This window comes from Herminiimonas sp., assembly GCF_030655415.1.
In genome coordinates, this window is the sequence record NZ_JAURVN010000009.1 from 1 (window position 1) to 115,343 (window position 115,343).

Below are 115,343 nucleotides of genomic sequence, written 5' to 3' on the forward strand. Positions count from 1 at the left end.
AATAACGCTCCCGATCTTCCTCGTATGGAGCGGCAGCGATTGCATGATGTGGTTGTTGAACATTTGCAAAACCTGATCATCGAAGGCGTGTTGGCTCCCGGCACCAAACTCAATGAGCGTGAAGTGTGCGAACGCTTGGGAATTTCTCGTACGCCTTTGCGCGAAGCAATGAAGGTTCTTGCATCTGAAGGCTTGATCGAAATCGCGCCGAACCGCGGTGCCTTCGTATCGAAGATGAGCGACACTGAAATATGGGAAGCATTTGAAGTCATGAGCGGCCTGGAAGCGCTGTCCGGCGAGCTCGCTGCTGAACGTATTTCTCCAGCAGAGATTGCTGAAATCAAAGTGCTGCATGACGCGATGATCGTATGCCGTTCGCAAAACGATTTGCCAGGCTACTACAGCCGCAATCAAACGATACATAACAAGATCAATGCGGCTGCGCGTAACACGATGCTGCGACAAATTTATCTTTCACTGAATCGTCGTTTGCTGGCTCTACGTTTCAAATCCAATTTCAAGGAAGAGAAATGGGATAGAGCGATTGGTGAGCACGACGAAATGATCAAGGCATTAGAAGCACGTGATGGCAAACGCCTGGCCGGCATACTCAGACAGCATTTGCTGGATAAACGTGATTCCGTCATGTCCGACTTGCGCGAGTCAGCTGCAGCAAGCGCCGCTACCGGCACTTCCACTTCTGCGAAATCAAAAGCGGCAATCGCTGCTATCAAATAAGCACGCGCAAGAAATCGAACAAGATGTAAAAAAGCCTGGAGCACGCTCCAGGCTTTTTCTTTTAAGCTTCTACTTAGCTTGTTGCATCGACAGCGCGTATCGGTTCGCTACGACGAAAGCGCGCGATGATACTGCTCACCAAAGGCCACAGCAAAGCGATCATTGCCAAGGTCATGATGGTGCCAACCAAGCCACCGCTCCAGAACACGCCTAGTGCACCTTTGGAGCCGACCATGGTTTGACGGAATGCATCTTCAGCTCTATCGCCCAACACCAATGCCAGTACTAAAGGCGCTAATGGGTAGCTGAGTTTTTTGAAGATGTAGCCGATCACGCCGAACACCACCATCTGCCAAATATCGAAGATCGCGTTATGCACAGTGAACGCGCCGATTGCACAGATCACCATGATCGATGGTGCAATGATCGAGAATGGAATCCGCAAAATCGCAGCAAACAACGGTACCGTAGACAGCACCACCAGCAAGCCGGCAATATTACCGAGGTACATGCTGGCGATCAGGCTCCAGACAAACTCCTTCTGTTCGACGAACAGCATCGGTCCTGGTTGCAAGCCCCAGATCATCAAGCCACCGAGCAAGACTGCTGCCGTTGCCGAACCTGGAATACCCAGTGCCAGCATAGGCAGCAATGCGCTGGTGCCTGCTGCATGCGCTGCGGTTTCTGGTGCGAGCACGCCTTCGATTGCGCCCTTGCCGAATTCATCTGGCGTGCGCGAAAACTTCTTCGCCATGCCATAACCCATGAATGACGCAGCGACTGCACCGCCTGGTGTAATACCGAGCCAGCAACCGATGATGGATGAACGTAACAATGTGAGCCAATACTTAGGCAGTGATGCCCAAGTTTTGAAAACGACTTTCAAATCGATCGCCGCTTTCTTGCCCTTGAATGCCAAACCTTCTTCCATCGTGAGCAGAATTTCGCTGACGCCGAACAAACCGATCACAGCAACCAGGAAGTCGAAGCCACGTAACAATTCCGGGAAATCGAACGTCATGCGCAACTGTCCCGAGATCGTATCCATGCCGACCGCCGCCAACAGGAAGCCGATACACATGGAGATGATGATCTTCGCTTTTGGCTCCTTGCCCATGCCAATGAAACTGCAAAAGGTCAGGAAGTAGACTGCGAAAAATTCCGGAGGCCCGAAGCGTAACGCAAACTTTGCGACTAATGGTGCGAGGAAGGTAATGATCACCACACCAAACAGCGCGCCTATGCACGAGCCGGTAAATGCGCTGGTGAGCGCTTGTCCCGCGCGCCCTTGTTGCGCCATTGGATAGCCATCGAAGGTTGTCGCAACCGACCATGCCTCACCAGGAATATTAAACAAAATGGAAGTGATCGCGCCGCCGAACAATGCGCCCCAATAAATACACGACAACAAAATAATTGCCGATGTCGGGTTCATTGAAAACGTCAACGGCAGCAGAATCGCAACGCCATTCGGGCCACCGAGACCAGGCAACACACCAACCACGATGCCGAGAAGAATCCCGAGCAACATCAGACCAGTATTTTGCCAACTGAGTACGTGGCCGAAGCCCTGCATGAGTGAATTAAGTTCGTCCATGATCGCCCTTAGTAGCCCAGCCAGTTTTCCAGTGGGCCTTTTGGCAAGGGCACCATGAACTGAATTTCAAAAATGAAGAAGAAAAATCCCATCAGGCAGATCGATACCAACGCAGCTTTCCATATCGGAAATTTGCCGAGGAAGATCATGAAGGCTGCGATGAACAATGTGGACGCAACGTAAATGCCGAGATAAGCAATCGTGAACACGAAGAACAACAGCGGCAGCAAAATGACGGCAACCAATTTGGCTTGTGCAACTTCGATGAACGGTGTTTGATCGTTATCGCGGATCGCATAAATGAATACGGCGATGCTGGCGATGAGGACAACCACCGCGAGACGAAGAGGGAAATAGCCTGCTTCTGGTCCGTATGGTCCCCAGCCCGCACCGAGTTTGTAGTTATCCCAGATAAGAATGGCTGATCCGATCGCGAGCGCCAGCGAAACAGCAATTTCCGCAGTGCGAATAGAAAAAACGGCGGGCGAAGGCTCGCGCACTTCATCAATAAGTGGTTCTGAATTATTCATTTTACTGACCCGTAAAGTGATGGTTGATGCGGTGAGCGCCGACCACTCATGCAAGCATCTGCACAAATGGTGGCGTCACTTTATCCGCGTGGGTATCAGAAGCTGGTGTCTGCTTATTTCGTCACGACGAAACCGGCAGCCTTCATGATTTCACGATGGGCTTGCTCATCTTTAGAGAGGAAAGCCTCGAGTGGCGCACCTGTCAAAAACTCAGGTTGCAATGCATTTTTCTCGAGATAGACTTTCCATTCCGGTGTTTCAACAACCTTCTTGAACAGGTCGACATAGAACTTTTGTTCATCCGGTTTAACGCCACCCGGCATCATGAAAATACGCAGCATCTGGTAGCTGACATTGAGGCCGCTTTCCTTGCAGGTCGGGATATCGGACCACGCCATCGTGTCCGTTACCTTGGCGGTATAAGTGATGCGTTTGTCCTGGAATACGCAGAGTGCCGTGTGCTGTCCAGCGCGCCATTGCGAGACTGATTCGGATGGATTGTTAGTATCGGAATCGATGTGCTTGCCAGACAATTGAGTCGCTGCTTCGCCGCCGCCTTTGTACGGGATGTAGAGGAACTTGGCGCCGGTTGCTTTCTCGATCATCGTGGTGATCATGTGATCTTCACGCTTGGAACTGGTACCGCCCATCTTGAAGGTTTCCGGCTTGGCTTTTGCCGCAGCGATGAAGTCCAGCGGTTTCTTGTAGCCGGCTTCTGTATTGGTCCACAGTACAAACGCATCTTGCGCAATCATTGCGATCGGCGTCAGATCACGCCAGTTAAACGGCAGACCGGTTGCCAAAGGCGTGGTGTAAATCGACGAGGAAGCAACAATGATTTTGTTTGGATTGCCCTGCGATGCCTTCATATCGAGCAAGCCTTCTGCGCCGCTGGCACCGGATTTATTGCTGACGATGAAGGGCTGCTTCATCAGATTGTGTTTGGTAATAATGCCCTGAATCGAACGCGCCATCTGGTCGGAGGCACCACCCGCACTGAACGGAACAACCATTTCAACCGGCTTGGTAGGCTCCCAGGCATGTGCACTCAAAGCGCTGCACAGGGTGGCAAGGACGAATCCGATCTTGATCGGTTGGACTATCAGTTTCTTTTGCATGACGTTGTCTCCGTTATGGTGGGCTGAACCCGTTTTAATCATTTGCTGCCTCGGTGGCCACTCTGTGGCGGCCTCCCGAACTGTTTTTTTCAAACACTTGCAGAGCATAAGTAGCGGAATATTCACTATTAAGCCCAGCGCAATCAAACCTCCTCAAGAGTGTTATACGCGTTCCAAATTATGCATTTAGAATATTGAATACAATATACATTTTAAAATAAATGTCAATTGTTGATCTTGATAACTATTTTTGAACTGCTCTTTTAATAAGGGAGAACTCGGTTTACCTGTGGTTATCGGGATTGGGCTGATTGTGGCGGGGTGGAAATAGCCATCTGATTAAAGGAAATCGCCGGAGAAGATCAATTGTCAGGCCAACATGCTGCGCATAAAACAAAAAAGCCACGCTCAATAGCGTGGCTTTTTTGTCCTACGGCGGAAAAGCTCAGCACCTTCTACCGTATATGTCTGGGACTGCTTATCTAATATGCCTAATGGCTGAAAGTAATGCGTTTCCACTCTACCCTGCTGCTAAACCATCGGGGCCGTCTGAATCAATTCTTGAGACCCTTAAGCAAAACCTCAGCAGTCACCTCATTGAGATCAACGCCGCGTTCTTTTGCCAGTGTCTGCAATTGCAATACCAGATCGCTATTCAATTTGACTGCAAACGGTATCAAACCCAGAGCTTGATCACGCTTGCGCTGTTCGCGACGGTCGACAACTACCGCGCTATCGCCACCGAAAGCTCCGACGCCAGGCGCTGCCATCTTGCCCATCAGCTTCTTGGCGTCGCTCTTTGCCATTCCTGTTTTTTTCATTTTGTATGGCCTCGTGATTTAAAGAGGCCATTGTACGCAGGGCGCGCAGGCGGATGGATACTTAAATTCGCCAAGTCGCACGCGCGGCTGCCCATCCGCGGGACTTGGCGACCTGACTAAGCAAAAATTTACTTGTCGTTTTCCAGACTTTCTCTGATGCGCCTTGAAAGCGTTTCCATCGTAAAAGGTTTGGTCAGCAACTGCATACCGGGTTCGAGCAAGCCATTTCCAAAGACAGCGTTCTCTGCATAGCCTGTGATGAACAAGACTTTTAAATCGGAGCGCACAACGCGGCCGGCATCGGCTACCTGGCGTCCATTCAAACCGCCTGGCAGACCGACGTCGGTGATCAGCAAATCTATTCTTGCGGTGGATTGCAGAACTTTGAGTGCATCTGCACCGTTATCCGCTTCGATGGTCGCGTAGCCGGCGTCATTCAATACTTCAACGATGACTTTGCGGATGGCGACCTCATCATCAACTACAAGCACGACTTCACCGGTGCCATTCGCGTGGATGATTTCCGGTGGAGTTTGTTCTTTGCGCTCGACACTGTCTGCATGAAAACGTGGCAGATAAACGCACATCGTGGTGCCGGCGCCAACTTCGGAATAAATGCGTATCTGTCCGCCGGATTGAAGTGCAAAACCATACACCATAGACAAGCCAAGACCGGTTCCTTCGCCTAGCGGTTTGGTGGTGAAAAACGGGTCGAACGCACGCGCAATGACTTCGGGCGTCATGCCGGTGCCGGTATCGCTGACGCAGAGTGAAACGTATTGGCCGGGCGGCAAATCGCGTTCGCCTGCCCATTGATCATCCAACCATTTGTTGGCGGTCTCTATCGTCAAGCGGCCACCATCCGGCATGGCGTCACGCGCATTAATGCACAAATTGAGAAGCGCGTTTTCCAGTTGAGGTGAATCAACCAGAATGGTCCACGCGCCCACTGCGCCGATCACCTCGAGTTCTATTGAGGGGCCTATGGTTCGACGTATGAGTTCTTCCATCCCGCTGACCAGACGGTTCACATCAGTCGCTTTGGGGTCCAGTGTCTGGCGTCTTGAGAAGGCCAGCAATCGATGCGTCAATGCAGCCGCGCGATTGACAGATGACAAGGCGACGTTGACATAGCGTTCCATGCCGTCCGTTCGGCCTTGCGCCATTTTGACGCGCATCAAATCAAGACTACCCATGATGCCGGCCAGCAGATTGTTGAAGTCGTGCGCGAGGCCGCCGGTCAATTGGCCGACCGCCTCCATCTTGTGCGAATGTCGCAATGCTTCTTCTGCCAGCATCAACTGACGGGTGCGCGCATTCACTTCGGTCTCAAGATTTTCGTTTATTTTGCGTAGTTGCAAATCACTTTCACGCAAAGCAATTTCGCTGCGCAGTCGACCACTTGCGGTCTTGATACGCTCAGAGAATTCCTTGATGAGTGCAATGTCATCTGGTGACCACGCGCGAATTTCTACGTCGTTGATATACAGCACGGCAATCAGCCGATCCTGTTCTATGACAGGTACATTCACAAACGACGCGGCGTACTTTTCCTTGAGGGCATCTGCCGCATTTTGTGTGCGTTCATCTTTTTGCACATCATCGATAACGACGAAATTTCCTTGTTTAAGATCGTCGATAAACGAACCGAAATCCCGCAAGTGAAGAGCGTTCGGCAAGCCGCTTACATTCGGCGCATTCCATTCTCTATCCACGTGCAACATGTCGGTTTCATCATCGATGACGCCGTATCCAACGCGACTGACACCCAACACTTCGCCAAGAATTTGCGTGGCGACAAAAGCAATTTGCGTAGGTTCTTCTACGTGGCGAATTGCATCGGTCAATTTGATCAGTGCATCGCGCCTTGCTTCCGCCTGCTTGCGCTCGGTGACGTCACGCGTAGTACCTGCTACTGCTTCAACCTCGCCATCCGGCCCCAGAATTGGCACCAGAATATAGTCGTACACGCGCGGACCAAACGCGCCGTTAAAAGGGACTTCGCCACGAACCGGTCGTTTGGTAGTACGGACTTGTTCTATTTCTCTGTCATGCATTTCGGCATGCCAGGGCTCATACCCAAGTTCCAGACAGTTTTTGCCGATTGCGCCTTCCCATGTCTGTCCCCACAGTTTAAGCAAGACCTCGTTCGCATAAATAAATCGATGATTGAGGTCCCAGACATAGGCAAGATCCGGTGTGTGTGACAGGAAGGTTTCGTATAGTCGACGACGCTGCTCCGATTCTGCAGTGATACGCGCTAGTTCATCTCTGATCAGTTTTTGATCGTGGATGTCGGTGGATGTACCGAACCATCGAATCACGGATTGGCTTGCAGTATCGCGATGCGGTTCTGCACGCGCCAGGAACCAGCGATACTCGCCCGACTTGGATCGTAGTCTGTGCTCGATCACAAAGGTATGACCACTCTGCGTTGCGCTAGCCCAGGCATCCATCGTGAGCTGCTGATCGTCCGGATGAATAAAATGATCCGAGATAAATTGGGCAGTCGCACCCTCCATCACGTCGCCGCTATAGGCATACCATTGCTGATTGAAAAATTCGACTTTGCCTTCAGCATCGGTGATCCATACGATCTGCGGAATGGCATTTGCCATCACGCGAAAACGCGTCTCGCTTTCTCTTAATTTTTCTTCTGCGCGAATACGGGTAGTGGCATTGCGAAAATAGACAGACATGCTGTCCGCAGAAGGATAGCAATGCACTTCATACCAACGATCGTGGGCGGGATAATAGGAAGTAAAAGATTCACTGACCAGATCACGTGCGACGCGTCGATAGACAGTTTCGAATTCGCTGCCAGCCAGGCCGGGATAAGCATCCCACAAAGATTGTCCTAGCAATTCGCCAGGCTTGCGGTCCAGCACAACGTTGGCTTGCTGATTGACGTAAGTAAAGCGCCAATCACGATCCATAGAAAAGAATGCATCGGTAATGCTCTCAAGGATGGCTTCAGCATCAGGATGCGTGATCTTTTTTTGCTGCATAGTCGACATGCCTTGGACCAATAAGGAATGTCAATTTTAAATCAAACCGAATCTCAAAATAAGTGCGCAAACCAATATAAAACCAACTTTTTCAAGGACACTAAATGTAAATTTTACAAATCATTATGCGACTTTGCAGCATCGTCTATCTGCGCATAAGGAATTGAAAAACACACCTGCATATGCGATTTAACATCGGGAGCTTTTAATCCCAATATTCATATACAAACGCACATGCAGGCCTTACGAAATATGAAAATGAATTAACCTTTTTTACCGCCAAATACCAGTAACAAACCACCAATCACAATCGCGCCAACGCCTGCCCAGACTGGTACATTCACAGTCTCTTTTTCTGCTACCGAAAGTTCTATCGGTCCAAGTTTGGCTTGATGCGTTTCCTTGGTGTAGCTAAAGCTGCCGTAGACCAGACCAAGTGTGCCTGCGACGATCAATACTATTCCTGCCAATTTTGCTGCGTTCATTTTTTCTCTCCCTGTGATTTAAATTACAGATACAGCGCCAGTCTATGCATTATTTGTTTCGAAGTTAATTTATTTATCTTGAATGATCAGCAAGCGGTAATCAAGCGATGCCATCACTACACCACAAACATTCAACTTTTAATCCTTCAACTTGTGATCTTCGCCTTTTGCTTCTTCCATCGCTTCCGGCTCGAGTTCTTCGGCCGAACGGTTCAGATGAACGAACAAACCCCAGGCTGCCAGCAATACAGCAGTCGCCATCAAAATACTGGCGGCATACGGCAATTGCGATGGATCTTCATGCAAGGCTTTGAAGGTCGCCACCAAACCTTCGATCGCCAACGCGACGATAACCACCACAAAGAAGCGCGATAGAAAGCGTCGCACTCGTGTTGGCGCGCTGATATCCGCGTCGCGTACTACTTCCTCTTCGGCGATGGTTTCTGCAATCTGCAGAGCCACCACGGCTGCAGCCAGCAGACCAACGGCCTCAATGATGGTCAGTGCGGCGGCGCCGTCCAAGCCACCGACAAAACCCAGCCAGCCCATCCTTACCGCGATCGCAATCAACATCAACGCGGCCAGCGCAAAGAAAACTGCCATCAGGCCATGAATAACGCGAAATACATTTGTGACTAGTTTCATTTTTATCTTTCAAACGTATTTCAATTGGAAAAATTATCGACCGCCCGTCACATCCAGCAAACTTCCGGTCGTATAAGACGCCTTGTCCGACAACAGCCATATGACTGCTTGCGCTACTTCGTCGGCTTCGCCGCCGCGTTGCATAGGTACATTGCTCTTGACCCTATCCACGCGTCCAGGTTCACCGCCGCTGGCATGTATTTCTGTATAAATTACGCCGGGCCGTACCGCATTGACGCGTATGCCCTCGGTGGCGACTTCTTTTGCCAGACCTATCGTCAGCGTATCAATCGCACCTTTGGATGCAGCGTAATCGACATATTCGCCCGGGCCGCCGGTTCTTGCAGCAACCGACGAGATATTGACGATGGCACCGCCGCTGCCACCATGTAAGGTCGACATGCGTTTGACGGCTTCTCGCGCGCAGAGAAAACTGCCGATGACATTTGTCGTAAAGATGCGCTGCATGCGGGCGGCGTCCATTTGATCGACACGCATTTGATGTTCCAGAATGCCGGCGTTGTTAACCAAGGCAGTCACAGGGCCGAGCTGTTGATCGACGGTGTTGAACAGGTTCAGAATGTCGGCTTCTATTGCCATGTCGGCGACGACGGCAATCGCCTCGCCGCCGGCTTGCGTGATGCCGTCGACGATGGCGTCTGCTGCCGCCTTGTTATGTAGATAGCTGATGCAGACCGCATACGCATCGAGCGCGCCCAGTTTGGCAATCTCTGCGCCTATCCCGCGGCTACCGCCGGTGACGATCATTACTTTTTTGCTCATGTGGTCTCACTCTCGTTCTTATATAGAATCGCCGAATTCACTGCCGACTGCGCGCTGCGTGTGCATTAAAATACCAGCATGTCCGCTTCCAGCCAACCATCCGACGATACTGCACTATTGAGCGGCTTCGCGCCTGTCATCGATAGCCGGACTGAAATCCTGATCCTCGGTAGTTTTCCCGGTGTGGCGTCGCTGCAAGCACAACAATATTACGCACACCCGCGCAATCAATTTTGGCGCTTGATTTCTGCCTTGATCGGCGAGGATCTAGTCGCCATACCCTACGCAAAGCGCTTGAAGAAATTGCTGGAACACCGCATCGGCGTATGGGATGTGATCGATGTCTGCGCACGCGAAGGCAGTCTGGACAGCGCGATCCGCGACGCGCAACACAATGACTTCCAAGTATTGAAAGAACAATGCCCGGCCTTGCGCCGCATAGGCTTTAACGGCAAGACATCCGGCAAGCAAGCGGCATTATTTGCTGATGCCGGTTTTGAAACCTTCATCCTGCCATCCTCGTCACCCGCTTACGCCGTCATGACATTTGAGCAGAAGCTGGCGGTCTGGCGCGGTATCATGCCAAGTTAATGTCATAGTTAAAAATCCTCCAAAAGAATTCATGCTGATCAAACGTAAATCCATAGAAGCCGATGCCAATCTGAAAAGCGGCCCGGGCAAGAAACCTTCCGCCGCTGAAAAATCGAAACCCGCAGCCAAGCCGCGCAAGGTCAAGTTCGCGCCGGTCACGCTGTCCGAACAGTTCGGCATCCGCTATCTGCACTTCGGTACCGAGTGGGTACAGGGCGCGATGCGCATCAGCAAACCCGACTGGATAGAACTGGAATACGCGCAGCAAATGATGGCGTGGATGCTGTTCAACGATAAACCGCAGCACATCGTGCAGTTGGGTCTCGGTACTGGCTCACTGACCAAATTCAGCTACAAATGGTTTCGTGAAGCACAAGTGACGGCAGTGGATTTGAATCCGTCCGTAATCACCATTTGTGAAACGATGTTCAAGCTACCCGCAAACGACGAGCGCCTCAGCGTCATCGAAATGGACGCACTGGAGTACGTCAACGATCCGGCCAACCTGGGTCGCATCGATGCCTTGCAAGTCGATGTGTATGACGCCACTGCGCGCGGCCCGGTATTGGATACGCCAGAGTTTTATCAATCGTGTGCGGCTTGTTTGACACCGGACGGCATCATGACTGTGAATCTGTTTGGCGATCATCCGAGTTATGCGAAGAACCTGAGCGCGATGCACTATGCATTCGATACCGTGATCTCTTTGCCGGAAGTTCATGACGGTAACGTGATCGCGATTGCCTTCAACTCAAGCCCGACGCTGGATATCGCCGCGCTGTATGAACGTGCCGCACAGATTACCGCGACCACCAAACTACCGGCAAAATCATGGGTAAATGGCATCAAGGCCTGGCAAGCGCAGCAATAAAGCAACAGCTTTGCCGGGCTCCTTACTCTAGAATCAGCCGTGTTAACATCGCTTCACTGTTCCATCTAATGGGTCATGGTCATGCCAACTGCCAGCGCTACACCGATAGTCACGAATAAAGCAGCACCCAAAAAACTGGATCTGCAGCAGATTTTTACCTGGTTGCTGGCAGATGGCGTTGTCGCCAAAGACGACGTCAAAATCTTCTATAACCAATCGCAGGCCATCTTTAAAAATGCATCGATCGCGATGCATCCATTAGTCGCGGTCGCGCAATGCAAATTGATTTCCGCCAACGCGCCCAATCGACCAGTGACATTAGACTGGCTGACTGAATGGCTGGCCGGCAAAGTCAAACTACCCTTCTATCGCATTGATCCTTTAAAGATCGACTTCACCCGCGTCGCCGATGTGATGTCGGCATCGTATGCAACGCGCTTCCACATTCTGCCGGTCGAAATGACGCCTAGCGAATTGGTAGTCGCGACATCCGAACCATTCGCCATCGAATGGGAAGTGGAGATCGCCAAGATCACGCGCCGCAACGTCAAGCTGGTGATCGCCAATCCGCTGGAAATCGGGCAATACACGACGCAGTTTTTTGCACTGGCAAAATCGATCAAGGGCGCGAAGAAACTCAACGGCCAGGACATTGCGCTACGCAATAACTTCGAGCAATTGGTCGAACTGGGCAACAGCAGCAAGCAAGTCGATGCCAACGATCAGCACATCATCAACATCGTCGACTGGTTGTGGCAATACGCGTTTGAACAACGTGCATCGGATATTCATCTGGAACCTAAACGCGACCTGTGTGCGATCCGCTTCCGCATCGATGGTGTGCTGCATCAGGTTTATCAAGTGCCGCCTATCGTCATGATCGCGATGACTGCGCGTATCAAATTGCTGGGCCGAATGGACGTGATTGAAAAGCGTCGTCCTCAAGATGGCCGCATCAAGACGCGTACCAACGATGGTCAAGAAATCGAATTACGTCTGTCGACGATGCCGACTGCCTTTGGCGAAAAATTGGTGATGCGGATTTTCGATCCGGATGTCGTCGTCAAATCGCTGCCTGAACTTGGCTTCCCACCTGACGACGCAGAACGTTGGGATAGTCTGACCCGACGTCCGCACGGGATTATTCTGGTAACAGGACCAACCGGCTCCGGCAAAACCACCACGCTGTACACCACACTCAAGGCGCTCGCGACCAGCGAAGTAAATGTCTGCACAGTGGAAGATCCGATAGAAATGGTGGAAGGATCGTTCAATCAAATGCAGGTACAGCACGGCATCGATTTGTCGTTTGCCGATGGCGTGCGTTCGTTGATGCGACAAGATCCAGACATCATCATGATCGGCGAGATTCGCGATCTGGAAACTGCAGAGATGGCGATCCAGGCGGCGTTGACGGGTCATTTGGTGTTATCCACTTTGCACACCAACGATGCACCATCGGCCGTGATGCGATTGCTGGAATTGGGTGTGCCGTATTACCTGCTCGAATCCACCTTGATCGGCATCATGGCGCAACGTTTGACGCGTACGCTGTGCACGCATTGCAAATCGCCAGATGGCGAAATGCTGGACGATGTCTGGCTCAGTCTGAGCGAAGGTTGGGATATTCCAAAACCAGCAGTCATCTATAGACCGGTCGGTTGTCCTGAATGTCGCCAGACTGGTTATCGCGGTCGTACCGGTTTGTATGAATTGCTGACGATCACACAAACCTTCTCAAAAATGATCAAGGCAGAAACCGATATTCATCAGTTAAAGCAGCAGAGTATTTCTGACGGCATGAAGCCTTTGCGTTTGGCTGGTGCCTTGAAGATTATCGAAGGTGTGACGACGGCGGAAGAAGTCTTGAAAGTCACTGCAGCATTGACGTAACAAGGCGCTAGATCAAACGCGAGCCGTTCATGCCATCATGAACGGCCATCTCGGAGAGCAGTGATGAAGGGCATGATGAAATCCATATCAGATTTGTGCCTGACGTTCTGTCTGAGTATCGCCTACGCTCAAACTCCAGAGAAAGTCGTCGATATTCCGACCAGGCCAAGTACAACACTACGCATGCTCGTGCTCACTCCACCTGCGCCTAAAGCAACCGTCATTTTGCTTGCAGGTGGCCATGGTGGATTGCAAATATCATCGGATGGAGCTATCCATTGGGGCAAAGATAATTTCCTGGTTCGCGCCAGACAGCTATTTGCCGATCAAGGTTTACTGGTTGTACTCGTCGATGCGCCATCGGACCGACTATCCCCTCCCTTCTTGCGGGGTTTCCGCCAAATACCCGAACACTTGGCCGACATCAAGGCTGTCATTGCTTGGGCACGCGAACAGACCAAGACGCCGATCTGGCTGGTCGGTACCAGCCGCGGTACACAATCAGCAGCCTTTGTCGCGACACAACTACAAGCGCCGGATGGACCGGATGGATTGGTGCTCAGCTCCAGCATTCTGGTTGATAGCGAAGGGCCGTCCCTACTCTCCATGCCTATGGACACGTTGCGGATTCCCGTACTTGTCGTTCATCATGAGCAAGATGGTTGCAGACTCTGCGCCTTCAGTCTTACTTCTAATCTCATGGATAAACTGCGCGACGCACCGAAGAAGCAGTTGATATCTTTTACCGGTGGCGAAGATGTAGGCGACGCCTGTAACGCGCGGGCGCATCACGGATTTAATGGTCTTGACAAGGATGTGGTCGGGAAGATGTCAAACTGGATGCTTGCTAACTGATATATATCGTTTAAAAACAGCAGGTATATGCAGCAAAGTCCCAATACATTGCTATAGTTAAACCCCGCATGCAGAACGCGACCGATCAACGCAAACCATTTTCACGGAGAACACCATGAGCAAAGCACAAGACAGTAAAAAAGCAGTGAAAAAAGAACCTTTGAAGAGCCCAAAGGAAAAGAAAGAAGCGAAGAAATTGAAGAAAGAAGAATCGAAACGTCAGTAATTCTTTCTATGCTTCTTTAAGAAAGTTCTTCTTCGGAAGGAACATCGTCAGCACGCTTATAGCGTGCTGATTTCATTTGTGACGCTGATTTTGAACGCATGCAAAGCGCAGATCAAGTTGAGAATAACTGCGCGTGACAACTAGCGCGCCATCTTCTGCAACAGCATCGCCTTCACTTGTGCCCATTCGGCATCAATGATGCTGAAGCGCACCGAGTTACGCTTGCGGCCATCCGGCATGATGCGTTCGTTTCTGATTATGCCTTCGTGCTTGGCACCTATACGTAAAATGGCAGCGCGTGATTTTTCATTCAACTCATCGGTCGTGAATTGCACGCGTATTGCATCCATCGCTTCAAACGCATGCGTCAACATCAGCAGTTTTGCTTCGGTATTGATGCCGGATCTCTGTACCGAACTACTCAACCAGGTATGGCCGATTTCCATCTTGCGGTTTGCAAGATCGATTTTCCAGAAACGCGTACTGCCAACGATTTGACCTGTATCACGCCTGACAATCACGAACGGCATTACGCTGCCAGACGCGCGACCTTCCAGCGCTGACGCAATGTATTGACCTATGGTTTCAGGACCAGGAATCACCGTGACCTTCATATTCCATAATTCACCATCTGCGGCGGCCGCCAACAATTCGGACGCATGCTCCGTTTGTAAGGGCCGAAGTTCGACCTCGCGACCGGTTAAAGTTGGTTGATTTTCTGGCAAAACGTAAGCGCTCATGATGGCTAGTTAACGTGGCAAGACTTTCATCATAAAACGGCCGCTGGAATTTTATCCAGAGTCACTTTAAAAAATCTCCAGCAAATTCACCGATACACTTTTTGTGTACCTGGAAATAAAAAGAACCCGAAGGTTCTTTTTATTTATCAGCTACTTAAGCAACGAGAGAATTTGGCTCAAACCCAAGCATCTTCATCAATTTTTCCCAATGCCTTGAAAGCCGGTTTGCAGAATAAATATCCCTGCATCAAATCGATACCGACTGACTTCAAAAAGTCACGCTCAGCCTTGTTCTCTATACCTTCTGCCAACACATCAATACCCAGTTTTTTACAGATCAGTACGATACCTTCGACGATTGCCTGTTTTGCCTTCAGTTGATCGATGTCGCGTACCAGATCCATGTCGATTTTAATAATATGTGGCTGATATTCCGCCAGCAAATTCAAACCGGCATAACCTGCGCCAAAATCGTCGATCGCAGTACGAAAACCCATACGACGATATTCACTGAAAATATTTACCAGGTGCGGCCGGTCCAGCACTCTTTCGCCTTCGGTCACTTCAAAAATAATATTCTCGGTGGGGAAATTGTATTTACGTGCAGCTTCAAGCGTGGTGCGGATACACGCCTCGGGCCGATACACTGCGTTAGGTAAAAAATTGATCGATAGCAGTTCCTGCATGCCCAGTTCGGCAGCAGTTTTTACCGCTTTGACGCGACAAGCCTGATCGAAGGCATAGCGGTTTTGATCATTGACCTTGGACAGAATGGAATAAGCAGATTCGCCATTTGGCCCTCGCACCAAGGCTTCGTGTGCGAACACCGTCTTGCTCGCCACATTCACTATCGGTTGGTAAGCAAATTCAAATTCAAAACCAAGCTCATCGGGATTTTTACATTGCTCACATGCTGGAGCACGCGTTTTCTTGTCTTCTGGCGTAGCGTCATTAATCGGAATCATATTGCCTCGTTTTCATATCTACTTATTGAATGGACATAAGGTCGCATCGTTTTAATCACAAGTATAGGCTACAACAAATAGACAAAAAAAAAGAACCCATTTGCATGAGTTCTTTTTATCTGTGACGAATATCTAACGCGCATTATTTACACGGTAAATGCATCGATGCGGCGCGCCGCATCGACCAGGCTATTACGCTGTTACGTTGTGCTGACCACCAACTTCAGGCAAATCGCACGCTGCCATGTGGTGGTTTTTACGCATACGGATGTTGAACAATTCAACGATCAGCGAGAATGCCATCGCACCGTAGATGTAGCCCTTAGGAATGTGGAATTCCACACTTTCGGCGATCAGTACCGCACCGACGATGACCAGGAAGCACAGCGCCAACATCTTGATGCTTGGGTATTCAGTCACAAAGTCACCAATAGCTTTCGCTGCGAACATCATCACGCCAACTGCAATAACGATAGCGACGATCATGATCTCAACTTCTTTGACCATACCGACTGCGGTGATGACCGAATCCAGCGAGAACACGATATCGATCACAGCAATTTGCGCCATGATCATGGCGAAGCTTGCTTTCTTGATCGGTGCATCTTCCTTTTCTTCATGCGATGTACCCATCAGTTCCTTGATTTCGGACGATGCCTTGTAAAGCAGGAACGCACCACCGAAGAACAGGATCAGATCGCGACCGGAGAAACCCATGCCGGCGATAGTGAAGATTGGTTCGACCAGGCCCATCATCCACGACAAGCTCAGCAGCAACAGGATGCGTGTACCCATCGCGAGGCCCAGACCGATCATGCGGCCCTTTTGACGTTGATGCGGTGGCAAACGATCTACCAGAACGGAGATGAAAATAATGTTATCTACGCCCAATACGATTTCCAGCATTGCCAGTGTTGCCAATGCTATCCATGCTTCAGGCGTTGCAAATACTTGTAGGAATTCCATGATGATCTCGAATAGTTGGTTAATGACCGGTGGAGCCCACCGCGCCAAATTGCATCAGATTTGATCGTCGTCTCATTTACGTTCAAATCAAATGCGCTGCTTATTTCTTGCTGACTCTTGCGGCTATTCCACCTTCAGGTTTGGAACACACCAGCAATCGCCGTCTGTTTAATTACTTAGAAACGATTTTTATATAAACAACAGCCCAACAGTCCTACATGTCAGTCCCCTTTAGATTCCGTAAAACAAGCATTTCTGCCACGGAGGGAACTTTAACGAAATTTTAACAGACTGAAAAATCGAATTAAGCGTTATTTATATAAGTAAAAACCGAACAATATTATTTTTATCTATGAAAAAACTGATGAAAAGAAGAATTGTCTAGATGAAATAGTCCTTGCTATACGTATGTATACGTAGAGATAAGGAGAATTATCGTGGGGAATGTGGCTGGATGGCAATGCGGAATGAAGGAAAAACCAGACTATCTACGATAAAGCCATGCGAGCGGCTTTATCGCAATATTAAAAGCATAAATGCTGAAATATTCTTAACGAATTCTTTATATTTGTTAGCGCAATGGCAATGCACGGATGGTCTGCAGGAAGTGGGCGACAGTCGGATGCTGCAAGCGAACGCCCAATTCAGCTTTGATTCTTTGATTATCCAGGCGACGCGACTCAGACATGAAGGACAACATCACCGGCGACACTTCATGCTGCAACTGCTCACGCGGTAGGCGTGGCGGGCGCGGCAAGGCGAAGGCATCCGCCACCGCATCAAAGTAAGCGCCCATCTTCATATCGGAATTATCGACCGCGTGATAAATACGGCCAGACTGCGCACGGAATAAGGCAGCCGCAATAATCCGTGCCAGATCGTCGGCGTGTATGTGATTTGTGTAGACATCTTCCTCTGCCGCCAAGGCAGGCAAACCCTTGTTCAAACGCTCAAGCGGCAAGCGATCATCGGCATAAATACCCGGCACGCGCAGTATGCTCAAGCGCGATTGCGAGCGCTTGGCCCACTTGCGCAAAACCTGCTCGGCATCGACGCGCCGCGTCGCACGCGGATTGTGCGGACGCACGGTGCGCGTCTCATTGATCAGCTCGCCACCGCAATCGCCATACACACCAGAGGTGCTGACATAAACCAGCGTCGCGTGGTCGGGTAAAATGGCGGTCAGATTGCGGGTGCGTTTATCGATGCTGCCGTTTGCTGGCGGCGGCGCAAGGTGAATGATGTTAGTTGTCAGGCGAGCCAGACGCGCGAGCGTGGCAGGTTCATCCAGATTGGCAATGATGGGAATCGCGCCAGCAGCACGCAAGGCATCTTGTTTGCCGGCTTGCGTTGTCACAGCAAAAACGCGAAAGCGTTCACGCAAAAGTGGCAACAAGCGCATGCCGACATCTCCACATCCCAAAATCAGCACACGCGGGCGACCAAGGCGCGATCTGCCAAATTTTTCGGAGAAGTTTTTGTTTTCAGTTTTAATTTCCATTATCAGGATTGTATGACGTTCCAAGTAACTGTTCAGCCGAGTGGTCGGCAATTTAGCTGCGCTGCGGATGAAACGATTTTAAATGCGGCGATACGCGCCGGTGTCGGCCTACCGTATGGCTGCAAAAATGGCGCCTGCAGTAGTTGCAAAGGCATGGTCTTATCCGGTGAAGTCACGCATGGCCCGCATCAAGAGCGTGCACTCACCGCGGCTGACGAAGCCAAAGGTTTTTCCTTATTCTGCTGCGCAAAACCGCATAGCGATGTGGTCATAGAAGCGCGCGAAGTTCTCGGCGTCGGTGAATTTCCGATCAAGAAATTACCATCACGCGTCGCCAAGCTGGAAAAAGTTGCGCACGACGTCATGACCATCACCCTGCAATTGCCAGCCAGCGAAAAGCTGCAATACCGCGCTGGCCAATATATCGAATTCATTTTGAAAGACGGCAAGCGCCGCAGCTACAGCCTGGCCAACGCGCCACATCTGAGCGAGCAAGTCACCTTGCATGTGCGCCACATGCCGGGCGGCGTGTTTACCGATCAGGTCTTCAACACGATGAAGGAAAAAGACATCCTGCGTTTCGAAGGACCGCAGGGAACCTTCTTCCTGCGTGAAGACTCGGACAAGCCTATGGTGTTGCTGGCCTCCGGCACCGGCTTCGCGCCGATCAAGGCGATCGTCGAACAAGCAGTGCATATCAAGAGCAAGCGCCCTATCGTTTTGTATTGGGGCGGGCGCCGTCCCCGCGATTTGTATATGCATGCACTTTGCGAAGAATGGGCGCGCACGATTCCACACTTCAAATATGTGCCGGTCGTGTCGGACCCGACATCGGAAGACAATTGGGAAGGCCGCGTCGGCTTTGTTCATCATGCGGTCATGCAAGACCTGCAAGATCTATCGAATTATCAGGTGTATGCCTGCGGCGCGCCGGCCATGGTGGAAGCAGCGAAGACAGATTTCAGCGCAGTGTGCGGTCTGCCTACCGATGAGTTTTATGCCGATGCATTTACATCGGAGCTGGATCTCACTGCAGCAAAGCTCGCATAAGATTCAGTAAATTTTTATCGCAAGCAGTGTGGCGAAAAACGTTTTGACGCACTGCGCAAAACGTCTTAATATTCTTCACATGAAGATGACCGCCACACTCTTGCGACGCCGTAGCCCGCTGCCCCAACAGGGATTGCCGTGCGTGTAAGCGCGTAGTTTGTTAGCGCTCAACTAGCCACAGGCAAATCCTGTGGCTTTTTTTTTAGTATTTTTGCACCAGACATTTTTTCAATAATTTGTATTCAGGAGTAGCCGAAATGGAATTCAGCCAGTACCCAGTCAACGCACTGCTCTATATCACCAACCGTCCGGAACTGGTTTTCACCGAAGGCGACGGCATGTGGCTGACCGACCATAACGGCAAACGCTATCTCGACTATCTGCAAGGCTGGGCGGTCAACTGCCTCGGCCATTCGCCGCAATGCATACAAGATGCGTTGGTGGCGCAATCGAAAAAGCTAATCAATCCATCGCCAGCGTTTTACAACGAACCGGCTATCGCATTGGCTGCGGCGTTGACCGAGAACTCCTGCTTCGATCGCGTCTTCTTCGCCAACAGCGGCGCAGAAGCAAATGAAAGTGCATTCAAGCTCGCGCGCAAATGGGGCCGCCTCAACAAGAACGCCGCTGGTGAAAATCGCTACGAAATCATCACCTTCGATCACAGCTTCCACGGCCGCACCATCGCTGCGATGTCAGCCAGCGGCAAAGCCGGCTGGGACACGATTTATGCACCGCAAGTATCGGGCTTCTTCAAAGCCGATTTGAATGATCTCGATAGCGTCAAAAAACTGATCACAGACAAAACCGTCGCTGTCATGCTCGAGCCAGTACAAGGCGAAGGCGGCGTGATCCCGGCCTCACGCGAATTCATGCAAGGCTTGCGCGCGCTGACCAAAGAACACGGCATCTTGCTGATCGTCGACGAAGTACAAACCGGTATGGGTCGCACTGGCGAATTATTCGCCTACCAATTGTCGGGCATCACACCAGACATCATGACGCTAGGCAAAGGCATAGGCGGCGGCGTGCCGCTGGCAGCGATGTTGTGTACCGAAGAAGTTGCCTGCTTTGAACCCGGCGATCAAGGCGGCACCTACAACGGCAATCCATTGATGACAGCTGTCGGACTCGCGGTCGCAAATGCATTGCTCGCTCCAGGCTTTTTACAATCGGTAAAAGACAAAGGTGAATATCTGAGCAAAGCCTTGTTGAAACTCACAGAACAATTTGGTCTCGCCGGCGAGCGTGGCGATGGCTTGCTGCGCGCCTTGAAACTAGGCTCAGAAATCGGCCCACAAATCGTCGAGAAAGCACGCGACATGGGCCCGGTTGGTTTGCTGCTGAATTCACCACGCCCTGACTTGCTGCGCTTTATGCCTGCACTGAATGTGACGATAGAAGAGATCGATCAAATGATCGCGATGTTGTCCGATGTGCTCACTCAGGTGAAAAAGTAATTTGAAGCGCCGACTGAAAGAATTGCGCAACTTGATGCCGACGCGAATGCAATCCATGGCAAGCAGCATGCGAGGAATTTTTCTCGCGCTGCTTGCTGCATCGGTACTCGCCGCCTGCGGTACCTCCACACCCGTCAAGCGTCCAAGTGCTGCAAAGCCAATTCTGTATGAACCGCAACCTGTCAGTGAAAAAGGCAATGAAGTAGCGCTCTATGCGATGGGCATGATCGATACCGGCTATCAATTCGGCGGCAAGAATCCTGAAGCCGGTCTCGATTGCAGCGGCATGGTGTCGTACATCTATCGCAAGGCAGTCGACATCAAAGTCACCGGCAGCGCCGCTGACATCGCACGTCGAGGGAAGGAAATCGATCCACGTACCTTGCGTCCCGGTGATCTGGTTTTCTTCAATACACTAAACCGGCCGTTCTCGCATGTCGGTGTTTATATCGGTGATGGCCGCTTTATTCACGCGCCGTCGAGCAAAGGCAAAGTACGTATCGAACGTATGGATAATTTGTACTTCGCGCCGAGATTTGAAATGGCACGAACCTACTTCGACTGATTTTTAATTAGTCGTAGGACAGAAAGTGTAGCGCTTTTCGCTGAGCGTTTTCGCTGAATATTAACGAGCGATTTTGCGTTCTATGTCCACTACTACCCCTGCCTTCAGCGTCAAGATCGTCAGCGTCTGAGGATCTTGCGTGTGCGGAAAATAAGTCCACGACTTCTCTTCCGGTTGACCTCTGATGCTCTTGATGAGCGCTTCATGGTCGGGCTTGCCGATTCGGTACAGCACTTCACCTTCTGGCATTCCCTTGCTAATGAAGCCTCGCTCTCTGGCATCAGCAGCCATTGCTGAAACACAGGCGAAGGCGAGCACATTAATAACGATGACATTACGAAGTTTCATAAACCGCATCCTTTCCTTCTTGCCATTCAATCGGACTAATCAAGCGCGGTAGGTCGGGCTAGCGATTTATTTACCCAACATAAACATACAAAGATAGATTCATCTTAAATCACAATCGGCAAAATTAAAGAAAAACTCTAATGGTGCATGTTATGGATAATTTATACTTGTCATCTCGGTTTGAGATAAGCAGAACCTACTTTGACTGACCTTTCCTCAAGCACACGTATGAGTACTAGCCAATCTAAAATCGACTATCGTATTTGCTTCGTCGGCGATTCATTCGTACAAGGCACCGGCGATCCGCTGTGTTTAGGCTGGGTCGGTCGCGTCGCACAAGATGCCGTAGTACGCGGTATCAATCTCACCCACTACAACCTCGGCATCCGTCGCGACACCAGCCGCGATATCGCAGCGCGTTGGGAGCAGGAATGCGCGGCAAGACTGCCGGCCGATTGCGAAGCACTCGTCTTGTTCTCGTTCGGCGTCAATGACACATTGATTTTTGAAGGTGTACAACGCGTATCGGAAGAAGAAAGCCTCGCCAACTTCCAGAACATCTTGCGCACCTCTTCATCAAACTACAAAGTCTTGATGATAGGTCCGCCGCCTATGCCGGACAGTACACACAATCGCCGCGTTGAACGGTTGGATAAACAGTTTTCCGAACTGGCAGCAACGTTGAATGTTCCGTACTTGTCTGTGTTTGAAGTTTTGCGCAAAGACGAACATTGGTTGAAGGAAGCAATTGCGAATGATTTTGCGCATCCGGGTCAACGTGGATATGAGCGTTTGGCTGGATTGGTACAAGAATGGCCTGACTGGTGGTTTAGATAGCAATTATTAAATCGAATTTACCCCCTTTTACTAACGATTTTAAGTGCGTAATAGAACGTACAGATAATTTGTACTTCGCGCCGAGATTTGAAATGGCAAGTACATACTGCGATTGATCTATTAGAAATTTTAGGCGAGCGCAGGCCTTGACTGGAAAAAGCAGTTTTGCACTGCCTACCCCAGCCGCTAGCGAACTAACGAATGTGGTGGACTAGGCAACTACTTCGGGGGGCGAGGTTTCTTCAAGAGTTTCACGAAGGCCAACACAGCTTTGGCGAAGTTCACCAAGGCTGTGAGGACTTCGAGGACAGAAACGATCTCGTCCATCTGAACTCCAGGCTGAAGGGATTTTAAAAGACGCATTAGTGAGTACGCACCTCCAAATAAAAAAAGCCCGCACGGAGGCGGGCAACAAAAAAGCCGCTCGAAGCGGCTTTGTGATTTTTGTGGGCACAACTTGCCCCACACATTGGATTCTAACAGGCTCTACGTCGGCGTCAATACCTCGGCGCGGTAAGTAGTAATTGAAGGTAGAGAAATAAAAAAGCGAGGCAACGCCTCGCTTTTTTGAGTCCGATGAAAAATTACTTCTTCTTCATCGGTGGCAAATCAGTACAAACACCTTTGTACACTTCCGCCGCCATACCTATCGATTCACCCAAGGTTGGATGCGGATGAATAGTCTTGCCGATATCCACTGCATCTGCACCCATCTCAATCGCCAACGCGATTTCACCGATCATGTCGCCGGCGTGTGTGCCGACGATACCGCCGCCAACGATGCGTTTGGTTTCTGCATCGAACAGCAATTTGGTGAAGCCTTCATCGCGACCGTTGGCTACTGCGCGGCCTGATGCTGCCCATGGGAAGTGACCCTTTTCGAGCTTGATGCCTTTGGCTTTGGCTTCATCTTCGGTGATGCCGACCCATGCGACTTCAGGATCGGTGTAGGCGACGGATGGAATTACGCGTGCGTCGAAGTAGGACTTCTCGCCGGCTGCGGCTTCTGCTGCGACATGTGCTTCATGCACGGCTTTGTGCGCGAGCATTGGTTGGCCGACCAGATCGCCGATGGCGAAGATGTGGTGCACGTTGGTGCGCATTTGCGCATCGACTTCGATGAAGCCGCGATCAGTGACTGCAACGCCAGCCTTGTCGGCAGCAATTTTTTTGCCGTTCGGGCTGCGTCCGACTGCGACCAATACCAGGTCGTAGACTTGTGGTTCCGGCGCAGTACCACCCGCTTCTGCAGCTTCGAAAGAAACCTTGATGCCTTCTTTCAATGCTTCGACTGCTACGGTTTTTGTCTTCAACATGATTTTGTCGAAGCGCTTCTCGTTGAATTTTTGCCAGACCTTGACCATGTCGCGATCTGCGCCTTGCATCAAGCCATCCAGCATTTCCACCACGTCGATGCGCGCACCGAGCGTTGAATAGACGGTTGCCATTTCCAGGCCGATGATGCCACCGCCAATGACCAGCATGCGTTTAGATACGCTGCGCAATTCGAGCGCGCCGGTCGAGTCGACGATGCGTGGATCTTCAGGAACGAAGGGCAAGTTCACAACCGATGAACCAGCTGCAATGATGGCTTGTTTGAACTGAATAGTTTTTTTGCTGCCGTCTGCTGCAGTGACTTCAATGTGATTGGTACCGACGAACTGACCGACGCCCTGCACTACGTTGACTTTGCGAGCCTTGGCCATGCCGGACAAACCGGTAGTCATCTTGCCGATGACTTTTTCCTTGTAACCGCGCAGCGCATCAATATCGATTTGCGGTTTGCCGAAGGTGACGCCGTGTGCTGTCATGGCTGCTGCTTCATCGATCACTGCTGCAACGTGCAGCAGTGCTTTGGATGGAATGCAGCCAACGTTCAAACAGACGCCACCGAGTGTTGAGTAGCGCTCGATCAAAACAGTATTCATGCCGAGATCGGCGGAGCGGAACGCAGCGGAGTAACCGCCAGGGCCTGCGCCGAGAACCATCATGTCGCATTCGATATCGACTTTGCCGGAGAAGCTGGCAGCGGCTGGTGCAGGTGTATTAACTGCTGGCGCTGAAACAGGCGCAGCAGCTTTTGCAGGAGTTGGCGCTGCGGTAGGTGCCGGAGTTGGCGCAACTGCTGCAGGCGCTGGTGCAGCCGGTGCAGCTGCAGGAGTTGGCGCTGATACTGCTGAACTTTCCGATGCTTCCAAAATTAACAGCAGCGAACCTTCTGCGACTTTGTCACCGAGTTTGACTTTCAACTCTTTGATGACGCCTGCGTGGCTGGCTGGAATTTCCATACTGGCTTTGTCGGACTCGACCGTGATCAGCGATTGATCGACCTTGATCGTATCGCCCACATTGACCAGCAGTTCGATGATTTCCACTTCCTTGAAATCGCCGATATCGGGGACTTTGACTTCTATCGTGCTCATCGCTTTAGCTCCGTATTTTTCATCTCGTTCTGCCTGCAGCTTTCACACTTTGCAGCAGGCAGAAACATGGACTGACGTTTTACTGATGACGCGTTTGCTGATTACAGCAGCGACTTGCGCAAGTCAGCCAGCATCTCGCTCAGGTAGGTCACGAAACGTGCACCTTGCGCGCCATCGATCACGCGATGATCGTAGGACAGCGACAAAGGCATGATCAGGCGTGGCACGAATTGCTTGCCGTCCCAGACTGGTTTCATCGATGTTTTCGACAAGCCGATGATCGCGACTTCAGGTGCATTGATCAGTGGCGTGAAATACGTTCCGCCGATGCCGCCCAACGAAGAAATCGTGAAGGTCGCGCCTTGCATGTCGGCCGGTTTCAACTTGCCGTCGCGTGCTTGTGCGGACAACTCGCCCATCTCTTGTGCGATTTGCGTAACGGTTTTTTGATCGACGCCTTTGACGACAGGGACGACCAAACCTTGCGGCGTATCCGCAGCAAAACCGATGTTGTAATACTCTTTGAGGATCAGGTTTTCGCCAGTGGCATCGAGCGAGGAATTGAACGCTGGATATTTTTTCAGCGCTGCAACGCATGCTTTGATAACAAACGCGAGCATCGTCAACTTGACGCCGGATTTTGCCAGCGCGATGTTGCTCGATTTACGCAGTTCTTCCAGCTCGGTCACATCGGCTTCGTCGTATTGCGTGACGTGCGGGATCATGACCCAGTTGCGATGCAAGTTCGGACCGCTGATTTTTTTGATACGTGACAAAGGCAACAAGCTGGTTGTACCGAACTTGCTGAAATCCAGCGATGGCCATGGCAACAGATCCAGACCTGCACCGCCGCGCGATGAAGTTGGCGCTGCAGCGACCGGAGCGGACACAGGACCGGCAGCAATGATGCCCTTCACATAGTTTTGTACGTCTTCTTGCGTAATGCGACCTTTAGGGCCGGAGCCGGCGACGATGCCGAGGTCAACACCGAGTTCGCGTGCGAACTTGCGTATCGATGGCGACGCGTGGGCTTTTGCATTTGATGCTGTGGCTGGTACTGAAGCCGCTGCAGCGACCGGTGCAGCAGGCGCTGCTACTGGAGCAGGTGCAGGTGCTGCTTCTTGTGCAACTGGCGCAGGCTCTGCAGCTTTCACTGGTTCTGCCTTAGGTGCTTCTTTAGGTGCTTCTACCGGAGCTGGCGCTGCGGCAGGAGTCGAAGCAGCTTCAGCAGCAGGCGCAGGTGCGGCATCAGCAGCAGCCGCTGCTTCTACCGTCAACAACAAGGAGCCTTCGGCAACCTTGTCGCCAAGTTTGACTTTGATTTCTTTCACGACACCGGCGTGGCTGGATGGAATTTCCATACTTGCCTTGTCGGATTCAACCGTGATCAGCGATTGATCAACTTTGATCGTATCGCCTACCTTGACTAACAATTCAATGATTTCAACTTCCTTGAAATCACCGATATCCGGGACTTTGACTTCAATCGTGCTCATCGTTCACTCTCCGCTTGTTTGCGTGTCCACCATCATGACTGCGGGGAAGCAAGTGGTTGGCAGGTTTTTCTGCGCACCATTTGCATCCCCGTCACCTCATTGATGAGGAAGGATTTTTGTATGTGGATTACAGCGTTACCGGATTGACTTTTTCTGGATTGATACCGTATTTCGCAATTGCTTCAGCAACTACGGAAGTGGCAATCGCACCTTCATCAGCCAATGCCTTGAGTGCTGCAATCGTCACGAAGTAACGATTGACCTCAAAGAATTCGCGCAGTTTTGCACGGCTGTCCGAACGGCCAAAACCGTCTGTGCCCAACACTTTGTATGTACGTTCTTTCGGAATGAAAGCACGTACTTGTTCAGCGAAGGTACGCATGTAATCGGTAGCGACAACGATAGGACCAGTTGTACCTTGCAGCGATTTCGTAACGTGAGCAACGCGCGGTGCATCGGCTGGGTGCAACATGTTCCAGCGTTCTACATCTTGACCATCGCGTGCCAACAACGTGAACGATGGTGCGGACCAGATGTCGGCCACGATGCCCCAATCTTCTTTCAGCAGATCGGCAGCGGCGATCACTTCGCGCAGGATGGTGCCGGAGCCCATCAGTTGCACGCGGTTTTTCGATTTCTTCGCGCCTTCTTGCAGCAGGTACAAACCTTTGATGATGTCTGCTTCGGTGCCAGCTTTCAAACCAGGTTGTGCGTAGTTCTCGTTCATCAGGGTGATGTAATAGAACACGTCTTCCTGATTTTCGATCATGCGCTTCAAGCCATCTTGCATGATGACTGCGACTTCATGTGCGAAGGTCGGATCGTAAGGTACGCAGTTCGGGATCGTCGATGCCAGGATATGGCTGTGACCATCTTCATGCTGCAAACCCTCGCCGTTCAATGTGGTACGACCTGCAGTGCCACCGAGCAGGAAGCCACGTGCGCGCATGTCGCCCGCTGCCCACGCCAGATCACCGATGCGTTGCAGGCCGAACATCGAGTAGAACGTGTAGAACGGCACCATGATGCGGTTGTTGGTCGAGTACGAAGTAGCGGCTGCGATCCACGATGCCATCGCGCCCGCTTCGTTAATACCTTCTTGCAAAATCTGACCGGCTTTGTCTTCGCGGTAGTAGCTGACCTGATCTTTATCGACCGGCTCGTACAACTGACCTTCGCGGTTGTAAATACCGATTTGACGGAACAAGCCTTCCATACCAAAGGTACGGGATTCATCCACCAGAATTGGTACCAGACGTTGGCCCAGATTTGCATCGCGCAACAAGATCGAGATCATGCGCACATACGCTTGCGTGGTCGAGATTTCACGACCTTCTGCGGTTGGATCCAGGACGGCTTTAAACGCCGCGAGTTCAGGCACCGGCAATTTCTCATCCGCTTGCATACGACGTTGCGGCAGATAGCCACCAAGCGCCGCACGACGTTCGTGCAGATACTTCATCTCTGGCGCATCGTCGGCCGGTTTGAAGAATGGAATGTCGGCCAGATGTTCGTCAGCGATAGGCAAGTTGAAACGATCACGCATTTCGCGGACTGCTTCGTCGTCGAGTTTTTTGGTTTGATGCGCAGTGTTACGCGCTTCACCCGATTTGCCCATGCCATAACCTTTGACGGTTTTGACCAGCAGCACAGTAGGCTGACCTTTGTGTTCTTGCGCTTGCTTGAAACCAGCGTAAACCTTGTGTGGATCGTGACCGCCGCGCAGCAGATGCCAGATGTCGTCGTCCGACATGCGCGAAACCATTTCCAGCAATTTTGGATGCTTGCCGAAGAAATGTTTGCGCACGTAAGCGCCATCCTTGGCTTTGAAATTCTGGTATTCGCCGTCCAGCGTTTCCATCATGACGCGCTGCAAGATGCCTTCTTTGTCTTTGGCCAGCAGAGGGTCCCAATTGGAGCCCCAGATGATTTTGATGACGTTCCAGCCAGCACCGCGGAATTCGCCTTCGAGTTCCTGAATGATCTTGCCGTTGCCGCGCACCGGGCCGTCCAGACGTTGCAAGTTACAGTTGACGACCATGACCAGGTTGTCGAGTTGTTCGCGACCTGCGACGCCGATTGCGCCCATCGACTCGACTTCATCCATCTCGCCATCGCCGCAGAATACCCAGACCTTGCGGTTGTCGGTTTTCGCGATATCGCGTGCGTGCAAGTATTTAAGGAAGCGTGCCTGATAGATCGCCATCAATGGACCGAGGCCCATCGATACAGTCGGGAACTGCCAGAAATCCGGCATCAATTTTGGATGCGGATATGAGGACAAACCGTTGCCATCAACTTCGCGACGGAAGTTGATCAATTGTTCTTCGCTCAAGCGGCCTTCGAGGAAAGCGCGAGCATAGACGCCAGGCGATGAATGACCCTGGATATACAAAAGGTCGCCACCGTGATCTTCGGTAGGCGCATGCCAGAAGTGATTGAAGCCGGTGCCCAGCATGTTGGCGAGCGACGCAAAGCTGGAAATATGACCACCCAGATCGCCATCAACGCGGTTGGCTTTGACGACCATCGCCATCGCGTTCCAACGCATCCATGAACGCAGGCGTTCTTCGTATTCGAGATTGCCGGGCGAGTTTTCGCCCATGTCAGCCGGAATGGTATTAACGTAAGCAGTGGTGCTGGAAAACGGAACTTGCGCGCCGCGACGACGTGCCAGATCAATCAGTCGCTCCATCAGATAATGAGCGCGGTCAGGGCCCTCGTTTTCGATCACTGCTTCGAGTGCATCCAGCCACTCTTGCGTTTCCATTACATCTGGGTCGTTGGCGGCTTGCGCCAATACCTGGTCGATTTGGGCTGACATCGTTTGTCTCCTGATTTATCTTTAATGCCGTTTTTTGTAAAAACGGGCGTCATTTTTGAAACTGATAACACATATAGTCCTGCAGATTCCGGCGAGTTTAACAGCAGTTTTTGTTATTTTCAAATGGCGATATCATTTCCCATAATGCGAAATTATGTCGCAAAGCAGCATTTTTAAAGGCTTTTAGCTCATTTTGAATAATCGGTGCGGCGGCAAAAACGGTATGACTGTACAAGTACCTTACGAATTCCTTACGCGCTAATCTATCCGCAATTAGATTCCCTCTTTTACGTCGCCGCATTTTCGTCCCTTATAATCAGTCTTTCTCTTCTACTCACACTATCAATTCATGAGCGCACAAATCATTGACGGCAATCTGCTTTCCCAACAACTTCGCCAGGACGTAGCAGCCCGTGCTGCCGCGCTAACGGCTAAAGGTAATCAACCCGGCCTCGCCGTGATTTTGGTTGGCGCCGATCCGGCTTCGCAGGTTTATGTGCGCAACAAGGTCAAGGCATGTGAAGACAACGGCGTGTTCTCGCTGCTGGAAAAATACGAAGCGGATATGACAGAAGCCGCCTTGCTGGCGCGCATTGCTGCACTGAACAATGATCCAAAAATTCACGGCATTCTGGTCCAGATGCCGCTGCCAAAACATATCGATCCGACAAAAGTGATAGAAGCGATCTCGCCGCGCAAGGACGTGGACGGCTACTCAGTATTGAGCGCGGGCGAACTGCTGACCGGCCTGCCGGGCTTCCGCCCGTGTACGCCGTACGGCTGCATGAAACTAATTGAAAGCACTGGTGCCAAAATAGCCGGCAAGCATGCGGTCGTCATCGGCCGCAGTAATACAGTCGGCAAACCGATGGCATTATTGCTCTTGCAAGCCAACGCCACCGTCACCATCTGTCATAGTGGAACGACGGATCTCGGCTATCACACACGTCAAGCCGACATCGTCGTGGCTGCCACCGGACGCCGCAACACGCTGACCGCCGATATGATCAAACCCGGCGCCATCGTGATCGACGTCGGTATCAATCGCGATGACAACGGCAAACTGTGTGGCGATGTCGATTTCGCTGCAGCCAAAGAAGTCGCCGGCCACATCTCGCCAGTTCCGGGCGGTGTCGGTCCCATGACCATTACCATGCTTCTGGTGAACACCATTGAAGCAGCAGAGAGAGAAACCAACTGATGAATATTGCCCTGAACCCGCTGCTGGATTTTTCCGACCTTGCACAATTCGAAGCTATCAAACCTGATCATATTGGTTCGGCCATCGACAGCCTGCTGGATCAAGCGCGCACCGTCGTCAAAGAACTTGAAGAACCGATTGCGCAAGTGACATGGGAAAACTTTGTCGAACCTTTGGAAAACGTCACCGAAAAATTGGGCCGGGCGTGGGGCATTGTCAGTCACCTGAATTCAGTAGTCGATACACCGGAACTGCGCGCGGTCTATAACGAGACCCAACCGAAGATCACCGAGTTCTGGACTGAGCTGGCGCAAAACCTGACGCTGTTCACCAATTACAAAGCGCTGCAGCTGGGCCCGGATTACTCTGGCTATTCCGTTGCACGTAAAAAGATCATTGAAAACGCCGTGCGTGACTTCCGCTTGGGTGGTGCTGAATTGTCGGAAGAAGATAAACCACGCTTCGCCGAGATCCAGGAAAAGCATGCTGCGCTGACCACCAAGTTTTCTGAAAACATCCTTGATGCGACCAACGATTACGCTTTGTTCATAGAAGACGAAGCTGAACTCGCAGGCTTGCCTGACGATGCCAAGCAAGCTGCACGCGCTGCGGCAGAAAAAGATAGCAAGACGGGCTATAAATTCACACTGCACTTCCCTTCGTATTTCCCTATTCTGCAATACGCCGACAAACGCAGCTTGCGCGAAACGATTTATCGCGCCAATGCGACCAAGGCATCCGAGTTGGCGAATAAACCGGCCTGGGACAATACGCAAAACATCGTCGACATCCTGCAACTACGTAATGAAGAAGCCGCCTTGCTGGGTTATAAAAATTACGCCGAAGTGTCACTCGTCGCCAAGATGGCAAAGACACCAGACGAAGTGATCGCCTTCCTGCATGACCTCGCTAAACGCGCACGTCCGTTTGCTGAAAAGGATTTGGCAGAACTGCGCAGTTTTGCGCAAAAAGAACTGGGCATCGAAAAACTGGAAGCATGGGACGTAACCTATGCATCGGAAAAACTGCGCGAACAACGCTATGCGTTTTCCGAACAGGAAGTGAAGCAATATTTCCCTGAACCGAAAGTTATCGCCGGTTTGTTCCGCACGATTGAAACACTGTTCTCCGTCTCTATCAAACCCGATACAGCTCCGGTCTGGCATCCAGATGTGAAGTTCTTCCGTATCGAAAAAGATGGCGCACTGATCGGCCAGTTCTATATTGATTTGTATGCACGCCAGGGCAAACGTGGCGGCGCATGGATGGACGATGCACGCGGTCGTCGCCGCCTCGAAGGTAGCAAGGACAACGGCGGCATCCAAACCCCGATCGCTTACCTGACCTGCAACTTCACCGAACCAGCTGTCGTCAATGGCAAAACCAAACCAGCGCTGTTCACGCATGATGAAGTGATCACGCTATTCCATGAGTTCGGCCACGGCTTGCATCACATGCTGACGCGCGTTGAAGAGCTGGGCGTGTCCGGTATCTCCGGCGTCGAATGGGATGCGGTTGAATTGCCATCGCAATTCATGGAAAACTTTTGCTGGGAATGGGATGTCTTGCAACACATGACGGCGCATGCCGATACCGGTGCAGCATTGCCGCGCGCACTATTCGACAAGATGATCGCTGCGAAAAACTTCCAGTCGGGTCTGCAAACTTTGCGCCAGGTTGAATTCTCGCTGCTCGACATGCACCTGCATTACGATTACCAGCCAGCAGGCAAGCAAAGCGTGCAAGAGGTCGTCAACGCAGTGCGCGCGCAAGTCTCGGTCATGACACCGCCGGAATTCAACCGATTCCAACACTCGTTCGCGCATATCTTTGCTGGCGGCTATGCAGCCGGTTACTATAGCTACAAGTGGGCGGAAGTCTTGTCCGCTGATGCTTACGGCGCGTTTGAAGAAGCCGGCAAAGCCAGCGGCAATGTTTTGTCGGGCGATACCGGTGATCGCTTCTTGCGCGAGATTCTGGCGATGGGCGGTTCCCGGCCAGCGATCGATTCGTTCAAAGCCTTCCGCGGACGCGAACCAACGATCGATGCCTTGCTGCGACACAGCGGCATGGCAGCTTGAAGTAAGTAGAAAAACAATCGGCTCATTGAATCAATGAGCCGATTCTGCAATAAGCTTTACAAAAAAAGTGATAGTTCGAAAGCTGTAGATTTGAAGTTGTAATGCAGAGTTCTGATGCAATGAGTTTCCATAAAACGATACACGGGACAAGAAGATGAAAAAAGGTTTGCTGCCGCTCTCGCTACTGATCACATTGCTGCTTTCGGCAAATGCACATGCTCAGTTATATAAATGGGTCGCGCCTGACGGCAAGATTACTTATAGCGACACGCCACCGCCATCGTCTGTAAAAAAAGTTGAAGAGAAGGCTGTCGCTAGCGGCCCTTCTACTGCCGGCTTGCCATATGAACTGGCGCAAGCCGTCAAAGGCAGCCCAGTCACCCTCTATACAACAGACAAATGCGATGCATGTACCGACGCGCGCAACTTGCTGACGACACGCGGTGTTCCATACACTGAAAAAACCGTCAATACCAATGAAGAAATCGCACGACTGAAACAAGTTGGTGGTGATAAAAAATTACCCTTCGTGACCATCGGTTCGCAAAAGCAATCCGGCTTCAATTCCGAGTTGTGGGATACGGCATTGACCAGCGCCGGTTATCCGGTCAGCAGCCAGTTGCCTAAAACCTATCGCAATCCAGCACCAGAATCTGCCGCACCAAAACCAAAAGCGGCAGAAGCCAAGGCCGCGAATAATGTACCGCCTCCGCCACCTACAGATACTCTGCCCGCGGCTGGCAATGCGCCGCCGGGCTTCCGTTTCTAATAGAAACGTTTCGATTAAAAATTAGCTTATGACGCGTATCGACTTTCACAGCAATGTTCCCGACAAAATCTTGTACGCATGCCGACTTGCGCGCAAGGCACGTAAGGCCAATTTTCAGTTGGTGATACTTGCCAAAGATGACGCGCAACTCGCCAAGCTGGATGAGGCGTTGTGGACGTTTTCTGAACAAGACTTTTTGCCGCATGTGATGATCGACGATGCGCTTGCTGCGCAAACACCGATTCTGCTGACGACTGAACAAGCGATGGAATCGCCGCATCATCAAATCCTGATCAATCTATCGGATACGCCGCCTGAACACTTCGCGCGTTTTGAACGGATGTTTGAAGTCGTCGCTGCCGATGATGGCGATAAGGCATCCGGACGCGAGCGCTATAGTTATTACAAACAGCGCGGCTATCCACTGACTCACTTTGTGGCTGAGAACGCATGAGCAATACTCCACAAGATTCTGGCATCCCGGTTCTCACCGAAGTCATCGTGACGCCACCACGCGTTGCCTCGACACCTGCATCGCCAGTTGAAGCACCGGCTGCATGGCAAGCTGTTCCACCTCCGGCTCCTGCTCATACCCCAACACCGCAATATAACTTTTCGCCGAATCAGTCTTTCGCGCCCATTCCGCCCTTCTTCACTGCGCCTGCAGCACCGAATGCACCCGCGGAATATCTGGCAGACATCCCTGTGCTGCAAGTCGAAATAGAAGCGCCACCTGCACCGGTAGAACATGCGCCTATTAGTGGCTGGCTGGATGAAGAGTGGACGCGGATGGAGCAAAAGATAAGTGAGCGCGTGCTGTCGCAATTAATGTCACGCATAAATACGGTGCTGGAAGAGCGCATGCAAGAAGTACTTTCCACCAGTCTGCAGCGCGCGGTAGAAGAGATAAAACAAGGCTTGCATCAGACGCTAGGTGAAGTGGTCAGCGATGCTGTGGCGCAAGAAATAAATAATTTACATTTTTCAAAAAAATAAAAAATTCTCCAATTTCTTTGTTTTTAAAACACAAATTCAATTTTTATAGTTTTAAATAGAAATTTTTACGATTTTATTGAACACATAAAAAACCACTATTTTTCTACAATAGAGTCATCGCTCAACACGAAGGCTGGAGATTGTAATGAAAGTAATTGTTTTAGGTTCAGGCATCATTGGTACGGCTTCCGCCTGGTTTTTGCACAAGGCGGGACACGACGTCACTGTCATCGATCGCCAACCCGGCGCCGCACAAGAAACCAGTTTTGCCAATGGCTGCCAGATCTCTGTCTCACACGCTGAACCCTGGGCTAATCCTGCAGCCCCGATGAAAGTATTGAAATGGCTGGGCAAGGAAGACGCGCCTTTGCTGTATCGCTTCCGTCCGGAATGGCTGCAATGGAAATGGGCGCTCAGCTTCCTGCGTGAATGCACGCCTGCCCGCACTGCTGACAACATCCGCCAGATTGTCGCCATCTCGGAGTACAGCCGTCAAACCTTGCAATCGGTACGCGCCGAAACCGGCATCGGTTACGACCATCTGACACGCGGCATTCTGCACTTCTATACCGAACAAAAAGAATTCGACGAATCATTGGCCGCAGCAAAGCTGATGTGCGAACTCGGTTGCCAGCGCAATTCGATCAGCGCGGATGAAGTGGTACGTATCGAGCCGGCACTGGCCAGCATTCGCGACAAAATCGTCGGTGGCGACTTTACCGAAAGTGATGAGTCTGGTGACGTCTATAAATTCACTAGCGGTCTGGCAGCGAAAGCAGCCGAAGTCGGTGTGCAATTCCAGTTCAACACGACCGTCACTCGCCTGATTACAGAAGGCTCGGGCGCACATGCAAAAATCAGCGGCGTTGAAGTCATCACGCCAGATGGCCGTCATCAAGTCTTGCATGCCGATGCGTTCGTGCTGGCGATGGGCAGCTTCTCGACCCAGTTGGCCAAACCGCTAGGCATCGACCTGATGATTTATCCGGGCAAAGGTTATTCAGCGACTTATGCGATCACCAACCCGGACGCCGCACCGTCCGTGTCCTTGACGGATGATGGTTACAAGCTGGTCGTCTCACGCCTGGGTGACCGTTTGCGCGTGGCAGGCACCTGCGAATTGAATGGCTATACACGCGAGCTCAACACCACGCGCTGCGAAGCGATCACCCGCCGTACACAGGAATTATTCCCGGGTGCCTGCGATTATGAAAATCCGGTTTACTGGACTGGTCTGCGTCCAATGACGCCATCCAATGTGCCTTATATAGGCAAGACCAAATTCAGCAATCTATTCCTCAATACCGGCCACGGTACGTTGGGATGGACCATGGGCTGCGGCTCGGGACGTGCAGTTGCAGAAATTATTTCCGGCCACAAACCGGAAGTAGATTTCAAATTCACCGGCATGGAATACAAACCATCCGGTCGCATTTTGACGCCGCAATCAGTCCCTGCCTGAAACGCGTTCGTGCAATAAAAAAGCTGCGTGTATTTGCACGCAGCTTTTTTTTGTCTGAAACAAACGTGTTTTTATTTCCCAATACGTACCTGCACCGCCGCAGCTTTTTCATCAAAGGCAATCCGCGTATCGAACTTCGCGCGTTTCATCGGGAAGCGCGATTGAAAATGCCGGACATTGCCCGAGCCGGAAATCGCGCGGCGTACGAATTGATAATAGGCGTCCATATCCACCACATGCACCACCAGGAAATAATCGTAGTCGCCGGATACGAAGTAACACTGCATCACTTCTGATTCCTTGTTCATGCGCTTTTCGAATTCCTGCATGCGCTCGTCCGCCTGATTTTCCAGCGACACTTCCAGAAACGCCAGCATGCCGTAGCCGAGTGCAAACGGATCGATCATCGCAACGTCTGCACCAATAATGCCCGCCTCGCGCATATCGCGTATGCGGCGCAGGCAAGTCGGCTGCGAAATATGCACCGCGTCGGCCAGTGTGCGCGTCGGCGTTTGATTGTCTTTCTGCAGCATGTTCAACAGCTTGCGATCGACTTTATCCAGGGTATGAAGTTTGGGCATAAGAATATGTAAATCAAAGAAAAAACGCTTTACGTCGCATTTTCTTCTGTTGTAAGGTCGTTGTCTTGAGAGGCATGCATGACCAGTGTTGCAGCTACTCTGTATTTTTACAATCCTCAGGAGAAAATATATGCAGTTAAAGACCAGAATGATCCCGTTGGCCGGCCTGATTGCGTTTGCTCTCGCAGGAACTGCCTGGGCTCAAGAACAGATAGTCAAGATCGGTAGCGTCGCGCCTATCACCGGCACCGATGCGCACATGGGCAAGGATAACGAAAACGGCGCCCGTATGGCGGTCGAAGACTTGAACGCCAAAGGCACCACCATCGCCGGCAAAAAAGTGAAGTTCCAGTTGCTGGCAGAAGACGATGCCGCTGATCCTAAACAGGCAACCGCAGCCGCACAAAAACTGGTCGATGCCAAAGTCTCGGTCGTGATCGGCCATCTGAATTCAGGCACCACCATTCCAGCATCACGGATTTATTCGAACGCAGGCATTCCACAAATCTCGCCATCTGCGACTAATCCAAAGTACACGCAACAAGGATTCAAAACTGCATTCCGCGTAGTCGCCAATGATGCGCAACTCGGTCAAGTGCTCGGCCAATACGCCGTCAAAACACTGGGCGGAAAAAGTATCGCCGTCATCGATGACCGTACCGCTTACGGCCAGGGCGTCGCCGATGAATTCGCCAAAGGCGTCAAAGGCGCAGGCGGGGCCATCGTTGCGAGCCAGTACACGAATAACAAGGCAACCGACTTCAATGCGATCCTGACTTCGATCAAATCCAAAAAACCGGACATCATTTTCTTCGGCGGCATGGATGCAGTGGGCGGTCCGATGATGCGTCAGATGAAGCAACTGGGCATTAATGCCAAGTTCATGGGCGGCGATGGCATCTGTACCGGCTCATTACCAGGTTTGGCAGGCGATGCGCTGGGTGACAATCAAGTTATCTGTGCTGAAGCTGGTGGCGTGCCTGAAGCACGCAGAAAAGGCGTGGAAGACTTCCGCGCTGCATACAAAAAACGCTTCGGTGTTGACGTGGTCTATACCGCTGCTTACGCCTACGATGCAACCTTCGCCGCAGTTGAAGCAATGAAAAAAGCCGGTTCGACCGAACCTGCAAAATTCCTGCCGGAATTGAGCAAGATTAATTATCCAGGCATCACCGGCGCGATTGCTTTCGATACCAAAGGTGATATCAAGGACGGCACCTTGACGCTCTACACCTTCAAAGGTGGCAAGCGCGAACTCGTAGCTGTCACCAAATAAATTGGTACACGTTTCATGCAAGCCTCGCGCTAAAACCGCGAGGCTTTTTTATTCCTGCAGCAAATCAAATAATTTGCAGATGAAGTAATTTGAACAGACAAACATAAAGCGCTACTAAGAGCGCTTTATTTTTAGAGAATGCTGCTGCGGATGCAGTGGCAGATTTCGATGTGATTAGAACGTCGCCGGAGAATTAACCCACATGACTTTGGCAACCACATCGCCAACATTGCTATAACCATGCGGCACATTACTGGCAAACGTAAACACGTCACCCGGACCGATGATATAGCTGTCATCGCCCAAACGCAGTTCCAGCGTACCTTCCAGCACATAACCTACCTCTTCACCGACATGCTCGATCTGGCCATCACTGGCTGCGCCCGGTTCCACGATATGTATATTCGCCTGCAACAAACCGCCACGAGTCGGTAGTACCAAACGCTCCATCGAGATGCCACCGGTCTTGATGACAGGTCGCTCGCCCACGCGCAACACTGGACCAACTGCCGGCATTTCTTCCGACATCAGCGTTGAGATATTGGTATCCAGTGCCATCGCCAGTCGATGCAACATTGCCAGTGATGGCGTCGCTGTACCGCGTTCGATCTTGGATACCAGGCTTTCTGAACATGCGGCTTTTTGCGACAACTGCATCAAGGTCATGCCTGCCACCAAACGGGTATGACGAAGCCGTACACCCAGTCCGGAGACGGATGGTTTTTTCTCGACAACTTCGGTGCTTGAGACAGGATCGCGTTTCATCTGCAATTTCTCTATTCGTTAAAAAACAGGTTCGAACTTTCAGCGCTGCTATTGATTCGCCAGCTCGACCACTGTGTATGCAAGGGCTTGCACGCCCAGATATAAATCTTCAGGCGCGGTTTCCTCGGCGGCATTGTGACTGATTCCGCCCTTACTTGGCACAAAAATCATCGCGGTAGGGCAATGCTCGGCCAGATACATGGCATCGTGAAAAGCACCTGAAGTCAGTCTTTGCGGCTCGCCACGCTTGGCCAAATGACCGGCACGCACACAAGCGCGCTCGATCAAATTCAACATATCAGCAGGGAAATGGGTAGGCGGACGCGAGAAAAAACATTCGAAGGAAATACTGCCGCGCCATTGATAGCCGCTCGTAATCTTCGTCAAAAACTGTTCAAAGCGTTCGATCACTTCAGCATCAACACAGCGCACATCAATCGTGAATTCGACTTTACCCGGAATAGTATTCACCGAATTCGGACCCACTTGCCAACGTCCCAGCGTCAATCGTAAATTGCTGGCGGCCTCTTTTGCAACATACACATACAACTGCTGCGCGATGGCAACAGCTGCCATCATCGCATCGCTACGCTCATCCATAGGCGTGGTCCCCGCATGCGCCGCCATGCCCGTGCAATCGACCTTGTACCAACGCACGCTCTGAATCCCGGCCACAACACCGAGTGCGGCATGCGCACGTTCCAGCACCGGCCCTTGTTCAATGTGCAGCTCAACACACGATGCGATCGGTAAGGCTAACGGTCTGCGTGTGACGTCAGCAGATGCCAGCAAGGCCGCATCGACGGCATCGCCAAATGTGATGTTGTCGCCATCGCGTACTTCACGATACGCCGGCAAGCGCGACGGATCGACAAAGGCGCTAGAGCCCATCGCGCCGGGGCCGAAACGACTGCCTTCTTCATTGGTCCATGCCACCACCTCAATCGCACGACGGGTACTAATACCCGCATCGTTCAAGGCGGCAATCACTTCCAGTCCGGCCAGCACGCCATACGCGCCATCCAGTTTGCCACCGACCGGTTGCGTATCGGCGTGACTACCTGTCAGCACTGGCGGCAAGTCAGTCGTACCTGGGCGACGGAAAAATAAATTCGCACAATCGTCGGTCGCTACTTCACAACCTAAAGCGCGCGCGGTATCGATCAGATGACGACGCGCATCCAGATCGATTTGCGTTAAGGTCTCGCGCGCTACGCCGCCATCGTCGCGACCACCAAATGCTGCCAGTGCCGCGATCGCATTTTGCAAGCGCTCGTTATTGATACTGTCTTGCGCTTTCTCGGCTTGAGAAGTGGATGCATCTTGTATTGCTTGAGTCATCGTGATGTCCTGTTCAGTTGGTCGAAGCGAAAACGCGTTCGAGTAAATTTGCGGCCGACAGTGTACGAGCATCGCCCCAACGTGGGCCGGTCAAGGTCACACCCAGCGGCATGCCGCCTGGACCATTTCCCAATGGAACGTGCACGCAAGGATTGCCGAGTAGCGACCACATGCGATTGAAAATTGGATCACCGGTAGCAGCAAGCCCAGCTGGCGCTTCGCCTTCGGTACTTGGAGAAAGCAGAATGTCTACCTTGTCGAATACACCGGCCACCATCTGGCGCGATGCAGCCGCCAAAGCCTGCGCCGCAACATACTCGGTGCCATCGATGGCTCTACCCGCTTGCAGCAACGCAGCGAACGCATCGCTAAATCCTTCAGGATGCGTGCGTGCTTCTGGTGCGAATGCGGCAGCCGCTTCATAACCCATGATGCGAATTTGCGCATCGGTCAGGCCACCGCAAGGTGCTGGTAAATCAACGTCGCTGATCACAGCGCCCGCGCCTTCCAGCAAACGCGCCGCAAGTTCCAACACTGCGCGCGTACCAGCACCAGCACGATCCCAATGCGGGGTACGACAAATACCTATACGTAATTTTGATGGCGCGGCGTTTGAATTCAAACCGTCAGACAAAGGCAGGCGCGATAACGCACCGATGAAAAAAGCGGCGTCGCCAACTGTGCGCGTCAACACGCCCACAGTATCCAGGCTAGGCGACAGCGATTTGATGCCGGCCAAAGACAAGGTGCCGTAAGTAGGTTTGTAGCCCACTACACCGCAATACGCAGCAGGTCGAACGATCGATCCCGCAGTTTGCGTAGCGAATGCCGCTGGCACCATACCGCTAGCAACTGCAGCAGCGGAGCCACTCGATGAACCACCCGGCGTATGGTCGACAGCACCATGCGGATTACGCGTAGGACCTGGGCGAAACGTGGCGAACTCAGTCGTCACGGTTTTACCCATGATCACCGCACCCGCAGTGCGCGTAGCGGCAACACAGGCCGCATCGACCAACGGCCGATGATTCTCATAAATCGGTGAACCGTAGGTGGTCGGCATATCTGCCGTATCCATCAAATCCTTGACGCCTATCGGCAAGCCGTACAACAAACCGGAATGCGATTGCGCGTCAAGCTTGCGTGCCTGTTCAATGACGGCCGCAGCATCAAAATGCTGCCATGCATGCACCGCCGATTCATATTCTTCAATGTGTGCAATACCGGAGCGTGCCACGGTTTCAACGGAAACTTCGCGACGTGCGATACATGCTGCGAGTTCTTTCAGGGATGAGCTAGCGTAATGTTTCAATATGCGCCCCGATCAACCGAAGTAAGCGGAGCGTACATCGTCATTGCTGGACAAGGCTTCCGCTGTGCCTTCTGCAACTACGCGTCCTTGCGACAACACATAACCGTAATGCGAGATTGCCAAAGTCTGGCGCGCATTCTGCTCGACCAGCAAAACCGTGATGCCGAGCGCATTGATGTTGCGGATGACGTTAAAGTTTTCTTTAACGTACAACGGTGACAAACCCAGCGATGGTTCATCGATCACCAGTAACTTTGGCTCAGCCATCAAGCCACGTCCTATCGATACCATCGCCTGCTCACCGCCAGACATGGTGCCGGCCAATTGCGCCGCACGTTCTTTCAGTCGTGGAAAAATTTCATACACGCGCGCCAAACGATCGCGCACGACGGAGCCATCTTTGACGAGGAAGGCACCAAGCGCCAGATTTTCTGCCACGCTCATGCGCGGAAAAACCTTGCGGCCTTCCGGAATGCAAGAAATGCCGCTGGCGATAATCGCATGCGTTTTTTCACCAGCGAGATTACGTCCGCCCCACAGAATTTCGCCCTGACGTGGTGGCGTCAAGCCGAGTATCGAACGAATCAAAGTGCTTTTTCCAGCGCCGTTGGCACCGAGTATGCAAGTGATCTTGCCGGGTACGACTTCGATAGAAACGTCGTGTAATACATTCACCTTGTCGTAGCCGGTGGTGAGTCCCTTGACGGTCAGGTTGCTCATTCAGCTTCTCCCAGATAGGCGGTTTGCACGTTTGGATCGGCAGTAATTTCGGCGTAGGTTCCTTCGGAAATTTTCTTGCCGTAATTGAACACGATGCAACGATCGGTAATGCGCTCGATCACATTCATTTCATGTTCGATCAATACGATGGAAAGATTTTCCAGCTTCCCGCGTACTTGCAAAATGTCATCCATCAGTGCTTCGGTTTCATCATGCGTCATGCCGGCCGAAGGTTCATCCAGCAACAGCAAACGCGGACGACTCAACAAGGCGCGACATACTTCAATCCGACGTCTATCGATCATCGTAAAGGTATCGACCGGCTCGAACATGCGCGCCACCAATGGTGGGCTGAAGATGTTCAACAGCGCTTCAACCTTGGCGACATAGCTGTCGTACTGCGCGCGGAAGGCTTTGCGTTGAAACAGGTTGAAGAACAAACCATGATTCATGTGCTGGTAATCGCCGATGACAATATTGTCGAATACCGTTAGCGGCAAAGACAAACGCGAACGCTGAAAAGTACGTGCGACACCGCTGCGATAAATGTCCTGAGGCGTCTGGCCAATTACTTCCGTATTGTTGTAAATGATGGAACCGCTGCTGGCTTTATACAAACCCGTCAGCACGTTGAAGAAGGTGGTCTTGCCGGAACCGTTAGGTCCAAGCAGGCCAAGAACTTCACCATCGCCAATGTGCATATTGAGTTGATCCAGCGCGGTCAAACCGCCGAAGCGCATCGTCAGGTCGGTGACTTGAACCAAGGCTGGCGGTGTAGCCAACACACTAGATGTTGCAGAGATAGGTAAGGCGCTCATAGCACATCCTTTCTGCCAAAGAACAGGCGCGTTTTGCGCGGCAATAAACCATCAGGACGGAACAACAGAATCGCGATTACCAATGCTGCGTACAGCAGCACGCGGTATTCCTGAATGAACTGTAATTTTTCCGGCAGCATCAAGACGATGATTGCGGCGGGAATCAAGCCAATCGGATTACCCAGCCCACCGAGAATCACGATCGATACCAGCAACAGCGAATCGGAAAAACTGAAGTTATTCGGCGCGACAAAACCAATCATCATGCCGTACACACTCCCGGCAATCCCTGCGAACAAATTACCCAGCGTGAAAGCGATCACCTTCCAGCGTGCGATATGCAAACCGAAGGTTGCAGCAGCTGTTTCATCGGTACGCACCACGTCCATACTCAAACCTATCCACGACCGTTCCAAAGCTTTGACCAGTACAAACGCACCGGCGCAAATAATCAGACTCAGAATGAAGTAAGAGATGTAGAACGAAAACTCGATACCGAACAGCGTGAAGCCATCGTTGAAGGCATAACCGAACAGTTTCATGCCCGGCACTTGCAAACCTTGCGGTCCGCCCAGCACGTCATTCACTTCGATAAAGGTCTTGAACAAGATACCGAACGCAATCGTCACCAACGCAGCATAGTGACCACGCGTACGTAGTACCGGCCAAATCAGCACTGAACCGATGATCGCCGCGACCACACCCGAGATCGCAATATTTGCCAGTTGTGGCAAACCAGTGTGCGTCGCCAATACGGCCGTGGTGTAACTGCCGATACCGAAGAAAGCAGCACCGGCAAAGTTCGCCACACCAGCAAAACCGAATTGCATCGTCAAGCCCATGCAGGCAGTCGAATACAACAACACGGCGCAGATCATCATCAACACAAAGTGCGAATCATAAAATGCAGCTGCCAGTATCAACAGACCGATCACTGTCCATAAACGTGCGAGGCCAGGTCTATCTGCCGCTGCCAGTTCTATGCGTTGCGTGGTACCGAATTTTTTGCCGGCCATGACCAAGGCCAGCGCAAATACAATCAATACGCCGATGGCAAGTTGCGACTCTGCATGCAGGAACAGCCACATGTAAAACGTCACGCCCAATGCTGCGAGCGCCAGTACCAGCTTCGCAGAATGACTCTTTAATTTATGTGCGTTCATATCAGACCCGTTCGCTTGATTTTTCGGCAATCAAGCCGGTTGGTTTCCACGCCATCAAGATAATGACAACGGCAAATGCAAAGACGTCTTTGTAAGCACTAGGAATATTCGGTATCAAGGCTGGCAACATCGCGCTGCCAAACACCTGCAAGCCTGCAAACAAGAAGCCACCAAGAATCGCGCCGTAGATATTGCCGAGTCCGCCGAGAATCGCTGCCGAGAAACCAATCACGCCCAGCAACAAGCCGACGTTGAAATTGATTTCGTTGTAGTACAAGCCATTCATCACACCCGCCAGCGCCGCCATGCCTGAACCAAGTGCAAAGGTCAGCAACACGACTGCTTCGAAGTTGATGCCCATCAGCCTTGCGGTTTCGCCATCCTGCGCTACTGCGCGTATCGCCATACCGAGTCGGGTCCGCGTAATCAGAAAGTGCACGCCGGCGATAATCGCCAGACCGCTGACTAAAAGAATTACGTTATCCGCACGCAAGGCGAAGGCGCCAAAATTGATCGCATCAGTAGGCAGTAAAGATGGGAACGGTTTGGAATTTGAACCATCTGGATAAAACAGACGCACTGATTCGCGCATCACGGTGCCGAGCATCAGCGTTGCCAGCAAGGTGTTCAGCGGCGGTGCTTTATGCAAAGGCAAAATCAAAAATTTGGCGATCGCTGCACCGAGCAATCCCGTCACGCACACTGCGCTCAAGACTACTGCCAGCAAACGTATCCACGGTGAACCTATATCCAGCATCAAGACGCCGGTAGAAGCGGTAAGACCGGCAAAGGCACCGACCATCAAGGTATCGCCGTGCGAAAACTTGATGACGTCGAGCACGCCGAAAAACAAGGTAAAACCAACGGCGACCATGGCGTAAATCATGCCGAGCATCAGTCCGTTGAAAATATATTGGCTGATCACACTCATCGTTATTCCTCTGTTGCTGTCTGAATGCAGGCCGGCACTGGGCCGGACCTGCGACTCATGTTTTGCTTAACGACTGGTTTATTGACCGCTCAGCTTGCGCTTGCCGCTGGCGTACAGGCTGTCTTCCCAGATCACCCATTTACCATCCTGGACCACGTACTTGGTGACCAGTGGCACGATGTTTTGGCGATGATCATCGAAAGTTACTTTGCCGATCAGCGTGTCTACATCTTTGGTTTTGTTCAAGACGTCACGAACCTTCTTGCGATCCGGGCCGACTTTTTCTACAGCGTCCATGATCAGGTTTGCAGCAGCATAGGAGAACGGACCGTAGGCTTCTGGCGGTTCGCTATATTTTTGCAATTGATATTTGGCTGTGAAGTACAAACCGCCTGGGATTTTTTCCCAAGGTGCACCTTCGATGAAGGACAAGGAACCTTCAGCCAGTTTCTCGCCTACGCCCTGGATGTAAGCATCGGACTTGATGCCTGAAGTACCTTCAAACTGTGCCTTGATGCCCAGTTTTTCCATCTGTGTACGGATGCGCACACCAAGTGGTGTGAGGCCACCGAAATAGACAACGTCCGGTTTCAATTCGCGAATCTTGGTCAGCTCGGTAGAGAAATCCTGCTGATCGGCAGTGACACCAAAAGTAGCTACTACTGTGCCGCCGTCTTTTTTCACAAATTCTGAAAAGTACTTGTTGTGGCCTTTGCCATAGTCGGTCGTGTCATGAATGATGGCCCACTTCTTGAAGCCCTGATCTTTCATGAATTTGGCAGCAACTTCACTTTGGTTGATCATCGTGCCGTTGACGCGATGTACTTCCTTGTAGTCATTACCGTAGGTGATTTCCGGCAGTACTGCGCCCCAGACCACGACTGGCAAACCGAAGCGGTTATAAACACCAACTGTACCCATCGCAACCGCGGAACAGAAATGCGTCACACCAGCGATGATGTTTTTATCGGCTGCGATTTTGGTCGCGACTTGCACACCGACGTTCGGACGACATTCATCATCCTGCACTACCAATTCATAGGTGTACTTGGCTTTTGGATCTGCATTACGCAAACGCACAGCCAGGTCCGCTGAATTGCGCCCACCCAAACCAATCGAGGAAACGCCGCCAGTCAGCGGGCCTACGAACGCGATCTTTACAACATCTTTGGCAGAAGCCGGCGTGCCAAACAAGCTCATGCCCATGGCGGCGCACAGTGCAGCTGTCTTTAATACTGTCTTGGTATTAACCACATTTATCCCCTTTAGAATGGATGGACGGTAACGTTTTCAAGTTACTTGAATATTAATATATGAAAATTCCGCATAATTCAAGTAGCTGGAATAATGTGCAGCAAAAGCCGTGCCAATCGGAATTGGTGCTTTTTTCCTGAAACGAGTTATCTGCTGGTGCAATAAGTTGCCACTCCTCAAACGAAGGCAGAATCTGCACCCAAGATGGCGCCGAATTAGCGCGGGCGCGCACTAATTCGGGATTTTGAAAAGACTGGGGCAATTGAAAAGGACGTAGTAAAAGGACTGTTTTCAAATCCGGTTCAGGCAGCACCATGATTGTTCAAGTGACATGTATAGACGAAAAAAAAGCGCTCCGAAGAGCGCATTTTTATTTCACATCCATGACGAGAGTGTTGTTTATTTCAACGTCAATATCCATTTAACCAGGGTGCGCGCTTCCGCTTCGCTGACCTGACCATTGGCCGGCATAGGTACCGTGCCCCACACGCCACTGCCGCCCTTCATTACTTTCTGCACCAGCTTGTCTTCCGCGCCTTTTTGGCCGGCATATTTAGCGCCTATATCTTTGAAAGCCGGGCCCAGTACTTTGTTGTTTACTGAATGGCAAGCCATGCAATTTTTTGCCTTTGCCAGATCGGCATTTGCCAGCGCCATATTTGACACGCCAGCAGCCAGAAACAAACCTAATAACAAAGTACGCTTCATGCTTTTCTCCACAAGATTGATCGCACTATTCTAACGTGTTTAAGTTGCGCGATAGATGACACTGCATAGATACAACGCGACGCTAACATTCAAGTTGACGACAGTAATTGACCGTTACACTTAATCACAATATGCTGCAGCGAACTAGGAGAAGCCATGCCCCTCATCATCATCATCGTCTTGCTGTCAGCATTAAAGTACTTTGAGTTCGGCCCGCTGGAAAACCTGTCCTGGTGGTGGATAGTCGGCCTGTTTGCTGTGGCCTTCCTCTGGTTCGAATTTTTCGAACGCATGCTGGGTCGCGATAAACGCAAGGCACATGAACAACTGGAAAAAGCACGCAAGGAACGTATCAAAAAAACATTCAAGTAAGGCAGCGGTTTTTTCTTGAATGTAAAATCCTTACTTGGATTTTTCAGCCAGACAATTTGTACGCACTTGATTGCCAAATTCTGTTCCTCTTGAATTGGCAAAGGCCTTGTCAAAATAAACCTTGGCGATGGCATCCTTTTTATCCTGCAAGGAAATTCCTTTTACCCCGCGCATCAAGTCCAGCGTTTTTTCAGGCGCCATACCTTGATCGCGCCATGCAGCAATTGATTTGAGCATGGACGCATAATTGGAGCAATACGATAGTCTGTCCATTTCTGGAGTGGCATGCGCCGCCGCAGAGGCAAGTAAGAACACTAATGAGGCGATGATTGTTTTCATGGATTCCTTGATTCGGTCTGCCACTATACAGACATCATCAACCCAAACACCAACTTGATTAAATCGCTATGAAATTATCAGCCGCCATCCCCATCATTCGTATTTTTTCTGAAGAAAAAGCCAAAGAGTTCTATGTCGATTTTCTAGGCTTCAACATCGACTGGGAACATCGCTTCGAAGCAAATTTCCCTTTGTATGCGCAAGTGACACGTTCAGGTATGACGCTGCATTTGAGTGAGCATCATGGCGATGCGACTCCGGGTTCCGCAGTCTTTATTCCCGTAGAAGATATCGATGCGCTACATCAAGAACTGCAAGCGAAAAAATACAAGTACGCGAAGCCGGAAATAGAAACCGTAGGCTGGGGCCGCTTGTTGCAAGTGATGGACCCGTTTGGCAATCGTCTGCGCTTTTGTGAGCTTTCCGAAGATTGATAGTTAATTGCGCAAAGACTGCGTACTACCTTTCAGCGCTAGCAGACGACATAAAGAAAGTCATGGATACAAACAAGTTTTCAAACGAAGAGATTGCTGCGGTTTATAAGGCAATCCAGGAACGTCGCGACATGCGTCATTTTCTTGCTACGCCGTTGGAAGAAGGTCAATTGGAGCGTCTTGTAAAAGCAGCGCACATGGCTCCTAGCGTTGGCTTGATGCAACCGTGGCGATTCATACGCATCACGGATTTTCAATTGCGTACCGCTATTCAAAAACATGTGGAAGAAGAACGCATCGCCACCGCGGACGCACTCGATGAACGTTCCAGTGAATTCATGCGGCTGAAAGTAGAAGGCATACTTTCCTGCGCCGAAGTATTGGTAGTCGGCTTAATGGATCAAAGAGAAAAGTATATTTTCGGCCGCCGCACTATGCCGGAGATGGATTTGGCGTCGGCGAGCTGCGCGATACAGAATATGTGGCTGGCAGCGAGAGCAGAAGGCATCGGTCTGGGATGGGTGTCTTTATTCGATCCGGAAAAACTGCGCGAGCTATGTCAAATGCCTGAAGGAAGTCAGCCTATCGCCATCTTGTGTTTGGGCCATGTCAAAGATTTTTATCCTGCACCCATGCTGGAAATCGAAGAGTGGGATAAGCGAAAAGCAGTCAGTGAAATTTTTTATGAAAACTCATGGGATGCAAGCAAGTCCTGAAGTAAAAAAATTCTCACGCAAGAAAATTTCTTCATCAAAACGAGATGTAGACCTAGCCTAACTCTCCGCCGAATTCAAATACTGAATAACGTAATCAAGTCAACTTTCAAGATTCTCTGTTCAGCAAATCAAATCCATTTATGCTAAAACTAAGGTGTAGCGTTCACATTTATTTTAGCGCTGCATTACATAATTAGATTAGATTTTAAAAACCAACTGAGTGAGACAAACAATGAGAACATTGAAAAAAGCAGTATTCAGCCTCTTGATATTAGCCGCGGTTCCCGCCTTCTCTCAAAGCAAACCCGTCGTGCAATTCATTGCAACCGGCGGCACGATTGCGATGAAGATAGATCCTGTGAAGAATGCACCGGTTCCGGCGATCTCTGGTGACGACTTGCTGGCCACCGTTCCCGATGTAGCGAAGTACGCTTCCATCGAGGTGAACAATCTTTCCAATGTTCCATCGGATTACATGGACCCAGCGCGCTGGGTAACCTTGACTAAAGCTGTGCAGACCGCACTGGATCGCAAAGAAGTGGCTGGCGTCATCGTCTCTCACGGCACAGATACTTTAGAAGAAACTGCCTACTGGCTGGACCTCACAGTTCAATCGAGCAAACCGATTGTCTTGATCGGTGCGCAACGTAATGCATCAGTGTCGGATTTTGACGGTCCGCGCAATTTGTTGAATGCAGTACGCATTGCAGTCGATCCACAAGCCAAAGACAAAGGCGCAATGCTGGCGATGAATAACCAAATCAATGCAGCACGTTACGTCACCAAAACGCACACAGCCAATGTCGAAACATTCAAGTCGGGTGACTATGGCTTTCTGGGTGAAGTGTATCCAGACCGCGTGACCTTCTCGTACACGCAATTGCGTCGCCAGTTCATTCCTATCCGTACAGAGAAAATGCCTGAGGTAGAAATCATTGCGATGTACGGCGGTGCAGATGGCGCAGCATTGCGCAATGCAGTCGACCGCGGCGTCAAAGGCGTCGTCGTACAAGCACTTGGCATGGGTAATATGAACGTGGCGATGTTGAATGCAGTTAAATATGCGATCTCGAAAAACGTCGCAGTCGTTGTATCGACCCGCGTGCACAATGGTCGCGTTTTGCCTAGCTATGGTTTTGAAGGCGGCGGCAAAACTTCATTCGAAGCGGGCGCAGTGATGGCCGACGATTTGAAACCGGCAAAGGCGCGCATCTTGTTGATGCTGTCCTTGCAAAACGGAGTAACCAGCCAAAACGATCTGCAGGCAGCGTTCAATAAATAAACTATTGCTAGCAGCTTGATAAGCAAATTTAGAAATAAAAAAGCCGGATAAAAATCCGGCTTTTTTACATTCAGCAAAACATCATCAGCCAGTCACTGCGCCTTTGCTTGCACTGGATGCCAGTGCAGCATATTTCGCCAACACGCCACGTGTGTAACGAGGTGCTGGTTGTTTCCAGTTAGCGCGTCTACGGGCGATTTCTTCTTCGGATACGTTCAATTGAATCAGCAATTGACGTGAATCGATGGTGACGGAGTCGCCCTCTTCCACCAGGCCGATCAAACCGCCGACGAACGCTTCTGGTGAAATATGGCCGACCACCATGCCCCAGGTACCGCCGGAGAAACGACCGTCGGTAATCAAGCCAACTGACTCGCCTAAACCTTGGCCGACCAATGCAGATGTCGGCGCCAACATTTCCGGCATGCCTGGACCACCTTTTGGCCCGAGATAGCGCATGACGAGAACGTCGCCAGCGACAATCTTGTTCGCCATGATGGCGTCCATTGCCGAGTATTCATCATCGAATACGCGAGCAGGTCCGGTGATGACTGGATTTTTCAAACCAGTGATCTTTGCTACGCAACCTTCAGGCGACAGATTGCCTTTCAAGATCGCCAAGTGACCTTGTGCGTACAAAGCCTTCTCGATGGTGTGGATCACATCTTGATCAGCGCGCGGCACTGATGGAATGTCTGCCAATGCTTCTGCAACGGTTTGACCGGTGATAGTCATGCAATCGCCGTGCAACAAGCCTGCGTCCAACAATACTTTCATCACTTGCGGAATGCCGCCTGCTTTATGCAGATCGGTCGCAACGTATTTGCCGGATGGCTTTAGATCACAAATGACCGGGACTTTTTTACGCATGCGTTCAAAGTCGTCGATGGTCCAATCGATTTCTGCTGCGTGGGCAATCGCCAGGAAGTGCAAGACCGCATTAGTCGAGCCGCCGGTTGCCATGATGACGGCAACTGCATTTTCGATTGCTTTGCGTGTGACGATGTCACGTGGCTTCAAATCTTTTTTGATCGCTTCGATCAGTACGCGTGCTGACTCAGCAGCGGAGCCGACTTTTTCATCATCAGGATTGGCCATCGTCGATGAGTATGGCAAGGCCAGACCCAACGCTTCGAACGAAGATGACATTGTGTTCGCTGTGTACATGCCGCCGCATGAACCGGCTGAAGGACAGGCATTGCGTTCGATGCCGTCGAAATCTTCTTGCGACATGCGACCGGCTGTGAATTCACCCACTGCTTCAAATGCGGAAACGATGGTCAGGTCTTTACCCTTCCAGTTACCCGGTTTGATGGTGCCGCCGTAGACATAAATACTTGGCACGTTAGTGCGCAACATCGCGATCATGCCGCCTGGCATATTCTTGTCGCAGCCGCCGATGACGAGCACGCCGTCCATCCATTGGCCGTTGACTGCGGTTTCAATACAGTCGGCAATCACTTCGCGCGAAATCAGCGAATACTTCATGCCTTCGGTACCCATGGACATACCGTCGGAAATGGTTGGCGTACCGAACACTTGCGGATTACCGCCAGAATCCTTGATCGTCTTGATGGCGATATCGGCCAATTTTTGCAAACCTGAATTACAAGGTGTGATCGTCGAGTGACCATTGGCGATACCGACCATAGGCTTGTCAAAATCGGCTTTTTCGTAACCCATCGCGTAATACATGGAACGGTTAGGACTGCGGGACACGCCTTGCGTGATGTTTTTCGAGCGGCGATTGAATGCCATGATGACTCCAGAAAGAATGCAAATCGGTAGTACGCCACAATTTCAAAACGAAGGGCCTGTGGCGATTGCCTGCCCGGTAACAGGGCAATCCTTGAAAAGAGCGCCTAGATTGCCTTGCGTTAGGCTATGTGTCAAATATATGATTCCATCACGATCAATATTTATAAGATATTGATTGATGGTAAATTTATGGCTTGCTCATAGCGATCTATTTATCAGGATCGACGATTACCCTGAATGATTATTTAAGTTAATGCTTTAGCCCATGTAAGCCATGAATATAGAACTCCGACAGTTGCGCTACTTTGTCACCGTCGCCGAAGAAATGCATTTCGGCCGCGCGGCAATTCGGCTGCACATGACGCAACCACCGCTGTCGCAGACGATCCAATCGTTGGAGTCTATGCTGGGCGTGCAACTTTTCCGCCGCACCAGCCGCAGCGTCGCACTCACACCAGCCGGCATCGCGCTGTTGCCGGAAGCGCAACGTATTCTGCAACAGACGGCTGCGTTGCCTGACCTAATGCGCCGCGCGACCTCGGGCGCGTCCGGTCGTTTATCGCTTGCATTTGTGTCCACTGCGGACTACAGCGTGCTGCCGCCTTTCCTGCGCGAATTCCGCGAATCCTATCCAGGCGTCGAGATCGATTTGCGTGAAGCGACGACAGACGTGCAGCTGGATGACTTGATGCAAGGTCGTATCGACGTCGGCCTTTTGATCCCGCCCATCCCGGATAAGGCAAAATTGCAACTGGATTATTTACCGGTCTTGTCGGAACCTTTGATACTCGCTGCACCTAAGGGACTGAAGGCGCTGCGTGGCAAGCAGAGCGTGGCCCTTCAGGCACTGGCCGATTTACCGCTGATTATTTTCCCGCGACGTATTGCTCCCGCCTTCCACGATGCGATTCTGGCTTGCTACCGCGATGCCGGCTTGACGCCGCATATCGGGCAGGAGGCAATTCAGATGCAAACCATCATAGGCTTGGTCTCGGCCGGCATGGGTATCGCGCTTGTGCCACAATCCGTATCAAATTTAAAACGGCCTGGCGTCGACTACAAACCGCTGGCAAATAAAACGCCGCTAGTCGAAACCGGCCTCGCATGGCGACGTGATAATGCGTCACCCGTGCTGAATGCTTTTCTAGAATTGTTGCGAAAGAAATAAATTATGTGGATACATCCTATGCCCGATCCGATTGCACTCTCAATCGGTCCACTCGCAATACGCTGGTACGGTTTGATGTACCTCGCCGCATTCGCGCAATTCATCTGGCTGGCGCGCATACGTATCAAGCAACCGCACATTGCCAGCGCCGGTTGGAAGAAGGAGGACATCGATGACATGCTGTTCTATGGTGTGCTCGGCGTCATCATCGGCGGTCGTTTAGGCGAAGTAATTTTCTACGATCCGGCTTATTACTTTTCGCATCCGCTGGAAATCTTCAAGGTATGGAAAGGCGGCATGTCCTTCCACGGCGGCTTCCTCGGCGTGCTGTTTGCGATGAGCATCTGGGCACGCAAGCAAGGCCGCAATGTGCTGGACGTTTGGGACTTCATCGCGCCCATGGTGCCTCTCGGTTATGCCTTCGGTCGCCTCGGCAATTTCATCAATGCCGAATTGCCAGGCCGCGTTGCCGATGCGTCACTGCCGTGGGCGATGATCTGGCCGAATGTTGATAATCTGCCGCGTCATCCTTCACCCTTGTATCAAGCGCTGGTCGACGGCTTGCTGATGTTTATCCTGCTGTGGATCTTCTCGCGCAAACCACGTCCACGCATGGCAGTCGGCGGCATGTTCGCGCTGCTGTATGGTTCGGCACGATTCTTCACTGAATATTTCCGCACACCGGATTACGAAGTGCATTTTGCCGGCATCACGATTTCTGCCGGACAGATGTTGTCGGTGCCACTCATCATCCTCGGTATCGTTATGCTGATACTCGCGTACCGTAAGAAGGCCGCATGAGGATGCGGATAGTCCAGCGCATACAAAACTCAAACTTGATATTCCGTGATGGGCAGCCACAATGATTTTTTGGGCTGCCTTCACCAAACTTGCGGATAGTAATTTCACGATGCCACTGGCTGCCTTGTTGGCGGTTTGGCTGGCTAGTGCCCGCGCGTGGAAACCATTTTTTCAGTGGTCTTTTTTATTCGGCGTTGGGATCGTGCTGGTCGTTGCGACCAAGATTGCCTATATCGGCTGGGGCGCAGGCATAGAAGCAATTGATTTCACCGGCATCAGTGGTCATGCGATGCGCGCCACTGCAATTGCACCTGTGCTGATATTGCTTCTGCTGCAAAACCAAACGCGCAAGGCACAACAAATCGGTGTGCTGCTGGGACTAGGATTCGGTATTGCGATCGGCATTTCTCGCCTGGCGATTCATGTGCATTCAGTATCTGAAGTAGTCAGCGGCTGTCTATTAGGCGCTGCGGTCAGTCTGAGTTTTGCATGGCTGATACGTGACCGAGTGATCACGTTTGATCGCAAATTATTAGTAATTGGTGTGGTCGCCTTATTACCGATTCTCAGTTTGAAACCGGCGCCGACAGAATCCTGGATGGAGAGCATTGCCTATTATTTATCCGGCAAAGAGCGACCAGCAAAAACAACTAGTCTTGAATCAGTCACAACTGAATATCATTAAATGAAAAGTCGCTAAGCTGAAAGTATCCAGCCTAGCGACTCTTCCATTTTCACTTCACTGCGCTTTTTAGTCCTGCGCCACGCCAGTTCGCCAACATATCCGGCAAGGTCTTGCGATACACCAGCAAGACAACTGCCGCATAACTGGCAGCACCCACAAACATGGACAGCAACAGGAGTGGCAACTTCGACCATCCTGCATGCGCAATACCCATCTGTGCCGCCAGGACGCATACCGCCATCACCGCTGCGCAAAAGAAAGGCATGGCCAAAGGTCCTAGCTGCTGGGTGTAGGAAATTCCAGCGTATTTACGCAACAGATAAAGTCCTAGTGGATACGTCACCGCTACACGGCAGGACCACGCGAGAATGATGTAGATGGGCGCGTGATTTGCGGTCAGAAAAACTACGGCGATCGTACACACGCTGGCGCAAAGCCCTGGCAATAATAAAGCACGCGGATGACCGAGCGCGCGCAAGTAAGGGCTGACAAAAACGCGCGTAAAGCTGGTGACCCACACCAAACACAAAACGACAATCATCGGAATCGCTTCCGGCCATTTATCGCCGAGCAAGAGCGGCACCCACATCTGCGCGGTCAAGGCGAGTCCGACAAAAATCGGCGTCGAGACAAAAGCCATCACCTGCGTCACCTGCATGAAAGAACGCTGCAAACGTTCTTTATCTTGCTGCATCGATGAGAACAGCGGCAGCCCGATTCGGCCAGCTACGCTGCCGACAATATTCGACAAGGCATCCGTTGCCTTGAACGCGACACTCACCAGACCCAGCACATTCAAACCGTGGATTGCGCCTATCAGCAGATTGAAGCCGCGCGTCAGGAAAGCCCATAAAGCGCCTTCCAGCATCACAGGGAAACCGAATGCGACCAGTTGCCGCGCATGCGGCATGGAGAAGCGCCGTTGCGGCCAACGCAGTTGGCCACGCCAAAAGATGATGGTCAGAATAATGTTTTGCACCACACCGGCGATGACGATGCTCCACACGCCAAAATGCGCTGCCGCCAGTGCAATCGCAACCAGGCAATAACTCAAGCGGCCAGCCACCGTGCGTCTGGCAATTGCCTTGGTACGTAGCTTGCGGTCCAGCATCGCCGACGGCAGCAGGTTTAATCCGGTGAACAAACATGCAGTGCCTTCGACGATCAGAATTGTTCCGACCAGCGTCTGCTGCATGAAATAGATGAAGTACAGGCCGATGCCGACGCAGAAAATAAAACCGACAATCCCGAGACACACAGAGCCCCAGAATGCGCTGTCAATATGCAGCATGTTGATAGGCCGTCGTTGTATCAATGCTTCATTGATACCGAGAGAAATCACCAACTGCGTCATCAACACGATCGCTTGCGCAAACGCAACGCTACCGAAATCAGTCGGCGTCAGCACACGCGTCATGATGGCCAGCGTCAGAAAACCTAACAGGCCAACACCGAGACTATCGACGATGGCCCACGGCACAACACGCCGCATATTTTTCATCGTGACACCAGTTTGCGTTTTATTTTTCCCAGCACTGCTCTGGTTTTGCCGATGATGGAGAACTTATTCAAGAAGCGATTCTTGCGTATCGTCAGCTTCAATGCTTTGAGCCATGGATCACTGATTTTGCGTTTCTCTGCGATTTGCACGATCTCTTCCAGCAACAAAAGTTGTGCGTGATTAGCGGCGCGCAACGCGCGTATCTGTGCGTCACTGGGTCGACCAGCAAGTGACTCTGGCAACTGGGCACCGACTGCCATGAAGTTGAGTTTGGTACGCAAACATTTTTCGCAACGACCGCAGTTATGACCAGTTAACGGGCCTTCCCAACAGACGCGCAGATTGCGCAAGCCGATTTCCCAATCGAGGATGCGCTCGGCTTTTTCAGTACGGGCAAATTCGCCGCCGTCATACACAATCTGAAAATCGCGACTCGATAACATCGCATACGTGATCGGATTGCCGCCCCACGGCAACACCAATCGTGTGTAATCTTCATCGGAACCGACCAGTCCCGCGTGCGCACTGCCCTGCCAATTGCGCAAGCAGGTGGCGACGCCATTGCCGAATTCCATTTCCCAATTGACGCATGCGACCTCGCGCCAGTTGGTCTTCAAGGTCACCATCGGCACATTGATCGATTGCAGTGAATCCGCGGCAGAAGCCGTCGATATCGCAAACGCCGCATCGGCATTCAACGCAATGTCGAAACCCTGTATCAATACGCCGGCCAGCAAATGATAGCTGCGTCTTCCGGCGCGACCGGTCACGTGCCGCCATGCAGTAAACGACGCGTCCAAACCACCGGAAAAAGCAGCTACCGCTTGCGGATTTCTTGGCAAACGAATTGCATCATCGGGTAGTTCACGCGCCGCGCTGACAGTAATATGAAGATACAAGTCCGGCCGCCATGCGACCCAACATGCAATCAGGTCTTCCATATTTTTCAATAAGGAAAAAGTCACAGGACCATCGATGTGCATGTCCTGCCCGCGGTGCATCGCGACGAAGACCAATGCAGTTGCTGCCAGATCGTGTGCGAGCAAAGGCTGAGGCAGACTTTCATTCGGTCCGGCCAGTTCCCACCAAACCTGCTGATCGCCAAATGTGGCAAAGCGTGTGACGCGACCATCGATACGTTCTTCGCGTAACTGAACGATCAATTTATCTTCTACAGAATTTCTGTCATACGTAACAAAGGGGCTGTCTCTTAAATCCATTACAAGTCCCTCATGCGCGTTGATACACATCGTCGAACCGCACGATGTCATCTTCGCCCAAATAAGCACCCGATTGCACCTCGATCAGATGCAGCGGCATCTTGCCGGGATTCTCCAATCTGTGTGTCATGCCTATCGGGATATAAATCGATTCGTTTTCAGTCAGCAGCTTGACGGTCTCGCCGCAAGTGATGCGCGCGGTACCGGTGACGACGACCCAATGTTCAGCGCGGTGATGATGCATTTGCAGTGACAGCTTTTCGCCGGGATCGACGGTGATGCGTTTGACTTGAAAGCGATCGCCGGCATCGATAGGTTCATACGAACCCCACGGTCGATACACGCGTGTATGATTCAGATGCTCAGAGCGTTTTTTCTGTTTCAGGAAATCGACAACATTCTTGACGCGCTGTACCTGATCTTTATTGACGATCAGCACTGCATCCTTGGTTTCGACCACGACCACGTTATCCAAACCTATCACCGCTACAAAACGACTCTCAGCGCGGATTAAAGAATTCTGCACATTGTCGGTATAGACGTCGCCTTGCAATACATTTTCTTCTGCATTGCCATCCTGCATATCGGACAAGGCCGACCAAGAGCCGACATCGCTCCAGCCTATATCCACCGGAATCACAATCGCCTGCTGCGTATGTTCCATCACGGCGAAATCTATCGATTTCGCTGGACATGCTGCATACGCTGCCTCGTTCAAACGGCAGAAAGACAAATCGCCGTAGGCTTCATTCACTGCGGCCTTGCTGCACGCTGCCATCTCGGGTTGCAAACGTTCAAGCTCTGCCAGATAGGTATCCGCGCGGAACAGAAACATGCCGCTATTCCATGAGTAACGTTCATCTGCAATAAAACCTTCCGCAGTTGCAAGGTCAGGTTTTTCGACAAATTTCTCGACCTTGAAAACACGGCCGGATGCATCTATCCCCTCACCGCGTCGTATATAGCCGTAACCTGTTTCTGCACTGGAAGGCACAATACCGAACGTAGCCAACGCATTGGTACCGAGCGCGTTAGCAGCGCGTAGTACGGCCGTATGAAATGCATCTGGATCAAGAATCAAATGATCGGCTGGCAATACCAGCATCAAGGCATCTGGGTCGCGCGCCAGCAAATAATTCGCAGCTGCCGCAACGGCGGGTGCAGTGTTACGACCTTCTGCTTCCAGCAAGATCGCAGTCGGCGTAATGTCGATTTGACGTAATTGTTCAGCGACTAAAAATCGATGATCGTTACCGCAAACAATCAGCGGCGCGGCCGCCTCGTCCCAATCAGCGACACGCAACACGGTTTCCTGCAACATCGTATGTTCTGAAATCAGCGGCAGTAATTGCTTGGGTAGCGCAGCACGCGATAGCGGCCACAAGCGGCTACCTGAACCGCCAGACAAAATAACCGGATAAATCTTCACGCAGCATCCTCTAGCTTGCGCACCGGCAGATCGGATACCGCCAAGTCGACTGTCGGCCGTGTTTTGCCGCGTCTATCGCGCGCATCGCGCCAGTAATCTTCCACGCATTCGGATACGTGACGCATCTCGCCTTCACGACTGACGCAATAATCAGTACATACCACCAACTCCGACATGCTGGAATGAGGCGACACGCGTGTGTATTCAAACAAAACGCTGCGTTCAACTTTGGAGCCGCTGCAAATCTGACTACCGTGACCTATCCAAGTCGGTCCTATGATGGTGCTGCCTGCTTCTATCGTGCTGCCCGAGCCGAGATAAACCGGACCTTGTATGGTCGTGCCTTCCCAGTCGATGCTGGTATTCAGCCCTACCCACAAGCCTTCTTTAATTTGCTTGCCTGGCATCGTCATGTGCGCCATCTCGCCCAACATCACGCTCTGTGACACAGACCAATAATCTCTGACATTACCGATATCTATCCAGTTGAAGAAACGTTTTTGCGCAAAGAAAGGCACGCCTTTCTCTACCAACAATGGAAACAGCTGCGAGCCAATGTCGAATACTTCACCGGATGGAATCAAGTCAAACACTTCAGGCTCGAAAATATAGATGCCGGTGCTGGCCAGATTGGACAAGGCATCTTCAGGATTCGGTTTTTCCTGGAAGGACAGCACACGGCCCTCTTCATCGGTTACCACCATGCCGTAATCAATGGTTTTTTCGCGCGGCACTTCCTTGGTAATGATGCTGACCATCGCGCCTTTTTTCCTGTGCTCGAACAAGGCCGATTTGATATCCAGATCTATCAATGCGTCACCGCAAATGACCAGCGTGGTTTCATCGAAGAAGCCACCAAATTCCTGAATCTTTTTCAAGCCGCCAGCGGAGCCGATAGGCTTGGGCATCACTTCGCCATCGTCGCCCATATACCCTTCAAACGAATAACCGATCTGTGCACCGAAGCGCTGGCCTTCGCCAAAATAGTCTTCTATCTTTTGATGCAGATAGCTGACGTTCACCATGATTTCTGTGATGCCGTATTTGACCAGATGCTCGACCAGATATTCCATCACTGGTTTGCCGAGTATTGGAATCATCGGTTTAGGCAATTCATAAGTGAGTGGCTGGACGCGGGTTCCTTTGCCTGCTGCAAGTATCATTGCTTTCATATTTTTCCCCTGAATTATTTAGTTGACGTTGCTTGAGTTGAATTTGATTTAAAAACCGTATGACTTAAAACAAGATGCGATTTGCATCAGGCATAGGCAAACTTCTCTTCCGACATGCTTTGCCAACGCCAGGTATCGATGCACATTTGTTCGATACTGCGCTGCGCCGACCAGCCCAGTTCTCGTCTGGCCAACGATGCATCTGCATAACAAATTGCGATATCACCCGGACGGCGCGCGACGATGCGATACGGCACTGCACGACCACTTGCGCGCTCGAAAGCCTTGATCATTTGCAGTACACTGCTGCCGCAACCTGTGCCGAGGTTATACGTTTGCACACCGGCTGCGCTGCCAAATAATTTAGCCAAGGTTTTGACGTGGCCTATCGCCAGATCGACGACATGGATGTAATCGCGCACGCCGGTACCATCATTGGTTGCGTAATCGTCGCCATACACAGACAGCAACTCGCGTCTGCCGGATGCGACTTGCGCAACATAAGGGAAAAGATTATTTGGAATATCGTTAGGGTCTTCGCCGATCAAGCCGCTCTCATGTGCGCCGGCTGGATTGAAGTAACGTAGCAAGGCGACACGCCAGCTTGAATCAGAGACAGCTACATCACGCAGCATGTCTTCGACCATCAATTTGCTGCGACCATAAGGGTTGGTTGCAGCTAGTGGAAAATCTTCCAGTATCGGTACTGTGGCCGGATCGCCATACACAGTGGCGGATGAACTAAAGACCAGATTTTTTACGCCGTGCTGCGCCATCACCTGCAGCAGCACCAGACTGCCTTCTACATTGTTATCGTAGTAGCGCAAAGGTTCAGCGACTGATTCGCCGACCGCTTTCAGTCCTGCAAAATGCATCACCGCATCGAAGCGATGTTGCGCAAATACTTTTTCGATTTGCAGACGATCACGCAGATCAGCTTGTATGAAAGTTACAGGGGTACCAGTTATTGTCCCGACACGTTCCAGTACTGACTCTTTGCTGTTGCAAAGATTGTCGACCACCACGACTTGATAGCCGACCTTGATCAATTCCACGCACGTATGAGAACCGATGTAGCCAGCTCCGCCTGTTACCAGTATTTTCATGATTTCATTTACCTAGAAAGCCGCATATAAGTGCACCTTATAAAGATGTATGAATGACCACAAAGTTCACTTTTTCATAGAGAAGATTAGTAACAAGAGCGTTTTTAGAAAATGTAATTTCTACAGAAGCAGAAAGTATTTTCTTGTGGCAATTTTTGCCCCACATTCGCATCAAATATTCGTAAAAATATTTTTCTTTAGAAATTTTTCATCAAATTTAAAACCACATCAGCGCGTTGCCATCTGCATTGCTTGCTGATGTTTTTCGCTTGCTTGTTCCAGCAAATAGTCGGCACAAAACAATTTCAACAAGCGTTTGATCTGAGGACTGGTGTTGCTCAATGAAAATCCATGCTTGATTTTTGATTGATGTCCATACAGCAGCATCAACAGCGCAATGCATGCGCTATCGATATGCGTGACATCGGAAAAATCGAGTTGAATATGGAATGGGGTTGCCGTCGCACTGGTGAACACTTCACGCAAGGGCTGCAGATTGCCGTCTTCCCAAGCACCACTTGCGGTGATGCTGCAGTTGCTTCCCTGCACTGTCAGCGCAACGCGCGCATTGGCGACTGCATTATTGTCACGTTTGTGCGAGCGCACAGCCAATGCACACGGGATCACTTGTAGCGCCATCAACTTGAGCAGCGTCAAACCGTCATTGAAATAGCGCTTCCACAAAGTTGGCTCTTCCTTGATGCGCCATAACCATTCGCCACCGAGTTGACCCACCCAGGCAGGTGCACGCTTGACAGTGCCAGCGACAAAATTCACAACCGCACCCAGATGGCTGACGACCGGCACTTGCAGACGCGACAGATTATGTTCTATCCATGCCTGACCTTTTTTCGCACCTAAGGCGACCACTAAAAAATCTGCTTTGCTGTCATTGATATCTTTAATGACAGCATCGCTGCTCATCTCTTCTATGCTGGCAAAACCCGGCGAGTTGTAGCCGACGCAAACCAAACCCGATGCTGTTACATTCAGTTTTTCCGCTGCGATTTCGGCGACGCCATCTGGACCGCCAAAGAAATACACCAGCAATACTTTACCTGGTCGATTGCGCAAGGCTTCGAACAGGCCAGATCCTGCAACGCGCTCTGTAATTGGTAAACCCAATAATTTGGCGATCCAAACCAAGGGCATGCCATCGGCTACTGACAGATCACTGCGTATGACGGAATCACGAAACTCGCCGCCATTCAAACTCGCAACGGCAAAGTTCAAATTTGGGGTGGAGAAAAAGCAGCGTTGCTTGCTGCGTGCGGCATCGATAATTTTTGCGCTAGCCTGCTCCATCGTGATGGCATCGAAGGGCAGACCGAGCACGCAATAAACCGGGCGTTGGAAATCGGTGCGGATCACATTGCTGGATACGTTATCGATATCTGAATCGACATCCGCTTCAGGTTCGCGCAATAGATAATTAGTCTGCATCGCGTTTTGCCCTCACCCATTCGACCTGGCGGCTAACAAAAAACTTCAGATACAGAGGTAGCTTCCAAAAGACATACGTCACAGTGGAAAACAGATCGTTCAGACTGACTACATGTTTAGCAAAACGCTGCCATGCGAGTAACACTGCCAAGCTCAATCCCAGCAAACTAAAAGCAGCCAGCAACAGCGGCGCCGTCCACTCAAAAATAAAGTAGGTAACCACAGCCACCATGAAAAGCGCGAAGGTGACCAAGGTCAGCAAGGCCACCGGCGGCACACATATATCGAGAGCCATCGCGATCAACATTCGATCGCCGCGCCGCAGGCCTTGAATCAACAAAGGCAATCCTTGATGCAGGATCATGCTGATGTGACCATGTTCCCAACGCGTTCTTTGCGCACGCGCTGCTTCTTCGCCGACCGGGAAATAACTGATCACGCAAGCATCGGGACAGAAAATCGGCGCCGCATTCTTGCGCGCCATCTCTATCCCCAGTTGCATATCTTCCGCCAGATTGCCATTCGCCAAGCCAGCGTTTTCTATCAATTTCCACGGAAAGGCCATGCCGGTGCCCATGAGCTGACACGGCAAACCAAGCCTGAGAAACCCCAGGGGACGCACATGATTTTTGACTATCCATGCAAACTCGGCGATCCGCATCTTCAGCCCGGCATTATTTGGCGCGCGCATCAAATCCAATGCTTGCACTGGCCTTTGTGTAGTCATCGCCAAGCATGCAAGTCTGTCTATCGAGCCTGGAAGCAGACGGCAATCGGCATCGACCATCAGCACGACTTCAGGTGGGCTGTGTGCGAGATGCTGCACCCCGTAATCCAATGCATACCCTTTGCCACGCTGCTCCAGATTGCTGCGTTCAAGTACAGGTGCACCGGCCGCAAGTGCCACCGCAGCCGTATCATCGGTGCAGTTATCAGCCACCACAAAGATGCGATCACCATCGCGTAATTGCTCACGTATGGACGCAATCGTGGCCGCGATACCTTGCGCTTCATTGTGTGCCGGTACGATCACGGCAACGCTGGGCCGCCATTCCGTCGGCAAGGACGTCAAGCGCGTTTGCTTCAATGCCGCTAACGCCTGCACCAATAAAACCACAACTGGAATTGCAGCCAATGCCAGCACGATGATCAACGCGATATGCAGCAAACTCACCATTGCGCATCTCCCGCTAACCGACGCTGTGACGTCTGCTGAAATAGAGAATGCAATTTCCCCGCTTCATGATCGATATCGTGACGCTCGAGTACACGCTCGCGTGCCAGTCGTCCCATACGCGATAACTCTTCGTGCGAGGTACTCAGGCACTGCTCCATCGCCAACGCCAATTCTTCAACCGAACCTGGTGGATATAGCCAACCGTTTTCACCGGCTATTACCAACTCAGGCACACCAGCTATCCATGTACTCAGTATCGGCCGTTGCAAAGACATCGCCTCCATCAGCACGACCGGCAAGCCTTCAGCAAAACTCGCCATCACCATTGCGCGTGAATCTAGGATTTCCTGCTTGACTTGATCGCTGCTGATCCAGCCGGTGATGCGCACGCGCGATTGCAGATTGCATTTGGCAATCAGCGCTTCGACTTCCTTGCGCATTTCACCGTCACCGGCCAGCACCAGTTCAAAATCGATGCCTTTGTTCGCAAGGATGGACGCCGCTTCAATCAAAATCTGCTGACCTTTTTGTTCGCACAAGCGACCCACGCAAATGAAGCGTGGACGATCTGGCAAAGTCATGTCGACGTTTTCATAAAACGCCGGCTCCAGTCCGCAATGCACGATGTGGACTTTTTTCCATTGCGCGTAGGGCAAACTGCGATACAACTGACTGCGACAGAAAGACGTGATGGCCGCGACAAACGTGGCGCGCCGCAATTTTTCAGGCAAGCCGATGAACTCAGGCTTGTCGAATTCTTCCGAGCCATGAATCATCAAGCTGTAAGGTACGCCGCTCAACACACTCGCCAGCATCGCAACCTCAGCCGAATTAGTCCCGAAATGCGCGTGCAAATGCGTAGCGCCATCGCGCTTCAACCACAAAGCCAAACGGCAAGCTTCCGCTAGATAAATCAAGTGATACGGCAATGGTCTGTCGGCGCGTTTACTCATGCGGAAGGCCAAAGCCAAAGCCTTGATATACCGAATGGGCGAAGTCAGTTTGAGCTCCAGCACGGAACGCAGCAGTCCGAATACACCGCGCTGCAAGATATAGCGAGTGCGTTCACGCTCGACAAAATCTTCGGCGTCCACCAGATCGCCTTCCCAACCGCGCAAGGCGAATCTTTGTATCGCAAGCCCTTGTCGTTCCAGCGCAAGAATCTCTCTGCGTATGAAACTATGACTGACCTTGGGATACTGATTGATCAGATAAGCTATACGTAATTCGCTCAAACCAGTTCCTTTTCTTTTTGTAATTTTTCTAGCGCTGAAGCCGCTTGCTCGGGCACGGACGATTTCAGAATTATTCTGGCTGGCACGCCGACTGCGGTAGCACCATCCGGCACATCGCACAAAACCACCGACATCGCACCGATGTGGCAACCGTGTCCTATGCGCACACCACCGAGCACTTGCGCGTATGCACCAAACTCAACGTCGTCGCCGATCACCGGCACAGCACCATCGGCGACGCGATTACCGATAGTCACGCCTTGGCGCAAAGTGCAGTTCGCACCTATGCGTACTTCTGGATGTAAAAAAATCCCGCCGAAATGCCATATCCGCAAACCGGGTCCAATTACTGCCGATTTCGGTAAACTGATGCCGACTGCAGTTTCCACCCGGCGAAACCATAACCAGTAAAAAGAAGTCAGCAGTTTTTTTGCAAAGCCGGTCGGCATCCGATCAACGCGACGCCCGAAGCGATAAGTCCACACCGCCCAGATAGACTGTTCTTTCAGAAAAGGACGACGCAAGGCGTAACGCTGCAAGTCGGCATCCCAATCGCTATCGTGTGAAAGGAGGCTCATGTCTCAGCTCAATCCTGTAGCAGCAACTCGCCGCGTACTGTGGATGGACCGCTAGTTCCGCTAATCGCATGCACGGTAATCAGTGCAGTTTTCGACGGCCATTTAAAGGTTTTGCTTTCGCCATTCGATAGTTCAGCACTGTCGAAATACACAGGCGTGCCGGATGGTTCGCGTACTTGCAAACGCAGCTTTGCTTCGCCAGTGGCGTGTGCTGTTAGGCGATATGTCTTGCCAACTTCCGGCGCCATCCATGCCAATGGATGCAAGCCGCGCGATGAATAATTGATTTGTGTGATGCGGGTAGTCGTCGCTGGGAAAACCACCGCCTGCTGCCATGTATCAAAAGTGCCGGTTACAGTACCGCCCTGCAATTCCCACGGGCCGCGCATGGACAGCAGATTCATTTTCTTCTGCGGTACCACAGGCTTTTCATTGCCATCTACCCACGACTGCACAGACACCACCTGACGCAAGGCAACGCGCATGCGCTCCAGATCGTCAGCCACTATCTTGTTCCAGCCGCCCTTGTGCAAATCAAAACCGGCACCGTTTTCTGCATAGATAAAAAACGGCGTGCCGAAGTTACGATCGACTACATATGCACCATAAGTTTTCAAGGTCTCTGCGACCTTGCGCAAATCCGGATTGGCAATCTTTGTCGTGTCATACGACGCCGGCAGCATCATCAATGCACCTTCAGGAATTTTCCCGGTGTTAGTGGTTGCCGCATTGTTATCAGCTGAGGTCGCAGGAAATATATAGGTGGGGTTCGGCGATAGCGCATTGAAGGTCAGCGACATCGCCAAAGCATGGCGATACATCGTGTCGCCGTCATTCACCTCATGCTTGCGTATCAAGCCGGCTGCGGTTGGCACGCCAGCCGCGCGCGAACCTTGGAAGTAATGCGCAGGATCGCCCCAACCGCGACCATCTATGCGCGTCCACGCATATTGCGCAGCCACCCATTTGCCATCGACTTTTTTCAACTGCCAGAATGAATGCACGATACCGGTCACAGGATCAACGATGTCGGCGTGGCCATCGCTGGCACTTGCTGCGACGACATTCACCGGCCAGCGCGGCACGGTCACATCATGAAAAGCTTCTGCATCGGGATCCCATAAACCTTTGGTCTTGGGTAAACCGGTCACCTTCATGGGCGCATCACCAGCATCCGCAAGGAACACACCGGTAGACCATTCGCCGCCTGCGACTCCCGGCGAGTATGTCGATTTTGGAATCACGAAGTCGCCGAAGGTAGGCGTGACAGGCCGGCTATTCCACGGCGAGGTAGCGGCAAATGGTTTTTGATAGGTGCCCCAGGCGGCCTGATTTTTTACTGAACTCGCGGACGCTGGGTCAGGCAATTTATTTGCAGATGGCTGGTCGGCTGCCACAGATGGAAACGCAATCGCAGCGGCCGTTACAACTCCGGCTACCAGTACCAATGACGATGAATAAATATTCCGGTGATTCAATTTAATACGCATTACGAATATCCTTTTTCTTTAGCCTGACAAAAACTTCAGGCTGCCTTCAACTTCAATTTCTTGATCAGACTCTTGCCGTTCGCCATCCACCAATGCTCATAGTAAAAAGTCGAGAGGTGCGCGAGCGCAAACAGGATCACGAACAGCAGAGGACGCTTCAGGTATTTAACGATCACATCGCCACTGCCCAACCAGGTTCCGGCCAGCAGCGGGTGGATCACATACAGCGCGTACGAAGTGGCGGCCAGATAAACCAGCACGCGGTTATTCAATAGCGGCGCGAGCGCACGCGTTGGATGAAGGACGGTGCTGCCTATCAGCAAGGCAGCGAGGTAAGGACGCAGATAATTCATGAAGCCGCCCTGTTCATGGCAGGAAATCAGCAGCAATATCACCAGCAGTGCTTGTGGAATTTTTCGCATCCATTCCAGCAAACGTGGATCCAGACGCTGGTGATAAATCAGTGCGAGTATGCAACCGGCCAGAATTTCATCGATGCGGTAGTAACTGATGCTGGATGCATACACGCCATCGCTCACACGCAACAGCGTGAACAACAAGGCGATCACAGGAATCGCCAACAAACTGCGCACGCCGAATACCGCATACATCAATGCAATGCCGACGTAGAACTGCATCTCAAGACACAGGCTCCAGATATGCTCGGTCAATTTGACCAGATGCACAGGTGGAAGATTTGCATAGAAAAAGTAATGCGAGAACCACGTATCCGAGGACACGCCAGCGATCGTCAATGCGATCAATAGATACAGCCACGCCAAGGGAATGATGCGGAAGAAGCGGCGTACCAAAAAATCCAGCGTGGTCGGATTTTTCAGCAAGAATGATGTGATCAAAAATCCAGACAGCGTAAAAAACAGCGCCATCCCCAGCAGACCGAACATCGCGTTCAGCTGTAAAACTTTGGGTCCCATAGGCAGCAAGTGGGCTGCCAATACACACAAAATGCTGATGCCACGCCATCCATCCAGCACTTCCAGTCTAGGGATGGAAGTGCTCATGACTGCCTCGGCATAGGGGTGGAACGCAGATAAGGTTCAGCGGCAGTGTCTGGCACATCACGCGCTCTGCCACGCGATTTTTTTACCTGCGGTATTGCGCTGGCTGCCAATGCACAACCGATACCCACGGTGAACCAGAAGTACCAGTTGAACACCAGATAGCCAAAAATATTATCCGACGAGGACACGACCAAATAAATGAAGACCAGACTCAAGGTAACAAAGGCTGCCAGCTTGTCTATCTTCACCAGCGACTTCAACATCATGGCGACGCGCGCATACAAGAACAGGTACGCACACAGACCCAGCAGGCCGACGTCAAAGAACCATTGCACATACACATTGTGCGCGCCCCAGTTCATGTGATTTGCAGCAGGGAAAAATGTTTGCGAATAATGGCGGAAGGCTTCCAGTCCGTAACCGAAGACGTAATGGCTAGGTCGCATCCACTGCAAGCCGCTTTCCCAAATTGACAAGCGCCATGCAAACGAATTCAACTTCGCATAACCGACTGCTGCAGTACCGCTACCAAGATCCATCAAGCGATCTCGTATTTCTGGAATCATCAAGGCCGCGACAGGCAACAGCATCAAGTACAACAAATAGCGACGCTCAAACAGCAAAGCGTAAGCAACGAACACGATCATCAAGGCCAGCCACGCACTTCTGGTTTGCGTCAATACCAGCAAGGCCAGCAGATAAACCATGTACAGCGTCAAAACTATGCGGCTACCGCTCTTCAACGGTGCGACCTTGTCCTTGAGTACATACAAAATCAACGGAATCATCAGCGTCAGGTAAAACGCAAAAATGTTTGGATGCGTAAATGTCGATTGCAGGCGGAATCCTTCTGCGCCGCCCGCCGCACCATTCATCGCGACATCCACCAACGCATATAGCGCAGGGATGACAGACGACCATAAAACCAGTTTGACGCTATGACGGAAATCCTTGCCTGAATGGACAAAGTAAAACGCGATCACGAACATCGCGAAGTACGACAGCAAGGTCAGATAGGTGCGGATCGCATCGCCTTTTTCCGGCGAGATCACGACACCGAATAAGGCCACCAACATGAAAGGAACCCACGACAAGGTCATCTTCTTCGGCAAACGCGCCGGCTTTTCAAATACCAGCATGCAGGCCAGCATGATCACGCACAGATTGATCAAACCACCGACACCGGTTTCATATCCACCCAGGGAAAAGCGGGTTGACTCAAGAATCACATCGCCGGTAGAGCGGAACAATATGATCAGCGTCAGCAACAACAGGCGATTGAATATCAACAGAAAACCAAACACCAGGATCGCCGGCAAGGCCAGCAAGCGCGCCAGTTTGTAATCCATCACATCAGTGTAAAAAGGCACGACGATGCCCATCACCAAAGCCAGCACGACCACCGTCAACACTGCATAAGCGTCAGACGCAGCCGGTACCCAGCGCGTATGCACTTTTTGTTCACCCATGTTGATGGTCGATTCGGCTTGCATGTTTTTAGCTAGCCAATCCAGCGACAGCTTCTTTGCTGACACTCATCTGTGGCTTGCCAGGGAAATGGCGTATTACCCACGAGCGAATTGCATTCCACTCACCAGTTTCCGGCGCATTGCGCGATTGAAAACGGAAGTAGCGCCACAGCAAGCGCGCATCCTGGCGCGTGCTGGCCATTTTGCGGAAGGCCAATTCGCGTTCCAGTTCTTCCGATGCGCCCAAGCCGCGGCGCAAGGTGTACGCCATTTGCTCGAAGGCATCCGAGAAATCAGTTTGACCCGCCACATCAAAAAGGATGCCGCCGTGATTGCAGAATGGCGCCGGATCGAAATAAGGCAAGCCATGCATGGTGCTGAAAGAGCGCGCCAGATAACGCGAGATCGCCAGCGATACTTCTACCTGTTCGCGAAAACGCGTGGCGCTGACGTTGCTACCGTGCCAGCGATATTGAATCAGCTCGGAAGGTACATTCGTGCATTTGCCGAGTATCGCCAACTGTCCGAACATGAAGTAATCCTCAGCCAGCGCATTCACTTCTATGCGCTTGTCGGCCGGCAGAACATTCAGGAAATCGACGCCGTAACGCACGCCCAGTTTCTTCACCGCGGTGAAATCCATCATCGCGGCAGGATGCGTAATCGGATTACGGAAGAAGCTGGCTGCCGCCACGCGATTGCGACCGATAGGCATCTTGATGTTGCCGGTGATATCGCCTGCGCCATTGATCACTTCTGATTGCCCGCTGATGGCGATGCAATCTGGCTGGCGTTTGAAAGCTGCCAACACGATCTCCATCCGATCAACAAAACACACATCGTCGGCGTCATGCCGCATCACATATTTGCAATCGCTGATATCCAGACCGCGATTCAACAAGCCAGCCAAGCCTTCCGCTTCGGGAAAGCTGTACACCTGTATGCGTGGATCTCGCTTGTGATAATCCTCAGCCATTTCCAGACTGCCGTCGGTAGAGCCGTGGTCAAGCACCAGCAAGCGCCAGTCCTTGAAGGTCTGCGCGCAAATACTGTCCAGAGAAGCTGCCAGAAAATCGATGCCGTTTTTGACCGGCAGTAATACATCAATAGTTGCCAAGAGTAGCTCCCCTTATATGGTCGCGGCGCTGAGGCCGAATCGTTGGTACGGTGCCACTTCATTTGATTTTTGCAACATGACCAATTCGCTGTCGAGCGTCCACGCTTCGACGTAACGTGAATTTTTCCCGTAGCTGTTATCGAGCACGATGTTTTGCTTGCGCAGCAGGCAAGCCAGAATGTGACCGTGCAATCGATCGGTGACGATCAGCTCATGACGCGCGAAAAGTTGTGCAGCGTCGGCGATTAGACGGCCGGAATACGCTATCCACAAACGCATCAAAATACTGTTGGCCGACCATCCCAAGCCGCGACGGAAAAACCCACCAATCGCGCGACGGAATAGATTGATGCGCACTTCGCGCTCGCCGACAAATTCAGGCCAGTCAGTGACGGTGGTCGAAACCATATTGCGCAAGCCGGATTGCTGCGTACTTTCATCATCAACACGACTGATGCGCAAACTGCCTGCCGACGGTTCTGCATTCGCGGCATGCATCGGATAAAGCTGATGCGCCATATCAGGCAAAAGATAAACGTTATCCGTGAATTTTTGCGCCATCTCATACGAGACTTGATCACGTACGCAAATGTGTACGTCGGCATGCATGCGGAATATCTGCGCCGACTCTTGCATCTTTTCTGGTGAAGAAAAATGCAGCGATTGCGGCAAAACGATGATTCTGTTTTCCCTGTGGTTCTGCACGATGTGTTCGCGCAGTTCCTGAAAATACGGGTACAGGTCACCAAAATTACCACCACCGTGGAACACGATTACATCTTCCGGTGCGATCCAGCGCGGGTCGTAGGCAAAGTAAGGCGCAATCAATTTCGGCACTAAACCATGCTTACGGAAGAAAGCCAAAGTGCCGTGCATGATCAACAGATCTCCGACATTGCCATGCGTAGGAATATCAACGTAATGAAAAGGTGCGCAGCCAATCAGGTCCAGCAAAACATCGTGTCGCGCCATCAATTCGGCACTCAACGCTTCATGGTTGCGTTCGCTCTGCATCTCGGCCGTGATTTCTGAGTTTAGATTTAGCATGCTGTATTCCGCGTTTGAATATTCTGCATTCAGTACTCCGCATTTAATACTCATTAAGCACTGCGCCCACCACCATCACGCCGGCATGCTTCATCGAATCAACCAGATTGCCGATCGCGCCGGCATGACTGATGTCCTTGCGCGCAACCACCAAAGCGGAACCGGCGCGTGACGCTGCAGTTTGACTATCTGCATAGTCGTAGTCGGGCGGCGTATCGATCAGGATCACATCGAACTCATCCCTGAATTCGCGCAGCATGTTGGGAAATGCATTACGTCCCAACAGCTCTTGCGGATTCGGTGGCGTCGCGCCACTAGGCAAGATCGACAAATCGACCAACGATGGGATGCGATGAATATCAGCCACACCGCTGCGACCGGAAAGAATTGAAGACAGACCGCTGCGGTTTTCAATTCCGAATAAGCGGTGCTGGCTCGGATTGCGCATATCGGCATCGATCAACAAAGTACGTTGGCCCAATTGCGAAAACAGCACCGCGAGATTGGCAGCGATAAAGCTGCGACCATCACCGCGCTCGGCACTGGTAATCGCCATCGCCGAACGCTGTTCGCTGGAACCAAACCAGCGCATCACCAGTTGGCTGCGCAAGGCGCGCAAGGCTTCGACTTGTTTGCTGAAGGGATCATAGGCAGCGATGACTTCTTCGCTGACATTGCTTTGACCGCGTATCAGGTAGGGATAGGAAAATTGATTCGACAGCGCGAAGTCGATATCGGCCGCTGTCAGCAAGCCGAGTGCAATGCCAGCGTCGCCGAAGCGTTGGCGACCGACATGCTGCTCCAGCAAAATTCTCTGCGCTTCGTCGGCTGTCAGGCGACCGCTCTCGATCAGAATGTTGCCGATCTGATTGCCGGTCAGACGTGGTGCCTGCTGCGACTGCAATCTTGCAGCATCCTGCAATTGATGAGATGACTTGATCATGATATTTCCAATTCGCTTTTTTTAGATCTAATGAATCGAACTTAGTGAATAAACCCTTGAATCACATTTAAGGTCTACTTCAAACACCAGCGTCAGGCTGGTGCCGGCCCGCCCAGGCGACGCTGCGGCCTATGTCGTACCGCCCTCGTTTTCTCAATCACTCCCAATAGCGGCAAGCCAAACAACTGCGACAGATCTTCAGCTGAACGGACACGTTGATCCAGCAATTCCATAGCGATCGCCGCAGCAACGCCGAGGATGCTGCCCACCACCAAAGCAACCAGCAGGTTCAACAACATGCGTGGTCCAGCTGGCGCGCGCGGCACCGAAGCAGCGGTCAGCACCGAGATATCTGATTGGGTCGATTGACCTTCCAGATTGGTTTGCGTCAGACGTTGCGATGCGGTTTCATACGCGCGCTTGGCGTTTTCCATCTCGTTCGACAACACACTCAACTCATCGCGCGCGCTGTTGAGACCCAGGACTTTTTCCTTCTGCGCATTCAATGCAGCGCGTACTTCCGCTTCGCGTTGTTGCTGGATGCGTGCATTGCTGGCGACGCCGGTCGAAGCCAAACCGATTTGCTGATTCAGATTGGCGCGCAGGTTATCTACTTCGGATTTCGCAGCAATGTATTGCGGATGATTGACATTGAGTTTTGCCGAGGTATCTGCAAACTTGGCTTCGGCTTCCGATAATCTTGATTTGAGCGACTGGATCAAAGGGTTAGCCAACACGTCTGGTGAACCGCCAGCGTTGCTTTTCACCTGGCGCTGGCGCGAATTTGCTTCCATCGCCAAACCTTGCGCTACCACCAGTTGGCTGGACAATTCGTTCAGACGCGCGGTTTCCACATCGAGCTTGTTATCGCTGCTGAAGATATTGTTTTCTTTTTGGTAGGCCGACATCTTGTTTTGCGCGGCTTCAAATTTTTCGCGCAATAACTTGATCTGATCGTTGATGTAGCCGCTGGCTTTTTGCGCAGGCGCGACTTTCAAATCGACGCTGACTTGTTGGTAGGCCGCGGCGAAAGCATTCGCGACTTTGGCGACATATTCCGCGTCATCACCTTTGAAGCTGATATTCAGTACGCTACTGTCACGTGCCGGCTCAACGGTTAGATTGGCGCGCAAGCCATCAGATAACCAGTCTTGGATGGTGGTTTCGCTAGGATCCATTTTTGCGAAGCGCTCCTTGACTGCCGGAACTTCCGCCAGCTTCAGGTCATCAATGACTTTCAGCGCGACGACTTTGCTTTTGACGATATCGACTTGCGTAGGCAGATAACCCGGCGTCAATTGCACCGGAACATTCAGACCGGTGACAGGATCGATACCCTTGTTATTCAAGACCAGCGAAGTCGTCGCCTTGTAGGTCTTGGGCATCAACAAGCTGACTGCGAAGGCAGCTACCACCGTGACGATAAGCAAGAGCAGAACGATCTTGTAACGTGCGCGCAAGGTGCGCAGAATTTGTGCAAGCGTCATATCAACTCCCGTTTCAGAACAGACTTTCTTTTACATAGACGATGTCGTCAGGCTTCAACAGGTCGTCATGCTTGACGCTGATGATTTGCAGTACACCATTTGCGTCACGGCGTTTGATACGCACGCCACGTTCGGTTCCGCGCGGGCTCAAGCCGCCACCGGTCGACAAAGCCTGCAAGACCAGCATGTCGCGTTCGAGTTTGTATGAACCAGGTTTGGTGACTTCGCCATAAATGTAGAAGCGCGGTGCACGTTCGACAAATACGGAATCCCCTGCTGTCAGTTGACGATTTTTTGATGGGTCGCCGGAACGCACCAGCTCCAGCAAGTCGATGGTTTCTTTAGTGGTTTTGCCACCTTCGGTATGGGTAAGGATCACGGTATCGGCCGCATCTGGATTGGCACCACCGGCCATCGCCAGAATGTCGGTCAGGCTGCGCTTGCCATCCACCGGATAGCGCCCAGGCTTGTTGACCTGGCCTAATACAGAGACTTGTTGGCTCTGCATTTCAGTGACCATCAAATTGACTTGCGGCTTGCGCACGAAGCCGCCTTTATCCAGCAACTCGGCAATTTTTTGTTCTGCTTGATTGGAGGACAAACCACCGACTTTGACTTCGCCTACCAAGGGATAGGAAATGCTGCCGGCTTCGCTGACGCGGGTTTCGAGCGTCAGGTCAGGTTGGCCAAAGACGGTAATTTTCAGCACGTCGCCAGGTCCCAGCGGCACATCGGCTGCGGTCGCCCAACTACCGATGGTCACCATCAGTATCATCAGCATTGCGTGTTTGATTTTTTTCATTGTTCTCTCCATTACTTGAATGTCTGTATTGCCAGTCTTGTGATCGACCAGTCTTGAATCTAAATTTTAGTAAGCGTTGTCGCGTTTGAGGACCACGCCCACGGTGCGCGCGATGATCCATAGATCGAGTGCCAATGACCAACGCCGCAAGTAGTCAAGGTCATAGGCAATCCGCGCTTCCATCTTGTCCAGCGTGTCGGTCTCGCCGCGGAAGCCGTTCACTTGCGCCCAGCCGGTGATGCCAGGGCGAACCTTGTGGCGCAGCATGTAACCCTTGATTTGTTTTCGATACAGTTCGTTATGCGCAATCGCGTGTGGACGTGGACCGACGATGCTCATGCGGCCTTGCAGCACATTGAAAAATTGCGGCAATTCATCCAGAGAAGTGCGACGCAAGAATGCGCCTATCCGTGTCACGCGCTGATCGTTTTTGGTTGCTTGCACTACGCTGGCGCCGTCTTCACATACGGTCATGGAGCGGAATTTGTAGACGATGATTTCTTCACCATCGAGGCCATAACGACGCTGGCGGAATATCACCGGCCCCGGTGAGTTGGCCTTGATCGCAATGGCGATGCCCAGCATCACAGGCAACAACATGATTTGTATCATCAGCGCCAATACAAAATCACTGCCACGTTTGACCATGCTGTTGATACCGGTAAACGGTGATTCGCAGATCGCCACCACTGGCAAGCCAGCGACACTATCGAAACGCGCCTGAATCAAATCGAAGACATAGATATCCGGCAGAAAATAAATGGATGCCGTGGTGTCCTGCAATTCATTCAGCAATTTACGTATGCGCGGTTGCGCAGAAATCGGCTGACTGATGAAGATCGTATTGACGTTGTGCTCGCGCACGTAGGCAGGAATGTCAGACATGCTGCCCAGCAAAGCCACTTTCTGATCGGAGGGTTGACGCGAGGTATCTCTGTCGTCAAAGAAGCCGCTGATCTCCATACGCAGATCAGGATTTTCATCGACGCGCTCTGCCAGCTTTACGCTCAACTCATTCACGCCTACCAACACGACAGAACGCACATTGGTGCCGTTCAAACCCATGCCTACTTTTTGCATAACGATCTGCGCTGCCAGCAATATCGGTGGCGTAATCGCCAGCCAGATCAGGGTCTCACGCTGCTGAAACAAGCTGGCCAGGCCTGCTACATACGCAAAAAACAATAACAACACGATCGTCGCCAACCATGCCACCACTATCGATTTAGTCAAGGTGAGGAAGTTGCTCGACGAAGCATCACGCCACGGATCGGTCCAGCCGAACACTGTCGAACTGATAAAGAATGTCAGGATCGCCAGCACCACATGATTGGCGCTAAACGGATGACTCGACGCCACCGTCAGCAGATACAGCAAGCCGATGGCGATCAGTGGATCAAGCAAACGTCGATAAAACTTGCGAGCCGGAATATCCGCCGGATATTTGATTTGGCTGATGTCAGAATTCATAGCGAGTCGTGACCAATGCGCCGTTAGTCTTGTACGTGGCTGAGGCAACGTTGGAATCCAGCGTGGTGCGGTAGACAGATGCACGGACGCGCCAATGCAGGGTCGGCTTGTAGGTCACGCCCAGCACTGCGTTGTTATAGCGATCGTCACGATCCGAAGGTGCGATGCCGTCGATCACGGCGACACCGTTGTAGTCGCGCTTCTCAGTCAAGATCAAACCGTCGACGCTGATCTTGCTGGTGGCGTCCCAGGTTGAGCCGACGCTGACACCTTGATTACGTGCATAATTGGCGGCCAGGTCATCGGTTGCGCCGAGTTCACGCCACAAGCCGAGAGAGAATGCTGTCTTGCCAGTCGCCTTCCAGTACGCAGTCAGACGAGCGCTAGGCACACTGGAATCACGTTGCGGATTGGATGCGTATTCGCGTTTGGCCCAACCACCGAGAAACTGCAAATAAGTCTTGCCTGTGAGTTGCCAATCGACCTTGGCCTTCAATTCATTTTGTTCGTAGGAATTAATATCCGCATAGGGATAATCACCTTCGATATGACGTGCAACCAAACCTATCTTGTTGCCGCTTTTCGCCAGATAATCGATCCCGATATCGGTCATATCAAGATTACGTTCTGATGGGTTTTGCGCTTGCGTGTCGTAGCGCAGATCAAAGCGATTGTAAGCAGCGTTCACTTGCCAACTTGGATGGAAGCGCCACGTGCCATCAACATAATTCTTTTGCTGGGTCCTGAGGCTTCGCTCGAGACCCTTGTAATCATCAAATGGCGTCAAGCCTTCGGAATAACTGGTGCCAACATTGCCGGAAAACTGATTGCCCAAGGCCCACTTCCAGTTCGCCAGTAAATCCTTGCCGTCGTTATCGTATTGATCGAAGTTATCGTAACTGGATTGATTGGCAGAAAGATCCGCGGTGAGTTTCTGTCGACCAATCTCTTTGTCCATGCGTATGCCAACCGATGCACGCGTCCAACGATCGCTTTGCGCTGCAGGCTCGGGGAGTCGCAACAAATTTGCGTCGTAATAAACGCCATAGGTGGCATACGGAGTGAAAGTGTCGCCCTCAAGCGCGCTAGCAGGTACGCACGTTAGTGCGCCAGCAAACATCACGAAAGCATAGTGAGCATAAGGGCCGGAGCCAGGGTTCTTGCGTCGTTGAGTCATGATGAACACTCACAGGCTATCGGTGAAATGGAGCTGGTTTTCTCTGATATTGCATTCAGCGAGCCCAACAGTATTTCGTGTGCAGATAGTGCATAAATTGATAGCCATCATTTTTCCCATTCCCCATTGCTATTGCGACCGCTGCAAAAATTCGCACTTGCTCTTGTGAAGCGATCTACGAAATTCGCGCATCTATTTCTTGCAAGGCAAGATCGACAAACCGATCTCGCAAATTTTTATTGTTGACTTATTGATATGAAGTGGCGGTATGAGAAGCAGCCAAGTGAATTAGTTCCATGACAAAAAAATTACAAAAATAGAAGGAAAATAAAACTATTTCTATTCAGAATTTATCTGCGAGATGAGAAGAAATTAATTGGCGACGAGAATAAAAACAGCAGCAAATAATTTTGTAGGAAAGCAGGAAGGACTCACGCAGCCGTATGCCGGTATCTCGTTGAAGCAAAAGGGGATTTGAAAAAAGCGTGATCTGACGTTAACGACTCACTGCTTAAATTTTAAGCAGAGTGTTATTCGCATTTTAAATATCAAGATATAGATATTCGCGCGCGTATTCCTACGTGCACCGTTACACACGCTTACAAATGAATATCAAGTTTTTATGAGTGCCAACTGATATCGGATCGATACATCGCAGTTAGTCAGATGAAATACTGAGATGGGAATACAGACGAAACAAAAGTGAATGATGCTGTGAAGAACTAGCTGATGTAGAAGAATACGTAATAGTGCGTAGTCTGTCTGCCTATATTTTAAGCAGCTTCTTGCATATGAATTTCCACTGATCCGTCGTAACCGGCGTGATCGATAGACGACTACCTTTTTGCAGCACGACCATCTCGGCAAGTTCCGGCGTTTGACGTAATTCTGAAAGCGGTATCAGACGAGTCTTGTCGCGAATACGCACATCGACCAGCATCCAGCGCGGCGTTTCGCGCGTGGCTTTCGGATCGTAATAATGGCTGGACGGATCAAATTGTGTTTCATCCGGATATGCTGTGCTCGCCACTTCTGCCAGGCCGACGATGCCAGGTTCAGCGCAACTGGAATGATAGAAGAACACACCATCGCCCTCAGACATCGCATCGCGCATGAAATTACGCGCCTGATAATTGCGCACACCTGTCCACGCCACCGTGTGATTCGGCGCGGCCAGTGCATCATCGATGCTGACTTCGCCGGGTTCGGACTTCATGAGCCAGTAGCGCATAGGTTTTGTCGGAAAAAGGGGATGAAGCAGAGCGCTAATTATTACAGAAAAAACTGAAAGTAATCTTGCGAGTGCTGCGCTATAAGGAAATTACAAATGCGCCGGACATAAAAAAACGGCTGCATTTTCATGCAACCGTTTATACATCTAGTCCCGCCAGTGCCGCTTTGCCGGCATCCTGAACCAAGAGGTTCAAGTTGGCCACAGTTAGTTCAACTTCGGGTTCATCGAGCTAGCGACGCGCACTCCCATCGAACAAAATTCCGCAGCCGCTGCGCATAAATGGTTCAAGGAATTATGGCAATGGCGAACACGGCAGGAGCACTTAGTTTACTCCAAACTTGCAGCGAGTAGAAGATTTACTGAAGATTTAAAACAGTTTTTCTTGTGGAGCGAGAGCGCTGTCTAGTGTCTCGTGCATCGCAGCGATGGATTGCTTGACCTCAGACATGGACATATCCGACAAAGGGCCTTCCGGTGACTTGGTTGCGAGCAACTCAGCAGTCACCCCTAGCGCCGCCATTACAGCGATCCTGTCGTTGCCCTTCAACTTGCCAGCGTCGCGAATCGCGCACATTTTGTTATCGAGGTAAGTGACCGCTTCTTGCAAAGCGCCCTCTTCGCCTTCTTTGCACGCCAATTTATAAGACTGCCCCATGATCGATACGTCGAGCTGGATCATGCTGCTTCCTCATCTTGTACTGGGGTTGGAATACTTTCGAGCAAGGCCGCAACACGTTCGTGCGCTTCTTGCATGCGACGTGCCAAATCAGCGTTCTCGGCAGCGAGCGCCACCGATTTGAGGCGCAAATCTGCATTTTCGCTGCGCAAGGCTTGCGTCAACTCAGCCAGTTGGCTGATTTTTTCGGAAAGTTTATTGAAGTCGGAAATCATCCCGCCACTATAGAGGCGCATGTTAATGGCAGTCAATAGATAGCGTGGATAGAGCGGGCGTTTTTCGCAATAGCCTGTAAATTTAGCGCGTCGGGTGCGGCAATAAGGCCACGACAGTCCGCTTCCTTGCCAAAATTACACGCGAATTCCATTCTGAAGAATCGCGTTTGTAGTCATCACATTTCCGTCAGGTGGCCATCGACGGTAATCAGGCCGCTGCGAATACGCACGTCCGGGAAAACCTGTTGCGCCGCAGCCCGGTAGCGCGCCAGTTGCTCGGCATAGTCCGCACGTTCGCTATCAAACAAATTGCGTTTGTAATCCAGTATCCACAACTCGTCATCAAACATCACGACGCGATCGAAGCGAGCGACGCCAGCACTGGTTTGTACTTCCATCTCGTTACGTGCGAATCGATGCAGTGCAGGATCGAAGAAATGCGCCAGCTCAGCTTGCGCCAGAATAGTCGCCGCCTGCGCACTGACGGCGATCGCAATCTCGTGCGAACACGGCAACCATCTGGCGATCTGTTCAGGCGCATGCATGTTGATAGGCCATGCGTTCGCCGGCGTCAGTCGCTCCATCAATGCGTGCAGCGCGATGCCTTCTTCGATTTCAGCATTAGAAAACGTTTCTGGCAATTCCACTTGCGGCGCTGGCAAAGCTGGTGGATTAAATATAGCCAGCGAAAAATCAGCTTCTTGCGTCGCGGTGAAGGTCGGCAACGAGGTATGCAGTTCTATCTGTTGCGCGCCGTGGAAACGCGAATACCAGCGCCCTTCTGCTACGCCATTCGCTGTCGAACTACGTGGATCAGCGACACCGCTGATGATCAACAACTTCTCCGCGCGCGTGGCGGCGACGTAGAGCAAATTCCAGTCTTCCTGCACCTTGAGTTTTTCTTCTTCGGCGAACAACGCATCACGTGCCGCACCACGTTCGGACTGACGGCCAAACACAGAAAAATGGATGGGCGCATCTTGATCTTGCGGCCATTCGCACAGCACGCCGAAATCATCGCGCGCACCGTCGCTGTGATTCGCGTCCAGCAACACCACGATGGGCGCTTCCAGACCTTTCGCGCCGTGAATCGTCAGGATGCGTACTGCATCCAGCGCCGCGTCGATATCAGCTTCATCCGGCGCATCGCTTTCGGCGGATTTTTGCAAGCGACGTAAAGCGTCTATGAATTTTGGCAAACTCGGATAACGTCCCGCATCCAGATTCAAAGCCAATTCAGTGAAGGCTTCTATATTGCCCAAGACCTGCCCGCGTACCAGCGGCGATGCAGTTTGCGCATAACGTGCGATCACATCGCCGTCATGCAAAATGCGATCGAGCAAATCGTGCACCGGCAAACTTGGCGCGAGTTGTAACCATTTATCCAGCAAGCGCACAGCGCGCTGCAATGCAGGTGAAAGTTCAGAGGCTGCATCTTCTTGTGAAGTCTGATGCAGGCGCGACCACCACGTTCTTTCAGCCCGCAACGCCAACGCAATCAAGTCCTCGTCACTTGCACCCATGATCGATGATTTGAGTACATGCGCCAGCGCCAGATTGTCATGTGGCGTGATGAGGAAAGTCAGCAAAGCAATCAAGTCGGCGACTTCCAGCGACTCCAGCAAACCGCCACGCTTGTCTGATGCAAATGGAATACCGGCTTCGCGCAATGCGGATTCATAAGCGCGTAAATGCGTACGCTTCTTGACCAGCAACATGACGTCAGACCAGCGCTCGCTTTTCAATTCTGTACGAGCTTGCAGAATCGCTTGCGCGACGGCGCGGCCTTCTTCTAGTCTACGTGCGTCTTCTTCTTCCTCGCGTGGTGTGGTCAATGGGTCGCGTAATTGCGCAGGCGACCACACAACTTTTTCAGCTTTCTCTTGCCGCAACAAGGGCAATTGCCACACTGCGCCGCGCTCGTTTTCCAGCGTGGTTTGCGCTTGATAAATCGGGTTCGCAACAAAGCTGGCATTCATGACTTCCACGATCGCCAGCGCATTACGACGTGTCTGATTGGTACGCAGGAAGTCAGCGCCTTGCGCCATCAAGGTTTCTTTTGCGGCAGAAAACACGCGCGGTTCGGCGCGACGGAAACGATAGATCGATTGCTTGGGATCGCCAACCACAAACATACTCGGCTTGTCGGCATCATCGCCATACGCGCTCAGCCAGGCTTGCACGATGCTCCATTGCAGCGGATTAGTATCCTGGAATTCATCCAGCAATACATGCCGGTAACGCGCATCGAGACGGCTTTGTAAATATGCCGCATGTTCTTCATTCGTCAGCAAGCGATACGCCTGCCATTCGAGATCGGAAAAATCAAATACGCGCTGCTCGGCTTTCACGCCTTGATAGGTTTCCAGGTAAGCCGCACCGACTGTAAACAAGGCGCGATTCAGCGCGATAACTTGCGGCTCCATGCTGCGTCGCAAAACAGTTTTCAGTACGTCGCCTACGCTTTCAAACTCGACTTCGAATGCGTATACGCCATCCTCGCCGAGATTTTCCAGCAAGGCTTTGGTCAAATCCTTGGTTGCACGATTCTTGCGGAACTTGCCGCTGCCATCGAAGAATTCATGCGTCAGTGCCGCGAAATTTTCCTGCGATGCGCCTTCGGTCAGGGCTTTCTCGATTGCGCTTGCGCGCTCCTGATTAACCGCGGTTCCTTTGCCTAACAGCCAGGCAATTTGTCCTATACGCGCGACAGTTTTCTTATCACCCCACAAGGACAAACGCGCATCGAATTCGCCGTCTGTACCGCATAATTCTGTCAGCCAATCTATAGGTTCACCACTTTGCGCCGACGCCCACCATTCGGCACGCTTCGCGATGAAGGCATTCAACAGATTGCGCGTGTTCCAGTCGCCGACTTGCGCATACAAGGCAATCAGCGCTTCTTTGACTTCGTGATTGTCGGCCTCATTCACAGCCTGCATGAAGCGGCTGTACGCATCCGACAGCAATTCGCCGGTCGCCTCAGTCAATGCATAACCGTGCGGCACGCCGGAAGCGAGTGGCGCGATCTGAATCAGGCGCGCAAACCAGCTGTGAAAAGTATCGATCGATAGCGATTGTGGACTGCGCAACACGCGCTCATACAAGGCACGTGCGATCGGTAACATCGCTGCTAACTCGTGTTCTGCCACTCCGCGTTCGCGCAGTAACTGCAGCACTTCATCATCCGGCTTCAAGCTCAACTCATGCAGCAATTGCATCAGGCGCTCGCGCATTTCCTGCGCGGCCTTACGGGTAAACGTAATCGCCAGAATTGCGGCGGGTTCGGTACCGGACAATAGCAAGCGCAATACGCGCGCTACCAGCAACCAGGTCTTGCCGCTGCCGGCGCAAGCTTCGACAACGACCGAGCGCGATGGATCGCAAGCGATGGCGACGAAGCGTGCAGCATCGGCATGTGCGCCATTAATTTCATAGGCGCGCGGCGTCATTGCCGGATTGATTTCTTCACTATCCATACGCGGTGCCACGTCATCCATACTCATCACCACGCTCCCTTGCGACACAAGCCACGTACATCGCAATATTGGCAAACCGGTTCCGGCCCGGTTGCTGGCAAAGGCGCGCCATGTGCGATCGCCTGCATGTTATGAATAATTTGCTCGGCCAAAGTCTGCTGCCATGTTTCAAATTGCGGCGCTTCGACTTCCTTGATCTTGTCCTTGGTCGCTTCCAGCGGAATATATAAAGCAGCGCTCAGCGGTGTGTCAGATAACAAACCATAAAACGGCAATTGATGATCTTCGCCGTGTTTGAGTTTGTCGCGCAATGCAAGTTGATTGGTGCTTTTGTAATCGAGCACGACGCGTTCGCCGTTTGTATTTTCATCCATGCGATCGACGCGACCATGCAAAATAATTTCGCCATCAGCCCAGCGCAAAACTTTCTCGAATTTTTCTTCGCTCAATACAAAATGCCAGCCTTGGCTTTCACGTTCAGCTATCCAATCCAGATAAGCGGGCATGGCTTTTTGCCAGCGCGCGTAATAGCCCAGTGCTGCTGCACTTTTATCGAGTTCATTCGCAAAGACTTGATCCGAAATCTGCTGCAACAATATGGCTTGCTCCCCCGACGAAACTGAACGTTCATGCAAACCTTGATGGAACTGCGCGAGAATTTGATGCAACCAATCGCCGTAATCGCGCTTCTCCGGCATATCCGATAATTCATCGATGCCGGATAACCCCAGCATGCGGGTTGCAAAAAATTGATAAGGGCAAGCGACCAGGCTGTTGTAACCACTAGCCGATAATTTTTTCGGCACGAGCTGTGCTGCGCTCGGTGCTGGCATGAATGCCGGCACAGGTTGCAAAGTGCGTGGCGCAATCTGTACGTCATGCGTGGCGATGGGCGCAACACCGGCGCGCGCCAGACATAATTCCAAACGTTCTATCCACGGGCTAACCGGATTCGGCTCGCCGTTTTTATGCGCCTGCCAAGACATCACCACGCAATCGTTAGCCGATAATAATTCGGTGACATCACGCAATTGCTGACGTTGTCGGCTTTCACGCGTAGCCAGGCCAAGTTCGCGGCGCACGACGTTGGCGAAGAACAGGGTTTCCGTTGGTTGCGATGGTAAATGCTCAGCATCCGCACCAACCATCAACACTGCATCAAAGGCGCGCAAACGTGCGCCGTTCAACGGCAACATGACGACGCGTTTATCGAGATTGAGTTGGACGAAAGCTTTCGCTTCCAGTTGTAGATTCAAGAAGGCGCGCCATTCCGAAAATGAAAACGTGTGACCGACTTGTAAGCAATCCTGCGAAATATCCTGCAGTAACTGAATCAATTGAGAGCCAGCGGCATCAGCCTGCAAAGCGGCACGCATGCCGATTGCATCCAGCGTTTGATTAGTCGCAGTGATCCAGTCGCATAAAGTTTTGCGACCGGCAAAACCACTGGCCTGCTGCGCCAGCAACTTGATCATTCTTTGCGCTTGTGGAATCGCGGTCAATGCATTGGCTGCCGCGTCCCATCCGCTCAGTACATTGGCGCGGCGCAAAGCTATTTCACTTTGCATAACCAGATCGGCTTTGTCTTCCATTGCGGCGAAGACAAATGGCGATTTCAGAAAATCCAGCAGACCAACAGTTTCGGCACGCGCGGCAACCAGCTCCAGCCAGGCTGCGATTGCGGAAGCGGCGCGCGTGGTGGATAACTTCCAACCGGTTTCATCGGCGACAACTATTTGCGCTCGCTCCAGCAATGCGCGTATGCGACGTGCGACGACGCGATCTTGCGCGACGATGGCGAGATTGGTTTTACCTTGTTGCAGCCAATCGATAATGGTTTGCGCACCGGCCTTGGCCTCGGCTTCCAGATTTTGCGCTGAATATAATCTCAACGCGGTTGGTGTCGCCACGTTCAAGCGATCTAGCAAGTCATCAAAGAACGGCTCTGGAATATCGTCGGCGATCAGCATTTCCGGCCAGGCTGCGGCATACGTACTATTAATAGTGTGCGTGTGCCAATCCAGCGTCATCACGGCCACCGATTGCCGCGCGCCATAAGCATCCAGAAAAGCCTGTTCCATTGCATCCGGTGCTACCGGGCTGATCCAAAACAGTGGCAAATGCGCTTGCTGCGCGATGCGCATCATTTGTGAATAGCGCGTGACGATCGCATCGTTGGCGTCGAGCTGACTCTTCCAGATCGTCCACACCAGTTGTGTTTCATCCGATAACAGATTGCGCGCGACGGGCGACAATTGTTCTAGCGCAGCTTGCCAGCGTGCGTCGGCTGCATCGGGCGACGCTTTCAACGATGGCAACATCGCTTGCGTCAACTCATCCGACAGCGTGAGAAGAATTTCCGCCAGCGGCAGCAAATCGGTATTGCGTCGCGCACTGAATAATTTTTTCAACCAAGCGTGTTGCCGCAAATCTGCGTACAAGGACATCAAGCGTTCGCTGGCAGCCGTTGCCGATACCTCGGCGACCGGCGGCAGCAGGCGTATATATTCAGATAAAGAAGTAATTGTTGGCGGGATGAAAGCGCCGCCTATCTGGCGCGCCAATGCGTTTTTCAACAACTGTATATGTGCAAAGGTTGATACAAGCACGCGCACGCCCGACAAATCATTCGCGGCCAGATTGCCGGCTTCTCGATCCTCCGTTCGCAACTCGCTTTGCAACAATTCGCGCGCGGCATCATCCCAAAAGGCTGCGGAAGGCGGAATCAGGATGGTGGCGCTAGACGGCATCAAGGTGTGGGTGTGAGGTAACAAGACAGGGAAAACATGGTGCAAGGCTGATCAGTTTTGCATTTTATGCGAGCCGGCGTGAAATTTTATGCGCAATGCCACACTTTTTATAAAATAGGTTATGATTTGGCCAGACCCCGCCTGATTACCTCTTGCCGCACCTTCAAAACTTGAATTAAATCGCAACGTCTCCATCTTCGTTTTAGTACCCGGAGGCGCTGCAGGTAAACACCGACAAGAACGGTTGTCATCAAGGCGCTGATTTATTCTATTCTCCTCAAACCGAGGCATACATGAGCGAAAACATCAAACATATTACCGACGCGTCTTTTGATACAGACGTATTGAAATCCGACACACCTGTTCTGGTCGACTTCTGGGCAGAGTGGTGCGGTCCGTGCAAAATGATTGCACCGATCCTGGAAGACGTTGCCAAGGAATACGCAGGCAAAATTCAGATCGCGAAAATGGACGTGGACGCTAATCAAGCGGTTCCAGCCAAATTCGGCATTCGTGGCATTCCAACGCTGATTCTGTTCAAGAACGGCGTACCTGCTGCGCAAAAAGTCGGTGCATTGGCAAAAGGTCAGTTGACCGCCTTCATCGACAGCAACATCTGATATAGAAATTTGCAGCGATGCGCCCGCATCGCTGCATTATTATTACAGCACCCAACTTCACCACGTAGTTCACTCCCCCACCTTTTTATATCCCATCCCGGGACACTCAAATACTATGCATTTATCCGAATTAAAGGCGTTACACGTCTCAGCACTGCTAGAAATGGCAATCAGCCTGGACATCGACAACGCCGCGCGCTTGCGCAAACAAGAACTGATGTTCGCAATTCTCAAGAAACGCGCGAAATCAGGAGAGCAAATTTTTGGCGATGGCGCCCTCGAAGTATTGCCTGACGGCTTTGGCTTCCTGCGCTCGCCCGACGCCAGCTACATGGCCTCCACCGACGACATTTATATTTCGCCTTCTCAAATCCGCCGCTTCAATTTGCACACCGGCGATTCGATCGAGGGCGAAGTTCGCACACCAAAAGATGGCGAACGCTACTTTGCATTGGTCAAAGTTGACAAGGTCAACGGTGAACCACCAGAAGCATCGAAACACCGCATTCTGTTTGAAAATCTGACGCCTCTGCATCCGAACAAGCCTTTGCTGCTTGAACGTGAAATGCGCGGCGAAGAAAACATCACCGGCCGCATCATCGATTTGATCGCGCCTATCGGCAAAGGCCAACGCGGCCTGCTGGTTGCGTCGCCGAAATCCGGTAAATCCGTCATCCTGCAACACATCGCCCACGCGATCACCACCAATCATCCAGATGTCGTGATGATCGTCTTGCTGATCGACGAACGTCCGGAAGAAGTAACCGAGATGCAGCGTTCGGTACGCGGCGAAGTGGTCGCATCGACTTTCGATGAACCAGCTACACGTCATGTCCAAGTCGCTGAAATGGTGCTGGAAAAAGCCAAGCGTCTGGTTGAAATGAAAAAAGACGTTGTGATTTTGCTCGACTCGATCACTCGTCTGGCACGCGCCTACAACACCGTGATCCCAGCCTCAGGCAAAGTGTTGACCGGTGGTGTAGATGCCAATGCATTGCAACGCCCTAAACGTTTCTTCGGTGCTGCACGTAACATCGAAGAAGGCGGTTCGCTGACCATCATCGCAACCGCACTGATCGAAACCGGCAGCCGTATGGATGACGTGATCTTTGAAGAATTCAAAGGTACCGGCAATATGGAAGTCCATCTCGAACGCCGTCTGGCCGAGAAACGCGTCTACCCTGCGATCAACCTGAACAAATCCGGCACACGTCGTGAAGAGTTGCTGATCAAACCGGATCAACTGCAAAAGATCTGGGTCTTGCGCAAACTCTTGTACGGCATGGACGAAATCGAAGCGATGGAATTCATCCTCGACAAGATGAAGGCGACCAAAAACAACGCCGAATTCTTCGACATGATGCGTCGCGGTAATTCTTAATTTGCCGAATCGTATGTGAAGTTTTTCAGCCGACAAGGCTGAAATCAAAAAGCCCGTTTTCCTTGCATGCTCTGCAAAAGAAAACGGCTTTTTTAATGGTCTGCTTGAATAGAATGATTAATCGATGTTTTTAATACAGTGAAGTTAATACCGTGAATTCTTAATTGATCCAGCAATAATCAGCCAGGCAAACGTAAATTCAATCGCACTGACAGCAAACGCATTACCGAAGTCACAGCGACGCTGGCAATCAAAGCCACGGCTGAAGACACGTTCAATAATTCCAAGCCTAGATAAACCCAGCAACCAACAAAGGAACAAGTCGCATAAAGTTGGCCGCGCCTGAACACCATCGGGATTTCATTACACAATACATCGCGCAATACGCCGCCAAAAACACCAGTCGTCACACCCATCATCGCGCAGATAAAAATCGGCATCTCCGACTCCAGCGCCATCGAAGTACCCACTGCGCTGAACAATCCCAGACCGAAGGCATCGGCCACCACAATCGTCTTTTCGGCCACTGCCGAACGCAAATGCGTGAAAAACGGCCACGCCACCAGCGCCAGTACAAAGACCAGAATCGCGTATTCTTGGTGTTCAACCCAAAACAGTGGCCGCCTGTCCAGCAACATGTCGCGCAAAGTGCCGCCGCCGAATGCGGTGATAAACGCCACGATAAACACGCCGACCAAGTCCATTTCCTTACGCCGCGCCTCGATAAAACCGGAGCAGGCAAAGGCGATAATGCCGCAGGCTTCTACCGCCTGCAGCAACGTACTCATGCCATCTTGCAAACCAATTGCCACAACGACTCCTTAAGATGCCCTGATAATTCCATAATTCCATAATGACAGCAGCGGCAACGATATCAGCAAACTTGCTACAAACCCATGATTTAATTGAATTTTCAATGTATAATCTTCGGCTCGTTCCAACCTCGGCAAGTGATAGGCAATCGGGTCAAGAAGCAGCACGACCGACGAAGTGTCCATTGGCTACCAAACTATTTAAGGCAAATCATGAAAGATGGCATTCACCCGGATTACCGCGACGTTGTGTTCCACGACGTTTCAATCGATTTCAAATTCATCACACGTTCGACTGTTCAAACACGTGAAAAAATTGAATTTGAAGGCGCAGAATACCCACTGGTAAAGATCGAGGTTTCTTCGGAATCCCACCCGTTCTACACCGGTAAACACAAAATCGTCGATACCGCAGGTCGCGTGGATAAATTCCGCAAGAAGTTCGGTACCGTTGGTTCCAAAACATCCGTGGCCGAATAATTTCGTCACCGTGTTTCAAAAAAGGCAGCTACGGCTGCCTTTTTTGTTTCTATCGCTACGAGTACAGATTTTTTCCGGCACAATAGCGCCGAACCGAATAAAAATAACTATCCTTCATGAAGCCAGTCCGCCTTCCCGCCTCCGCTACGCACGCTCTCCCGCGCTGGGCGCTGTTCGCACTCTGTCTGCTATACATCCTGCCCGGCTTGATCGGCCGCGATCCGTGGAAGCCGGATGACGCTGCCGGCTTCGGCATCATGTGGACCATGGCCAACGGCTCATGGCTCGACTGGTTGTCACCGCACATCGTTGGCTTACCTATGCCGGATGAAGGCCCGCTGGCATTCTGGTTAGGCGCCATCTGCATCAAACTGTTTGGCTGGCTGCTCGGCGATCCACTGGCTGCGCGCGTCGCGCCTATCTGTTTCTTCCTGCTGGGTTCACTGTCAGTCTGGTACACCACTTACCTGCTGGGTCGCAGACCTGAAGCACAACCGTTGAAGCTCGCCTTTGGCGGCCAACCTGAACCACGCGACTTTGGCCGCACACTGGCTGACGGCGCACTGTTGATTTATCTCGGCTGCTTGGGCTTGCTGGTACATAGCCACGGCACTACTTCAGAAGCCTTGCAAGTATCCTTGGTCGCCTTCTCGCTTTACACCGCTACGCGTTTGTTTGAATCGCACTCGACCAGAAGCGCCATCGCTTTCGGCCTTGTACTCGGCTTGTTGATCCTGTCGCGCGGCTGGGTTGTACCGCTCGCCATTTGGGTCGGAGTGGTAGCACTCGCCTCTGCGCGCGAACGCGCCATCCTGCTACGCTTGATGCTGGTCGTATTGCCACTGGCAGCAGCAGTTGCAGGCGCATGGGTATTCGTGAACCAACAGGTACAACCGTTCGGCACAACGCCGACCGACGCATGGATGGCATGGAATTATCGTCAAATCGGCGCACCGACTTTGCCGACCTTGCAGTACTTTTTCAAAAACGCGATCTGGTTTGCGTGGCCTGCGTGGCCGTTCGCAATCTGGGCAGTTTATGCATGGCGTCGTCAGCATGAAGCGTTGCACATTACGCTGCCGCTGACATTTTTCGGCGTGCTGGTATTGATTGCATTTTTGAATCCGCATGGCGAAGAAGCGATCCTGTTACCGCTGCTGCCTATGCTCGCCATCCTCGCAGCATTCGGCTTGCCAACCATGAAACGCGGCGCTATCAATGCCGTCGATTGGTTCTCGGTCATGATGCTGAGTACTTGCGCAACCTTCATCTGGCTGGGCTGGATTGCCAAACAAACCGGCTGGCCGGCACAGATTGCAAAGAACGCCTTCAAAATTGCGCCGGGCTTCAAACCTGAATTCAGTCTGATCACTTTCTTGATCGCCGCCGCCGCATCAGCCGGCTGGATCTGGATCGTGTACTGGCGCATCTCGCGCCGCCCATCAGTACTGTGGCGCGCAGTCGTGCTGTCATCCGGCGGTATTATTCTGTGCTGGCTCTTGCTGATGACGCTGTGGCTACCATGGGGAAATTACATCAAGAGCTACGCAAGTGTGGCGCGTCAACTTGATACGGTGCTGCCGACGGTCAAGCGCTGCGTCGCCACCAATGTCGGCCCATCGCAACGCGCGTCGTTTGCCTACTTCGGAGAAATCCAGTTTGCGCAGTTTGACGACAAGAACTGCGACTACCTGCTATTGCAAGACAACCATCGCGGCAACGACAGCGCACCTAATTTGACGCGCAACAACCAGCAATGGAAACTCATCTGGCAAGGCCGCCGTCCAGCGGACAGAGAAGAGCGCTTCCGTCTGTATCGCCGCGTTTATTCAACGGCCGCCGAGCAAGAATGACGCGCCGTCGTCAGTGATGGCACTGCGTCATAGTTGAAGTAAAAATAAGATGGATGGCTAGGCGATTATGTTGGGTAATTTCGCTAATCAAGCAATATGAGTCTTGCTCAAATCAGCAAATTAACGCATAATGCTCAGCTTGCGTTGCCGAGATGGCGGAACAGGTAGACGCACGGGACTCAAAATCCCGCGCCGCAAGGCGTGCCGGTTCGATTCCGGCTCTCGGCACCAAAATTGAATACGCACCTTCGGGTGCGTTTTTCATTTCATATCAAGAACTTAAAGTACGACTAAGTACTTCCAACACCCCTTCTTAGTACCCTTCCCATTTGTCCTGGATTGTCCTGATTGACTCAAATCAGAACAATGTTTTGTCCTGATTTGTCCTGGCACGATCTCATTGTATTCAATTGAGTACAGAAAAGTACCAGTGAATGCAGATTAGTATTTGTCGCTCCGCAAAAAATAATGCAAAATCGCGTCAAGCACAGCGGAAAAAGAGCCACAATCATCACAGAGAAGCGGAGCTCTATGGTGTATGCGACGCTGTGAGGATGGGTCTGGTGTAGGCTGCAGCAACGAGGTCTACCATTTCTGGCTAGGGCGAAGAGCCAAGCAACCGGACCAATCACAAAAAAATGTGCAGTTATCGAGACCCTGCCCCTCTTTTTTTGCGATCTGACACGTATCCAAGGTCTCACGACCGGCCAGGATTCTAATCAAATGGCTAGCCATAACGAGCTAGCAAAGGCTGCCGCGCTCTCATTATTCGTGTCCATTTTCTGGACGCGAGGACGGAGATCGCATGCACGCACCAAATCATCCTGTAGTTAATGGGAAAACAAACCTACCTTCTCGTCGCACTGCCATCAACGAGAGCATCCATAGCGAAATCGGATTTGCTGCACCAGCACCGACCGCCTTACATCATCCTCAATCTTTTTTCACCAGATCTTCTGTCGATCAACGCATCTATGCAGCCAATGGTGGAGCTGAGCTGATACCGATAACACTGCTTCCACGATTTATTCATCTTCAATACCAGTCCATAAAAAATTTAATTTCACGAGGAGAATTTCCACTTCCTGTCGTTAAATTCGCTGGTCGTAATTACGTAAAAACAGAAACACTGGTTAGATTCCTCGAAAGCTGCGAGAGAGGGGAAGTTGCGCCAGTCCGACGCAGTGGTAGAAAATCAAATCGAGAACGTCTGGAGGCCAAGCAAGTAGAGGTCGCGAAATGATAATTGGTGAAATCAACAGCACCTACACAACCCAGCAAAGGGATATGTTTGAATCAGGTCTGCTTGCTGAAATCGGAGCAAATGCATTTACTGCATGGTCAATCATTAAATATCATGCTGATTACAAAACAGGCGAGGCCTATCCAGGCCTCCGCTCAATTGCTGGGAAAATGAACATATCAAAGCAAACCGCAATGCGAGCGCTGGAGACGCTAGAAAATGCACACCTATTGCGGGTCGTAGCGCCAGATGTCTTTAAAAAGAAGGGCAAAACGTATATAGCTAGGGAGCGCTTAACCGTGAAACTAGGTAAGCACGTGTTATGCACCATAGTCGTTGACTACGTCCCTCTCAAACTCAAGGCGCAGATAAAAAAGATAAATACTGCACTACAAACAGGGGAACATGATCCTGACGCTTGGGCCCAGGTAGAAATAATTCCTGGCGACGGTTTCATCTGGGATGAAAAGAGTAAAACTTTAAAGGCATCGATCCGGGCTTTAGATTTTCCAGTGCCGGAGCAAGAAGCTAGCACCGAGACTCAGGATCTATTACGTAAGATTGCCCCCAATATGTCCCAAAAATTCATGCGTAAAAATTAGGCTCGTATGTTCCAAATGGAGAGGCTTTGTATGTTCCACCCACGGAACATACAAAAGACGGCTGCTTATGTTCCATGTGTGGAACATAACAAGGTTTTATATTTAAAAACAATAAAAGCCAGTATGGGGATAAGTATTTAGATGGCTACGCGCCGCCGGTCGGCGTCGGCGCTCGCCATGACAGGCAGTGGTGCCACTTCGTGGCATCCGACCATGCGGCAGTGTCTACGCGCTACGCGCTCGCACTGTCGCCCCTCGTTGGGGGCGATCGGACTCAAATCGCCACTACTGCGATAAAGTAGCCGAGTTCAAAGCAGGCATTCATATCAGTAGCGACTTAGATGATTTAACGACCGGACTGCGTGAAGCAGTCATTCATATGGACTTGTATGCCCATGAATTTCTGCCTGCATCATTTCAGCAGCCCTCTCGAAGGAAAGTGCAGCTTCATTGAGGGTAAAAGAGACTATTCCAGCTCTTTCTCTTCGGAAGTCGTTACTCCACTTTATTTTTTCATTTTTAACTGCTGCATCAATCAATCTGATTGCGGTAGCGAGCCGGTCAAGTCCGCCAGCGACCTTATAGGCGCAACCATTCGGTAAAGGGGCAAGAAGCGCCAATTCGCTAGGATCCCAGCTAGGCTGCTCTTTCAAGACAACCAAACTATCAAAAAAATGATTAGGTGAGCCATCTATTTTATGAATTGAGTCAAATGTCGCAACGAGCTTTTTCAGATCCGAAGAAATAGAAGCAATCCGAAACGTAATAGAGGCTGCTGAGACTTTTGCTATAACAAGTGCTTCTGCATTACGTCTCCGCTGGTCTCTTCTCGAAATCCAAATCGCCGCACCTATAGCCGTTATGGAACCAATCGCCTGCACCCAAACAGCCCAACCGTCGCCATCAATTTGAGCCCAATCGATCCAGGTGTATCCCGCTAAGCTTGCTGCTGCCATGAGCATAATGACGCCGTATGTGTAAAGCGCACGTTCCATTTTTCTTATTCCCGGTGGTAAGAGGTATATTCAACCGACTTGCAAACGACTTTTCGTGCTGTGTCGCGAATCTATCGCATTGAAACTTCCAACTTTTTAATATATTCATCTATGTGCTTAGCAAAAAGAGTGAGGGCAAATCGCCCTCCCCAACTCGCCGGAGCTGAATAAAAAGAGATGCCAGGCTGACTAGCTTCTTCTCGTAGGATCGCGACACTTTCCATCAGCCCTTCAATTTCTGATTCAAGGTAAAAGTAAGTGGCCAGATCACTCGGTGCTAGGTTGTTCAGCACGGCATCCACTCGGTGCAGTTTGTTTAATAACGATCGGTGTTGATCTGTAAGGGTCTCGATTGCATCACGTACCTCACTCCAGTCATCGGGTGTAAGTGGGTCAGGCTCCTTATCATTTTCGGCGTGGTCATCACGGTCTACAGGATAGCCATAAACTCCTCGCAATTCATCGAGAAAAAAAGCTATGGGGCGCACCATTTCGAGTACTAATGCAGTAGCTTTTCGTTGCTGTTCTTTTGAGGATCTTTCAGCGACCCACAAAGCACCGGCGACAGCCATAACGGCGCCGAGCGCCGAGCCCCACAACGTAGCCGCCGCATCCGGTATTACCCCACCTAAAATTGGTGCCGCAATAGGAAAAGCAAACAGAATGCCGGCCCCGAAGCCGATAATCAACAAGTACCAGTCCGAACGGCCACGCAGAGTAATTTTTTTCAATTCCATCCCCTATTTTGGGGATGGATCGTAGCATGCTCGATTAAATACAAGAAAACACTGCACACCGCTTAATTAGTGAGTGCCTTATTGAGCAGACTCATGTTTAGCTTGTGGACCTAGGGACTGGCTACATACACGCCAGAAGAAAATCGCATGCAGAAACCTATGCAATAGAGAGCTTTTGGTGTCAGTCCATCAGTGGCAATAGACTAAGTAAACATAAAGCAGTTAAGCGCCTTATGCTTTGGATTGAGGAATTTTATAAAATTGGGGCAAGCGAAGCGCGTCAGGCCGAAGGCAAACATCGCAAGGGTGCCCTGTGGTCAGGGTGGTGCAACGGCTTAATCGTTGTGCCAGGCTGTCCATAGGGATGCGGGTTCAATGCCTACTGTCGCACTTAGAAATTTTTGGAACTGCACAAGCAGCGTTCTATGAGCGGAACAATCGGCTGCGCCGCTCCGCGAATAAGTACTGCAAATTTTAGATGTCCGAAGCGCGACAGCCTAATCCCTGCACCAATATAATTTGTAAGTGGACAAACGCTCGTCAAGGTTCATCTAACCATTTCAGTTGACTTCGAACTGCAGCCAATAATAGAGAGGATCAAAAATGGGAATGGAACAAAAAATCCGCTCATTGCATTGTCGAATGCAGGCGGGATTAAATTTCCAAAATTTGGATGGTGAAGATGTCGTATTTCTGAAAGATGTCCCCTTTGAATGGGAAGACATTATTGCTAGATGGATTTTAGCTTTGCCAAGCGATCAGACGTCCATGGGGATGCCAGATTGTATCCTTCGTCAACATCCTACTAAAGGGATTGCATTAACGGATGAGGGGTGGACCAACTATATTTCTTGGATGACAAAAGTATTAGATGACGTACTTGCAAAACAAGAAAGCGAAACATTCACTCGTCCTTAATCACTGTGCACTTTATTGATTTTACATGCGCTATCAACTTACTCGTAAAACCTACAATTATGATAAAAAATCAGTTAGGGTTAGTTAGTTTTCCAGTTTTCCTTGTGCTCATCTGCGTAATCATAGGCTCAGTCTTTTTTATATACATGATTGGATCCCTCGCAGTCCAGATTTGGTCTGCTCCCGCCCCGCAGCTACCTAACTTTGAGAAGTTATCGTGGAAGATGGAACGCGAAAAATGGGACCATCCCGAGCGTACACTTGAGACCCCTCAACAGATTGCGCTGACGACAGAGTGGAGTGCCTACCTGAATACTCCAGAAGGCAAGTTATTAAACGTTGTCAAGGCGAAGGGGGATCCGGCACATCAGAAAATGGTGAATTTCTTTTTTGAGTACAACAAAGAAATCTGTAAGACAGTACATTGCGATTGCAATGCGCTCAAGAATTACATAGCAACAAGCGCTCAGAAGCGTAGGCAAGCGCTGATTTCAACGAACAATAGCAATAAAGTGAATAACAATCAGTGGAACTTTTTTAGAGATGATTTCTGGAAAACCAAGCCGAATCTAATCTATCCCCAAGGAGCCTGTCCTGAGACTCCACCGCCAGCAGACGGATTCTCGGATCGACTCAAGCGATTCTGGCCGTTTTGATCTGACGCAAATTTAGCCTGATGATTTAGATTACCTTTAAGCTAAAGCGTGATCGCCATTTCTGGTTGAGTATTTGGATCAACCATAGCCATGAAAAAACGAACCGTATAAAACATGCGCATATTTCTCGACACCGAATTTACCCAGTTGAATTTGAACGATGCCAAGCTCATCTCACTTGGACTTGTCGTCGAAAAATCCTTGGACGAGCTTTACATCGAAGTGTCGCCTCTGCCAACAATAGGCGAATGCAGTGCATTTGTGCGGGACACGGTATTGCCCTTATTAGGCCGTTATCCTGGTGCAGAGTGTCCACAGGACGAAATGCGAAGCCGTATAATTAACTGATTGCAGTCGGTGCGGCATCCAGATGATGAATTATTTGTTCATTTTGACAGTGAATTCGATGAACGGATAATTCGCGCCGCGCTTGATCCAGTACCGAACTGGCTGCAGATTGAACGTATTTCAAGTCGCGACATAAACAAATTGCTACGCCATGAAAATCACGTAAAGGATAGGGTTGGTCGCCCCGAACACTATGCTTTGCACGATGCGCACGCGTTAGCTTACAGTTATCACCCTCGCTTCACGATTCTAGCCGTTGTTAACCCGCTGACACTTTAGCCATGTCGGTTAATCGAATACATCCGCGCCGCGCTCTGGCTTATGTAGCCAAGCAATGAATTGCTGATAGTCATGCCGAGCCAAACTCATTTGGTTTCTCCCCCTTAGTCCTAAAGCTTTGAACACCCTTTTGCGACACCCTGACTCGTACTCTGCAATAGCCGATTACGGCATCTACTTTCGACCTGTTAATGCCCGTCAATATATCTACTTAAACGACTGCTTCGCGCTTCTACTTGACTCCATAGTCAAGCCAAATGGTAGCTGTTGAACCATAGCTACTTCAATCGGAAACAGCCCTGCCACTCAAGGGACGTAGTAAATCTTCGAAAGCAAGTCTTGCATTACGGGCAGCTTGAGTTCGCTCTTACGTTCCAGAAGGAACCGAAGGAACTCGTCGTCCTGCGGCTTGGGAAAATAGTGTGATAGCTGCGAGTCGAATTTCCACGTCTCGTGCCCTACCAGTTTCAACGCGACATAAATTCGTTGGGCGGCATTGTTCGGCGCGTACCCCCATCCCGTGGAAAAAAACATTGCTGATTGCGCCGCCGGCCGGGTGCACAAAATTCGTGCCGGTGCCAATTTCTCATCATCGAACAGTTCATGACGCTCGAAGCCACCGAGGCCATAGATGATTGGCGCGGCAATGGAAGTCGCTCGCGTGGCGGTCGTGACTCCCTTGGCACTCGTTTTGAATGTGTGAAGAGCAAAAAATAATGCCACATCGATGTCATCCGTAACGTCCAAGCCCACGCTTGGAAGGCCATAGTGCTGCGCTGTTGCGAAACCCCACATCCGATAGCGATACGAATTTACGAAATTCAGTAGCTCCCGCTGCGTGCCCGGTTCTCTTATCCGCTCGTGAACATAAAGATCCAGCAATGCGGACCATACGCCGAAGCTGTCCGGGAAGTACAAATCAGTTCTCGCGGCAGAAGGCAGCAAGGACGGTTCATCGACGTCCTCCGCACCATAAAGCCGAAGCAATTCATCCTTAGTGCGCCCTTTTTTCTCCGTCGTGTAGTGGCTTGACTGCCCGCGCCATACACCACGAAAGTTTGGGTCACCTGATTTCACGCTCCCAGCTATGGCGCGAACTTCCTTAATGGAGTGGACCTCAATGACAGGCACTCGGCGGAACGGTACTCGCAAGAATGATCCGTTGGCCAACTCGTCTAGGGGGCCTACTGGCAGATCGTCCGTGCGCCCGTAGACAGCTGCGCCTTGCGCTGGAGTCCAGCTCCAGCAGTTTCCATAAAGTGGATCAACGTATCCTGGTGTTCCTGCGCTCTTGTTGACTTGTCCGATGTCACAAGCAGGGGAAACCCTATCTGCAATCGGATGTACGTTATGTATGTGTGCGAAGAGCTGGTCAACGGAGTGCATCGAGCATCCTCTGGCTGGCCAAACCTGCGGCTCTCAGTGCCGCCGGGTCTACTGGAGAGAGTGTTTGAACATTCACGGCCCTATAAGCGATGTCGATAGTGGACATTCCCGGCGATGCAAATCGTGTTCCAACCTCCAAGCCAAGTGCATAGAAACACGCTGCTTCGATAAAGCTAGGCAGGCAAGCGTCGGCATAGGGTCTATGAAAAATTGTAGGACGTCCTCCCGTCTTCTCTTCAGCTTCGGCAGACATGTCGCGTAAACGCTTGGCGTATTCGTACTTATCCAAATAGAGATCCATGAGGCAGTTCAACGGCGCTCGTATAAGCTCAATCACTGCAGGCTGGTCTCGGATGAGGAATGCTCGCTTGTCGTCCATTATGGGGACCGTACTTACTTGAACAGTGGGCGCGAACCGCAGAGATTGCAAGGCAGTTCCAGTCGCCTCAGTGACCTGTGGATCTAGACAGCGACAAACAGCAACCTTCTGGGACGGCACCACGTATCCATCCATCAAGTATCCAAGCAGGATTGCGAAGATCTGCTCGAACGCAGGTTCTGCATGTTCAAGAGGCATCAGCAACAGGCTCTCGGGCTGGTCGCCCGGAACGGTTCGCGCCTCAAGAATGCGCGCCGCGACCATGACGTCGGCTACGGACGTCCAGGCAGAGAGTTCACCCAATATCTCGGCGCTCCTCGCTTTCGGAAAAAGTTCACTGCTGATCACGCCCCTCCCTCCTTCCAGCGTTCCCACATTACAGCCTCCTGACTATCGGTATAAATAATCCTTGCTCGACGTTCCATGACACACCCCCGCTACTTGCATAACCTTTAGTGTGTTGCATACACTGGGTGAAAGCGCCGCCCAAATCGGGCATTAGGTAGAACAGCGCTTGGCGAAGACAGATTTCAACTCAGCATGTTAAAAAGCATTAACATGAAAATTCGTTTGTTGAAAGCAGGCTTATTCAATCATTTCTTTCACTTGATTCCGCAATTCGTCTTCCGAGGAGAAAGTTTCCACCTTGACTGTGCCATCCACGATGTGAATCTTGAACGAATGATTCGGCTTTGCTGGCACTGTCTTCGAGCCGAATATGAAATATTCGTTAATGGGATCAATTTCAATGTGCGCAGAAATACTCTGAATATTGCTTTTTGCGGCCAGAGAGATCAGTTGATTCGTTAGGAGCCCTTTTTCCTTCTTACGATTGACGTCCTGAGATGCACAGTTGAAGTATTCGATCAAAACGCTTTCAATCACATTCCCCTCTTCTTGCGTTGGAACCTCGTCAATCAACGAATTGGCGACAAGAAAATGCAACCCATGAGAATGGTTCTTGGCATCAGACAAAACTTTGAATAAATTTATGTATATAAAAAAGTCGTTGTCCTCATTCGATACGTTGTAGAGCGTATCTGTAATCCCTCGATGCTCTCGACTCAGAGGCCTGTCCGAAGGATCTTTGGTCATTCCCACATAGTGCACCTCGCTAGTTATTCCTAAATCGATATCAAAGCTCTGAAGAAAGTCATGAATCGAGTAGGTAAAAGAGAGCTCCTCGCTATGTATGAAGCGGATAAAACTGTCTGTAACTTCAACTTCGGGTGTAACTGACTTTTTACTGTTCACATCCAAGATGCTGAGCGCTATCCTGCGACGTTTCTTATCTCGCCCGACTAAAATATTTATGACCAGCTTTTTTCCAAACAACGAATACTTTGGCGGTCGACTTACATCAAAACGAATTTTCGTTCTCGATACAAAAAAGTAGATAAACCGCTTTTCCAGTGTCTCTTCTACATCCCTTCTCAACTCTTTGAGACGAGATGAAATACTATATTTGGTATCCGCAAACTCGGGAGGATTTATTATTAGGTCGTACCAATAGCAGGTGGTTTGTTGCAATGTGATATGCCAATGCTTTTCTGATGCTATGTATGCAGGATTGGCTGCAAGACTATTCAAATATCCACGATTCACTACTGGCTTCCTTATAAAAAATTCCAGCTGGCATTCTGATACATAGTTTCTTTTCTGGTATCCCATAAATGCGGGATATTCCATTTCCTATACCAAAATAGTCGTTAACTTATCAATCGAGAATCAAATAAAAATGACGACTAGTCAGCCGTTACTTTATGTTGATCTACGCGATTTTTTCTATAGAATTCGCTATTAGTTACTTACCGTTTTTTACCTTTTCGGACTGCGGAAGCTCTTTTGGCAAACAAGCCTTGGCAAAGAGTTTGCCAAATTCAGTCAGCTAATAATCTCGACTCCGGTTTGGACGCCATTCGCGGTGACCGGATGTTGATTTCCCGATTGCCAAATACCCGCCAAATTCAAACTATGCAAATGATCGCAGTACATCAGGTAATTTTGCGGGAAGACCAACTTCTCGAGGGGAAATTGATTATCCAACGTCGTACGTACATTGAATGTGTTCTTGTGAGCGTTGAAAACGGAATGCTGTTTAAGTAACCTGTTCTTCTCGTTCAGGTAGAAAAGAACAACTGCCTCATCCGGCGACAGTTGTGCAATAACAGATGCAAATGCAGGATGAGCCTCGCTCACACGTTCCCTGTCGATAGCACGAGCAAGTAGATTGAGAAACAGTTCTGTCAGCAAGTTCTCTTCCTCAAGATACCGCAAGCTCTCGATAATTTTTCCCGTTAGATGCGGATGTGCGGCTATTAGTTGCTCTTCCGGTACTTTCTCGCTTACGCGCTTCAAGTAATGAAGCCATCTGTCGTGCTGTGCCGCCAAGTAATCTATAGGCGCCAGTATGAATCGTGACGCCTTCACCGTATTTCGCGCGGCTTCTCCTATTTCTTTGAATGCTGGTGATGCCAAATCGTCGTATGCCTTTTCTACAGGCAGCACTTTTGCGGCTTGTTCCAACCAGTTCATTTGATGTCCAATCAATAGTTGTGATCAATACCTTTTAGAATTCAACGGATCTATTGGCCGGAACGGTCCCGTAGAAAAGCTCGATCATGGATTTTCATCGAGCTTAGAAGAACAATTGACCTAGATCCATTAAACAAATCGGATTTTGGAATCTCTATAATTGTGTCCGCTTATGGCCGATAGCTAGCGTCTACTTCCGACGAGTCACCACCAAAGCTAATAGCTATATCAAGCGGCGCGCACCAGCGCGTCCGTTTGAATGAATCGTTAGATCTACTCGACAATAGTTGATTCTTCACCAGTCTCTGGATCTTGGCGCCAAACGATAAGTGACAAATTATCGTTTCCCACTAAGGTGAACAAGTCAATGACCTTATCAATATGCATTGAATACAGTCGCTTATCTTTGTCGGTATCCGAAGTGAATAAGATAGCTTCTAAGCTGCCTTCTTCAGTGAACAACGGAGAAAATATGAAGCTGTGAATTATTCTCCCAGAAATGAACCAGATGTCTCGTACCTCACCCCCACCGCTGTCGAAGTCGTACAGTTCATCAAGCTTGTTATTGTTGCGCCAAGTTACTTTTATACCTTTATTCGGATACCAACAAATCGGTAAGCTAATGTGCCTGACGACATCACTGACTTTGACCTGAGTCTCGACGAGTTTTCGAACAGAATAAAAACCAACGAAAATATCTTTTTCCAGCAACACTATCTGCTCTTCAGAAACATTTTCTGCAGCTTTTAGTGATTTGATTCGCTGAGCAGTTTCCAGAAGCGACTGCTTCCAATACCAACTTTCTAAGATCATGATTGGCTCTAACCGTTGAAATGCGCGGCTATAAATTCTTCCGTTGACTCAAGAATCAAAATCGTGGCGCGACAGTTGGGTCTAGTGGTTCTGCATGTTTCATTAAGCAGCTCACTAAAAATCCGGTATTTCAACTTTTAACTGAAGCGAGCCATAATCGACTTGAGGACTTAATACGCCCTTAGGAAAATGCCGATACGTTATGGCTTCAGTTTCAAACACTTTCGCCGAGCCATCAATATACTTGACAGGGAATTGTTCGCTAATGGGCTGCATTACCTTTTCCTTTTCCGGAAATAACACGACATTCCTCCCATTTTCACGCTGAGTCGACCTGAACAAAATCCCATCAAATGGAACTGGATGGACATTAGCTAAATACTCTGCCATCGTTTGAGTGATGAGAGTCGGACTCTTTATCTGGTGTAATCGGCCTAGAGATAAAAGAATGCAATCTCTTTTGTATAGCCAGTCGACGTTGCGACAGAAAATAATCAGGATGGAATACCCCTGGCATTTTCGAAGTACTAGCACGTTCCAATTGTTCAAAGTTTAAAAGTCGAAGTGCCCTTGTTGTCTTCATTTCAATCGTCGCCATCTTCGCACCTATCGAGGGACGCATCTCCGCAAGACATGTCTGAATATCTGTCGCGCAGTAAAGAACTGCTATACCGGCAGCGTGCATCCGTCCACCTCGTCCGTCAGCACTCGGAGACGGTGGTCCAATTTCCAAGACTGGGCTAATGGAAAACTTTTTTAACTCTTCATCATTCTTCGCGATACGTGCACGGTGCAGCGTCAAACCAGCTTTCGTTTTCAATCGAATAGGCATTCTACGATTGCGTGCTCCATGAGTGCTCAGTAAGTCATAATTCTCGAACACAAAAGAGAAAAAGTTTTTAGCTCGGTCGCTGAAAAAACGGCTTGAATACTTTAGATCATTTAGAACTGCATTCCACTCAGGTTCGACATCAATTTCCCAATATCGATTAAGCTCGTAATTAAAACTATCATCATAAAAAGACTCCCCTCCATCTCGAGGATCGTGATCATCAAGCTCATATATTTCAGCCGTTAGCTCATCGTGACAATTTAGATAGGTACCTAGCAAAATTTGCAGAATCGAAGAAAAGTCTTCACCTCGTTGACGATAACTAGGATGATCGTCGTCCGGATGGCCTAAGTAAGGAACTTCCTCACCAAATACGTAAAGATCTCGGAATACTGTATCGATAATTTTTGCTAACTGGCTTAACGAATATGTTCGTCTTTTGCGTATTCGACATTCCACGCAAAACTTCCTTGTGCCATCTTTCAAAATTCTGTCAGCGAGATTAGGCTCAGTTATACAATCTGAACATATGTATGTCACATTTCCCTCTTAATCATTCTTAATTAAGCAAATACCATTTTTTCTAAAAAATCCCTAGGATGGTATTTAGATATCTAATATGGTCGGTAAATCTGCTCGGATTCATCATTGCTGTCATCTAACTCATCATTATCCAGGTCAGTCATATGATTAGCTTCTAATAATGACGATACTGATCGGATTGAATCAATCAATGTATTAGCGTTGATCTGTTCTAGTTCTGCAATCGCAGATTGCAAATCTGTAGAAAGTAAAATTATTTTGGTATTGATTTCATGTGAATGATTTTTTAATTTTGCAAGATACGCCACATTCTCGACTTTTTCAATTTCACGGTTTTTTTCAACACTAGAAGGTCCACCACGTCGCAATATGGCAGTTAGTGCCGTACCGTTGTGGGTGGTTGGCGGGCGATTTATTCCTTGCTTAGAAAGGCTCCTGTGATCAACAATGTAATTGGATCCAGACTCTTGTAGATAAGCGTTTTGCAATTCTGCAAATCGTTGCCTCCATCGATCGACTTCTCGACTTTTTTGATTATCAAGTTCACGAGTTTTTTCGCGAAACCCTCTTGTAGTAAGGCGTCGCGTCGAACATAAAATATGAGCATGATGATTGCGATTATCACCATTCTTACTAGGAGCATGAATAGCGACATCCGCAGCACAACCATGTCGGGCAACAAGTTCTCGTGCGAAATTTAACGCTAGCCGCTTTCGATCGTCTGCGGATAATTCTTCAGGCAATGCTATTTCAAACTCTCTTGCAACAGTAGAATTTTTTCTTGTTTCTGAAATCTCTGCGGCGTTCCAGAGCAAGGCTCTGTTGAACGCCCATTCAGGAGCACACAAAGGTAAAACAAGATCGACCGACTCGATGCCACGCTTGCGTCGATAGTCAAATACCGCCCCAGTGCGATCATCACTGATCAAACATCCTGAACGGTATGCCGCTGCTGCTGTAGCACTCCTGCCAGCCGAACGACTAATTGTCTTTACCGATAAGTGATAAATCGCCATATAAGATTCAGTATTTCCTTTGAATTTTGTCCCAAAGGGACCGCGCGCAAACGAAGTTTGCATAAGTGCGCCCTTACGGGTTCTCGGCTATGAGCAACCTTGGCCTGACGATACCCACGGCCTAAAAAAAACTGAAGTCCTTAACCGTACTCAATTCAGCTATGGCTATTTTTTTCGGCAAAAAAACCGGTATGTTCAACGAGTCAATAACAACCTCACTTAAACATGACTACGATGAATAAAACACTCTCCTCCATCGAAGAACGGATTGATGCGCAGCAGAAAAAATTGGCTCAACTCAAGGCGCAAAAAACGAGACTTGAAACAGTACAAAAAGTCAGAGAAGCGAAGGTTGCGAGGACGGAAGATACGCGCCGAAAAATTCTTCTCGGCGCATTTTTTTTGGAACAAATGCGAAGAGACGCATCGATGGATGCCGACATTCGCAATGGATTGGATAAATGGCTAACACGCCCTGAGGATCGAGTCCTTTTTTCTTTGTCTATGCAAATGGAAAAGTTGCCATAAAGAACATCCATTTGATCAAGAGAGGGCTGATTCTGCAACATGTTGCTTTACTGACATATCGCCGTCTGGCATGATGAGGGACTACCCGCCCGCACAACAAAAAAATGAACCCGAGCGACCTGAAAACGCATAAGCTGGCATTGAAGAATCTGGCATCTATACCGGTATTCAAACCTCAAAAGCGTAATAAATTGCCAAAGCCTTTTAAAGGGCTAGGTGGGCCAAGAATACAATCTACCGGAATGATTGATGTATCAGCCGATCATGTGGTTTTTATGTATTGGAGAGACGGCCAAATACTGACAGACCGATCCTTCTATGCTTACCTATTCTGCCGTTTGGCAAATGGAAACTTGAGTCCTTTGTTTGAGTTCCACTGGCATCCAAGCCACAAAGGGTTTCACTGTAAGACGCCATGTAGAACTATCAACGATTATACGAATCGAACTTTGCCAGGGGCTCCTGAACTTGCTCTGAAAACCAGAGCAAGTGCTGATCCTAAAAACGAAGAAGATCGTAATGAACTTGTCATGAAATTTTGTAACTGGTGCGGAATCTCACTACCAGATAGCGATAAGCAATCGCATTCACTATGGGCATCATGGTAATCAATAGCAATTTAAAGAAAGCGATTTGTTCGCTCTTTGAGGTGCATGCCGATGAAGAAGGCGTGCAGCGTATTGTCACGCCTCTTGAGTATCCCGGTAGCAACGATGTAATTGTTGTTCGAGTACGTCCCTCTGACGATGGATTCACGATTGATGAAAATGGCGAAGCAGCATTTTATGCAAGTCTGAACGGCGGTGATATCGAATCGGAAGCTGTAAGTCGGTGGTCCGAAGAATTATCCATGACATCTCCAGTCACATTTACTGAAGAAGAAACGATTTCGGCATTTGCAAATGACGAGCGTCTTATAGCTCCGTATATTTTCCGCGTTGCCGAAGCCGCACAACAATTGCATGCAATTGCGACTGCCCGAGCTGATCGACAATCCAGCGACTTTAAGGAACGGATTCATCAGATTGTAAAAGCTATCGCGTTAGAGGCAGACCTTCGATGGGAATCCGATGTTGAACTTCCAATTGCTGGTGGCTTGAAAGCGGATCATATTATTGGCACTTCCAAGCCAATTATTATTATTGCTGCTACATCACCAACACGTTTATTGGAAGCAGAAGTCATTTATATGCAGTACCGAGAAGATAAGAAGCCTGGTTATATTCTTGCCGTTGCGGAGAATCAAGGAGTAGTTGGCAAGAAACAATATGAACGCGCGGCTTACTATACAAACAAAACTGTAATTTTCAATGAAGACGCATTCGGAAAATTAATCTCAAATGAGATGACCGGCATCCAGTAGTACCGGTCTTTCCGATTCGCTATCCTAACTTTTGCGCCAACGCACTTGCCCGCAGATTTGTATAACCTCGCAGCATCGATAAGGTTTTATGCCCTGTCTGCGAAGACACTTCCATAATGTCCAGACCCTTTTCAAACATGCGACTTGTCGCTTCTCGGCGGCAGTCGTGTAGTCGAATATTCTCAAGAAAGCCGGAGGCCGGTTTTTGACCGGTTTCTGTGCAATGAATGCGATACCGCTCTTTCGCCTTGTGTATTGCTTTTTCAAAGGCATAGCGAATTGCACGCGTCGTAATTTGAAATAACTCTTGATCGCCAAAAGACTTTCGAAGCTGCGTAACTTTCTCACTTTTGCGCCCTGCTACCAACGGTGCTAAAAGAACCGTTGCACGTGACGAAAGTCCAATGATTCTGTCTTCGCCATTTTTTGTATCAAGTAAATTGGCCGTTCGTGCAACCAGATCAACATCCTTAACGCGTAAACGTAGCAACTCGCCACGACGGCAAGCTGTCTCAATCAGCAATTCAAAAATTGTGAGTAACAGCGGATTACGTGCCTTTGCCAACTCTGCGCGAACGTATTCAAATTCCTCATTTTCAAAACGACGGCTACGCATACGTGCCGGCTTTGGCAGCTCTACCGTTTTAACCGGATTCTGCAGGTCAGTGCACCAGCGCCTGGTAATCGCGATCCGGAATAGATGGCTGACAAGCATCAGGTACTTTCGAATTGTCGTATCGGAGAGCTTACAGCTCTTCAGTTCGCGTTTTAGCCGTTCAATAGCGTCACCATCCGCCAGATAGACGGGAAGGCCAGCAAAGGTCTTTATGCGCCTTAGACGGCCAATTGCATAGGCCTCTTCCTTGTAGCCTTTTTTGCCTGGCGTGACTTCCTCCGCATAACGCTTCAGCAAACTATCGATAGTAAGATTCGTCGCTTTCTTTTTTTCAGCCTTGGCCCGCAGGACTTTTTCCTGATCCTTGTCAGTGGATTTTCCTGCGCGTAGCAGATCTCGGTAAGCGCGTGCCTCTTCAATAGAAAAAAACGTTTCATTGATAAAGGTCTCTCCGACCTTCATCCGAACTCGAAAACTGTAGCCGTCCGATCTAGCCTCAATATTTTTTTCGTTATTTGGCTTAGCTGCAGATTTTTTATGCATTTTCCCACCTCGTTTTGTCCTAATTTGTCCTGCAATTAGAATAAAAAGATGGGGTGATAAGCGGAAGTCCTTACCAGTACTCAGTTTCAAGATATTTTGATGAGGGACTCAAAATCCCGCGCCGCAAGGCGTGCCGGTTCGATTCCGGCTCTCGGCACCAGTAGAACATGCAGTAAGCTTCAAAACAGAAACCCGTATTTAGCGACAAGCTGATGCGGGTTTTTTGTTGTTCGGACACTTCCCGCATGCGCTTCCGGCTCGGTAGTTTAAGCAGCCCGACAACTCCCCTCTTCTCGCAGACTCCTTCCCTTTTGTTGCTTTAAAAAATCTGAATTGTTTCCACAAGTCATTCCCCGGTCATACGGCGTGACTAAAATCCTATCTGCTTCTAAACACAGTTGGCCGCTCCACTTAAGCGACTTCGCGTCCTTATACCTTGGCTAAACACGCTCCAAAACGTCACAAGGCAGGTCGCCCTGCATTACAGGTTCGTGCGAGAAAATTTTGAAAATTGATTTCAACATCATGTCCGTTATCAACCCGCTGCAAGCGCGCACGTCTGCACGAGCGCTTGCGGTAGTCGTGCCGACTATTTCGTTCGATCAGTCGAATGCGCAGGTATTGGAATTGTTCAGTCGGAACCGTGAATTGGTGAGCTTGCCGGTTCTCGAAAATGAACGGCCTATCGGTTTAATCAGCCGCAATATCTTCATGTCACAGATGTCCAAGCCGTACTACCGCGAGTTGTACGAGAAGAAAAACTGTATAGCCTTCATGGATAAGAATCCATTGATTGTCCAGGCAAACACGCAAATAGAAACCCTGGCGGCGCTTGCGGTGGAATCTGGCGACAAGACATTGGCAGACGGTTTTCTGATTGTGGAAGACGAGAGATTTATTGGTTTGGGTTCTGGCCTGGATCTGATGCGCATGATGGTCGATCTTCAGACGGAAAAGAATCTGCAGGTCATGCAAAGCATCGACTACGCCAGTACGATTCAACGCGCAATGATGAGCACGTCACGCAAGGCCATGAGCGCGACGCTGAAAGATGCATGTTTGATTTGGGAGCCTCGCGACGTCGTGGGCGGCGACTTTTATCATTTTGAACGTTTCAAGGATGGCTGGTTTGCGGCTGTCGCCGATTGCACTGGGCATGGTGTGCCGGGCGCTTTCCTGACCCTGATTGCATCGTCTTTATTGTCCCAAGGTCTGGGCAAACTGGGGCCGAAAGATCCTGCGCTGCTGATGAGCGAAGTCAACCGCGGAATGAAGCAGGCACTCGGCCAATATGCCGAGCAGAATCGTTTGTCCGAGTCTGATGACGGCATGGATGCGGCCTTCTTTTGGTTCAATGATGCGACATGCGAACTGACTTGCGCTAACGCAAAAGCACCCTTGTTTATTCTTATGCCGGATCAAAGCGAAGTCCAGACGATAGAAGGAAAGCGGGTGGGAATTGGCTATGTCGACACACCCGATGACATGCAATGGGATAACAAAACATTCGCACTGATGGACGGTGCGATCTTGCTGAGTGCAACGGACGGCATTATCGATCAGATTGGCGGCATGAAAAATATCGCCTTTGGCAAGCAGCGCCTGCGTGATTACATACAGCGGCATCGCGACACGCCTATGCCGGAGCTTGGACAATTATTAATGCTGGAGCAAAAAGCGTATCAAGGATTGCATCGTCGCCGTGATGATTTGACGGTTTTTGGTTTCCGACTGAATGCATCAAAGCAGCAGCAAACAGCAATGTAGGCAGGTTTACAAAGGACGTTGAATCAAGATGGAAAATAAAATTGATATTGAAAAACTGCATATGTCTTGCGAATGCATAGGTCACAACCATGTGATTTTTTACTACATGGGATATTTTTCGCAAAACATCATTGCAGCAATGGCAGATTCAGTGAAGACGCGCGTTGAATACATCGGTGCAGCAAGTCCTACCCGCCGCAAATTGTTTTCGTCGTTTATTGAAATGGCACAGAACATTATCCATTACTCGGCAGATTCGATTGCCACTCACGGTAAAACAGACGCTGAAATGCGCCGAGGTTCGGTATGCATTTCTGTCGAAAACGATCGCTATTACCTGCAATGTTCCAATCTGGTTCATGCAGATATTGCCGATCATTTGCGTGAAAAATTGGAGCATCTGCGCACAATGACCAACGATGAAATTCGCCTGGAGTACAAGGAAACATTGCGCGCAGAAACACCGCAGGAAAGCAAAGGCGCCGGCCTCGGTTTGTTAACCATGGCAAGAGATGCCAGCGAACCGCTGGACTTTGAGTTCATACCCGAAGGGGCAGACGGGAACATGATGTTCTGCCTCAAAGCGACCATCTGATTTAAGTATGCGAACGATATGAGGGGCAGATAGCACCTTCACTGAAAAGACAAAAACATGAACAATCTCTTTATCCCTGCCAGCGCGAGTTCACCAGAAGTGGATTTCCGTTTTGATGAACACCGTTTGCTGTTGAAAGGTGAGGCCTACCCGGAAAACGCAGCAGTTTTCTGGGGTGATGTCATCGCTCCTTTGAACGCCTATCTGGCGCAGGTTGAATCTGGCCAGCAGATCAATATGCAAGTAGCACTTTCATACTTCAATAGCTCCAGTACAAAAATGCTGTTCTCCTTATTTAGCGCCCTGAATGAAAAGGCGCTTGCGGGCAATGTGATTATTCTTGACTGGTACCACGACGAAGATGACGACACGATTTTCGAGTTCGGACAAGAGTTGCATGAAGACTTTCCTGAGTTGACATTCAACGATCATGCAGTGAGGACTTGATGAGCGATAACGATCTGTTCGAAGCGGAAACCCTGGCGTTAAATTCTGCTTACGACGTCATATCGAAGGATGGTGCGTCCAGCGATGAGTACAAATTCGCTTTGGATAATCTAGCAAAAAATTACCACCGTCTGATGCGTGAGACACGTCGTTTGATTGCCCGTAGTGATCGCAAAGAACTGGAACTCAATACTCTCAACCTGAAGTTGCAAACATTAACTTCGGAGTTGGATTACAAAGCGCGACACGACAATCTCACCGGCGTATTAAATCGCGGCGCTATCTTTGATTGTGCTGAACATCATCTGAAAAACCATCCACTATCTTTGATAGTGTTGGATATTGATTTCTTCAAACGCATCAACGATGATTTTGGTCACCCAACAGGTGATGCCGTACTGCGTGAACTTGTTAAGAAATTGGCGTCGGCAATTAATGGCGTCGGCGAAATTGGTCGCGTTGGTGGCGAAGAATTTACTGTTCTATTGCCAAACATTAATCTGGATAAGGCAATAGAAATTGCAGAGCATGTGCGCCTGGTCATTGCAGGCGATGCTTTCTCCTGCTTCCCTCGCCCTCACGTGACCGCCAGCTTTGGTGTCAGCTGGAGTGATACAAACTGTGATTTTGAAGAAGCGTATGGCCGGGCAGACGCGGCTTTGTATAGCGCAAAACATAGTGGCCGCAACCGGGTTGAAGCAGATGGAATACTCAATCAGATTACTTTAGTAAAACACAAAGAGATTTCCAGCGAAGCCAGGTAATTGCGACTGGCTTCTCAGCATCACATCCGCGCACTGCTATAGCGCTACCGAACTTCTATCTTTCGGAAATGAGGGCTAGGTCTTTTCTTTTTTGAGGAACTGCGCCAAGTCGTTGATCGACATTGCCTTGGCGAAGAGCCAACCTTGCGCGTATTGCACGCCTCGTTCACGTAAGAAATTTGCCTGCATTTCCGTCTCTACACCTTCGGCAATCATCTTAATATCCAGAGATTTTGCCATCTCTATGATGTGCAGCACGACGGTACTGGTCGCAGCATCGGTCCCTATCGTATCGACAAATGATTTGTCGATCTTCAGATAATCCACCTTGAACGTCGTCAGGTACGAAAGGCTGGAGTAGCCGGTACCAAAGTCATCGATGGCAACGCAGATACCCATATTGCGGAAGTCGCGTGCGATGTCATGTGCAAGCTCGGTATTCACAAAACCACGTTCGGTTGCTTCCACCACCAGATTTTTTGGCTTGATCCATGTACGTTCCATCAGTCCGCGCAGATTGGAAACGATATTCAAACACCGCAGATCAGCGGCAGAAAGATTGATAGCGAAGTGAAAGTCAGGATGATCCTGTAGCAGCTTGGGCACGTCACGTTCAATTAATTCAAGAACGCGGTCAGTAATGCGCAGAATCAAATTACTTTCTTCGGCGATCGGGATGAAGAGATCAGGCGCAACCAGTTTGCCATTAGCCCGACGCCAACGCATCAATGCTTCTGCGCCTACGCAGCGGCCAGTTTGCAGATCGATTACCGGTTGATATTCGAGGAAGAATTCTTTTCGCTTCAGCGCCACGCGCAAGAAGGAAGGCCAGGAAGTCTGCTGCTTTGCCAGAAAATAAAATGCCGTCACCAATAGAATTCCCGCGAGGATTCCAATTGGAACCAGAACCATCGATAACTTGTGCGACCTGACGTCCACGTACTTGACTGGAACCGCGGCCACCGAGGTCCAATCAAAATCATTCGAACGCCTTAGTGCGACAACATACTCACCATCGAAAAAGGTGGCGTATCCGCCTTTTGGCAAAGGACGCAGCCATTCCTTTTTAAACACTCCGCGCTTCAATAATAAAAGTCCGGTACTGGTGTTGACCGAGGCGAGCGATACGTCACGGTTATCTTCGAAGACATCAAGCGGAAGTTCGCGATGGATGATTGCGGCGTAACCATATTTTTCGATCATGATGAACTGCATCTCGGGTGCAATCGAGAGTGTCACCTCCATACGGACCGAAGCGCCGGTGGTGCTTACATAGTCGACTGGGCCTAGCTCTACCCCTTTGCCGTGGTGTCCTAGCGAAGAACACATCCAACGTCCGTTGGCGACATAACCAACTGCCGGCAGATAACTTGACGTGATGCCGATCTCTCGCATCAGCTTGATGCGATCTTCTGAACAAGGATTTGTCGGCTTTTCTTTTCTCAGCTCGACAAATGCATCCTTGATTTGTGCGTTGGTTTTATCCGTCCGACGTTGCAATTCATCAGCAAGTGACAAGGCACTAGTTGTTTCAATGTCGAGACTTTGTTGGTGGGAGATATACAGCGATACCGCGATAGGTGCCGCGATGGCAAAGAGGGCGACTATGGCCGCTAAACTGATAGAGAAAATACGATTCACTATATCCCCGAGACGCACTCATTAATGGCGGCAAGAGAATCCATGAAAACAGATTTCTATACCGGAACCAAGCTCCGAGAATAATATATGCATTCTGGAAACATGAACATGTTTGAATGACGCGCGAGCAAGTTGAATTGAAATTTGTTGTGATAGAGACGAACTTGAAGCTGAAGAAACTGACGTGTCACATGTGCAGTTTTGATTTAATGAAGATGTCTTTAGCATCCATATTTGGATTTTCAGACGGCCGCAATTTGCAGCTAATAATTCTACTCATTAAGCCATCTATTCCCTAACTAAGCACCGCTTTACTTTGCATTGTCGGTGTTGATACGACCACCATCTGATTTGACGAATTGATCGACCTCATCCAGCACAGGAGCCTGATGCTGGAAAGGCCAGACCAGTGATGCGATCAGCGTCGCATGCGATGGCTTGGGGAAGTAGAGTTCTTTTACTGACACGCCAGCAGCCTTCAACTTTGTCGCCATGCCGCCAGTATTACGTTGTGGATTCACCAGCTTGTCTTCGCTGGCAGCAATCAACAACGCTGGCGGTGAACCTGCGATTGCATACTTGATGGGTTGCGACTCAGGTGGCGAATTCGGGAAATGAAATACCGGTTTGACGTCGGGATTCTCGATAGGTAAAAAGTCATACGGACCAGCCAAACCTATCCAGCCGCGCACGATGCTTGGTGACACGCCTACTTTATTCAGCCAACGTTTATCCAATGCGACCATCGCTGCGTTATATGCACCCGAGCTATGGCCCATCACAAAAATATGTTGGGCATCGCCACCAAAACGGGCGATCTGGCTATTGGTCCATGCAACTGCTGCTGCGCTATCTTCCAAAAAACTGGGGTAGCGAACTTGCGGATACAAACGATAGTCGGCAACCACGGTGACGATACCGCGCGATGCCAGCGCTGAACCGACGAAGGCGTAATCTGCACGATCGCCCTTATTCCATGAGCCGCCATAAAAGAACACGATCACCGGTGCGGGGCTGTTGGCCTTGACCGGCTTGTAGACATCCAGGCGCTGGCGTGGATCATCGCCATAAGCGATGTCAGCTGATTTCTCGTAACTGCTGGATGGCGTCACTGCATTCAATAAAGTCAGCGGTGCACAAGCGCCGAGTCCCAAGACAATTGCGATGCCGGCCGAAACGATCAGCCCGCTTTTCAAACCAGTCGACATCGGCATTCAGAACCCTCCAGTATGCTTGGGCGAGCAGCCAGCATTTTTAATTGCCGCACTGCCCGCTTACCACTCTATTGCTAGATTTTTACCCACGCGCCTTTGTACAATATCGGTCCGGTCGCTTTGTTCGGATCACCCGAACCGCCTTTTGGTTCCAGCGTAACGGCCAATATCGGTGCAACATCTGGCGAGGTCGCATCGCCGAGTGCCACGATATGACTGCCCTGCTCATCAATCAAACCAACCGAACGTACTTTGCCGTCTTTGGTAATCGCCCACAGTTCAAGACTCTTGTCGGCGGCGAGTGCCTGCGGCTGCACCACCTTGATGGTCATGCGGTTCTTGGTCGCATCGCCAGTAGCAACCGCGATCAACTGCGCGTTGTCATCGTTCAGCATCGCGACAAAGGATGTGACCGGTAACTCTGCGGCCGGACGCATCATCAGCACCGAGAAGAAGATCAAGGCAGCAGTCGTGGACACCATGCCCAGACCACGCCAGAAACTGAGGTCTTCGCGCAGGTTCAGCCAGTAAGCCAATTTACGTTTCGCAGGACTTTGCAGATCGAGTCGTTTAGAGAGAGCTGACCAGACCGAAGGCGGCGGTTGCACTGCGGTTGCAAACTCGACCATAGGCACCAGGCGGTCTTGCCATTCAGCGACCGCGCGACGCAATGCGACGTCGGACTTCATCCATGTTTCCAGACGGCGGCGCGCGCCACCGATCAAGGTGCCGAGCACATATTCGGATGCCAGTTTGTCGCGCAGGACTTCGTTATGCTGAATATTCATGCTTGCTCCGCCGGGCTCAGGCAAATTTTCAGACGGGCCAGGCCGCGTCGTACCCAGGTTTTCACCGTGCCTATCGGCAGCTTCATTTGTTCGGCAACTTCGCCATGCGACAGGTCATGGAAAAATGCCAGCGCAATCGCTTGTCTATGCAATCCTTCCAGCCGCGCGAAGCAACGCGCCAATGCCTTCGATTGATCCGATAACTGCAAGGCTTCGATCGGCGTCGGATCACTGCTTTCCAGCGCCTCCATCACGGCTGGATCAAAGCTGTCGTCATCGATCTCTAACGCCTGATCGGTTTTGCGCAAGGCATCGAAAGCCTTGTTGCGCACGATAGTGCTCATCCACGTCATAGGCGCCGCCAGACTGGATTGATAAGTCGATGCGTTATTCCAGATGCTGACAAAACTCTCTTGCAAGACTTCCTCAGCCAACTCTCGTTTATGCAATATGCGCAACGCAAAGCCGAAAAGCTTGGGCGAGGTCGCGTCATACAGTGCGCGGAACGCTTCAGCGTCTTTGCGTGCGACTTTAACGAGCCATGTTTTAAGTTGTTCCGGTTCGAGCATGGAAAGGTTCCGATCAAAATATTGACGAAGTGACACACTGCGTATGTTACGTGATTCACGCTCCATAGCCGGAAAAAATCGTCGCCTATTCTCTTGATCGGGTGCGGCATAAATTACAGAATCCTTTTGATAGTGATGCTGAAATCAACTGCGCAATGTGGTTTCACCCATGTGATTTCAAGCATCTTGCATCGTCCCTGGGTTCAGGTTTGTCTGAAGATATACGGCGCTCGCTGAACTATGGATTCAAAAATCTCAAAAAACTTCTGTGCTCTGCTCATTCCCCCTCGCCAAAATTTATTTTCAATTATTTAAAAATAATTGCATCCAATTACGACTCTGCTACGTATTACTCATATACGGCGGCAATTACAGACCCGATTCTTGTCAGTTTTTTTGCCGCACCTCCTTTAGTTAGATGACTGTTTTTGGCTATGGGCGCTCTCGCTAGCGCCGTCATTGCAGAGCAAGATGGAGCAATAACAAAATGAAAATGGGAATAAAAATCGCTGTAGCAGGGTCGGGGATAGCCGGCCTGTCGTGCGCCTACCGGCTGGCGGAGGCTGGTTACG

Annotated in this window: 108 protein-coding genes, 1 tRNA gene and 1 other RNA gene (1 of these 110 running past the window's edge); 40 read left to right on the plus strand and 70 right to left on the minus strand. The window is 50.7% G+C overall.

Annotated features, from left to right (window positions below; genetic code table 11):
* The coding region (locus tag Q7T66_RS06660; RefSeq protein ID WP_304932550.1) for a GntR family transcriptional regulator at nucleotides 1-738 on the plus strand (738 nt) is incomplete at its 5' end.
* Between the two features lie 73 nt (nucleotides 739-811).
* On the opposite strand, the gene Q7T66_RS06665 is transcribed toward Q7T66_RS06660, so the two are convergent.
* From Q7T66_RS06665 to Q7T66_RS06700, 8 genes are all read right to left on the minus strand, one after another.
* Complete coding sequence (locus Q7T66_RS06665; RefSeq protein ID WP_304932551.1) at nucleotides 812-2,335, minus strand: tripartite tricarboxylate transporter permease; 1,524 nt, start codon at nucleotides 2,333-2,335, stop codon at nucleotides 812-814.
* A gap of 8 nt (nucleotides 2,336-2,343) precedes the next feature.
* Entirely contained in the window at nucleotides 2,344-2,865 is a 522-nt protein-coding gene (locus Q7T66_RS06670; protein ID WP_304932552.1) for a tripartite tricarboxylate transporter TctB family protein, read from the minus strand.
* Between the two features lie 113 nt (nucleotides 2,866-2,978).
* On the minus strand, nucleotides 2,979-3,983 hold the full coding sequence (locus tag Q7T66_RS06675; RefSeq protein ID WP_304932553.1) for a tripartite tricarboxylate transporter substrate binding protein: 1,005 nt from the start codon (nucleotides 3,981-3,983) through the stop codon (nucleotides 2,979-2,981).
* A 554-nt stretch (nucleotides 3,984-4,537) separates the two neighbouring features.
* Entirely contained in the window at nucleotides 4,538-4,804 is a 267-nt protein-coding gene (locus Q7T66_RS06680; RefSeq protein WP_304932554.1) for a hypothetical protein, read from the minus strand.
* Between the two features lie 128 nt (nucleotides 4,805-4,932).
* Nucleotides 4,933-7,812, minus strand: a complete 2,880-nt coding sequence (locus tag Q7T66_RS06685) for a PAS domain-containing protein (RefSeq protein ID WP_304932555.1) — start codon at nucleotides 7,810-7,812, stop codon at nucleotides 4,933-4,935.
* A 263-nt stretch (nucleotides 7,813-8,075) separates the two neighbouring features.
* The gene (locus Q7T66_RS06690; RefSeq protein WP_304932556.1) at nucleotides 8,076-8,297 is read right to left on the minus strand and encodes a hypothetical protein; all 222 of its coding nucleotides are present in this window, start codon (nucleotides 8,295-8,297) and stop codon (nucleotides 8,076-8,078) included.
* Between the two features lie 138 nt (nucleotides 8,298-8,435).
* Nucleotides 8,436-8,942, minus strand: coding sequence for a hypothetical protein (locus Q7T66_RS06695; RefSeq protein WP_304932557.1), 507 nt, complete (start codon nucleotides 8,940-8,942; stop codon nucleotides 8,436-8,438).
* Nucleotides 8,943-8,975: 33 nt separating this feature from the next.
* The gene (locus Q7T66_RS06700; protein WP_304932558.1) at nucleotides 8,976-9,725 is read right to left on the minus strand and encodes an SDR family oxidoreductase; all 750 of its coding nucleotides are present in this window, start codon (nucleotides 9,723-9,725) and stop codon (nucleotides 8,976-8,978) included.
* Nucleotides 9,726-9,803: 78 nt separating this feature from the next.
* On the opposite strand from Q7T66_RS06700, the gene Q7T66_RS06705 reads away from it, so the two are divergent.
* From Q7T66_RS06705 to Q7T66_RS06720, 4 genes are all read left to right on the plus strand, one after another.
* A complete protein-coding gene (locus Q7T66_RS06705) occupies nucleotides 9,804-10,316 on the plus strand; it encodes a DNA-deoxyinosine glycosylase (RefSeq protein WP_304932559.1) in 513 nt (170 codons plus the stop codon).
* A gap of 31 nt (nucleotides 10,317-10,347) precedes the next feature.
* Nucleotides 10,348-11,187: a spermidine synthase gene (locus tag Q7T66_RS06710; protein ID WP_304932560.1), complete on the plus strand. Its 840-nt coding sequence runs from the start codon at nucleotides 10,348-10,350 to the stop codon at nucleotides 11,185-11,187.
* A gap of 81 nt (nucleotides 11,188-11,268) precedes the next feature.
* Complete coding sequence (locus Q7T66_RS06715; RefSeq protein WP_304932561.1) at nucleotides 11,269-13,080, plus strand: GspE/PulE family protein; 1,812 nt, start codon at nucleotides 11,269-11,271, stop codon at nucleotides 13,078-13,080.
* Between the two features lie 63 nt (nucleotides 13,081-13,143).
* A complete protein-coding gene (locus Q7T66_RS06720; protein ID WP_304932562.1) occupies nucleotides 13,144-13,935 on the plus strand; it encodes an alpha/beta hydrolase in 792 nt (263 codons plus the stop codon).
* 366 nt (nucleotides 13,936-14,301) lie between these two features.
* Here Q7T66_RS06720 and Q7T66_RS06725 read toward each other — a convergent pair whose 3' ends face one another.
* From Q7T66_RS06725 to Q7T66_RS06740, 4 genes are all read right to left on the minus strand, one after another.
* Nucleotides 14,302-14,901 (minus strand): GNAT family N-acetyltransferase, encoded by a 600-nt coding sequence (locus Q7T66_RS06725; protein ID WP_304932563.1) that lies wholly within the window; start codon nucleotides 14,899-14,901, stop codon nucleotides 14,302-14,304.
* A 176-nt stretch (nucleotides 14,902-15,077) separates the two neighbouring features.
* Nucleotides 15,078-15,866 (minus strand): EAL domain-containing protein, encoded by a 789-nt coding sequence (locus Q7T66_RS06730; protein WP_304932564.1) that lies wholly within the window; start codon nucleotides 15,864-15,866, stop codon nucleotides 15,078-15,080.
* A gap of 192 nt (nucleotides 15,867-16,058) precedes the next feature.
* The gene (locus Q7T66_RS06735) at nucleotides 16,059-16,832 is read right to left on the minus strand and encodes a TerC family protein (RefSeq protein ID WP_304932565.1); all 774 of its coding nucleotides are present in this window, start codon (nucleotides 16,830-16,832) and stop codon (nucleotides 16,059-16,061) included.
* 571 nt (nucleotides 16,833-17,403) lie between these two features.
* Nucleotides 17,404-18,333: an SDR family oxidoreductase gene (locus tag Q7T66_RS06740; protein WP_304932566.1), complete on the minus strand. Its 930-nt coding sequence runs from the start codon at nucleotides 18,331-18,333 to the stop codon at nucleotides 17,404-17,406.
* A gap of 12 nt (nucleotides 18,334-18,345) precedes the next feature.
* Between Q7T66_RS06740 and Q7T66_RS06745 the strand changes: the two genes are divergently transcribed.
* The 3 genes from Q7T66_RS06745 (at nucleotide 18,346) to Q7T66_RS06755 (ending at nucleotide 21,408) form a co-directional block, all read left to right on the plus strand.
* A complete protein-coding gene (locus Q7T66_RS06745) occupies nucleotides 18,346-19,383 on the plus strand; it encodes a CDP-6-deoxy-delta-3,4-glucoseen reductase (protein ID WP_304932567.1) in 1,038 nt (345 codons plus the stop codon).
* Nucleotides 19,384-19,640: 257 nt separating this feature from the next.
* On the plus strand, nucleotides 19,641-20,843 hold the full coding sequence (locus Q7T66_RS06750; protein WP_304932568.1) for an acetylornithine transaminase: 1,203 nt from the start codon (nucleotides 19,641-19,643) through the stop codon (nucleotides 20,841-20,843).
* Between the two features lie 67 nt (nucleotides 20,844-20,910).
* Entirely contained in the window at nucleotides 20,911-21,408 is a 498-nt protein-coding gene (locus Q7T66_RS06755; protein WP_304932569.1) for a C40 family peptidase, read from the plus strand.
* 60 nt (nucleotides 21,409-21,468) lie between these two features.
* Here the strand turns inward: Q7T66_RS06755 and Q7T66_RS06760 are convergent, their stop codons facing one another.
* On the minus strand, nucleotides 21,469-21,756 hold the full coding sequence (locus tag Q7T66_RS06760; RefSeq protein ID WP_304932570.1) for a hypothetical protein: 288 nt from the start codon (nucleotides 21,754-21,756) through the stop codon (nucleotides 21,469-21,471).
* Between the two features lie 228 nt (nucleotides 21,757-21,984).
* Between Q7T66_RS06760 and Q7T66_RS06765 the strand changes: the two genes are divergently transcribed.
* Complete coding sequence (locus Q7T66_RS06765) at nucleotides 21,985-22,593, plus strand: GDSL-type esterase/lipase family protein (RefSeq protein ID WP_304932571.1); 609 nt, start codon at nucleotides 21,985-21,987, stop codon at nucleotides 22,591-22,593.
* A 584-nt stretch (nucleotides 22,594-23,177) separates the two neighbouring features.
* Here Q7T66_RS06765 and lpdA read toward each other — a convergent pair.
* From lpdA to aceE, 3 genes are all read right to left on the minus strand, one after another.
* Nucleotides 23,178-25,016: a dihydrolipoyl dehydrogenase gene (gene lpdA, locus Q7T66_RS06770; RefSeq protein WP_304932572.1), complete on the minus strand. Its 1,839-nt coding sequence runs from the start codon at nucleotides 25,014-25,016 to the stop codon at nucleotides 23,178-23,180.
* A gap of 101 nt (nucleotides 25,017-25,117) precedes the next feature.
* Nucleotides 25,118-26,512, minus strand: coding sequence for a dihydrolipoyllysine-residue acetyltransferase (locus Q7T66_RS06775; protein WP_304932573.1), 1,395 nt, complete (start codon nucleotides 26,510-26,512; stop codon nucleotides 25,118-25,120).
* A 127-nt stretch (nucleotides 26,513-26,639) separates the two neighbouring features.
* A complete protein-coding gene (aceE, locus tag Q7T66_RS06780; RefSeq protein ID WP_304932574.1) occupies nucleotides 26,640-29,336 on the minus strand; it encodes a pyruvate dehydrogenase (acetyl-transferring), homodimeric type in 2,697 nt (898 codons plus the stop codon).
* 349 nt (nucleotides 29,337-29,685) lie between these two features.
* On the opposite strand from aceE, the gene folD reads away from it, so the two are divergent.
* The 6 genes from folD (at nucleotide 29,686) to Q7T66_RS06810 (ending at nucleotide 35,845) form a co-directional block, all read left to right on the plus strand.
* Entirely contained in the window at nucleotides 29,686-30,537 is an 852-nt protein-coding gene (gene folD / locus Q7T66_RS06785) for a bifunctional methylenetetrahydrofolate dehydrogenase/methenyltetrahydrofolate cyclohydrolase FolD (RefSeq protein WP_304932575.1), read from the plus strand.
* Entirely contained in the window at nucleotides 30,537-32,618 is a 2,082-nt protein-coding gene (locus Q7T66_RS06790) for a M3 family metallopeptidase (RefSeq protein ID WP_304932576.1), read from the plus strand. The genes folD and Q7T66_RS06790 overlap by 1 nt, the downstream gene beginning before the upstream one ends.
* 154 nt (nucleotides 32,619-32,772) lie before the next feature.
* The gene (locus Q7T66_RS06795) at nucleotides 32,773-33,387 is read left to right on the plus strand and encodes a glutaredoxin family protein (RefSeq protein ID WP_304932577.1); all 615 of its coding nucleotides are present in this window, start codon (nucleotides 32,773-32,775) and stop codon (nucleotides 33,385-33,387) included.
* A 28-nt stretch (nucleotides 33,388-33,415) separates the two neighbouring features.
* Nucleotides 33,416-33,841 (plus strand): DNA polymerase III subunit chi, encoded by a 426-nt coding sequence (locus Q7T66_RS06800; protein WP_304932578.1) that lies wholly within the window; start codon nucleotides 33,416-33,418, stop codon nucleotides 33,839-33,841.
* A complete protein-coding gene (locus Q7T66_RS06805) occupies nucleotides 33,838-34,383 on the plus strand; it encodes a hypothetical protein (RefSeq protein WP_304932579.1) in 546 nt (181 codons plus the stop codon). Before Q7T66_RS06800 ends, Q7T66_RS06805 begins: the two co-directional genes overlap by 4 nt.
* A gap of 145 nt (nucleotides 34,384-34,528) precedes the next feature.
* Nucleotides 34,529-35,845 carry a D-amino acid dehydrogenase gene (locus Q7T66_RS06810; protein WP_304932580.1) on the plus strand — a complete coding sequence of 439 codons (1,317 nt, stop codon included), beginning with the start codon at nucleotides 34,529-34,531 and terminating at the stop codon, nucleotides 35,843-35,845.
* A 71-nt stretch (nucleotides 35,846-35,916) separates the two neighbouring features.
* On the opposite strand, the gene Q7T66_RS06815 is transcribed toward Q7T66_RS06810, so the two are convergent.
* Nucleotides 35,917-36,426 (minus strand): Lrp/AsnC family transcriptional regulator, encoded by a 510-nt coding sequence (locus Q7T66_RS06815; protein WP_304932581.1) that lies wholly within the window; start codon nucleotides 36,424-36,426, stop codon nucleotides 35,917-35,919.
* Nucleotides 36,427-36,556: 130 nt separating this feature from the next.
* Here Q7T66_RS06815 and Q7T66_RS06820 point away from each other — a divergent pair, with 130 nt between their 5' ends.
* Nucleotides 36,557-37,702, plus strand: coding sequence for a branched-chain amino acid ABC transporter substrate-binding protein (locus Q7T66_RS06820; protein ID WP_304932582.1), 1,146 nt, complete (start codon nucleotides 36,557-36,559; stop codon nucleotides 37,700-37,702).
* 174 nt (nucleotides 37,703-37,876) lie between these two features.
* Here the strand turns inward: Q7T66_RS06820 and Q7T66_RS06825 are convergent, their stop codons facing one another.
* The 10 genes from Q7T66_RS06825 to Q7T66_RS06870 all read right to left on the minus strand — a co-directional run bounded on the left by Q7T66_RS06825 (nucleotide 37,877) and on the right by Q7T66_RS06870 (nucleotide 46,714).
* Nucleotides 37,877-38,467 (minus strand): helix-turn-helix domain-containing protein, encoded by a 591-nt coding sequence (locus tag Q7T66_RS06825; RefSeq protein ID WP_304932583.1) that lies wholly within the window; start codon nucleotides 38,465-38,467, stop codon nucleotides 37,877-37,879.
* A 48-nt stretch (nucleotides 38,468-38,515) separates the two neighbouring features.
* The gene (locus Q7T66_RS06830; protein ID WP_304932584.1) at nucleotides 38,516-39,808 is read right to left on the minus strand and encodes a M20 family metallo-hydrolase; all 1,293 of its coding nucleotides are present in this window, start codon (nucleotides 39,806-39,808) and stop codon (nucleotides 38,516-38,518) included.
* A gap of 13 nt (nucleotides 39,809-39,821) precedes the next feature.
* Entirely contained in the window at nucleotides 39,822-41,120 is a 1,299-nt protein-coding gene (locus Q7T66_RS06835) for an amidase (RefSeq protein WP_304932585.1), read from the minus strand.
* 12 nt (nucleotides 41,121-41,132) lie between these two features.
* Nucleotides 41,133-41,840: an ABC transporter ATP-binding protein gene (locus Q7T66_RS06840; protein ID WP_304932586.1), complete on the minus strand. Its 708-nt coding sequence runs from the start codon at nucleotides 41,838-41,840 to the stop codon at nucleotides 41,133-41,135.
* Nucleotides 41,837-42,658, minus strand: coding sequence for an ABC transporter ATP-binding protein (locus Q7T66_RS06845; RefSeq protein WP_304932587.1), 822 nt, complete (start codon nucleotides 42,656-42,658; stop codon nucleotides 41,837-41,839). The genes Q7T66_RS06840 and Q7T66_RS06845 overlap by 4 nt, the downstream gene beginning before the upstream one ends.
* On the minus strand, nucleotides 42,655-43,821 hold the full coding sequence (locus Q7T66_RS06850; protein ID WP_304932588.1) for a branched-chain amino acid ABC transporter permease: 1,167 nt from the start codon (nucleotides 43,819-43,821) through the stop codon (nucleotides 42,655-42,657). The genes Q7T66_RS06845 and Q7T66_RS06850 overlap by 4 nt, the downstream gene beginning before the upstream one ends.
* A 1-nt stretch (nucleotide 43,822) precedes the next feature.
* A complete protein-coding gene (locus tag Q7T66_RS06855; RefSeq protein WP_304932589.1) occupies nucleotides 43,823-44,752 on the minus strand; it encodes a branched-chain amino acid ABC transporter permease in 930 nt (309 codons plus the stop codon).
* Nucleotides 44,753-44,830: 78 nt separating this feature from the next.
* Complete coding sequence (locus Q7T66_RS06860; protein WP_304932746.1) at nucleotides 44,831-45,958, minus strand: branched-chain amino acid ABC transporter substrate-binding protein; 1,128 nt, start codon at nucleotides 45,956-45,958, stop codon at nucleotides 44,831-44,833.
* 100 nt (nucleotides 45,959-46,058) lie between these two features.
* Nucleotides 46,059-46,322, minus strand: coding sequence for a hypothetical protein (locus tag Q7T66_RS06865; protein ID WP_304932590.1), 264 nt, complete (start codon nucleotides 46,320-46,322; stop codon nucleotides 46,059-46,061).
* Between the two features lie 83 nt (nucleotides 46,323-46,405).
* A complete protein-coding gene (locus tag Q7T66_RS06870; RefSeq protein WP_304932591.1) occupies nucleotides 46,406-46,714 on the minus strand; it encodes a c-type cytochrome in 309 nt (102 codons plus the stop codon).
* 156 nt (nucleotides 46,715-46,870) lie between these two features.
* On the opposite strand from Q7T66_RS06870, the gene Q7T66_RS06875 reads away from it, so the two are divergent.
* On the plus strand, nucleotides 46,871-47,086 hold the full coding sequence (locus Q7T66_RS06875; RefSeq protein ID WP_304932592.1) for a TIGR04438 family Trp-rich protein: 216 nt from the start codon (nucleotides 46,871-46,873) through the stop codon (nucleotides 47,084-47,086).
* Between the two features lie 30 nt (nucleotides 47,087-47,116).
* Here the strand turns inward: Q7T66_RS06875 and Q7T66_RS06880 are convergent, their stop codons facing one another.
* Nucleotides 47,117-47,425 carry a hypothetical protein gene (locus Q7T66_RS06880; RefSeq protein WP_304932593.1) on the minus strand — a complete coding sequence of 103 codons (309 nt, stop codon included), beginning with the start codon at nucleotides 47,423-47,425 and terminating at the stop codon, nucleotides 47,117-47,119.
* A 68-nt stretch (nucleotides 47,426-47,493) separates the two neighbouring features.
* Here Q7T66_RS06880 and Q7T66_RS06885 point away from each other — a divergent pair, with 68 nt between their 5' ends.
* The 3 genes from Q7T66_RS06885 (at nucleotide 47,494) to Q7T66_RS06895 (ending at nucleotide 49,857) form a co-directional block, all read left to right on the plus strand.
* Nucleotides 47,494-47,859 carry a glyoxalase superfamily protein gene (locus tag Q7T66_RS06885; RefSeq protein ID WP_304932594.1) on the plus strand — a complete coding sequence of 122 codons (366 nt, stop codon included), beginning with the start codon at nucleotides 47,494-47,496 and terminating at the stop codon, nucleotides 47,857-47,859.
* A 62-nt stretch (nucleotides 47,860-47,921) separates the two neighbouring features.
* Entirely contained in the window at nucleotides 47,922-48,575 is a 654-nt protein-coding gene (bluB, locus tag Q7T66_RS06890) for a 5,6-dimethylbenzimidazole synthase (RefSeq protein ID WP_304932595.1), read from the plus strand.
* Nucleotides 48,576-48,807: 232 nt separating this feature from the next.
* Nucleotides 48,808-49,857: an asparaginase gene (locus tag Q7T66_RS06895; protein ID WP_304932596.1), complete on the plus strand. Its 1,050-nt coding sequence runs from the start codon at nucleotides 48,808-48,810 to the stop codon at nucleotides 49,855-49,857.
* An 84-nt stretch (nucleotides 49,858-49,941) separates the two neighbouring features.
* On the opposite strand, the gene ilvD is transcribed toward Q7T66_RS06895, so the two are convergent.
* The gene (gene ilvD / locus Q7T66_RS06900; protein WP_304932597.1) at nucleotides 49,942-51,615 is read right to left on the minus strand and encodes a dihydroxy-acid dehydratase; all 1,674 of its coding nucleotides are present in this window, start codon (nucleotides 51,613-51,615) and stop codon (nucleotides 49,942-49,944) included.
* A 274-nt stretch (nucleotides 51,616-51,889) separates the two neighbouring features.
* Here ilvD and Q7T66_RS06905 point away from each other — a divergent pair, with 274 nt between their 5' ends.
* The 3 genes from Q7T66_RS06905 (at nucleotide 51,890) to Q7T66_RS06915 (ending at nucleotide 54,269) form a co-directional block, all read left to right on the plus strand.
* A complete protein-coding gene (locus tag Q7T66_RS06905; protein ID WP_304932598.1) occupies nucleotides 51,890-52,783 on the plus strand; it encodes a LysR substrate-binding domain-containing protein in 894 nt (297 codons plus the stop codon).
* Nucleotides 52,784-52,786: 3 nt separating this feature from the next.
* Nucleotides 52,787-53,584, plus strand: a complete 798-nt coding sequence (gene lgt, locus Q7T66_RS06910) for a prolipoprotein diacylglyceryl transferase (RefSeq protein ID WP_304932599.1) — start codon at nucleotides 52,787-52,789, stop codon at nucleotides 53,582-53,584.
* Nucleotides 53,585-53,645: 61 nt separating this feature from the next.
* Complete coding sequence (locus Q7T66_RS06915; RefSeq protein WP_304932600.1) at nucleotides 53,646-54,269, plus strand: phosphatase PAP2 family protein; 624 nt, start codon at nucleotides 53,646-53,648, stop codon at nucleotides 54,267-54,269.
* Between the two features lie 49 nt (nucleotides 54,270-54,318).
* Here Q7T66_RS06915 and Q7T66_RS06920 read toward each other — a convergent pair whose 3' ends face one another.
* The 25 genes from Q7T66_RS06920 to Q7T66_RS07040 all read right to left on the minus strand — a co-directional run bounded on the left by Q7T66_RS06920 (nucleotide 54,319) and on the right by Q7T66_RS07040 (nucleotide 85,508).
* Nucleotides 54,319-55,770, minus strand: coding sequence for a lipopolysaccharide biosynthesis protein (locus Q7T66_RS06920; protein WP_304932601.1), 1,452 nt, complete (start codon nucleotides 55,768-55,770; stop codon nucleotides 54,319-54,321).
* Complete coding sequence (locus Q7T66_RS06925) at nucleotides 55,767-56,990, minus strand: hypothetical protein (protein ID WP_304932602.1); 1,224 nt, start codon at nucleotides 56,988-56,990, stop codon at nucleotides 55,767-55,769. The genes Q7T66_RS06920 and Q7T66_RS06925 overlap by 4 nt, the downstream gene beginning before the upstream one ends.
* A gap of 10 nt (nucleotides 56,991-57,000) precedes the next feature.
* Nucleotides 57,001-58,419: a mannose-1-phosphate guanylyltransferase/mannose-6-phosphate isomerase gene (locus tag Q7T66_RS06930; protein ID WP_304932603.1), complete on the minus strand. Its 1,419-nt coding sequence runs from the start codon at nucleotides 58,417-58,419 to the stop codon at nucleotides 57,001-57,003.
* Nucleotides 58,416-59,591: an NDP-sugar synthase gene (locus Q7T66_RS06935; RefSeq protein ID WP_304932604.1), complete on the minus strand. Its 1,176-nt coding sequence runs from the start codon at nucleotides 59,589-59,591 to the stop codon at nucleotides 58,416-58,418. Before Q7T66_RS06935 ends, Q7T66_RS06930 begins: the two co-directional genes overlap by 4 nt.
* A gap of 86 nt (nucleotides 59,592-59,677) precedes the next feature.
* Nucleotides 59,678-60,697, minus strand: a complete 1,020-nt coding sequence (galE, locus tag Q7T66_RS06940; RefSeq protein WP_304932605.1) for a UDP-glucose 4-epimerase GalE — start codon at nucleotides 60,695-60,697, stop codon at nucleotides 59,678-59,680.
* A 228-nt stretch (nucleotides 60,698-60,925) separates the two neighbouring features.
* Nucleotides 60,926-62,140: a WecB/TagA/CpsF family glycosyltransferase gene (locus Q7T66_RS06945; RefSeq protein WP_304932606.1), complete on the minus strand. Its 1,215-nt coding sequence runs from the start codon at nucleotides 62,138-62,140 to the stop codon at nucleotides 60,926-60,928.
* Nucleotides 62,130-63,317, minus strand: a complete 1,188-nt coding sequence (locus Q7T66_RS06950; protein ID WP_304932607.1) for a glycosyltransferase family 2 protein — start codon at nucleotides 63,315-63,317, stop codon at nucleotides 62,130-62,132. The genes Q7T66_RS06945 and Q7T66_RS06950 overlap by 11 nt, the downstream gene beginning before the upstream one ends.
* Nucleotides 63,311-64,552, minus strand: coding sequence for a glycosyltransferase (locus Q7T66_RS06955; RefSeq protein ID WP_304932608.1), 1,242 nt, complete (start codon nucleotides 64,550-64,552; stop codon nucleotides 63,311-63,313). The genes Q7T66_RS06950 and Q7T66_RS06955 overlap by 7 nt, the downstream gene beginning before the upstream one ends.
* A complete protein-coding gene (locus tag Q7T66_RS06960; protein ID WP_304932609.1) occupies nucleotides 64,549-65,130 on the minus strand; it encodes a serine O-acetyltransferase in 582 nt (193 codons plus the stop codon). The genes Q7T66_RS06955 and Q7T66_RS06960 overlap by 4 nt, the downstream gene beginning before the upstream one ends.
* Nucleotides 65,131-65,138: 8 nt before the next feature.
* Nucleotides 65,139-66,620, minus strand: a complete 1,482-nt coding sequence (locus tag Q7T66_RS06965) for an Atrophin-1 multi-domain protein (protein WP_304932610.1) — start codon at nucleotides 66,618-66,620, stop codon at nucleotides 65,139-65,141.
* Nucleotides 66,621-66,655: 35 nt separating this feature from the next.
* Nucleotides 66,656-67,642 (minus strand): acyltransferase, encoded by a 987-nt coding sequence (locus Q7T66_RS06970; protein ID WP_304932611.1) that lies wholly within the window; start codon nucleotides 67,640-67,642, stop codon nucleotides 66,656-66,658.
* Nucleotides 67,639-69,177, minus strand: coding sequence for an O-antigen ligase (locus Q7T66_RS06975; protein WP_304932612.1), 1,539 nt, complete (start codon nucleotides 69,175-69,177; stop codon nucleotides 67,639-67,641). Before Q7T66_RS06975 ends, Q7T66_RS06970 begins: the two co-directional genes overlap by 4 nt.
* On the minus strand, nucleotides 69,140-70,228 hold the full coding sequence (locus Q7T66_RS06980) for a glycosyltransferase family 2 protein (protein WP_304932613.1): 1,089 nt from the start codon (nucleotides 70,226-70,228) through the stop codon (nucleotides 69,140-69,142). The genes Q7T66_RS06975 and Q7T66_RS06980 overlap by 38 nt, the downstream gene beginning before the upstream one ends.
* 12 nt (nucleotides 70,229-70,240) lie before the next feature.
* The gene (locus tag Q7T66_RS06985) at nucleotides 70,241-71,275 is read right to left on the minus strand and encodes a polysaccharide pyruvyl transferase family protein (RefSeq protein ID WP_304932614.1); all 1,035 of its coding nucleotides are present in this window, start codon (nucleotides 71,273-71,275) and stop codon (nucleotides 70,241-70,243) included.
* Nucleotides 71,276-71,318: 43 nt separating this feature from the next.
* Nucleotides 71,319-72,218: a chain length determinant protein tyrosine kinase EpsG gene (gene epsG, locus Q7T66_RS06990; RefSeq protein WP_304932615.1), complete on the minus strand. Its 900-nt coding sequence runs from the start codon at nucleotides 72,216-72,218 to the stop codon at nucleotides 71,319-71,321.
* 92 nt (nucleotides 72,219-72,310) lie between these two features.
* A complete protein-coding gene (gene epsF / locus Q7T66_RS06995) occupies nucleotides 72,311-73,705 on the minus strand; it encodes a chain length determinant protein EpsF (protein WP_304932616.1) in 1,395 nt (464 codons plus the stop codon).
* 13 nt (nucleotides 73,706-73,718) lie between these two features.
* On the minus strand, nucleotides 73,719-74,507 hold the full coding sequence (gene epsE / locus Q7T66_RS07000) for a polysaccharide export protein EpsE (RefSeq protein WP_304932617.1): 789 nt from the start codon (nucleotides 74,505-74,507) through the stop codon (nucleotides 73,719-73,721).
* 66 nt (nucleotides 74,508-74,573) lie between these two features.
* On the minus strand, nucleotides 74,574-75,977 hold the full coding sequence (locus Q7T66_RS07005) for an undecaprenyl-phosphate glucose phosphotransferase (protein ID WP_304932618.1): 1,404 nt from the start codon (nucleotides 75,975-75,977) through the stop codon (nucleotides 74,574-74,576).
* The gene (gene epsL, locus Q7T66_RS07010; protein ID WP_304932619.1) at nucleotides 75,967-77,154 is read right to left on the minus strand and encodes an XrtB/PEP-CTERM-associated polysaccharide biosynthesis outer membrane protein EpsL; all 1,188 of its coding nucleotides are present in this window, start codon (nucleotides 77,152-77,154) and stop codon (nucleotides 75,967-75,969) included. Before epsL ends, Q7T66_RS07005 begins: the two co-directional genes overlap by 11 nt.
* A 766-nt stretch (nucleotides 77,155-77,920) precedes the next feature.
* Nucleotides 77,921-78,385, minus strand: coding sequence for an EVE domain-containing protein (locus Q7T66_RS07015; RefSeq protein ID WP_304932620.1), 465 nt, complete (start codon nucleotides 78,383-78,385; stop codon nucleotides 77,921-77,923).
* 146 nt (nucleotides 78,386-78,531) lie between these two features.
* Nucleotides 78,532-78,710: non-coding RNA, 6S RNA (gene ssrS / locus Q7T66_RS07020), on the minus strand.
* Between the two features lie 45 nt (nucleotides 78,711-78,755).
* Entirely contained in the window at nucleotides 78,756-79,067 is a 312-nt protein-coding gene (locus Q7T66_RS07025; protein ID WP_304932621.1) for a cell division protein ZapA, read from the minus strand.
* A complete protein-coding gene (locus Q7T66_RS07030; RefSeq protein ID WP_370691617.1) occupies nucleotides 79,064-79,300 on the minus strand; it encodes a DUF904 domain-containing protein in 237 nt (78 codons plus the stop codon). Before Q7T66_RS07030 ends, Q7T66_RS07025 begins: the two co-directional genes overlap by 4 nt.
* A gap of 155 nt (nucleotides 79,301-79,455) precedes the next feature.
* Complete coding sequence (locus Q7T66_RS07035; RefSeq protein WP_304932748.1) at nucleotides 79,456-82,779, minus strand: exodeoxyribonuclease V subunit beta; 3,324 nt, start codon at nucleotides 82,777-82,779, stop codon at nucleotides 79,456-79,458.
* A gap of 5 nt (nucleotides 82,780-82,784) precedes the next feature.
* Nucleotides 82,785-85,508 carry a PD-(D/E)XK nuclease family protein gene (locus Q7T66_RS07040; RefSeq protein ID WP_304932622.1) on the minus strand — a complete coding sequence of 908 codons (2,724 nt, stop codon included), beginning with the start codon at nucleotides 85,506-85,508 and terminating at the stop codon, nucleotides 82,785-82,787.
* A 293-nt stretch (nucleotides 85,509-85,801) separates the two neighbouring features.
* Here Q7T66_RS07040 and trxA point away from each other — a divergent pair, with 293 nt between their 5' ends.
* Both trxA and rho read left to right on the plus strand, forming a co-directional pair.
* A complete protein-coding gene (gene trxA, locus Q7T66_RS07045; RefSeq protein WP_304932623.1) occupies nucleotides 85,802-86,128 on the plus strand; it encodes a thioredoxin TrxA in 327 nt (108 codons plus the stop codon).
* Between the two features lie 115 nt (nucleotides 86,129-86,243).
* Nucleotides 86,244-87,509 (plus strand): transcription termination factor Rho, encoded by a 1,266-nt coding sequence (rho, locus tag Q7T66_RS07050; RefSeq protein ID WP_112993077.1) that lies wholly within the window; start codon nucleotides 86,244-86,246, stop codon nucleotides 87,507-87,509.
* A 179-nt stretch (nucleotides 87,510-87,688) separates the two neighbouring features.
* On the opposite strand, the gene Q7T66_RS07055 is transcribed toward rho, so the two are convergent.
* Nucleotides 87,689-88,297 (minus strand): trimeric intracellular cation channel family protein, encoded by a 609-nt coding sequence (locus Q7T66_RS07055; protein ID WP_304932749.1) that lies wholly within the window; start codon nucleotides 88,295-88,297, stop codon nucleotides 87,689-87,691.
* Nucleotides 88,298-88,534: 237 nt separating this feature from the next.
* On the opposite strand from Q7T66_RS07055, the gene Q7T66_RS07060 reads away from it, so the two are divergent.
* The 5 genes from Q7T66_RS07060 to Q7T66_RS07080 all read left to right on the plus strand — a co-directional run bounded on the left by Q7T66_RS07060 (nucleotide 88,535) and on the right by Q7T66_RS07080 (nucleotide 92,499).
* Nucleotides 88,535-88,801, plus strand: coding sequence for a type B 50S ribosomal protein L31 (locus tag Q7T66_RS07060; RefSeq protein WP_304932624.1), 267 nt, complete (start codon nucleotides 88,535-88,537; stop codon nucleotides 88,799-88,801).
* Nucleotides 88,802-88,917: 116 nt separating this feature from the next.
* Nucleotides 88,918-90,654: a glycosyltransferase family 39 protein gene (locus Q7T66_RS07065; protein ID WP_304932625.1), complete on the plus strand. Its 1,737-nt coding sequence runs from the start codon at nucleotides 88,918-88,920 to the stop codon at nucleotides 90,652-90,654.
* A 146-nt stretch (nucleotides 90,655-90,800) separates the two neighbouring features.
* Nucleotides 90,801-90,885: transfer RNA gene (locus Q7T66_RS07070), tRNA-Leu, on the plus strand.
* A gap of 574 nt (nucleotides 90,886-91,459) precedes the next feature.
* Nucleotides 91,460-91,897, plus strand: coding sequence for a hypothetical protein (locus Q7T66_RS07075; RefSeq protein WP_304932626.1), 438 nt, complete (start codon nucleotides 91,460-91,462; stop codon nucleotides 91,895-91,897).
* On the plus strand, nucleotides 91,894-92,499 hold the full coding sequence (locus Q7T66_RS07080; RefSeq protein ID WP_304932627.1) for a helix-turn-helix domain-containing protein: 606 nt from the start codon (nucleotides 91,894-91,896) through the stop codon (nucleotides 92,497-92,499). The genes Q7T66_RS07075 and Q7T66_RS07080 overlap by 4 nt, the downstream gene beginning before the upstream one ends.
* Before the next feature lie 371 nt (nucleotides 92,500-92,870).
* On the opposite strand, the gene Q7T66_RS07085 is transcribed toward Q7T66_RS07080, so the two are convergent.
* Entirely contained in the window at nucleotides 92,871-93,494 is a 624-nt protein-coding gene (locus tag Q7T66_RS07085) for a hypothetical protein (protein WP_304932628.1), read from the minus strand.
* A 71-nt stretch (nucleotides 93,495-93,565) separates the two neighbouring features.
* On the minus strand, nucleotides 93,566-94,231 hold the full coding sequence (locus tag Q7T66_RS07090; protein ID WP_304932629.1) for a hypothetical protein: 666 nt from the start codon (nucleotides 94,229-94,231) through the stop codon (nucleotides 93,566-93,568).
* Between the two features lie 609 nt (nucleotides 94,232-94,840).
* Between Q7T66_RS07090 and Q7T66_RS07095 the strand changes: the two genes are divergently transcribed.
* From Q7T66_RS07095 to Q7T66_RS07105, 3 genes are all read left to right on the plus strand, one after another.
* Nucleotides 94,841-95,149, plus strand: a complete 309-nt coding sequence (locus tag Q7T66_RS07095; protein WP_304932630.1) for a hypothetical protein — start codon at nucleotides 94,841-94,843, stop codon at nucleotides 95,147-95,149.
* 224 nt (nucleotides 95,150-95,373) lie between these two features.
* Complete coding sequence (locus tag Q7T66_RS07100) at nucleotides 95,374-95,805, plus strand: hypothetical protein (RefSeq protein ID WP_304932631.1); 432 nt, start codon at nucleotides 95,374-95,376, stop codon at nucleotides 95,803-95,805.
* Nucleotides 95,806-95,919: 114 nt separating this feature from the next.
* Nucleotides 95,920-96,153, plus strand: coding sequence for a hypothetical protein (locus Q7T66_RS07105; protein WP_304932632.1), 234 nt, complete (start codon nucleotides 95,920-95,922; stop codon nucleotides 96,151-96,153).
* Between the two features lie 585 nt (nucleotides 96,154-96,738).
* Here Q7T66_RS07105 and Q7T66_RS07110 read toward each other — a convergent pair.
* From Q7T66_RS07110 to mobQ, 8 genes are all read right to left on the minus strand, one after another.
* Nucleotides 96,739-97,509: an FRG domain-containing protein gene (locus Q7T66_RS07110; protein WP_304932633.1), complete on the minus strand. Its 771-nt coding sequence runs from the start codon at nucleotides 97,507-97,509 to the stop codon at nucleotides 96,739-96,741.
* Nucleotides 97,510-97,804: 295 nt separating this feature from the next.
* Nucleotides 97,805-98,545 carry a hypothetical protein gene (locus Q7T66_RS07115; protein WP_304932634.1) on the minus strand — a complete coding sequence of 247 codons (741 nt, stop codon included), beginning with the start codon at nucleotides 98,543-98,545 and terminating at the stop codon, nucleotides 97,805-97,807.
* 237 nt (nucleotides 98,546-98,782) lie between these two features.
* Nucleotides 98,783-99,886, minus strand: a complete 1,104-nt coding sequence (locus Q7T66_RS07120; RefSeq protein ID WP_304932635.1) for a hypothetical protein — start codon at nucleotides 99,884-99,886, stop codon at nucleotides 98,783-98,785.
* Between the two features lie 195 nt (nucleotides 99,887-100,081).
* Complete coding sequence (locus Q7T66_RS07125) at nucleotides 100,082-100,732, minus strand: Abi-alpha family protein (protein ID WP_304932636.1); 651 nt, start codon at nucleotides 100,730-100,732, stop codon at nucleotides 100,082-100,084.
* A gap of 273 nt (nucleotides 100,733-101,005) precedes the next feature.
* Nucleotides 101,006-101,545, minus strand: coding sequence for a hypothetical protein (locus Q7T66_RS07130; protein WP_304932637.1), 540 nt, complete (start codon nucleotides 101,543-101,545; stop codon nucleotides 101,006-101,008).
* A gap of 114 nt (nucleotides 101,546-101,659) precedes the next feature.
* Nucleotides 101,660-101,935 (minus strand): hypothetical protein, encoded by a 276-nt coding sequence (locus tag Q7T66_RS07135; protein WP_304932638.1) that lies wholly within the window; start codon nucleotides 101,933-101,935, stop codon nucleotides 101,660-101,662.
* Nucleotides 101,916-102,836 carry an RES family NAD+ phosphorylase gene (locus Q7T66_RS07140; protein WP_304932639.1) on the minus strand — a complete coding sequence of 307 codons (921 nt, stop codon included), beginning with the start codon at nucleotides 102,834-102,836 and terminating at the stop codon, nucleotides 101,916-101,918. The genes Q7T66_RS07135 and Q7T66_RS07140 overlap by 20 nt, the downstream gene beginning before the upstream one ends.
* Nucleotides 102,837-102,991: 155 nt before the next feature.
* Nucleotides 102,992-103,999: a MobQ family relaxase gene (mobQ, locus tag Q7T66_RS07145; RefSeq protein ID WP_304932640.1), complete on the minus strand. Its 1,008-nt coding sequence runs from the start codon at nucleotides 103,997-103,999 to the stop codon at nucleotides 102,992-102,994.
* 162 nt (nucleotides 104,000-104,161) lie between these two features.
* Here mobQ and Q7T66_RS07150 point away from each other — a divergent pair, with 162 nt between their 5' ends.
* On the plus strand, nucleotides 104,162-104,464 hold the full coding sequence (locus Q7T66_RS07150) for a mobilization protein (protein WP_304932641.1): 303 nt from the start codon (nucleotides 104,162-104,164) through the stop codon (nucleotides 104,462-104,464).
* 592 nt (nucleotides 104,465-105,056) lie between these two features.
* A complete protein-coding gene (locus Q7T66_RS07155) occupies nucleotides 105,057-105,827 on the plus strand; it encodes a hypothetical protein (RefSeq protein ID WP_304932642.1) in 771 nt (256 codons plus the stop codon).
* Nucleotides 105,828-105,846: 19 nt separating this feature from the next.
* On the opposite strand, the gene Q7T66_RS07160 is transcribed toward Q7T66_RS07155, so the two are convergent.
* Nucleotides 105,847-106,986, minus strand: coding sequence for a site-specific integrase (locus Q7T66_RS07160; protein WP_304932643.1), 1,140 nt, complete (start codon nucleotides 106,984-106,986; stop codon nucleotides 105,847-105,849).
* A 525-nt stretch (nucleotides 106,987-107,511) separates the two neighbouring features.
* On the opposite strand from Q7T66_RS07160, the gene Q7T66_RS07165 reads away from it, so the two are divergent.
* From Q7T66_RS07165 to Q7T66_RS07180, 4 genes are read left to right on the plus strand one after another with little or no spacing between them, the layout of a single operon-like run.
* Nucleotides 107,512-108,753: a SpoIIE family protein phosphatase gene (locus Q7T66_RS07165; protein ID WP_304932644.1), complete on the plus strand. Its 1,242-nt coding sequence runs from the start codon at nucleotides 107,512-107,514 to the stop codon at nucleotides 108,751-108,753.
* 28 nt (nucleotides 108,754-108,781) lie between these two features.
* Nucleotides 108,782-109,348, plus strand: coding sequence for a SiaB family protein kinase (locus tag Q7T66_RS07170; RefSeq protein WP_370691618.1), 567 nt, complete (start codon nucleotides 108,782-108,784; stop codon nucleotides 109,346-109,348).
* A 57-nt stretch (nucleotides 109,349-109,405) separates the two neighbouring features.
* Nucleotides 109,406-109,795, plus strand: coding sequence for a DUF1987 domain-containing protein (locus Q7T66_RS07175; protein ID WP_304932645.1), 390 nt, complete (start codon nucleotides 109,406-109,408; stop codon nucleotides 109,793-109,795).
* Nucleotides 109,795-110,559: a GGDEF domain-containing protein gene (locus Q7T66_RS07180; RefSeq protein WP_304932646.1), complete on the plus strand. Its 765-nt coding sequence runs from the start codon at nucleotides 109,795-109,797 to the stop codon at nucleotides 110,557-110,559. Before Q7T66_RS07175 ends, Q7T66_RS07180 begins: the two co-directional genes overlap by 1 nt.
* Nucleotides 110,560-110,634: 75 nt before the next feature.
* Here the strand turns inward: Q7T66_RS07180 and Q7T66_RS07185 are convergent, their stop codons facing one another.
* From Q7T66_RS07185 to Q7T66_RS07200, 4 genes are all read right to left on the minus strand, one after another.
* Nucleotides 110,635-112,200: an EAL domain-containing protein gene (locus Q7T66_RS07185; protein WP_304932647.1), complete on the minus strand. Its 1,566-nt coding sequence runs from the start codon at nucleotides 112,198-112,200 to the stop codon at nucleotides 110,635-110,637.
* 311 nt (nucleotides 112,201-112,511) lie between these two features.
* Nucleotides 112,512-113,414, minus strand: a complete 903-nt coding sequence (locus Q7T66_RS07190; RefSeq protein ID WP_304932648.1) for an alpha/beta hydrolase — start codon at nucleotides 113,412-113,414, stop codon at nucleotides 112,512-112,514.
* A 74-nt stretch (nucleotides 113,415-113,488) separates the two neighbouring features.
* Nucleotides 113,489-114,202 (minus strand): anti-sigma factor domain-containing protein, encoded by a 714-nt coding sequence (locus tag Q7T66_RS07195; RefSeq protein ID WP_304932649.1) that lies wholly within the window; start codon nucleotides 114,200-114,202, stop codon nucleotides 113,489-113,491.
* Nucleotides 114,199-114,771, minus strand: a complete 573-nt coding sequence (locus Q7T66_RS07200; protein ID WP_304932650.1) for a sigma-70 family RNA polymerase sigma factor — start codon at nucleotides 114,769-114,771, stop codon at nucleotides 114,199-114,201. Before Q7T66_RS07200 ends, Q7T66_RS07195 begins: the two co-directional genes overlap by 4 nt.
* Nucleotides 114,772-115,258: 487 nt before the next feature.
* On the opposite strand from Q7T66_RS07200, the gene Q7T66_RS07205 reads away from it, so the two are divergent.
* Nucleotides 115,259-115,343 carry the 5' portion of an NAD(P)/FAD-dependent oxidoreductase gene (locus tag Q7T66_RS07205; RefSeq protein ID WP_304932651.1) on the plus strand. Its footprint extends 1,274 nt past the window's final position, so the window shows 85 of its 1,359 coding nt (coding positions 1-85); it begins with the start codon at nucleotides 115,259-115,261; the stop codon falls past the right edge of the window.

Bases quoted from the DNA above. Each gene is read 5' to 3' on its own strand.
- Q7T66_RS06665 (WP_304932551.1), bottom strand. From the start codon at position 2,335: ATGGACGAACTTAATTCACTCATGCAGGGCTTCGGCCACGTACTCAGT.
- Q7T66_RS06670 (WP_304932552.1), bottom strand. From the start codon at position 2,865: ATGAATAATTCAGAACCACTTATTGATGAAGTGCGCGAGCCTTCGCCC.
- Q7T66_RS06675 (WP_304932553.1), bottom strand. From the start codon at position 3,983: ATGCAAAAGAAACTGATAGTCCAACCGATCAAGATCGGATTCGTCCTT.
- Q7T66_RS06680 (WP_304932554.1), bottom strand. From the start codon at position 4,804: ATGAAAAAAACAGGAATGGCAAAGAGCGACGCCAAGAAGCTGATGGGC.
- Q7T66_RS06685 (WP_304932555.1), bottom strand. From the start codon at position 7,812: ATGCAGCAAAAAAAGATCACGCATCCTGATGCTGAAGCCATCCTTGAG.
- Q7T66_RS06690 (WP_304932556.1), bottom strand. From the start codon at position 8,297: ATGAACGCAGCAAAATTGGCAGGAATAGTATTGATCGTCGCAGGCACA.
- Q7T66_RS06695 (WP_304932557.1), bottom strand. From the start codon at position 8,942: ATGAAACTAGTCACAAATGTATTTCGCGTTATTCATGGCCTGATGGCA.
- Q7T66_RS06700 (WP_304932558.1), bottom strand. From the start codon at position 9,725: ATGAGCAAAAAAGTAATGATCGTCACCGGCGGTAGCCGCGGGATAGGC.
- Q7T66_RS06705 (WP_304932559.1), top strand. From the start codon at position 9,804: ATGTCCGCTTCCAGCCAACCATCCGACGATACTGCACTATTGAGCGGC.
- Q7T66_RS06710 (WP_304932560.1), top strand. From the start codon at position 10,348: ATGCTGATCAAACGTAAATCCATAGAAGCCGATGCCAATCTGAAAAGC.
- Q7T66_RS06715 (WP_304932561.1), top strand. From the start codon at position 11,269: ATGCCAACTGCCAGCGCTACACCGATAGTCACGAATAAAGCAGCACCC.
- Q7T66_RS06720 (WP_304932562.1), top strand. From the start codon at position 13,144: ATGAAGGGCATGATGAAATCCATATCAGATTTGTGCCTGACGTTCTGT.
- Q7T66_RS06725 (WP_304932563.1), bottom strand. From the start codon at position 14,901: ATGAGCGCTTACGTTTTGCCAGAAAATCAACCAACTTTAACCGGTCGC.
- Q7T66_RS06730 (WP_304932564.1), bottom strand. From the start codon at position 15,866: ATGATTCCGATTAATGACGCTACGCCAGAAGACAAGAAAACGCGTGCT.
- Q7T66_RS06735 (WP_304932565.1), bottom strand. From the start codon at position 16,832: ATGGAATTCCTACAAGTATTTGCAACGCCTGAAGCATGGATAGCATTG.
- Q7T66_RS06740 (WP_304932566.1), bottom strand. From the start codon at position 18,333: ATGGAAATTAAAACTGAAAACAAAAACTTCTCCGAAAAATTTGGCAGA.
- Q7T66_RS06745 (WP_304932567.1), top strand. From the start codon at position 18,346: ATGACGTTCCAAGTAACTGTTCAGCCGAGTGGTCGGCAATTTAGCTGC.
- Q7T66_RS06750 (WP_304932568.1), top strand. From the start codon at position 19,641: ATGGAATTCAGCCAGTACCCAGTCAACGCACTGCTCTATATCACCAAC.
- Q7T66_RS06755 (WP_304932569.1), top strand. From the start codon at position 20,911: ATGCGAGGAATTTTTCTCGCGCTGCTTGCTGCATCGGTACTCGCCGCC.
- Q7T66_RS06760 (WP_304932570.1), bottom strand. From the start codon at position 21,756: ATGAAACTTCGTAATGTCATCGTTATTAATGTGCTCGCCTTCGCCTGT.
- Q7T66_RS06765 (WP_304932571.1), top strand. From the start codon at position 21,985: ATGAGTACTAGCCAATCTAAAATCGACTATCGTATTTGCTTCGTCGGC.
- lpdA (WP_304932572.1), bottom strand. From the start codon at position 25,016: ATGAGCACGATAGAAGTCAAAGTCCCCGATATCGGCGATTTCAAGGAA.
- Q7T66_RS06775 (WP_304932573.1), bottom strand. From the start codon at position 26,512: ATGAGCACGATTGAAGTCAAAGTCCCGGATATCGGTGATTTCAAGGAA.
- aceE (WP_304932574.1), bottom strand. From the start codon at position 29,336: ATGTCAGCCCAAATCGACCAGGTATTGGCGCAAGCCGCCAACGACCCA.
- folD (WP_304932575.1), top strand. From the start codon at position 29,686: ATGAGCGCACAAATCATTGACGGCAATCTGCTTTCCCAACAACTTCGC.
- Q7T66_RS06790 (WP_304932576.1), top strand. From the start codon at position 30,537: ATGAATATTGCCCTGAACCCGCTGCTGGATTTTTCCGACCTTGCACAA.
- Q7T66_RS06795 (WP_304932577.1), top strand. From the start codon at position 32,773: ATGAAAAAAGGTTTGCTGCCGCTCTCGCTACTGATCACATTGCTGCTT.
- Q7T66_RS06800 (WP_304932578.1), top strand. From the start codon at position 33,416: ATGACGCGTATCGACTTTCACAGCAATGTTCCCGACAAAATCTTGTAC.
- Q7T66_RS06805 (WP_304932579.1), top strand. From the start codon at position 33,838: ATGAGCAATACTCCACAAGATTCTGGCATCCCGGTTCTCACCGAAGTC.
- Q7T66_RS06810 (WP_304932580.1), top strand. From the start codon at position 34,529: ATGAAAGTAATTGTTTTAGGTTCAGGCATCATTGGTACGGCTTCCGCC.
- Q7T66_RS06815 (WP_304932581.1), bottom strand. From the start codon at position 36,426: ATGCCCAAACTTCATACCCTGGATAAAGTCGATCGCAAGCTGTTGAAC.
- Q7T66_RS06820 (WP_304932582.1), top strand. From the start codon at position 36,557: ATGCAGTTAAAGACCAGAATGATCCCGTTGGCCGGCCTGATTGCGTTT.
- Q7T66_RS06825 (WP_304932583.1), bottom strand. From the start codon at position 38,467: ATGAAACGCGATCCTGTCTCAAGCACCGAAGTTGTCGAGAAAAAACCA.
- Q7T66_RS06830 (WP_304932584.1), bottom strand. From the start codon at position 39,808: ATGACTCAAGCAATACAAGATGCATCCACTTCTCAAGCCGAGAAAGCG.
- Q7T66_RS06840 (WP_304932586.1), bottom strand. From the start codon at position 41,840: ATGAGCAACCTGACCGTCAAGGGACTCACCACCGGCTACGACAAGGTG.
- Q7T66_RS06845 (WP_304932587.1), bottom strand. From the start codon at position 42,658: ATGAGCGCCTTACCTATCTCTGCAACATCTAGTGTGTTGGCTACACCG.
- Q7T66_RS06850 (WP_304932588.1), bottom strand. From the start codon at position 43,821: ATGAACGCACATAAATTAAAGAGTCATTCTGCGAAGCTGGTACTGGCG.
- Q7T66_RS06855 (WP_304932589.1), bottom strand. From the start codon at position 44,752: ATGAGTGTGATCAGCCAATATATTTTCAACGGACTGATGCTCGGCATG.
- Q7T66_RS06860 (WP_304932746.1), bottom strand. From the start codon at position 45,958: ATGGGCATGAGCTTGTTTGGCACGCCGGCTTCTGCCAAAGATGTTGTA.
- Q7T66_RS06865 (WP_304932590.1), bottom strand. From the start codon at position 46,322: ATGGTGCTGCCTGAACCGGATTTGAAAACAGTCCTTTTACTACGTCCT.
- Q7T66_RS06870 (WP_304932591.1), bottom strand. From the start codon at position 46,714: ATGAAGCGTACTTTGTTATTAGGTTTGTTTCTGGCTGCTGGCGTGTCA.
- Q7T66_RS06875 (WP_304932592.1), top strand. From the start codon at position 46,871: ATGCCCCTCATCATCATCATCGTCTTGCTGTCAGCATTAAAGTACTTT.
- Q7T66_RS06880 (WP_304932593.1), bottom strand. From the start codon at position 47,425: ATGAAAACAATCATCGCCTCATTAGTGTTCTTACTTGCCTCTGCGGCG.
- Q7T66_RS06885 (WP_304932594.1), top strand. From the start codon at position 47,494: ATGAAATTATCAGCCGCCATCCCCATCATTCGTATTTTTTCTGAAGAA.
- bluB (WP_304932595.1), top strand. From the start codon at position 47,922: ATGGATACAAACAAGTTTTCAAACGAAGAGATTGCTGCGGTTTATAAG.
- Q7T66_RS06895 (WP_304932596.1), top strand. From the start codon at position 48,808: ATGAGAACATTGAAAAAAGCAGTATTCAGCCTCTTGATATTAGCCGCG.
- ilvD (WP_304932597.1), bottom strand. From the start codon at position 51,615: ATGGCATTCAATCGCCGCTCGAAAAACATCACGCAAGGCGTGTCCCGC.
- Q7T66_RS06905 (WP_304932598.1), top strand. From the start codon at position 51,890: ATGAATATAGAACTCCGACAGTTGCGCTACTTTGTCACCGTCGCCGAA.
- lgt (WP_304932599.1), top strand. From the start codon at position 52,787: ATGTGGATACATCCTATGCCCGATCCGATTGCACTCTCAATCGGTCCA.
- Q7T66_RS06915 (WP_304932600.1), top strand. From the start codon at position 53,646: ATGATTTTTTGGGCTGCCTTCACCAAACTTGCGGATAGTAATTTCACG.
- Q7T66_RS06920 (WP_304932601.1), bottom strand. From the start codon at position 55,770: ATGAAAAATATGCGGCGTGTTGTGCCGTGGGCCATCGTCGATAGTCTC.
- Q7T66_RS06925 (WP_304932602.1), bottom strand. From the start codon at position 56,990: ATGGATTTAAGAGACAGCCCCTTTGTTACGTATGACAGAAATTCTGTA.
- Q7T66_RS06935 (WP_304932604.1), bottom strand. From the start codon at position 59,591: ATGAAAGCAATGATACTTGCAGCAGGCAAAGGAACCCGCGTCCAGCCA.
- galE (WP_304932605.1), bottom strand. From the start codon at position 60,697: ATGAAAATACTGGTAACAGGCGGAGCTGGCTACATCGGTTCTCATACG.
- Q7T66_RS06945 (WP_304932606.1), bottom strand. From the start codon at position 62,140: ATGCAGACTAATTATCTATTGCGCGAACCTGAAGCGGATGTCGATTCA.
- Q7T66_RS06950 (WP_304932607.1), bottom strand. From the start codon at position 63,317: ATGGTGAGTTTGCTGCATATCGCGTTGATCATCGTGCTGGCATTGGCT.
- Q7T66_RS06960 (WP_304932609.1), bottom strand. From the start codon at position 65,130: ATGAGCCTCCTTTCACACGATAGCGATTGGGATGCCGACTTGCAGCGT.
- Q7T66_RS06965 (WP_304932610.1), bottom strand. From the start codon at position 66,620: ATGCGTATTAAATTGAATCACCGGAATATTTATTCATCGTCATTGGTA.
- Q7T66_RS06970 (WP_304932611.1), bottom strand. From the start codon at position 67,642: ATGAGCACTTCCATCCCTAGACTGGAAGTGCTGGATGGATGGCGTGGC.
- Q7T66_RS06985 (WP_304932614.1), bottom strand. From the start codon at position 71,275: ATGCTAAATCTAAACTCAGAAATCACGGCCGAGATGCAGAGCGAACGC.
- epsG (WP_304932615.1), bottom strand. From the start codon at position 72,218: ATGATCAAGTCATCTCATCAATTGCAGGATGCTGCAAGATTGCAGTCG.
- epsF (WP_304932616.1), bottom strand. From the start codon at position 73,705: ATGACGCTTGCACAAATTCTGCGCACCTTGCGCGCACGTTACAAGATC.
- epsE (WP_304932617.1), bottom strand. From the start codon at position 74,507: ATGAAAAAAATCAAACACGCAATGCTGATGATACTGATGGTGACCATC.
- Q7T66_RS07005 (WP_304932618.1), bottom strand. From the start codon at position 75,977: ATGAATTCTGACATCAGCCAAATCAAATATCCGGCGGATATTCCGGCT.
- epsL (WP_304932619.1), bottom strand. From the start codon at position 77,154: ATGACTCAACGACGCAAGAACCCTGGCTCCGGCCCTTATGCTCACTAT.
- Q7T66_RS07015 (WP_304932620.1), bottom strand. From the start codon at position 78,385: ATGCGCTACTGGCTCATGAAGTCCGAACCCGGCGAAGTCAGCATCGAT.
- Q7T66_RS07025 (WP_304932621.1), bottom strand. From the start codon at position 79,067: ATGATCCAGCTCGACGTATCGATCATGGGGCAGTCTTATAAATTGGCG.
- Q7T66_RS07030 (WP_370691617.1), bottom strand. From the start codon at position 79,300: ATGCGCCTCTATAGTGGCGGGATGATTTCCGACTTCAATAAACTTTCC.
- Q7T66_RS07035 (WP_304932748.1), bottom strand. From the start codon at position 82,779: ATGGATGACGTGGCACCGCGTATGGATAGTGAAGAAATCAATCCGGCA.
- Q7T66_RS07040 (WP_304932622.1), bottom strand. From the start codon at position 85,508: ATGCCGTCTAGCGCCACCATCCTGATTCCGCCTTCCGCAGCCTTTTGG.
- trxA (WP_304932623.1), top strand. From the start codon at position 85,802: ATGAGCGAAAACATCAAACATATTACCGACGCGTCTTTTGATACAGAC.
- rho (WP_112993077.1), top strand. From the start codon at position 86,244: ATGCATTTATCCGAATTAAAGGCGTTACACGTCTCAGCACTGCTAGAA.
- Q7T66_RS07055 (WP_304932749.1), bottom strand. From the start codon at position 88,297: ATGAGTACGTTGCTGCAGGCGGTAGAAGCCTGCGGCATTATCGCCTTT.
- Q7T66_RS07060 (WP_304932624.1), top strand. From the start codon at position 88,535: ATGAAAGATGGCATTCACCCGGATTACCGCGACGTTGTGTTCCACGAC.
- Q7T66_RS07065 (WP_304932625.1), top strand. From the start codon at position 88,918: ATGAAGCCAGTCCGCCTTCCCGCCTCCGCTACGCACGCTCTCCCGCGC.
- Q7T66_RS07075 (WP_304932626.1), top strand. From the start codon at position 91,460: ATGCACGCACCAAATCATCCTGTAGTTAATGGGAAAACAAACCTACCT.
- Q7T66_RS07080 (WP_304932627.1), top strand. From the start codon at position 91,894: ATGATAATTGGTGAAATCAACAGCACCTACACAACCCAGCAAAGGGAT.
- Q7T66_RS07085 (WP_304932628.1), bottom strand. From the start codon at position 93,494: ATGGAACGTGCGCTTTACACATACGGCGTCATTATGCTCATGGCAGCA.
- Q7T66_RS07090 (WP_304932629.1), bottom strand. From the start codon at position 94,231: ATGGAATTGAAAAAAATTACTCTGCGTGGCCGTTCGGACTGGTACTTG.
- Q7T66_RS07095 (WP_304932630.1), top strand. From the start codon at position 94,841: ATGGAACAAAAAATCCGCTCATTGCATTGTCGAATGCAGGCGGGATTA.
- Q7T66_RS07100 (WP_304932631.1), top strand. From the start codon at position 95,374: ATGGAACGCGAAAAATGGGACCATCCCGAGCGTACACTTGAGACCCCT.
- Q7T66_RS07105 (WP_304932632.1), top strand. From the start codon at position 95,920: ATGCGCATATTTCTCGACACCGAATTTACCCAGTTGAATTTGAACGAT.
- Q7T66_RS07120 (WP_304932635.1), bottom strand. From the start codon at position 99,886: ATGGAATATCCCGCATTTATGGGATACCAGAAAAGAAACTATGTATCA.
- Q7T66_RS07125 (WP_304932636.1), bottom strand. From the start codon at position 100,732: ATGAACTGGTTGGAACAAGCCGCAAAAGTGCTGCCTGTAGAAAAGGCA.
- Q7T66_RS07130 (WP_304932637.1), bottom strand. From the start codon at position 101,545: ATGATCTTAGAAAGTTGGTATTGGAAGCAGTCGCTTCTGGAAACTGCT.
- Q7T66_RS07135 (WP_304932638.1), bottom strand. From the start codon at position 101,935: ATGGCAGAGTATTTAGCTAATGTCCATCCAGTTCCATTTGATGGGATT.
- mobQ (WP_304932640.1), bottom strand. From the start codon at position 103,999: ATGCAAACTTCGTTTGCGCGCGGTCCCTTTGGGACAAAATTCAAAGGA.
- Q7T66_RS07150 (WP_304932641.1), top strand. From the start codon at position 104,162: ATGACTACGATGAATAAAACACTCTCCTCCATCGAAGAACGGATTGAT.
- Q7T66_RS07155 (WP_304932642.1), top strand. From the start codon at position 105,057: ATGGGCATCATGGTAATCAATAGCAATTTAAAGAAAGCGATTTGTTCG.
- Q7T66_RS07160 (WP_304932643.1), bottom strand. From the start codon at position 106,986: ATGCATAAAAAATCTGCAGCTAAGCCAAATAACGAAAAAAATATTGAG.
- Q7T66_RS07165 (WP_304932644.1), top strand. From the start codon at position 107,512: ATGTCCGTTATCAACCCGCTGCAAGCGCGCACGTCTGCACGAGCGCTT.
- Q7T66_RS07170 (WP_370691618.1), top strand. From the start codon at position 108,782: ATGGAAAATAAAATTGATATTGAAAAACTGCATATGTCTTGCGAATGC.
- Q7T66_RS07175 (WP_304932645.1), top strand. From the start codon at position 109,406: ATGAACAATCTCTTTATCCCTGCCAGCGCGAGTTCACCAGAAGTGGAT.
- Q7T66_RS07180 (WP_304932646.1), top strand. From the start codon at position 109,795: ATGAGCGATAACGATCTGTTCGAAGCGGAAACCCTGGCGTTAAATTCT.
- Q7T66_RS07190 (WP_304932648.1), bottom strand. From the start codon at position 113,414: ATGCCGATGTCGACTGGTTTGAAAAGCGGGCTGATCGTTTCGGCCGGC.
- Q7T66_RS07195 (WP_304932649.1), bottom strand. From the start codon at position 114,202: ATGAATATTCAGCATAACGAAGTCCTGCGCGACAAACTGGCATCCGAA.
- Q7T66_RS07200 (WP_304932650.1), bottom strand. From the start codon at position 114,771: ATGCTCGAACCGGAACAACTTAAAACATGGCTCGTTAAAGTCGCACGC.